General features: G+C 62.6%; 96 protein-coding genes (2 of these 96 cut by a window edge). 36 read left to right on the top strand and 60 right to left on the bottom strand.

Annotated features, from left to right (window positions below):
* Together HMPREF2757_RS00770 and HMPREF2757_RS00765 are read left to right on the top strand one after the other, a co-directional pair.
* A protein-coding gene (locus tag HMPREF2757_RS00770; RefSeq protein ID WP_070572459.1) for an ABC-F family ATP-binding cassette domain-containing protein crosses the window boundary here: on the top strand, positions 1–1480 show its 3' portion. Its footprint begins 146 nt before the window's first position; only the last 1480 of its 1626 coding nucleotides appear in the window; its start codon lies beyond the left edge, outside the window; it ends in the stop codon at positions 1478–1480.
* A 487-nt stretch (positions 1481–1967) separates the two neighbouring features.
* Positions 1968–2651 carry an Abi family protein gene (locus HMPREF2757_RS00765; RefSeq protein ID WP_070572457.1) on the top strand — a complete coding sequence of 228 codons (684 nt, stop codon included), beginning with the start codon at positions 1968–1970 and terminating at the stop codon, positions 2649–2651.
* Positions 2652–2767: 116 nt separating this feature from the next.
* Here HMPREF2757_RS00765 and HMPREF2757_RS00760 read toward each other — a convergent pair whose 3' ends face one another.
* The gene (locus tag HMPREF2757_RS00760; RefSeq protein ID WP_256278241.1) at positions 2768–3364 is read right to left on the bottom strand and encodes a TetR family transcriptional regulator; all 597 of its coding nucleotides are present in this window, start codon (positions 3362–3364) and stop codon (positions 2768–2770) included.
* Between the two features lie 113 nt (positions 3365–3477).
* Here HMPREF2757_RS00760 and HMPREF2757_RS00755 point away from each other — a divergent pair, with 113 nt between their 5' ends.
* Positions 3478–4503 carry a GNAT family N-acetyltransferase gene (locus tag HMPREF2757_RS00755; RefSeq protein ID WP_256278240.1) on the top strand — a complete coding sequence of 342 codons (1026 nt, stop codon included), beginning with the start codon at positions 3478–3480 and terminating at the stop codon, positions 4501–4503.
* Between the two features lie 158 nt (positions 4504–4661).
* Here HMPREF2757_RS00755 and hemW read toward each other — a convergent pair whose 3' ends face one another.
* Positions 4662–5876, bottom strand: coding sequence for a radical SAM family heme chaperone HemW (gene hemW, locus HMPREF2757_RS00750; protein WP_070572453.1), 1215 nt, complete (start codon positions 5874–5876; stop codon positions 4662–4664).
* A 15-nt stretch (positions 5877–5891) separates the two neighbouring features.
* Positions 5892–7754: a translation elongation factor 4 gene (gene lepA, locus HMPREF2757_RS00745; RefSeq protein WP_070572451.1), complete on the bottom strand. Its 1863-nt coding sequence runs from the start codon at positions 7752–7754 to the stop codon at positions 5892–5894.
* A 71-nt stretch (positions 7755–7825) separates the two neighbouring features.
* On the opposite strand from lepA, the gene HMPREF2757_RS00740 reads away from it, so the two are divergent.
* Both HMPREF2757_RS00740 and rpsT read left to right on the top strand, forming a co-directional pair.
* Complete coding sequence (locus HMPREF2757_RS00740) at positions 7826–8557, top strand: type II toxin-antitoxin system PemK/MazF family toxin (protein ID WP_070572449.1); 732 nt, start codon at positions 7826–7828, stop codon at positions 8555–8557.
* A 249-nt stretch (positions 8558–8806) separates the two neighbouring features.
* Positions 8807–9073 (top strand): 30S ribosomal protein S20, encoded by a 267-nt coding sequence (rpsT, locus tag HMPREF2757_RS00735; RefSeq protein ID WP_070572447.1) that lies wholly within the window; start codon positions 8807–8809, stop codon positions 9071–9073.
* Between the two features lie 76 nt (positions 9074–9149).
* Here the strand turns inward: rpsT and holA are convergent, their stop codons facing one another.
* The 5 genes from holA to HMPREF2757_RS00710 form a co-directional block, all read right to left on the bottom strand.
* Positions 9150–10136, bottom strand: coding sequence for a DNA polymerase III subunit delta (gene holA, locus HMPREF2757_RS00730; RefSeq protein ID WP_070572446.1), 987 nt, complete (start codon positions 10134–10136; stop codon positions 9150–9152).
* A gap of 9 nt (positions 10137–10145) precedes the next feature.
* Complete coding sequence (locus tag HMPREF2757_RS00725; RefSeq protein WP_070572444.1) at positions 10146–12398, bottom strand: ComEC/Rec2 family competence protein; 2253 nt, start codon at positions 12396–12398, stop codon at positions 10146–10148.
* Between the two features lie 46 nt (positions 12399–12444).
* A complete protein-coding gene (locus HMPREF2757_RS00720) occupies positions 12445–13161 on the bottom strand; it encodes a helix-hairpin-helix domain-containing protein (RefSeq protein WP_070572442.1) in 717 nt (238 codons plus the stop codon).
* Between the two features lie 108 nt (positions 13162–13269).
* On the bottom strand, positions 13270–14199 hold the full coding sequence (locus HMPREF2757_RS00715) for a DegV family protein (protein ID WP_176745860.1): 930 nt from the start codon (positions 14197–14199) through the stop codon (positions 13270–13272).
* Between the two features lie 49 nt (positions 14200–14248).
* On the bottom strand, positions 14249–15649 hold the full coding sequence (locus HMPREF2757_RS00710) for a UDP-glucose dehydrogenase family protein (RefSeq protein WP_083304026.1): 1401 nt from the start codon (positions 15647–15649) through the stop codon (positions 14249–14251).
* A gap of 72 nt (positions 15650–15721) precedes the next feature.
* On the opposite strand from HMPREF2757_RS00710, the gene HMPREF2757_RS00705 reads away from it, so the two are divergent.
* Genes HMPREF2757_RS00705 through HMPREF2757_RS00695 form a run of 3 tightly spaced genes read left to right on the top strand, consistent with a single transcriptional unit; the run spans position 15722 to position 17204 of the window.
* Complete coding sequence (locus HMPREF2757_RS00705) at positions 15722–16417, top strand: hypothetical protein (protein WP_141750121.1); 696 nt, start codon at positions 15722–15724, stop codon at positions 16415–16417.
* Positions 16414–16842 carry a CrcB family protein gene (locus tag HMPREF2757_RS00700; RefSeq protein ID WP_141750120.1) on the top strand — a complete coding sequence of 143 codons (429 nt, stop codon included), beginning with the start codon at positions 16414–16416 and terminating at the stop codon, positions 16840–16842. Before HMPREF2757_RS00705 ends, HMPREF2757_RS00700 begins: the two co-directional genes overlap by 4 nt.
* On the top strand, positions 16839–17204 hold the full coding sequence (locus tag HMPREF2757_RS00695; protein WP_070572432.1) for a fluoride efflux transporter FluC: 366 nt from the start codon (positions 16839–16841) through the stop codon (positions 17202–17204). The genes HMPREF2757_RS00700 and HMPREF2757_RS00695 overlap by 4 nt, the downstream gene beginning before the upstream one ends.
* An 18-nt stretch (positions 17205–17222) precedes the next feature.
* On the opposite strand, the gene nadE is transcribed toward HMPREF2757_RS00695, so the two are convergent.
* A complete protein-coding gene (nadE, locus tag HMPREF2757_RS00690) occupies positions 17223–18050 on the bottom strand; it encodes an ammonia-dependent NAD(+) synthetase (RefSeq protein WP_070572430.1) in 828 nt (275 codons plus the stop codon).
* A gap of 118 nt (positions 18051–18168) precedes the next feature.
* Positions 18169–21042 carry a leucine--tRNA ligase gene (gene leuS, locus HMPREF2757_RS00685; RefSeq protein ID WP_070572428.1) on the bottom strand — a complete coding sequence of 958 codons (2874 nt, stop codon included), beginning with the start codon at positions 21040–21042 and terminating at the stop codon, positions 18169–18171.
* A gap of 145 nt (positions 21043–21187) precedes the next feature.
* On the opposite strand from leuS, the gene HMPREF2757_RS00680 reads away from it, so the two are divergent.
* The 6 genes from HMPREF2757_RS00680 (at position 21188) to glpK (ending at position 28878) form a co-directional block, all read left to right on the top strand.
* Complete coding sequence (locus tag HMPREF2757_RS00680) at positions 21188–22990, top strand: AMP-dependent synthetase/ligase (RefSeq protein WP_070572426.1); 1803 nt, start codon at positions 21188–21190, stop codon at positions 22988–22990.
* An 85-nt stretch (positions 22991–23075) separates the two neighbouring features.
* Positions 23076–24188, top strand: a complete 1113-nt coding sequence (gene ppk2 / locus HMPREF2757_RS00675) for a polyphosphate kinase 2 (RefSeq protein ID WP_070572424.1) — start codon at positions 23076–23078, stop codon at positions 24186–24188.
* A gap of 10 nt (positions 24189–24198) precedes the next feature.
* Entirely contained in the window at positions 24199–25236 is a 1038-nt protein-coding gene (locus HMPREF2757_RS00670) for a YhjD/YihY/BrkB family envelope integrity protein (RefSeq protein WP_070572422.1), read from the top strand.
* Position 25237: 1 nt separating this feature from the next.
* Positions 25238–25921: a DNA-3-methyladenine glycosylase gene (locus HMPREF2757_RS00665; RefSeq protein ID WP_141750128.1), complete on the top strand. Its 684-nt coding sequence runs from the start codon at positions 25238–25240 to the stop codon at positions 25919–25921.
* 39 nt (positions 25922–25960) lie between these two features.
* Entirely contained in the window at positions 25961–27400 is a 1440-nt protein-coding gene (locus tag HMPREF2757_RS00660) for a glyceraldehyde-3-phosphate dehydrogenase (RefSeq protein WP_070572420.1), read from the top strand.
* Positions 27401–27402: 2 nt separating this feature from the next.
* Positions 27403–28878 (top strand): glycerol kinase GlpK, encoded by a 1476-nt coding sequence (gene glpK, locus HMPREF2757_RS00655; protein WP_070572419.1) that lies wholly within the window; start codon positions 27403–27405, stop codon positions 28876–28878.
* A gap of 49 nt (positions 28879–28927) precedes the next feature.
* Here glpK and HMPREF2757_RS00650 read toward each other — a convergent pair whose 3' ends face one another.
* Together HMPREF2757_RS00650 and HMPREF2757_RS00645 are read right to left on the bottom strand one after the other, a co-directional pair.
* Positions 28928–30580 (bottom strand): MDR family MFS transporter, encoded by a 1653-nt coding sequence (locus tag HMPREF2757_RS00650; RefSeq protein ID WP_070572417.1) that lies wholly within the window; start codon positions 30578–30580, stop codon positions 28928–28930.
* Positions 30577–31197, bottom strand: a complete 621-nt coding sequence (locus tag HMPREF2757_RS00645) for a TetR/AcrR family transcriptional regulator (protein WP_218079060.1) — start codon at positions 31195–31197, stop codon at positions 30577–30579. Before HMPREF2757_RS00645 ends, HMPREF2757_RS00650 begins: the two co-directional genes overlap by 4 nt.
* Before the next feature lie 136 nt (positions 31198–31333).
* Between HMPREF2757_RS00645 and HMPREF2757_RS00640 the strand changes: the two genes are divergently transcribed.
* Together HMPREF2757_RS00640 and HMPREF2757_RS00635 are read left to right on the top strand one after the other, a co-directional pair.
* Positions 31334–32614, top strand: coding sequence for a sensor histidine kinase (locus HMPREF2757_RS00640; protein ID WP_083304024.1), 1281 nt, complete (start codon positions 31334–31336; stop codon positions 32612–32614).
* Entirely contained in the window at positions 32608–33219 is a 612-nt protein-coding gene (locus HMPREF2757_RS00635) for a response regulator (RefSeq protein WP_070572412.1), read from the top strand. Before HMPREF2757_RS00640 ends, HMPREF2757_RS00635 begins: the two co-directional genes overlap by 7 nt.
* A gap of 77 nt (positions 33220–33296) precedes the next feature.
* Here the strand turns inward: HMPREF2757_RS00635 and dnaG are convergent, their stop codons facing one another.
* The 3 genes from dnaG to dusB form a co-directional block, all read right to left on the bottom strand.
* Positions 33297–35279, bottom strand: coding sequence for a DNA primase (dnaG, locus tag HMPREF2757_RS00630; protein WP_070572410.1), 1983 nt, complete (start codon positions 35277–35279; stop codon positions 33297–33299).
* Between the two features lie 64 nt (positions 35280–35343).
* Positions 35344–36627, bottom strand: coding sequence for a deoxyguanosinetriphosphate triphosphohydrolase (locus HMPREF2757_RS00625; RefSeq protein ID WP_070572408.1), 1284 nt, complete (start codon positions 36625–36627; stop codon positions 35344–35346).
* A 1-nt stretch (position 36628) separates the two neighbouring features.
* Positions 36629–37780 (bottom strand): tRNA dihydrouridine synthase DusB, encoded by a 1152-nt coding sequence (dusB, locus tag HMPREF2757_RS00620; RefSeq protein ID WP_370919371.1) that lies wholly within the window; start codon positions 37778–37780, stop codon positions 36629–36631.
* Positions 37781–37908: 128 nt separating this feature from the next.
* Between dusB and HMPREF2757_RS00615 the strand changes: the two genes are divergently transcribed.
* Positions 37909–39348: an L-lactate permease gene (locus HMPREF2757_RS00615; RefSeq protein ID WP_070572405.1), complete on the top strand. Its 1440-nt coding sequence runs from the start codon at positions 37909–37911 to the stop codon at positions 39346–39348.
* Positions 39349–39451: 103 nt separating this feature from the next.
* Positions 39452–41104: a thiamine pyrophosphate-dependent enzyme gene (locus HMPREF2757_RS00610; protein WP_070572403.1), complete on the top strand. Its 1653-nt coding sequence runs from the start codon at positions 39452–39454 to the stop codon at positions 41102–41104.
* A gap of 79 nt (positions 41105–41183) precedes the next feature.
* Here the strand turns inward: HMPREF2757_RS00610 and HMPREF2757_RS00605 are convergent, their stop codons facing one another.
* The gene (locus HMPREF2757_RS00605; protein ID WP_070572401.1) at positions 41184–42560 is read right to left on the bottom strand and encodes a glycine--tRNA ligase; all 1377 of its coding nucleotides are present in this window, start codon (positions 42558–42560) and stop codon (positions 41184–41186) included.
* 301 nt (positions 42561–42861) lie between these two features.
* On the opposite strand from HMPREF2757_RS00605, the gene HMPREF2757_RS00600 reads away from it, so the two are divergent.
* A complete protein-coding gene (locus HMPREF2757_RS00600; RefSeq protein WP_070572399.1) occupies positions 42862–44637 on the top strand; it encodes a DEAD/DEAH box helicase in 1776 nt (591 codons plus the stop codon).
* 100 nt (positions 44638–44737) lie between these two features.
* Here HMPREF2757_RS00600 and HMPREF2757_RS00595 read toward each other — a convergent pair whose 3' ends face one another.
* From HMPREF2757_RS00595 to HMPREF2757_RS00580, 4 genes are all read right to left on the bottom strand, one after another.
* A complete protein-coding gene (locus tag HMPREF2757_RS00595; RefSeq protein ID WP_070572397.1) occupies positions 44738–45532 on the bottom strand; it encodes an isoprenyl transferase in 795 nt (264 codons plus the stop codon).
* Between the two features lie 25 nt (positions 45533–45557).
* Complete coding sequence (recO, locus tag HMPREF2757_RS00590; protein ID WP_070572395.1) at positions 45558–46283, bottom strand: DNA repair protein RecO; 726 nt, start codon at positions 46281–46283, stop codon at positions 45558–45560.
* Positions 46284–46354: 71 nt separating this feature from the next.
* Positions 46355–48115, bottom strand: a complete 1761-nt coding sequence (leuA, locus tag HMPREF2757_RS00585; protein WP_070572394.1) for a 2-isopropylmalate synthase — start codon at positions 48113–48115, stop codon at positions 46355–46357.
* A gap of 173 nt (positions 48116–48288) precedes the next feature.
* Positions 48289–49308: a hypothetical protein gene (locus HMPREF2757_RS00580; RefSeq protein ID WP_070572392.1), complete on the bottom strand. Its 1020-nt coding sequence runs from the start codon at positions 49306–49308 to the stop codon at positions 48289–48291.
* Positions 49309–49419: 111 nt separating this feature from the next.
* On the opposite strand from HMPREF2757_RS00580, the gene HMPREF2757_RS00575 reads away from it, so the two are divergent.
* Both HMPREF2757_RS00575 and HMPREF2757_RS00570 read left to right on the top strand, forming a co-directional pair.
* Positions 49420–50226 (top strand): L,D-transpeptidase family protein, encoded by an 807-nt coding sequence (locus HMPREF2757_RS00575; RefSeq protein WP_070572990.1) that lies wholly within the window; start codon positions 49420–49422, stop codon positions 50224–50226.
* A gap of 9 nt (positions 50227–50235) precedes the next feature.
* Positions 50236–51006 (top strand): dihydrofolate reductase family protein, encoded by a 771-nt coding sequence (locus HMPREF2757_RS00570; RefSeq protein ID WP_083304023.1) that lies wholly within the window; start codon positions 50236–50238, stop codon positions 51004–51006.
* On the opposite strand, the gene HMPREF2757_RS00565 is transcribed toward HMPREF2757_RS00570, so the two are convergent.
* Complete coding sequence (locus HMPREF2757_RS00565; RefSeq protein ID WP_070572390.1) at positions 50950–52179, bottom strand: alpha/beta hydrolase family protein; 1230 nt, start codon at positions 52177–52179, stop codon at positions 50950–50952. The two genes, HMPREF2757_RS00570 and HMPREF2757_RS00565, sit on opposite strands and share 57 nt — an antisense overlap.
* A gap of 129 nt (positions 52180–52308) precedes the next feature.
* Between HMPREF2757_RS00565 and msrB the strand changes: the two genes are divergently transcribed.
* Positions 52309–52710 carry a peptide-methionine (R)-S-oxide reductase MsrB gene (gene msrB / locus HMPREF2757_RS00560; protein WP_070572388.1) on the top strand — a complete coding sequence of 134 codons (402 nt, stop codon included), beginning with the start codon at positions 52309–52311 and terminating at the stop codon, positions 52708–52710.
* Between the two features lie 135 nt (positions 52711–52845).
* On the opposite strand, the gene hemQ is transcribed toward msrB, so the two are convergent.
* Genes hemQ through HMPREF2757_RS00540 form a run of 4 tightly spaced genes read right to left on the bottom strand, consistent with a single transcriptional unit; the run spans position 52846 to position 56576 of the window.
* A complete protein-coding gene (hemQ, locus tag HMPREF2757_RS00555) occupies positions 52846–53556 on the bottom strand; it encodes a hydrogen peroxide-dependent heme synthase (RefSeq protein ID WP_070572386.1) in 711 nt (236 codons plus the stop codon).
* Positions 53557–53558: 2 nt separating this feature from the next.
* Positions 53559–54974 carry a protoporphyrinogen oxidase gene (gene hemG, locus HMPREF2757_RS00550; protein WP_070572384.1) on the bottom strand — a complete coding sequence of 472 codons (1416 nt, stop codon included), beginning with the start codon at positions 54972–54974 and terminating at the stop codon, positions 53559–53561.
* The gene (gene hemE, locus HMPREF2757_RS00545; RefSeq protein ID WP_070572382.1) at positions 54971–56014 is read right to left on the bottom strand and encodes a uroporphyrinogen decarboxylase; all 1044 of its coding nucleotides are present in this window, start codon (positions 56012–56014) and stop codon (positions 54971–54973) included. Before hemE ends, hemG begins: the two co-directional genes overlap by 4 nt.
* 52 nt (positions 56015–56066) lie before the next feature.
* Positions 56067–56576, bottom strand: a complete 510-nt coding sequence (locus HMPREF2757_RS00540) for a flavin reductase family protein (protein ID WP_070572380.1) — start codon at positions 56574–56576, stop codon at positions 56067–56069.
* 103 nt (positions 56577–56679) lie between these two features.
* Between HMPREF2757_RS00540 and HMPREF2757_RS00535 the strand changes: the two genes are divergently transcribed.
* Entirely contained in the window at positions 56680–57288 is a 609-nt protein-coding gene (locus HMPREF2757_RS00535) for a DUF3000 domain-containing protein (protein ID WP_070572377.1), read from the top strand.
* The gene (locus HMPREF2757_RS00530) at positions 57285–58517 is read left to right on the top strand and encodes an HRDC domain-containing protein (RefSeq protein WP_070572375.1); all 1233 of its coding nucleotides are present in this window, start codon (positions 57285–57287) and stop codon (positions 58515–58517) included. The genes HMPREF2757_RS00535 and HMPREF2757_RS00530 overlap by 4 nt, the downstream gene beginning before the upstream one ends.
* A 74-nt stretch (positions 58518–58591) precedes the next feature.
* Here the strand turns inward: HMPREF2757_RS00530 and dxs are convergent, their stop codons facing one another.
* Entirely contained in the window at positions 58592–60523 is a 1932-nt protein-coding gene (dxs, locus tag HMPREF2757_RS00525) for a 1-deoxy-D-xylulose-5-phosphate synthase (protein ID WP_070572374.1), read from the bottom strand.
* 137 nt (positions 60524–60660) lie between these two features.
* Between dxs and HMPREF2757_RS00520 the strand changes: the two genes are divergently transcribed.
* Entirely contained in the window at positions 60661–61962 is a 1302-nt protein-coding gene (locus HMPREF2757_RS00520; protein ID WP_070572372.1) for an MFS transporter, read from the top strand.
* Here HMPREF2757_RS00520 and HMPREF2757_RS00515 read toward each other — a convergent pair whose 3' ends face one another.
* Positions 61963–62541 (bottom strand): TetR/AcrR family transcriptional regulator, encoded by a 579-nt coding sequence (locus HMPREF2757_RS00515; RefSeq protein ID WP_070572370.1) that lies wholly within the window; start codon positions 62539–62541, stop codon positions 61963–61965.
* Between the two features lie 83 nt (positions 62542–62624).
* Here HMPREF2757_RS00515 and HMPREF2757_RS00510 point away from each other — a divergent pair, with 83 nt between their 5' ends.
* Entirely contained in the window at positions 62625–63299 is a 675-nt protein-coding gene (locus HMPREF2757_RS00510; protein WP_070572369.1) for a GAP family protein, read from the top strand.
* 84 nt (positions 63300–63383) lie between these two features.
* Here the strand turns inward: HMPREF2757_RS00510 and acnA are convergent, their stop codons facing one another.
* The 3 genes from acnA to HMPREF2757_RS00495 form a co-directional block, all read right to left on the bottom strand.
* Positions 63384–66065: an aconitate hydratase AcnA gene (gene acnA, locus HMPREF2757_RS00505; protein WP_070572367.1), complete on the bottom strand. Its 2682-nt coding sequence runs from the start codon at positions 66063–66065 to the stop codon at positions 63384–63386.
* 166 nt (positions 66066–66231) lie between these two features.
* Complete coding sequence (locus HMPREF2757_RS00500; protein WP_083304021.1) at positions 66232–67515, bottom strand: class I SAM-dependent RNA methyltransferase; 1284 nt, start codon at positions 67513–67515, stop codon at positions 66232–66234.
* Positions 67512–69530 (bottom strand): APC family permease, encoded by a 2019-nt coding sequence (locus tag HMPREF2757_RS00495; RefSeq protein ID WP_256278238.1) that lies wholly within the window; start codon positions 69528–69530, stop codon positions 67512–67514. Before HMPREF2757_RS00495 ends, HMPREF2757_RS00500 begins: the two co-directional genes overlap by 4 nt.
* 38 nt (positions 69531–69568) lie before the next feature.
* On the opposite strand from HMPREF2757_RS00495, the gene HMPREF2757_RS00490 reads away from it, so the two are divergent.
* Entirely contained in the window at positions 69569–70246 is a 678-nt protein-coding gene (locus HMPREF2757_RS00490; RefSeq protein ID WP_070572362.1) for a potassium channel family protein, read from the top strand.
* 11 nt (positions 70247–70257) lie between these two features.
* A complete protein-coding gene (locus HMPREF2757_RS00485; RefSeq protein ID WP_070572360.1) occupies positions 70258–70911 on the top strand; it encodes a potassium channel family protein in 654 nt (217 codons plus the stop codon).
* Here HMPREF2757_RS00485 and HMPREF2757_RS00480 read toward each other — a convergent pair whose 3' ends face one another.
* Genes HMPREF2757_RS00480 through dut form a run of 3 tightly spaced genes read right to left on the bottom strand, consistent with a single transcriptional unit; the run spans position 70912 to position 72469 of the window.
* On the bottom strand, positions 70912–71211 hold the full coding sequence (locus HMPREF2757_RS00480; protein WP_141750118.1) for a single stranded DNA-binding domain-containing protein: 300 nt from the start codon (positions 71209–71211) through the stop codon (positions 70912–70914).
* Between the two features lie 40 nt (positions 71212–71251).
* Positions 71252–72001: a DUF3710 domain-containing protein gene (locus HMPREF2757_RS00475; RefSeq protein WP_070572356.1), complete on the bottom strand. Its 750-nt coding sequence runs from the start codon at positions 71999–72001 to the stop codon at positions 71252–71254.
* Positions 72002–72469, bottom strand: a complete 468-nt coding sequence (gene dut, locus HMPREF2757_RS00470) for a dUTP diphosphatase (RefSeq protein ID WP_070572355.1) — start codon at positions 72467–72469, stop codon at positions 72002–72004.
* 90 nt (positions 72470–72559) lie between these two features.
* Between dut and HMPREF2757_RS00465 the strand changes: the two genes are divergently transcribed.
* Positions 72560–73018, top strand: a complete 459-nt coding sequence (locus HMPREF2757_RS00465; protein ID WP_070572984.1) for a DUF3093 domain-containing protein — start codon at positions 72560–72562, stop codon at positions 73016–73018.
* Positions 73019–73111: 93 nt separating this feature from the next.
* Here the strand turns inward: HMPREF2757_RS00465 and HMPREF2757_RS00460 are convergent, their stop codons facing one another.
* Complete coding sequence (locus HMPREF2757_RS00460; protein WP_070572353.1) at positions 73112–73411, bottom strand: DUF4193 domain-containing protein; 300 nt, start codon at positions 73409–73411, stop codon at positions 73112–73114.
* A 225-nt stretch (positions 73412–73636) separates the two neighbouring features.
* Between HMPREF2757_RS00460 and HMPREF2757_RS00455 the strand changes: the two genes are divergently transcribed.
* Positions 73637–73861 (top strand): hypothetical protein, encoded by a 225-nt coding sequence (locus tag HMPREF2757_RS00455; RefSeq protein ID WP_070572982.1) that lies wholly within the window; start codon positions 73637–73639, stop codon positions 73859–73861.
* Positions 73862–73958: 97 nt separating this feature from the next.
* Here HMPREF2757_RS00455 and HMPREF2757_RS00450 read toward each other — a convergent pair whose 3' ends face one another.
* Positions 73959–75071 (bottom strand): ferrochelatase, encoded by a 1113-nt coding sequence (locus HMPREF2757_RS00450; protein ID WP_070572351.1) that lies wholly within the window; start codon positions 75069–75071, stop codon positions 73959–73961.
* 99 nt (positions 75072–75170) lie between these two features.
* Between HMPREF2757_RS00450 and sepH the strand changes: the two genes are divergently transcribed.
* Entirely contained in the window at positions 75171–76217 is a 1047-nt protein-coding gene (gene sepH / locus HMPREF2757_RS00445; protein ID WP_083304019.1) for a septation protein SepH, read from the top strand.
* 87 nt (positions 76218–76304) lie between these two features.
* Here sepH and cydC read toward each other — a convergent pair whose 3' ends face one another.
* The 4 genes from cydC to HMPREF2757_RS00425 form a co-directional block, all read right to left on the bottom strand.
* Positions 76305–79595 carry a thiol reductant ABC exporter subunit CydC gene (gene cydC / locus HMPREF2757_RS00440; protein ID WP_256278237.1) on the bottom strand — a complete coding sequence of 1097 codons (3291 nt, stop codon included), beginning with the start codon at positions 79593–79595 and terminating at the stop codon, positions 76305–76307.
* Complete coding sequence (cydB, locus tag HMPREF2757_RS00435) at positions 79592–80629, bottom strand: cytochrome d ubiquinol oxidase subunit II (RefSeq protein WP_070572347.1); 1038 nt, start codon at positions 80627–80629, stop codon at positions 79592–79594. Before cydB ends, cydC begins: the two co-directional genes overlap by 4 nt.
* A 9-nt stretch (positions 80630–80638) precedes the next feature.
* Complete coding sequence (locus HMPREF2757_RS00430) at positions 80639–82210, bottom strand: cytochrome ubiquinol oxidase subunit I (protein ID WP_070572345.1); 1572 nt, start codon at positions 82208–82210, stop codon at positions 80639–80641.
* Positions 82211–82359: 149 nt separating this feature from the next.
* Positions 82360–84471: a DNA gyrase/topoisomerase IV subunit B gene (locus HMPREF2757_RS00425; protein WP_083304018.1), complete on the bottom strand. Its 2112-nt coding sequence runs from the start codon at positions 84469–84471 to the stop codon at positions 82360–82362.
* A 101-nt stretch (positions 84472–84572) separates the two neighbouring features.
* Between HMPREF2757_RS00425 and HMPREF2757_RS00420 the strand changes: the two genes are divergently transcribed.
* Together HMPREF2757_RS00420 and HMPREF2757_RS00415 are read left to right on the top strand one after the other, a co-directional pair.
* Positions 84573–85367: an N-acetylmuramoyl-L-alanine amidase gene (locus tag HMPREF2757_RS00420; protein WP_070572976.1), complete on the top strand. Its 795-nt coding sequence runs from the start codon at positions 84573–84575 to the stop codon at positions 85365–85367.
* A 31-nt stretch (positions 85368–85398) separates the two neighbouring features.
* A complete protein-coding gene (locus HMPREF2757_RS00415; RefSeq protein ID WP_070572343.1) occupies positions 85399–86169 on the top strand; it encodes a VOC family protein in 771 nt (256 codons plus the stop codon).
* 105 nt (positions 86170–86274) lie between these two features.
* On the opposite strand, the gene HMPREF2757_RS00410 is transcribed toward HMPREF2757_RS00415, so the two are convergent.
* Together HMPREF2757_RS00410 and HMPREF2757_RS11825 are read right to left on the bottom strand one after the other, a co-directional pair.
* Positions 86275–87990, bottom strand: coding sequence for an RNA polymerase sigma factor (locus HMPREF2757_RS00410; RefSeq protein WP_070572341.1), 1716 nt, complete (start codon positions 87988–87990; stop codon positions 86275–86277).
* Positions 87991–88176: 186 nt separating this feature from the next.
* Positions 88177–89259: a DUF4192 family protein gene (locus HMPREF2757_RS11825; protein ID WP_070572339.1), complete on the bottom strand. Its 1083-nt coding sequence runs from the start codon at positions 89257–89259 to the stop codon at positions 88177–88179.
* Positions 89260–89376: 117 nt separating this feature from the next.
* Between HMPREF2757_RS11825 and HMPREF2757_RS11820 the strand changes: the two genes are divergently transcribed.
* The 3 genes from HMPREF2757_RS11820 (at position 89377) to HMPREF2757_RS00390 (ending at position 93244) form a co-directional block, all read left to right on the top strand.
* Positions 89377–90180 carry a spermidine synthase gene (locus tag HMPREF2757_RS11820; RefSeq protein WP_070572338.1) on the top strand — a complete coding sequence of 268 codons (804 nt, stop codon included), beginning with the start codon at positions 89377–89379 and terminating at the stop codon, positions 90178–90180.
* A 71-nt stretch (positions 90181–90251) separates the two neighbouring features.
* Positions 90252–92450, top strand: coding sequence for a HelD family protein (locus HMPREF2757_RS00395; protein ID WP_083304017.1), 2199 nt, complete (start codon positions 90252–90254; stop codon positions 92448–92450).
* A 98-nt stretch (positions 92451–92548) separates the two neighbouring features.
* The gene (locus HMPREF2757_RS00390) at positions 92549–93244 is read left to right on the top strand and encodes an 8-oxoguanine DNA glycosylase OGG fold protein (protein ID WP_141750116.1); all 696 of its coding nucleotides are present in this window, start codon (positions 92549–92551) and stop codon (positions 93242–93244) included.
* 140 nt (positions 93245–93384) lie between these two features.
* On the opposite strand, the gene nrdR is transcribed toward HMPREF2757_RS00390, so the two are convergent.
* The 19 genes from nrdR to HMPREF2757_RS00295 form a co-directional block, all read right to left on the bottom strand.
* On the bottom strand, positions 93385–93858 hold the full coding sequence (gene nrdR / locus HMPREF2757_RS00385; RefSeq protein WP_070572332.1) for a transcriptional regulator NrdR: 474 nt from the start codon (positions 93856–93858) through the stop codon (positions 93385–93387).
* On the bottom strand, positions 93858–95171 hold the full coding sequence (gene hisD, locus HMPREF2757_RS00380; protein ID WP_141750115.1) for a histidinol dehydrogenase: 1314 nt from the start codon (positions 95169–95171) through the stop codon (positions 93858–93860). The genes nrdR and hisD overlap by 1 nt, the downstream gene beginning before the upstream one ends.
* 80 nt (positions 95172–95251) lie before the next feature.
* Positions 95252–98758 carry a DNA polymerase III subunit alpha gene (gene dnaE / locus HMPREF2757_RS00375; protein ID WP_070572972.1) on the bottom strand — a complete coding sequence of 1169 codons (3507 nt, stop codon included), beginning with the start codon at positions 98756–98758 and terminating at the stop codon, positions 95252–95254.
* A gap of 58 nt (positions 98759–98816) precedes the next feature.
* Positions 98817–99749 carry an RluA family pseudouridine synthase gene (locus tag HMPREF2757_RS00370; RefSeq protein ID WP_070572331.1) on the bottom strand — a complete coding sequence of 311 codons (933 nt, stop codon included), beginning with the start codon at positions 99747–99749 and terminating at the stop codon, positions 98817–98819.
* Complete coding sequence (locus tag HMPREF2757_RS00365) at positions 99742–100245, bottom strand: signal peptidase II (protein ID WP_083304015.1); 504 nt, start codon at positions 100243–100245, stop codon at positions 99742–99744. The genes HMPREF2757_RS00370 and HMPREF2757_RS00365 overlap by 8 nt, the downstream gene beginning before the upstream one ends.
* 82 nt (positions 100246–100327) lie before the next feature.
* Entirely contained in the window at positions 100328–101041 is a 714-nt protein-coding gene (locus HMPREF2757_RS00360; protein WP_070572328.1) for a DivIVA domain-containing protein, read from the bottom strand.
* Between the two features lie 153 nt (positions 101042–101194).
* Positions 101195–101494, bottom strand: a complete 300-nt coding sequence (locus tag HMPREF2757_RS00355) for a YggT family protein (protein ID WP_083304014.1) — start codon at positions 101492–101494, stop codon at positions 101195–101197.
* Positions 101495–101567: 73 nt separating this feature from the next.
* Positions 101568–102059 carry a cell division protein SepF gene (locus tag HMPREF2757_RS00350; protein ID WP_070572326.1) on the bottom strand — a complete coding sequence of 164 codons (492 nt, stop codon included), beginning with the start codon at positions 102057–102059 and terminating at the stop codon, positions 101568–101570.
* A 75-nt stretch (positions 102060–102134) separates the two neighbouring features.
* Entirely contained in the window at positions 102135–102839 is a 705-nt protein-coding gene (locus tag HMPREF2757_RS00345; RefSeq protein ID WP_226829352.1) for a purine nucleoside phosphorylase YfiH/LACC1 family protein, read from the bottom strand.
* Between the two features lie 52 nt (positions 102840–102891).
* Positions 102892–104064, bottom strand: a complete 1173-nt coding sequence (gene ftsZ, locus HMPREF2757_RS00340; RefSeq protein WP_070572323.1) for a cell division protein FtsZ — start codon at positions 104062–104064, stop codon at positions 102892–102894.
* 102 nt (positions 104065–104166) lie between these two features.
* Positions 104167–104931: a cell division protein FtsQ/DivIB gene (locus tag HMPREF2757_RS00335; protein ID WP_141750114.1), complete on the bottom strand. Its 765-nt coding sequence runs from the start codon at positions 104929–104931 to the stop codon at positions 104167–104169.
* Positions 104928–106319, bottom strand: a complete 1392-nt coding sequence (gene murC / locus HMPREF2757_RS00330) for a UDP-N-acetylmuramate--L-alanine ligase (RefSeq protein ID WP_070572319.1) — start codon at positions 106317–106319, stop codon at positions 104928–104930. The genes HMPREF2757_RS00335 and murC overlap by 4 nt, the downstream gene beginning before the upstream one ends.
* Positions 106320–107477 (bottom strand): UDP-N-acetylglucosamine--N-acetylmuramyl-(pentapeptide) pyrophosphoryl-undecaprenol N-acetylglucosamine transferase, encoded by a 1158-nt coding sequence (locus tag HMPREF2757_RS00325; protein ID WP_070572317.1) that lies wholly within the window; start codon positions 107475–107477, stop codon positions 106320–106322.
* A 2-nt stretch (positions 107478–107479) separates the two neighbouring features.
* A complete protein-coding gene (gene ftsW / locus HMPREF2757_RS00320) occupies positions 107480–108733 on the bottom strand; it encodes a putative lipid II flippase FtsW (RefSeq protein ID WP_070572315.1) in 1254 nt (417 codons plus the stop codon).
* Positions 108730–110322 (bottom strand): UDP-N-acetylmuramoyl-L-alanine--D-glutamate ligase, encoded by a 1593-nt coding sequence (gene murD, locus HMPREF2757_RS00315; RefSeq protein ID WP_226829354.1) that lies wholly within the window; start codon positions 110320–110322, stop codon positions 108730–108732. Before murD ends, ftsW begins: the two co-directional genes overlap by 4 nt.
* A gap of 7 nt (positions 110323–110329) precedes the next feature.
* Positions 110330–111421 (bottom strand): phospho-N-acetylmuramoyl-pentapeptide-transferase, encoded by a 1092-nt coding sequence (gene mraY / locus HMPREF2757_RS00310; protein ID WP_070572314.1) that lies wholly within the window; start codon positions 111419–111421, stop codon positions 110330–110332.
* Positions 111418–112860, bottom strand: a complete 1443-nt coding sequence (gene murF / locus HMPREF2757_RS00305; RefSeq protein ID WP_070572312.1) for a UDP-N-acetylmuramoyl-tripeptide--D-alanyl-D-alanine ligase — start codon at positions 112858–112860, stop codon at positions 111418–111420. The genes mraY and murF overlap by 4 nt, the downstream gene beginning before the upstream one ends.
* A gap of 13 nt (positions 112861–112873) precedes the next feature.
* Positions 112874–114367: a UDP-N-acetylmuramoyl-L-alanyl-D-glutamate--2,6-diaminopimelate ligase gene (locus tag HMPREF2757_RS00300; protein ID WP_070572310.1), complete on the bottom strand. Its 1494-nt coding sequence runs from the start codon at positions 114365–114367 to the stop codon at positions 112874–112876.
* On the bottom strand, positions 114364–115343 hold the 3' portion of the coding sequence (locus HMPREF2757_RS00295; protein ID WP_070572306.1) for a peptidoglycan D,D-transpeptidase FtsI family protein. 796 nt of this gene lie beyond the right edge of the window; the window shows 980 of its 1776 coding nt (coding positions 797–1776); the start codon falls outside the window, past its right edge; it ends in the stop codon at positions 114364–114366. Before HMPREF2757_RS00295 ends, HMPREF2757_RS00300 begins: the two co-directional genes overlap by 4 nt.

Here is a 115343-nt window from a genome sequence, read left to right as displayed (position 1 = left end):
TCAAGGGCATCTTCTCCCCGATTCAGGACTAGTCGAGGTTCCCAAGTCCACCCCCTCCGCCTCGATTCAGTCCTGTTTTGACGATCTCGAGCAGACTGTTTCCGCAAGCATGGAAACCGCACTTTCGCCTCTGCGGAACCTCATATCCGAATTCGAGTCCGTCACCGAGCAGCTTGCCCACGACAGCTCCGACTCAGTTGCTGCCCGCTACGACCGGTTGCTGAGTGAACTCGAAAGCCGCGATGCGTGGTCGATCGACGCTCGCCTCAACAAGACACTCAGGGGTCTAGGGCTCAGCATCGCAGCCGAAAACGCTGAATCCCTGCGCCTTAGACAACTCTCCCCTGGTCAACGAGCACGGCTGCAGCTGGCCGCTCTGCTTGTGCTCCGGCCTCCCGCTCTTGTCCTCGATGAACCGACCAACCACTTAGATGACGATGCCATCGAGTTCCTCACCGAAGTGGTTATGGGCTGGAGCGGCCCAGTACTCACAGCCAGCCACGACCGGGCTTTCATCGAGTCTGTTGCCACAGTGCTCTACGACTTAGACACTGTGGTGTGGCACGAGCTCTCGCGTGCGGACGGCACCACTGAACCAGGCGGTCTGCACAAAAACTCCGGAAACTACACGGAGTATCTCCAAGCGAAAGACAAAGCCCACCGCGCACACCGCGCACTGCACTCTGCTCAACAGGAACAGAAACGCAGTATTGAGGAACACCGCCAGGGCAGTCAAAAGATCGCCCGCGGCGGTGTGCGTCTTGCAACTGCTCAAGGAAAAGAGAAGAAGTTCTTCGCCGACCGGGCTGCCGCAACAGCGGTCCGCCGCACCCGAAACGACGATCGCCGTTTAGAACACCTAGCAGAACACGAAGTGCGCAAACCTCGGCTGTACGAACTTTCGTTTCCCGCGCGTTCAGGTGACGAACCGGCAGGGTCGGCAATCGCAGCCCGCGCTGCAACAATAACCGGCAGGCTTTCGCCAACGACTTTCGATCTGTCCTACGGAGAACATCTGCTGCTCACCGGCCCGAACGGATCAGGCAAAAGCACACTGATCAGCTGGATCGCTGATGGCAAGCCGCCCGCGGACACACCGGCATCAGGATCGATCACCAGAGACGACGACGTTGCGCTGGTGCCCCAGAGGCTGCCAAAATGCGGCGACCCCGGCTTCACAGACGACATCTGGGACAGCGGAGTGGGTTCCACCGGACGAGGAATCCTCCACCCGTCCATGTGGACAACACCCATTTCCCACCTGTCCGACGGCAATCAGCGCCGGGCTCAACTCGCTGTCGCACTGGCAGACCAGCCTGCGGTCCTCCTCATTGATGAACCGACAAACTACCTTGACCTCAGCACTCTCGAAGCCCTCGAAAGGGCTCTGGCAAGCTGGACGGGCACGCTTGTCATCACTACCCACGACTGCTGGCTGATCAACCACTGGCAGGGCAAACGACTCCACCTGGAAGCATAAGCTCCCGGCCCAACTGCCAACGACAACGAATAATCACGAGGCGCCGCCGGCTTTTCATAAACGACCTGGCTCATGCATGTTGTACCGGTCGACTCATTCATTGCTCCTGCAGGGAAGGAAAAATCCCCCAAGTGCGCTTTCCAGGAGAGGCGTGGGGGATGTAGTGCTCTAAGGCTAACAGGCGCTGAGTACGGAGCTCCGGCGCAAATCACACCGCGTCCTGAGCTGGCTCGGCAAACGCGAAAGTCCAATGCACTCATATATACAGGCCACGCCTACCGGAACTTGCGGCAAGCACCGGAAGTCGGACCTTCAGGTGCCTGCTGAGGGCAACCACAGGGACCCGCTGTTACGGCCCACCCAGCGAAAGTCGTCATCGCTAACTTGCCAACCGGAAAGTTGTTTCGTACAGTTCTATATGTAAGCCCCGTGTCGACCGCTGGTTTCTACCATGTCGCCGGGGCATTGTTTCTGTCATAATGACTTCATGTCTGATAGATGGGTCGAAGCATGGCTGAGCGCACCGCGTTTTCAACGCTATCTTAAGATCAGTTCTGGGGACCGCGAACGTGCACTAGCCCTTTACGAATGGAACGTGGAAACCAGCCAGGTTCTCATGCACGATATCGCCCATTTTGAAGTAGCGCTCCGCAACGTTTACGACGCCGTTATCTCCGACAATTGGCCGCATAAAACACACTGGCTGTTGCACCCGCAATCCCCCGTTGTCATGCCCATATGGCGCAACACGGCAGGTTCCCAAGGTATCAAACGCCACACCGACGTCAATATCCAAACGCGAAACAAGGTTAAGACCGCAATTAAACGAAGCGGCTCTCATCAAGCCTCGCCTGGCAAAGTCATCGCGGAACTCTCTTTCGGCTTCTGGCGACATCTGACCACCAAAGCCATGGAAAAACCTATGTGGGTTCCCTACCTCCACGAAGCATTTCCTAGCGGGACGGACCGAGCCGATATTGACAAAGACATAAAAATTGTCAATGACCTGCGCAATCGAATTGCCCACCATGAATCCCTGCTGACTGGTGCCCTTGATCCAGCTGAAGCCCACAAATCGCTAATGCACTGCTTAGAACTGATCGCACCCCAAGTTCATGCTTACGTGGCGGCTAAGTCCAAGGTTGAGACAGCACTTAAAGCTAAGCCTTAAGGCTCCTGACCCGGTGCCATAGTCGGCTGATTTCAGAGCGGTGCCGCTCACCTGCCACTGTGACTACAGGTACTCCGACAGCTCACGGGCGATGAAATCCGCAGCTGACGATGATCCTAAGACAGAAGCGCCTTGATGCCCTCAACCAAGATCTCTTGCGGACTGATGTGATGCGCCGTGTGGAGACGCGCGTAGGTGGGAGCTTGCTCAGGGTCGATGACGACACGCTTTTCATCAGGCGCCATCGGAGCAGTCAGGGCTGAGCCGATCACCAGGTTGGACAATCGGTAGGCAGTCCCGAGCGGGTCCGGGGTTCCCGCCTGCTCGAGCAGAACGCACATCCGTTCGGAGAGAGTCAGATATGCGGGACCTCTTGGCGCGCGCATGCCGATGACCTGCCCGGCCCAGCGATGGGTCGTGAGGTGCACGAAAAAAGCCTGCATGAGGTCAGGCAGGTCAGCGCTGCGGATCGCCTCGGACATCAAGGGATCATCGGCCAGCGCTGCGTCGAGGGCGAGGTCAAACAGATCGTCGACTGATTCCACGCGGGAGTACAGGCTGGCAGGAGCGACACCCACCTGTTGCGCCACAGACCGCAGCGTGAGGGCCCTCAACCCACCTTCGTCCAGCAGCCTCACCGATGCCCTCGCAACCTCCACGATGTCAACCGCACGGAGGCGTTGCACAGGCTTGCGATGTTCCCAGTAACTCACTCGACCAGCCTAACCAAACAATATTCTATTAGCTATCCGTACTATGTTAGTTTTAGTGCATGCTTGATGTCACCGCCCTTCCGATTGTCTTGGGGAACACTTGTTTACGCACCTTGTCCGAACAGGACGCAGACGCATTTGCGGCAGGTACCAAGGATGAAGCTGTGCGGCGCTTCGGCCACCTGCCCGAGCCCGACTACACGCCCGAGTCCGTGCGACGCATGATCCGCGAAGAGGTCGCGGCAGGCCTGTCGTCAGGTAAGTTGGCCGTCCTTGCGCTCGCGGATGCCGAGACGAACCGGTTTGTAGGCTCCATGGTGCTCTTCGACGTCAGCTCCGAGACTGCCGAGGTCGGGTTCTGGATTCATTTCGATGCTCGCGGAAAAGGGCACGCCCGTCGCGGATTGGAGCTGGCTTCGCGTTTCGCACGCAACAGCGGAATTCAGACTCTGACTGCGCGCACGCTGCCGGAAAACAAGGCCTCTCAGCTGTGCTTGACCAATGCCGGGTTCGGTGAGGTCGAGCGATCAGTAGGGACGACGCCCGCCGGCCAGCTCGAGGAGTTGTTCCACTACCGACGCATTCTCACACCTACCGCTCAGTGGCCGTTGGTGACGGAACGACTCCGGCTCCGTCTGCATAATGCTGACGATGCCGTTTGGCTTCACAAGCTGTACTCTCAACCCGGCGTTGCCCGCTACCTGTTAGACGAGCCATGGACCAAGGACGTCACGCGCGACAAGCTCGCCGAACGACTAGAGAAGACCGGCCTCGATCACGAGACTGGTGCGCTGGCTCTCGTCATCGAGTTTGACGGGGTTCCGATTGGGGATGTGGCTCTCTGGCTCACCGATCACGAGCACCGTCAAGGCGAGATCGGGTGGGTTCTCGACCCTGCACACGGTGGGCAAGGTTTTGCCAGCGAAGCCGTCCGGGCAGTACTCAGCCTCGGATTCGACCGTTACAAACTCCACCGCATCACCGCACAGATGGATGCCCGCAACAGTGCCTCCGCAGCACTGGCTCACCGCGTTGGACTACGACTCGAAGCACATCACGTCCAGGACTGGTTCAGCAAAGGCGAATGGACCGACACCCTCGTCTACGCGCAACTTGCATCCGAGAACGCGCGCCAATGATCGTCGGGGATCTGACTTTCATGCTCTTTCTGCTGAAGGCAGTTACAGGGGTTGGCGGCTCAGTCCGGGTTGATACAGCACTTAGGGCTGACGCCTAATACGCCAAGCCTGGTTCCAAAATTGTCAGGGGCCGAGGTGCCGCTCCCCTGCCGCCGCAACTACAGGTACTCCGACAGCTCGCGAACAATGAAATCTGCCATCAGCCGACCGCGCAAAGTCAACGCGAGCCATTCCTCGTCAGGCTCGACTAGCCCCTGCTTCGCAAACTGATCCAACAGAAGCTCAGTAGCCGCAGGCAGTTCGGACAACCTCATGCCCCGCCGGATCCTGGCCCGCAACATGAGGTCTTCCAACCTGCGAGTATCCGCATCGAGAACTTCCCGGCCAATGGCCGGTGACTGCCCCTGGTCCAGCCGGTCAGCCCATGCTCGCGGGTGCTTCGCGTTCCAAAACCGCACTCCCCCAATGTGCGAGTGTGCCCCAGCACCGAAGCCCCACCAGTCCTGGCCAGTCCAGTAGGCGTTGTTGTGGCGGCATTCGCGGTCGGCACTGCGTGCCCAGTTGCTCACCTCGTACCAGTGCAGACCGGCGGCAGAAAAAGCAGCGTCAGCCGCTGCGTACTTATCTGCAAGATCGTCCTCATCAGGCATAGGCAGCTCACCGCGGCGAACCTGCGCACCCATCTTCGTACCTGGTTCGACAATGAGCGAATACGCCGAGATATGGTCTGGCTCCATCTCAACAGCTGCCTCAACAGACCGCTGCCAGTCCTCAGCTGACTCCCCCGGAGTGCCGTAGATGAGGTCAACTGACACCTGCATACCGGCGTCCTTAACCCACTGAACAGCTTTCGGAACCTGCTCCGGATTATGCGTGCGATCCAATGTTGCCAACACGTGCGGCACAGCCGACTGCATGCCCATGGACACGCGCGTAAAACCAGCCTCAGCCAGCTTGGCCACATACGCAGGGCTCAGAGTGTCTGGGTTCGCCTCAGTCGTCACCTCGGCACCATCCGCCAAGCCAAAAGCATCCCGCACACACTCAAGCGCGTAGGCCAGATCAGCGGCCGGCAGAAGAGTCGGCGTTCCCCCGCCGAAGAACACGGTACTCACCGGCCTGGCAGGAAAGTCAGCCAGAACGCGGGAGGCGAGCTCCACCTCGTGAGCTAGATTCCCAGCCCAATCGGAACGATTGGCACCCGGACCGAGCTCATCGGCCGTATAGGTGTTGAAATCGCAGTAGCCGCAGCGCACCCGGCAATAGGGCACGTGAATATAGGCACTGAGCATACGCGCCTCGGCCCCGGCCTGCGCGGAGGCTGGCAGAGAACCGTCGAGCGGAGCAACATCGCCGTCAGGCTGTGCCGGCACCGATCAGCTCTTCCGTCAGTTCTTCCCGCCGCCGGCAGCATCCGACGACAGTGCGGCAATGAACGCTTCCTGCGGAACTTCAACAGTTCCGACCATCTTCATGCGCTTCTTGCCTTCCTTCTGCTTCTCGAGCAGCTTGCGCTTACGGCTGATGTCACCGCCGTAGCACTTGGAAAGAACGTCCTTGCGGATAGCGCGGATGGTTTCGCGTGCAATGATGCGCGAACCGATAGCCGCCTGCACGGGAACTTCGAACTGTTGCCTGGGAATGAGGTCCTTGAGCTTTCCGGCCATCTTCACGCCGTAATGGTAGGCGTCGTCACGGTGGACAATCGCAGAGAACGCGTCCACGTGATCGCCGTGCAGCAGAATGTCGACCTTGACGAGGTTGGCCGCCTGATCACCGTCATCCTGGTAGTCAAGAGATGCGTAGCCGCGGGTGCGGGACTTCAGCTGGTCGAAGAAGTCGAACACGATCTCAGCCAGCGGCATGCGGTAGCGCAGCTCCACACGGTCTTCCGACAGGTAGTCCATGCCGTTCATCTGACCGCGCTTGCTCTGACACAGCTCCATGACGGGCCCAACAAAATCCGACGGGGTGAGGATCGTTGCCGCAACCATAGGTTCGCGGACTTCCTTGATCTTGCCTTCCGGATATTCGCTGGGGTTGGTCACCGTGCACTCGGCACCGTCTTCCATCGTCACCTGGTACACAACAGACGGTGCGGTCGAAATGAGCGAAAGATCGTATTCGCGTTCCAGACGGTCGCGCACAATCTCCAAGTGCAGCAGGCCCAAGTAGCCGCAGCGGAAGCCGAAGCCCAGGGCCGCCGAGGTCTCAGGTTCGAAGGTCAGCGCAGCGTCGTTGAGCTGCAGCTTCTCCAGCGCATCGCGCAGCACCGGGTAATCCGAACCGTCAATCGGAAACAGCCCGGAGAACACCATCGGCTTGGGTTCCTGATAGCCCTCGAGCGCCTCTTCAGCAGGATCAGCGGCAGTCGTGATCGTGTCACCGACCTTCGACTGGCGCACGTCTTTGACACCCGTAATGAGGTAGCCGACCTCACCAACACCCAAACCCTTCGACGGTTTGGGCTCAGGCGAGGACACGCCGATTTCCAGGGTTTCGTGCGTCGAACCGGTCGAGAACATCTGAATCTTTTCGCGCGGAGCCAACTTGCCGTCGACCACGCGAACGTACGTGACAACACCGCGATAGGTGTCGTACACGGAGTCGAAGATCATGGCACGCGCCGGGGCGTCCTTATTGCCCTCCGGAGCGGGAATGTCGCTGACAATCCGGTCGAGAACATCCTCCACACCTTCACCGGTCTTGCCGGACACCCGCAGGCAGTCTTCGGGCTCCACACCGATGAGGTTGGCAAGCTCCTCAGCGTATTTGTCCGGATTCGCCGCCGGCAGATCGATCTTGTTGAGCACGGGAACAATCGTCAGGTCGTGCTCCATGGCCATGTACAGGTTCGCCAGCGTCTGGGCTTCAATGCCCTGCGCGGAATCCACCAGCAGCAGCGCACCTTCACATGCCGCCAGCGAACGCGAAACCTCGTAGGAAAAGTCCACGTGCCCGGGAGTGTCGATCATGTTAAGCGCAAACGGTTCGCCCTCGTCAGTCATCCACGGCATACGCACCGCCTGCGACTTAATCGTGATGCCGCGCTCGCGCTCAATGTCCATCCGGTCGAGGTACTGGGCGCGCATTTCACGCGGCTGCACCACCCCGGTCATCTGCAGCATACGGTCGGCAAGAGTCGACTTACCGTGGTCAATGTGGGCGATGATGCAGAAGTTGCGGATATTCGCAGGGTCGGTGGACGCCACCTGAATCCGCTGGGCAGCAGTATCGCTCACCTGAGGCATGAACGCTCCTTTGTGGGTCTCAAACAGCTACTCATTGTCTCATACACCCAGTCAGCGCTTATCGTTGACACATGGCGAACTCCAACTTCTCACAGCGCCTCATTCGCAAAGGACTTCGAGCCGGAATCACGGCGCTCAGCCGCAGCATCGACCAGGAACAGGCGGGTCGGCTGGCAGCCGACCTCCTGCTGGGAGGCCGGCCCTCCGCATCGTCAGACTCACGAGGTGGAGCTGCTGGCAACCCTGCCAACTCACCAGGGCAAACCCAGAAGAACAAGGCACGCCCTAAGAAGGGCAGCGGAGGCCCGAAGAAGCGGGACGAATTCTCAATTGCCCGGAGGGCCGAGAACCAGCCGATCAAACAGGGATTCCCCAAAAGGCCATCAGGCGGCTACCCGGGTGATTTCACCGGCACCGTTCGGCCTGTCTACTCCCCTGACCTCGACGGCAGTCCCGACCCGGGTGAAGTCGTGTGGGCCTGGGTGCCCTACGAAGAGGACTTCACACAGGGCAAAGACCGTCCGGTCCTGCTCGTGGGCCACGACCGTTCGTGGCTGTTGGGGCTCATGCTCACCTCCAAGGACAAGGTGCCCGGCAATGTCGGGGAAATCCGGCGCAACGAGGGAACACCGTGGATCAACATCGGATCCGGCGACTGGGACGCAAAGAACCGCCCCTCGGAAATCCGCTTAGACCGCGTCATCCGAATCGCACCCAACGCAGTGCGCCGCGAGGGAGCCATCATGCCCATGAGTCTGTACTCGAAGATCGTGGAGAACATCGAAACCGGAGGGAAAAGCTGACAGCAGCCTCTGTACGGCGGACAGGTTCGCAGCGTGTGGCGAATTCAACCGCGCTGACATCCGCTGAAAATTAGCGTTCGCCCCGGTGAGCCGCTAAGCTTTTGGCCGTATGTCCGCCAAGGTGTGTGTCTCACCATGGTCGGGCGGATGTACTCCTGATATTCAGGCGCCTGACGCTTTCCCCGCTGAGAGCGCATCGAGTATGAGGAAGCCCTCACGACCTATTGATTTCGACAGAAGAGTGTTGAAGTGGCAAATATCAAGTCTCAGATCAAGCGGAACAAGACCAACGAAAAGGCTCGCCTGCGCAACCGCGCTGTGCGCAGCGAAGTTCGCGGTCACATCCGCCACGTCCGCGCAGCCATCGAAGCTGGCAACGCTGACGAAGCACAGGCAGCCCTGCAGGTTGCTTCGCGCAAGATCGACAAGGCAGTGAGCAAGGGTGTGCTGCACAAGAAGAACGCAGCCAACCGCAAGTCGCGCCTGGCTAAGGCAGTGAACGCGCTCAAGGCCTGATAGAGCCGAAGGGAAGGGGGACGAACCACGTGTTTCGTCCCCTTTCTTCATGCGGTTCTACGTGACTTGCTGCCGGTCAACGCCGGCGGGCTGACTGGGCGACTTCCCGCACGAGGGTTTCAACCGCAAATTCGGGGTCCCGTCCGCCGCCTTTCACAGCCGCATCGGCCGCTGCGACATTGAGCAGCGCACGCCCCAGTTCGGCTTCGTTCCACTGGCGAACCTGCCTGCGTGCTCGGTCCACTTGCCACGGAGCCATTTTGAGTTCGGCTGCCAACTGGCCAGAAGAGCCGCTGAGCCCCTGCACCTTCGCCAGCTGGCGAAGCTTCATCGCAACTGCCGCGACAATCGGCACAGGGTCCGTGCCCGTTGACAATGCGTGGCGGGTCAGCGCGAGCGCCTGTCCGGTGTTGCCGGAGCAGGCTGCGTCAGCGACTTTGAACCCTGTCGCCTCGACCCGCCCGCCGTAATAGCGGTCGACAATCTGATGGGTGATTTCGCCTTCCGTATCAGCCAGCAGCTGGCGGATACCCTGGTCGAGCTCCGAAACGTCCGATCCGAGCGCATCCATGAGAGCAGCGAGCGCATCCGGTCGGATAGAGCGTCCGGCGCGTTTGAATTCGCCTTCGGCAAAGGCGTTCTTGTCGGCTTCTGATTTCAACGCCGAGGCGTCAATGCGGGGAAACTCGGCCTTTTCGAGCGCCTTGATCAGGCGCGCTCCCCTGTTGCCTCCTGAGTGTTTGAGGATGACGACCATGTCGTCAGAGGGTTCGTCCGCGTAGGCGAGCGCGTCAGTCAGAAAAGCGTCGTTCATCGTGGCGCAGTTCTCGACGACCACTATGCCGCGCGTGGTGAACAGTGACGGTGCGGCTGCCTGTGCGAGTTCACCCGGCTGATACGAACTGGCATCTAGGTGTGTGATGTCATCGCCGTAGGTCTTCTTCGCCTTGCCCAGCACGGTGTCTTGGGCTTTTCTGGCAAGCACCGCTTCCGGCCCGGAAATCAGCACAATGGGGGCCGGTTTGGCGCGGTGCCACGGGATGAGTGTTTTCTTCGCTGCCACGTGATCAGCCTAGCCGCTTACAGACCCAGTGCACCCGCCGAGCCCTCTGAGCTGAGCGTCGCGGTCCAGTACAACGGTGCCGCATTCGTCTGTGCGCAGAACCGGCACGGAGCCAAAGGCATCGAGCGCCTGCCGTGTTGGGTGGCCGTAGCGGTTGTTCGCACCAACCGACACGATTCCCGCCGAAGCGCCAACCTGGGCGAAGAAGCTCGGATCAATGAAGCGAGAGCCGTGGTGGGGTGCGGTGAGAATGTCTGCCTGGACGCTTTCTGCGGCCATGGCTCTCTGTCCGTCCTCTTCGACATCCCCCGTCACAAGTACAGAGACTCCAGCCGTTTCGATCTGGATGACCGCTGAGATCTGATTTCGCCCGTCAGTCTGCTCTGCCATGTCCGGCGGCGGCCACAGCACTTCCCACCGCACATCGCCCGATGAGAACGCCATGCCTTCGGTGAGTCCGCGCACCTCGTGCCCCGTCAGAGCCTGCACTTCGCGTGCTCTGGGATCGGCGAGACTCGGTGCCGATGCCCATACGGCTGCCACCGTCCTCCCACCGGTTGTGGCCGCCCGCAGCCCCGCATAGTGGTCGGCATCGAAGTGGCTGATGATAACGCTCGTCTGCCGCACCCCCAGAGCAGACAGACAGTCGGCGAGCTTCGCCTCGTCAGGCCCAGCATCAACGAGCAGAGCGTGCTCAGCACTGAGCCGAACCGCGGTCGCACTGCCCTGCCCCACATCGCAGAAGGCGACGGTCCAATCGCCTGCGGGCCGGTGGATCAGCGGCAGCCCCATTCCCAGCACAAGCGCACCGACTGCGACAGCCGCAGCGAGCCTGCGGAAAGTAACTTTGCGAAAGCCGATGACAGCAACACCGACTGACACACCCAGCACCACAGCCAGAACAATGCCCAGTGTTCCCGCAGCCCACGGCAGCACAGCTCCGGGCAGGCCAGCCGCCGTGTGCGAGACCAGTGCAATCCACTGGGCCGGCCACTGCAGCAGCCAACCCACACCATCGGCGAAATAGCCGAATACGGCCCAGCCGGTCAGGAGGTGCAGTCCACCTGACACCAGCACTGCGAGACCGCCGATGACAATGGGCCCCAATGCGGGAACAGCCACGACATTGGCCGGTATTGACCACAGGCTCGGCTGGCTGTCGATAGTCAGCAGCACCGGGAACACGCCCAGCTGAGCGCAGACTGGAACAGCCAGGAGGTTCGCCGCAAACGGAGGCATCCACCTGCACAGTGCGGTTGTCATCGGCTGGCTGAGCACAATCAGCGCCCCGGCAGCACACACCGACAGAGTGAAGCCGATGGAGCTGGACAGCTCCGGCCGGGTGATGAGCACACCGATGACCGCTGCCGCTATGAGGGCCAAACTGCGTTTGCCAGTTCCGCGCACCACGGCATAGGCCCCTACCAGGCCCATACCGGCGGCACGGATGACAGAAGGGGCCGGACCCACAATGAACACAAACCCGGCTACGAGCACCACAGCCACCGCAGTTGCGCTCAGCGGGCGATGGCTGATCCAGCGCGCCAACCACAATGCGGTCATCGCGACAATCGCCAAATGCGTGCCCGACACGGCTGAGACATGGGTCAGGGATGCGATCTTCATGTCCTCCAGCAGCGCGTCGTCCGCTGTGGTGCGATCGCCGAGAACCAGACCCGGCACGAGGCCCGCACCCGCACTCCCACCTACTACTGCCGCATGAAACTCCTGTCGTACGTCCCTTCGCACGCGCCACATTCCGACGGGTCCGCGCACATCGCGCATCGAGTTGACAAAACCTGTCGCCTGCGAAGCTTCGCGCGTCAATGACAAGTCCGCGTGCGCAGTACTGCCGGCTTCGGGAAGCTCCTCGCGGGAAAGCAGGGTGACGGGGCCGTCGTCCGTCGACGCCGCCGCCCGCCACCAACCCGAGGCACTCTGCACCGGATCGCTGACGATCTTCACCCGCCCGGACACAGTGCCTTCGTCCGGGGTGCCGAGCACGCGCGCCGCGCTGACCCCTACAGCGGCCAGTCCCACGACAACGCAGGTCACGGCAAGCAAAGCGATTGCCTGCGCGCGGCCGGCTTCGCGCCTTTGACGGCTGATCCGCCGCTGTGCCCTGCTCGAACCGCCTGGGGTCGATTCCGTCCATGCCCACAGACCGATGGACAGGACTGTGAAAACACCGGCGGCCGCCATCATCGCCCAGTCGGGTCCGGGAAGCGCAGCACAGAGCCACACTGCGGCGGCCGCTGCCACCAGCCGAAAGGTGACGGGATACTTCAGGCCATATCGAAAGAAGTGCTCAGACGGTGGCGTTCGGTTTGATCTTCGCAAGGGTCGCCTCCCCTATGCCTGACACTTCTGTCAGCGCATCCACCGAGGCGAAGGGCCCATTCTCCTCCCGGTGCGCAACAATCGCAGCCGCCGTGACAGGACCGATGCCCGGAAGGTTCTCAAGTTCTGCTGCCGAGGCGGAATTGATGTTGATCTTCTGCCCTGCACCTGTCGCTGTGCTGCCAGAAGCCGCCCCGGTGCCACCACCAGTCGCCCCGCTCGGTGCTTGCGGACCGTTGGGGCCGGAGTCGTCTGCGATCTCCGGTACAACTATCTGTTCGCCGTCTTTGACGACCCTAGCGAGGTTGACCTGGGTGAGGTCTGCATTCTTCTTCGTCCCGCCGACGGCATCGAGCGCATCAACAACCCGGGCTTGTCCGCTGAGCGTAACCACACCTGGTTTCTTGACGGCCCCGGCAACGTGCACCTGCACGGTTGCCTGTTCTGTCGGCTCCGCCGTGATTTCCGCCGCCTGCGGTTGGCTGCTGCCCCGTGTCCTGAGATAGCCGAAAACGCACAGAGCGATGAGAACGATGATCATAAGCGCCACAATAACCGTACGCCGCGGCAGCGGGCGGCTTTTCGGCAGCAGGTCGGCAATGTCGTCGACGTCGTCTTCGGGTTGCCATCCCTGCGCGGAGCTCTCACGCAGAGAGCCCAGCCTGTCTTCTGGTGAGCGTTTCATGCACCGTATTCAACCCCACCGAACCGCACCCCGCTGGGTGCCTGTGGACAGCGTGGAATCATCCACAGAGGGTAGCGCCTAAGTGCTCCCCGAGGTTTCAGGCACGCCCTAGGGCACCAGCCGGACTTCAATGCCGGCGGACCCGGGGCCCACATGGGCTGTCACAACAGTCGACAGAACCGCGGTGTCCACGTGCTCCCACTGCGCGCGTGCGGCCTGAAGAATGGCGCGGAAGAGCGCGCTGCCCTCATCGGCCGTGCCTTCGGGGTGCAGAACGGTCGCCTGCACCCGCAGGTTCTCCGCCCCTTCACGCGTCCGCATTTCGGCCACGGCGGCGGTTGCTTCGTCGACTGCGCGGCGGGCGGCCTTTGCGGTGGTGCGGACTCGCGCGGCCGGTTCTACGCGACCTTCGTGCACCTGCAAGACGGGCACGATCTTCAGTGCGCGTCCGAACAGAGCCGCTGCGCCGCCGATTCTTCCTCCCCTGTGCAGGTACTCCAGTGTTTCGGGGACAAAGCAGGTTGCGCTGAACTGTGCGGCGGCTTTCTCGCAGGCATCGCCGCAAGCAGTCAATCCCAAGTGTGCATTCGCGGCCGCCCAGTGGGCGATGCCGACGGAGCCTGCGCTGGCTGTCTGGGAGTCGATCACACGGATGCCGACAGTACCCTCAGACCCACCGCCGTCAGCCTCAAGCCCGCGTTCCTGCGCAACCTGCGCCGCAGCGGCTGTGGCGGCCCTGTACGTGCCGGACATCTCCGCTGACAGCGTGATGATGATGACCTCGTCGGCTCCGCCGTCCAGCTGTTCGCGAATTGCTGCGGCGAAGTCCTCGACCGCGGGCATTGAGGTCCGGACGGTGCTTCCGCCGCGCATACGCGAGCACAGCTCAGATGGATCCAGCTGTGAATCCTGGAACTCGGCTTCATCGACCGTGACCGTAAGATCGACCGAGTGCACCCGACCGGCGAAAGCGCGGTCGAGCTCTTCACGGTCAGCATCGCTCAACCGCACGGTTGAATCGAGAATCAGTCCGATCACAGCACAGTCCCGCACTCGCGGCTTGCTGCAGAGCTCATTGCCGCAGAGTTCATTCCTGCCTGCCCAGGCCGCGGACCGTCCAGCCGGCTTCGCGGTATGCCCTGCGGTCGACGACATTGCGGCCGTCGACGATGATCTTCTGCGCAACGAGTTCGCCCGCCGCCACAGGGTCGAGATTCTTGTACTGCGGCCATTCCGTCAGCAGGACAACACCGTCAGCCCCGGTGAGGGCTTCTGTCAGGTCTGGGGCGTAAGTCAGTTCAGGATCACGGCGGCGGGCGTTCTCAATGGCTTCCGGATCGGTGATGACGACCTGAGCACCGGCCTGTTCCAGGCGCTCAGCGACATCGAGCGCGGGAGAGTCCCGAACATCGTCGGTGTTGGGTTTGAACGCGATGCCCAGCACCGCTATCCGCTTGCCGGAGAGGTCTCCGCCGAGTGCTTCGCGTGTCAGGTCGACCATGCGGGCGCGCCTGCGCAGGTTGATGCTGTCGACCTCCCGCAGGAAGCTCACGGCCTGTTCGACTCCGAGCTCGTCGGCACGGGCGATGAAGGCGCGGATGTCCTTCGGCAGGCAGCCTCCGCCGAAGCCCAACCCCGCGTTGAGGAAGCGCCGTCCAATGCGCTTGTCCATGCCGATGGCGTCCGCCAACACAGCAACGTCACCGCCGGCGGTTTCACACAGCTCCGCCATCGCGTTGATGAAAGAAATCTTGGTCGCCAGGAAGGAGTTCGCAGCTGTTTTGACCAACTCGGCTGTCTGGTAGTCCATGACGATCCGCGGGGTCACTGCCCCCGCCTCACCGGCAACACCCACCTCGCCAGCGGCACCGGCCTCACCACCGCGCAGGTTGTGCGCGTACACCTGATCGAGAATTGCCACGGCGGGGTCGTCTTCGCTGCCGCTTTCTACTCCGTAGATGATCCTGTCGGGCCGCAGAGTGTCTTCCACCGCGTGGCCTTCGCGCAGAAATTCGGGGTTCCAGGCCAGCTTCGCCCCGGTCGGTGCGACCTTCTTGGCCAGTTCAGCTGCCGAACCGACCGGCACGGTCGACTTACCCACCACCAGGTCACCCGGTTTGAGGTGGGGCATGAGGTCGTTGATCGCGGAGTTCACATAGGTCATATCAGCGGCATTGCTGTCTTGTGACTGAGGCGTGCCCACGCAGATGAAGTGGACGCTGGCTTCGGCCGCACGTGAAATGTCCGATGTGAACAACAGGCGCTGCGAAGTTCCGTCCGCGCCTTCGTTTCCAGCTGACTGTTCGGCTTGTCCGGCCTCGAGAAGCTCAGCAAGGCCGGGTTCGAAGAACGGCGGCTGGTAGTTTTCCAGCTTCTGCAGCTTCTGTGTGTCCGTGTCGACGCCGATGACGGTGTGTCCGACAGAAGCCATAGCGGCAGCGTGCACCGCGCCGAGATAACCACAGCCGATGACCGAAATGTGAGTCAATTGACCCTCTCCTCGCAGGTGTTCAGTTCTGCTTCCCATAGTCCCACGGGCAGCCGTACTAAAGTGGACGGTGTGATGCGTTTTACCGACTTTCTCGTGAATTCCCTGTCGGCGCTGCTCATTGCGGTCACCGGTATTGTCCTTGTCGTTGTGGGAATCGTCGCGGCTGTCATCTTCCCAGGTGCCGCCGGTGTTGTCATCGGCCTCATCATTGTGCTCACCGGTTTGGCGATTCTGGCCGGCACTGTCGGAATGAGCTTGGAATGGGCCCGCACCCAGGACCGCATTGATGCTCTCAATGCCGAGATCGCGGAAGCCCGCAAAGTCGAAAACACCATCTACTACGCTGCGGCACTGCCCGAAGACGATCAACCGGACGCTCCCGCAGCACAGAAGCTGCTCGAGGTCTTCTCCGCGGACAGTCCGCTCATGGAAAACCTCCGCATCAATCGTGGTCAGGACCTTCCGGCCGAAGGTGCCGCGCAGCTTGATGACTTCCTCAGCTCGTCAGCCAAGCAGTCATTCGCCGATGCGGCCGTGCACACCGCTTTTATGGACGTTTTCCGCGCCGCACGCGATCTGCACGCCTGGCTGAAGTCTGAAACTGCCGAAGCCGACGGCGTCCGGTCGATCATTCCCGGCGACACCAGAGAAGGCGGATGGCGTGAGTTCGCTGCCGCGGCCAACGCAGGCGACACCCTCTCCCAGAATCTGTTGGGCGCGCGGGCGGCCTTTGAGCGGGCAGTGCTCGAAGCTGACCTCCTGTGAGTCCGGCTGGACAGGCCGCCTATCCTCCCGGCTCTGCTCGCCCAGCGTCGGCGGCCGGGATCCCACCTGCTGCAGGACTGTTCAGCAGAACCGCAGCAGTGTTCCTCGGCGGTGCAGTCGGCACTGCTGCGCGCGCAGGTTTGGGGATCCTGTTCGACGCTGACTGGGCTGTGCTGATTGCCAACACACTGGCGTGTGGTCTGCTCGCGTTCATCTGTGCTCGCCCTTCGCTGCTGGCACCGCACTCGCTCCTGCGCCTGGGGCTGGGCACCGGTTTGGCCGGTGCTTTCTCAAGCACGTCCGCAATAGCTGTGCACAGCTTTCTGACCGGGTCCGCGGTGTACCCGCTGCTGTCAGCCACGGCTGGGCTTGTGGCAGTCGCAGTTGGAATCATGGTTGGCAACCGGTTCGAAAGGTCATCATGAGCGGGCCTGTTTTCGCCCTCGTGTGCGGCGCCGGGGGTCTCGGAGCCGCCGCGCGCTTTCTTCTCGATACCGCTCTCTCACGCCTGTTTCGCTCACCGGCCTGGCCGGTGGGCATCTTCGTGGTCAATGTCATCGGCAGCTGTGCCGCGGGGGCCGCCGCGGCTTGTCTGACCGGGCACGAGGTGCCGCTCACCGTGGTCTCAACAGGTTTCCTTGGCGGCTTCACAACCTTCTCAACACTGATGGTATCGACGGTGCAGATGCTCATCACCCGCCGAACTGTGCTTGCGGTGAGCTACTGCGCTGCCACCGCTGTCTTCTGCGGCGGCGGGGCATGGGTGTTCTTCCGGCTGTTCAGCTGAGCCGCCCGGCACCCGAACTCAGCATCGGATCCACCAGTCGGTGTGCGGAGCCACCGGCACGGTGCGCTTGTGTCGACTGCGCATGAAGAGCTGTTCGATCTTCATCGCAACGTCTTCGGGCACCTCGCCGCCTTCGAGGTACGTGTCGATCTCCCGGTAGCTCACACCGAGTGCCTCTTCGTCCGACTGTCCGGGGGCGTCGTCCAGAAGATCAGCCGTCGGCGTCTTTTCGTACAGGCGGGCGGGGGCTCCCATTTCTTCCAAAAGGGCCCGACCCTGACGTTTGGTCAGCCCGGACAGCGGCATGACGTCCGCTCCCCCGTCGCCGAACTTCGTATAGAAGCCGGTGACAGCTTCGGCGGCGTGGTCTGAGCCGACAACGAGCTGACCGGATGCTCCGGCAATGGCGTACTGCGCGGCCATGCGGATGCGCGCTTTGACGTTGCCGCGATTGAAATCGCTCATCGGCTCACCCAGGGCCGAAGTGAATTCGTCTGCCAGAGCGTCGACGCAGCTGCCGATGTTGAAGTCGACGTCTTTGTCCGGCTGGATGAAGTCCATGGCAAGCTGCACGTCTTCGTGATCAGACTGGACGCGGTAGGGCAGCCGCACGGCGGTGAAGGCAACCTCTTCGCCGAGCGAACGGAGCTTCTCGGCTGCCATCTGGCACATGCGCCCGGCGAGTGTGGAGTCTTGGCCGCCGGAAATCCCCAGCACGAAGCCGCGAGCTCCCGTTGTCAGGCAGTAGTCGACAAGGAACTGCACGCGCACAGCGATTTCGTCACGCGGTTCGATGGACGACTTCACTGCCAGGGAAGCCCGGATTTTGTCAGCAAGCCTAGTCATGGGCACAACGGTAGCCCGAAGAAGAATTCACACCAATTTGTCAGCACGCAAACAGGCCGTCTGCGGGTGTGAGTTTCACAACAGCAGACGGCCTGCGTCACAGGCAGCCGGTGGAGTCTTAGGCGTCCGGCACCAGATTGACGAGCTTGGGAGCCTTGACGATCACGCGGCGAAGCCCAGTACCTGCCAGTGATCGCTGGGCTCCAGGTGATTCGATGGCGAGCTTCTCAAGCTCTTCCTCCGTGATGTCAGCAGGAACTTGAAGCCGGTCGCGCACCTTGCCCTTGACCTGCACCACTGCGGTCACGGTCTCAGCTTTGAGGTAGCACTCATCGGCTTCTGGGAATGCGCGGTAGGCCAGGGTTTCTTCGTGTCCCAAACGCTCCCACAGTTCTTCAGCAATGTGCGGCGCCAAGGGACCCGTCATCTGCACGAGAGCTTCGACGGCTTCCCGCGGCGCCTCGCCCGCCTTGGTGAGGTGGTTGGTGAGAACAATGAGTTTGGCCACGGCGGTGTTGAAGTGCATGTTCTCCATGTCTTCAGTGACACCGGAGATCGCAGTGTGCATGGCGCGCAGGGTCTCTTCGTCCGCAGCGTCGTCAGTGACCAGCAGTTCGCCGGAGTCTTCATCCACGACCAGGCGCCACAGCCGCTGCAGGAAACGCTGCGAACCGACGACAGCGCGTGTTTCCCAGGGGCGCGACATGGTCAGCGGGCCCATCGACATTTCGTAGACTCGGAAAGTGTCAGCGCCGAAGGCCGCATACATTTCGTCCGGTGTGACGACGTTCTTGAGCGATTTGCCCATCTTGCCGTATTCGCGGCTGACTTCCTCACCTTCGTACCAGTAGGTGGTTTCGCCGGCATCGTCCGTGCGCTCTTCGACATCTGCCGCGGGCACGTAGACCCCGCGCGCATCCGTGTAGGCATAGGCCTGGATATACCCCTGGTTGACCAGGCGGTGGAACGGCTCGGACGACGAAATGTGTCCCAGGTCGAACAGAACCTTGTGCCAGAAGCGGGCGTAGAGCAGGTGCAGGACAGCGTGTTCGACACCGCCGACGTACAGACCGGCACCCCCGGCGGGGCGCTCGGCAGTCGGCCCCAGCCAGTAGGCCTCGTTGACCGGATCGACAGCGGCGTCATCATTTGTCGGGTCGGCGTAGCGCAGCTGGTACCACGACGATCCCGCCCAGTTGGGCATGGTGTTGGTTTCACGGCGGTACTGCTTGGGACCATCGCCCAAGTCGAGGGTGACATTGACCCACTCTTCTTTGCGACCCAGCGGAGGTTCGGGTTCCGAAGCCGCGTCGTCAGCATCAAAGGTGCGCGGAGAGAAGTCGTCCATTTCCGGCAGGTCGACGGGCAGCTGCTCTTCCGGCAGGGCGTGCGGAACACCGTCTTCGTCATAGACGATGGGGAACGGCTCACCCCAGTAGCGCTGGCGGGAGAAAAGCCAGTCGCGCAGACGGTACTGCGTGGTTTCCTCAGCAAGGCCCTGACCTGCCAGCCATTCGACGACAGCGGCTTTCGCGGCTTCCACTTCCAGGCCGTTGACGTCGATCTCAGCATTGGCTGAATTGATCTTCTCACCTTCGCCCTGATAGGCGGAATCTTCGTCGTGTTCGGCGTCAGGCTGGACCGTGCGGATATACGGCAGGTCGAACACCTTCGCGAAGTCCCAGTCGCGGGGGTCTTCAGCAGGAACACCCATGACGGCGCCCGTGCCGTAGCCCATGAGCACATAGTCGGCGATGAACACCGGGATCAGCTGCCCCGTTGCCGGGTTCGTCGAGTACGTGCCGGTGAAGACACCGGTCTTGTTCTTATCCTGTTGGCGCTCCACGGGGGTGCGCCCAGCTGCCCAGCGCTGATATTCCTCTACTGCCTCAGCCGGGGTGCTCTTACCGCCCTTCCAAGCGTCGGGGGTCTGCGCCGGCCACTGGTCGGCCGTGTATGACTCAACGAGCGGGTGCTCCGGCGAAAGAACGAGGAACGTTCCGCCAAACACCGTGTCGGCGCGCGACGTGTAGACCTCGATGCACTCCAAGCCCTCGGTCTGCGGCTCATAGCGCAGGAAGGCACCGGTCGAACGGCCAATCCAGTTGCGCTGCATGGCCTTGATCGCATCGGGCCAGTCGACCTTGTCGAGATCGTCGGCCAGACGGTCGGCATAGGCGGTGATGCGCATGTTCCACTGCCGCAGACTGCGCGTGTACACAGGGAAGTTCCCGCGCTCCGACAGGCCTTCGGCCGTGACCTCTTCGTTTGCGAGCACAGTTCCCAGGCCCGGACACCAGTTGACAGGAGACTCTGAAATATAGGCCAAGCGGTATCCCTGCAGCACCTCTTCACGTTCTGCCGAGCTCAGCTCTGACCACGGGCCCCGGCCGGTGTCACGACCCTGCTCGAACTGGGTCACAAGCTCCGAGATCGGGCGAGCGGCGCCTCGTCCCCCATCAGCTTCGGGGTCGTACCAAGAATTGAAGACCTGCAGGAAGATCCACTGCGTCCACTTGACGAACGCGGGATCCGTTGTGGCGAAAGAACGGCGAGGGTCGTGTGCCAGGCCCATGCGGAACAGCTGCTTCTGCATGTTGGCAATCGCAGCATCGGTCGTCACACGCGGATGTTGGCCCGTCTGCAGTGCATACTGTTCTGCTGGAAGCCCAAAGGCGTCGTAGCCCAGCGCGTGCATGACGTTCTTGCCGCGCATGCGCAGGAACCGGCCGTAGGTGTCAGTCGACACGTAGCCCAGCGGGTGGCCCACGTGCAGCCCGGCACCGGAGGGATACGGAAACATGTCCATGATGTAGACCGGTTCGCGGTCTTCTGCGGAGAAGCCGTTGATCGACTCTGCGAGATCACCCTTGGGATTGGGAGCTGCGAAGGTCTGCTGCTCCTGCCACCGACGCTGCCACTTCTTTTCGATCTTTTCGGCAAGAGCCGCGTCATACCGAAAAGAAGCGGGCTTGGGCGACGTAGACGTCATCGGGGTCCTTCCAGGTGAACACTGTGGGTCGCGGCCAATTCTATGCACAGGCACAGACAAACGCTCAGCGTGTCCGACATGTCCGCCAAGGTGCGCATGCGCCGTGAGACCAATACGATGGCAATAACCATTCGAAGGAGATTGCATGACGCTGATGATGCCGATGTCGTCGACGCCGCTGGAATTCGAGCTTGACACCACGTCGACCATCCCCGATTCCCTGACCGCCCGAGTCGAAATCGACCCCGAAGCGCATCTGCTCAGCCGCCTGGAGAGCGGACGCGAAGAAGAAGTCAGCGCACGTGAATTCTTCACCGACGTCGTGGCGCGCGCAAAGGGCCTCATGAAGCGCGGAGTCGGCCCGGGCGTACGCGTGGGCATCTTCGGTCCCACCAGCTACTACTGGACCGTCATGGACTTCGCGATCAGCTTCGCCGGCGGCATTTCCGTACCGTTCTACGACACATCAAGCCGCGATCAGGTCGCCTGGATCCTCGAAGACGCCGGCGTCACAATCGCCCTTGCCCAAGACGACGAATACGCGCAGCGCCTGCGCGAAGCGGCCGCAGACAACATCGAAGTCTTCGTCTGGGACGGCGGCTGCACAGAGCTCATCGCCGAAGGCCGGTCGGTCAGCGACGACGAGCTCAGCGCACACCGCTCGGCCATCCAGCAGGCTGATGTCGCCACGATCATCTACACGTCGGGCACCACGGGCAAACCCCGCGGCTGCGAACTCACCCACGCCAATTTCGTGCAGACGACACAGGCAGCCCGCGCACACGTCCCGGAAGTCTTCTACCCCGGAGCGCGCTGCCTGCTGTTCCTGCCCACGGCACACGTCTTCGCCCGCTTCATCCAAACGGCGTGCATCATCCAGGGCGCAGTGCTGGCGCACGAAGCCGATCTGACCAAACTCACCGAATCACTCGGCCTGTTCCGCCCCACGTTCATCCTGGGTGTGCCGCGAGTCTTCGAAAAGGTGTTCAACGCCGCGCTGCAGAACGCCGAAACCTCCGGCAAGGGCAAGGTGTTCAGCGCCGCGGAGAACGTCGCCGTCGCCTATTCGGAAGCCAAGTCCAAGGGCAAGGTCCCACTCGGCCTGAAAATGCAGCACGCCCTTTTCGACAAGCTCGTCTACAGCAAACTGCGCAAGATCCTCGGAGGCCAGGCCGCCCACGCAGTTTCCGGCGGCGGCCCCCTGGGCACCCGCCTGGGCCACTTCTTCGCCGGAGTCGGCATCGACGTTCTCGAAGGCTACGGCTTAACGGAGACCACCGCGCCCATCAGCGTCAACACCCCGGGGCTCAGCCGCATCGGCACGGTCGGCACCCCATTTCCGGGCTGCTCCGTAGCACTTGCTCCCGACGGCGAAATCCTCGCCAAGGGACTGTGCGTGTTCAAGGACTACCTGCACAACGACGAAGCCACCAAGAACAGCTTCGTCGACGGATGGTTCCGCACCGGCGACATGGGGTCAATTGACGAAGACGGCTTCATCACCATCACCGGCCGCAAAAAGGAGCTCATCGTCACCGCCGGAGGCAAGAACGTCGCTCCGGCTCCCATGGAGGACATCATCCGGCGCCACCCAGCTGTGGGCCAGCCGGTTGTGATCGGCGAAGGACAGAAGTTCGTTTCCGCGCTCATCTTCCTCGATTCGGAAATGCTGCCCGGCTGGCTTGAAAGCAAAGGCCTGCCGAACATGTCGTTGGAAGAGGCCGCAAAGCACGAACGCGTGCAGCACGCAGTCCAGAAGGCCATCGACCGGGCAAACAAAACCGTTTCGCGCGCCGAGTCGATCCGCGCCTTCCGCATTCTGCCGGTCGAACTGACCGTGGAGAACGACTACCTGTCAGCCAAGCAGTCAGTCAAACGCCACCTGGTCACGCGCGACTTCGCCGAAACCATTGACGAGATCTACGCGCAGCAGAAACCAGCCGGGTGATCAGCTGAGATCACGCGGCAAGACACACGCTTCTGCTCCACGAGCAGATGCTCCATGAACCCTGTGAATTCTCTAAGATAGAACTATGAACGCTCAAAACGACGCCTCCCGCAAACCCTCCGCCACCTCGGCCAAAAAACCGGCAGACGCCGCCGACAAGACTTCGGCGAAATCTGAATCCGCAGCAGCCGCGCAGAAGCCCGCATCTTCGGCACGGGCAGCTGACAAGGCTGCGGCCTCCGACAAGACACAGACCACAAAGCCTGACACTGACGCCGAGTTCACCCTCACACCAGACGGCGTACCGGACTTCGCCAACGAAATCGACTCGATCCGCTCGCTGCGCAACAGCCTGGAAAAGCGCAAGGGTCCCAAGTCGGACGCGTGGAAGATCAACTATCCGTACGACGAAAAGCTCAGCCGCAAGGAATACGAACGCACCAAGCGCGCCCTGCAGATTGAGCTGCTGAAGCTGCAGACCTGGATCAAGGAAAGCGGGCAGAAGCTCGTCATCATCTTCGAAGGCCGCGACGCCGCAGGCAAGGGCGGAACCATCAAGCGGTTCATGGAGCACCTCAACCCCCGCGGCGCCCGGGTCGTCGCACTCGAAAAGCCCACGGAGCGCGAACAGACCCAGTGGTACTTCCAGCGCTACGTCTACCACCTGCCGGCCGCCGGTGAAATGGTGCTGTTCGACAGGTCCTGGTACAACCGCGCCGGCGTTGAGCGCGTCATGGGCTACTGCTCGCCGGAAGAGTACCTCGACTTCACCCGCTCGGCCCCGCAGTTTGAGAACATGCTCGTGAACTCCGGCATCAAACTGGTCAAGTTCTGGTTCTCCGTGGGACGGGAGGAGCAGCTGCACCGCTTCGCTTCGCGCAGCAACGACCCGGTCCGCCAGTGGAAGCTCTCACCGACTGACCTTGCAAGCCTCGACAAGTGGGACTCCTACACCGAGGCCAAGGACGCCATGTTCTTCTACACTGACACCGCGGCAGCCCCGTGGACCGTCGTGAAATCGAACGACAAGAAGCGCGCCCGACTCGAAGCGATCCGCCACGTGCTCAACCAGTTTGACTACCCTGGCAAGGACGAAGAAATCGCAACCGCACCCGATCCCCTCATTCTCGGATCCCGCTTCGACATCTACGATTCGGGCGAAACACCGGGCGTGCGATTCGACACCCTCGAGATCTGATTAGGAACCTATGACTCAGCTTCTGACGGACAAGAAAAGCGAAGACGAATATTCGGTCCCGCTGACGGCCCGTCCGGCCATCGCCCACATCATTCGGGCGATGGCCCGCTTCGGGGCCCGCTTGGGCAACCAGTTCGGTGCGGCGATCACGTACTTCCTCGTGCTCGCCATGATCCCGATCCTCATGTTCGCCTTCTCTGCTCTCGGATTCTTCCTTGACGTCGTCCGTCCAGAAGCGGTCGAAACCGTCAACGACTACATCGAAAGCTCGCTTGGCTCAAGCGACGAAATGGCCGAGATGCTGACGAACTTCATTTCCAACTGGAAGGCCGTCGGCATCGTCGGTATCCTCTCGGCGCTCTACACCGCACAGGGATTCATCGGCAACCTCAAAGACGCCATCCGCGCTCAGCTGGCTGCCGATATGGGTGAGATTCCCAAGCAGGCGTTCCCCGTTCGGGTGATCACGAACATCGGAACACTCATCGGGATCCTCATCCTCACGGGCCTGACAATCGCAGGCACCGTGATCGGCACCGGTCTGCAGTCCTTCATCGCCGAACTGTTCCAGCTGCCCGGCTGGGCGGCCCCAGTGCTCAACATCGTCACGATCCTGCTGACACTGGGCCTGGGCTGGGTTCTGTTCATGTTCATCTTCTGGGCGATTCCGGCTCATCCGCTGCCCAAGCGCACGCTCATGCTCGGTTCGCTGTTCGGTGCGATTGCCCTGACGGTGCTGCTCAATCTGGCAACCGTGCTCATTTCGCTGTTCTCCGGGTCTCCAACGGCTGCTCTGTTCGGCCCGGTCATTGCGATCATGCTGTCGATGAACCTCTTCGCCCGCATCATCCTGGTAGTTGCCGCCTGGATGGGAACGAGCGCAGAAGCCCCCGTGTTCGGACGAGTGAGCGAAGACCCGAAGACCGTCTCCCAGCGGGAGAACATCGAACCGCCGTCGGTTGTTGCCCACCTGGGCGCCCTGGTCGTCGGGACGGGCATCGTCGCGGCAACCATTCTGGGCCTCAAACGCTACGAAGAAAAGCGCTGAGCTGATCAACACGCACGGTCTGCGGGCGGAGGAAGACTTCTTCCTCCGCCCCGCGCTTTCCCTGGCGCCGGATCTTCTTGGCCGCGTGCTCATCCACAGCGACGCAGACGGCACCGTCGCACTGCGCATCACCGAGGTCGAGGCCTACGTCGGAAGCGCCGACCCCGGCTCCCACGCCTTCAACGGCAAGACTGAGCGCAATCAGACGATGTTCCGCTCCGGCGGACACCTGTACTGCTATTTCATCTACGGGATGCACTTTTCCATCAACCTCGTTGCCGACCGCGCAGGGTGTGGCACGGGAGTGCTCATCCGCTCCGGCGAAATTCTCGAGGGCGAAGACCTTGCCCAGCAGCGCCGCATGGCCCGCCGGTCCACGCCGGTCCCCCACCGCCTGCTGGCTTCTGGCCCGGGCAATCTGGCACAGGCGCTTGGAGCCGACCGCGACGACGACGGAGCAGACCTCATCAGCCCCGGTGAGTGGCACCTGCGTTTGGGGAGCGAACAGCCGGACCGGCACCTCGTGAGAAACGGCCCGCGCGTGGGAGTCGGCGGCCAAGGAGGCGACCCGGCGGTCTTTCCGTGGCGCTACTGGATTGACGGCGAACCATCCGTTTCGAAATTCCGCGCGGGACGTCACGTCCGCCCTGCGGGCGACTGGGCGATAGGGCCGCCTCCCCAGTAGAATGATCCCGATTATCAGCCAAAGGAAGGAACCCCCAGGGTGAGTGAGCTTACCGAGAAGCGCCTGAGCGAATGGAATGCGAAAGCAGAAGCCGCCGAACAGCTTCTTCCCGCTGTCGGCCGCCTCTACCGCAACAACCGCGTACAGCTGACCATCTTCGGTCGGACTCTGCAGAACAAATCGGTCAACGGCATCATCAAGGCCGCCCGCTACGCGCGACACCACAATAACGGCGTCGAACTTGACCTCAGCACCGCAGCTGAAGTCGCAGGCGTCCTCGAAACCCTCGATCTGGGTGAAAGCACCATCGATCTGGGCCGCCTGACCTCCGGCTTTCAGGCACAGAGCAGCAGCCTCGAAGAATACCTCCGGGGCGAACTGGCTGACGCTGTCGGCAAGGCCGGAAAGTCGCCGGCTCCGCGTGACGTCGTGCTGTACGGCTTCGGGCGGATCGGCCGTCTGCTGGCCCGCATCCTCGTTCAGCAGGCAGGCGGCAACGGGCTGAACCTGCGCGCCATCGTGGTCCGCAAGGGCTCTGACGACGACATCATCAAGCGCGCCTCGCTGCTGCGTCGCGACTCTGTGCACGGCAAATTCGACGGCAACATCGTCGTCGACGAAGAAAACAGCACCATTCAGGCCAACGGCGTTCTCATCAACGTCATCTACTCGTCGGACCCCGCAAGCGTCGACTACACCGCCTACGGCATCAACGACGCCATCATCGTCGACAACACCGGTGTGTGGCGTGACGAAGCTGGGCTCAACCAGCACCTGAAGTCCAAGGGCGTCAGCAAGGTCATCCTCACCGCACCGGGCAAGGGCGATATCAAGAACATCGTCTACGGCGTCAACACCGCAGACATTGAAGACTCCGACACCATCCTGTCGGCGGCATCGTGCACCACCAACGCCATCACGCCCACGCTGAAGGTCATCAACGACAGCTTCGGCATCCGCAACGGGCACGTGGAAACCGTGCACGCGTTCACCAACGACCAGAACCTCATCGACAACTTCCACAAGGGAGCACGCCGCGGCCGCGCAGCCGGCCTCAACATGGTTCTGACCGAAACCGGTGCCGCAAAGGCCGTAGCCAAGGCCCTGCCGGAACTGGAGGGCAAACTGTCCGGCAACGCCATCCGCGTTCCCACCCCGAACGTTTCGATGGCCATCCTCAACCTCAACCTGGACAAGGCCACCACCAAGGACGAACTCAACACCCACCTGCGCGATGTTTCGCTGGATTCGCCATTGCGCAACCAGATTGACTACATCGCAAGTCCCGAAGTCGTCTCGACTGACTTCGTGGGCTCTCACCGTGCCGGCATCGTCGACGGTCTGGCCACGATTGTCGACGGCGACCGCGCTGTCGTCTACATCTGGTATGACAACGAGTACGGCTACTCCTGGCAGGTTGTCCGCTGCCTCGCCGTTATGGCCGGAGTTCAGGCCCCTTCGCTGCCCGGCAACGACTGATCATGTATCTGCTCGCCCTCGATGAGGGGACGACGAGCACCCGTGCGGTCATCTTTTCCGAAGATGGCCGCACGGTCGCTTCTGCGTCCAGCGAATTCACCCAAAGCTTCCCGCAGCCCGGCTGGGTCGAACACGACGCCCAGGAGATCTGGCTGACCTCCAGCCAGGTGATCGGCGCGGCTTTGGGCCGCGCTCGTCTCACAAAGGACGATATTCGCGCCGTCGGAATCACCAATCAGCGCGAAACCACGGTCCTGTGGGACAGACAGACAGGTGCTCCCGTGGGTCCGGCGATTGTCTGGCAGGACGGACGGGGCACCGACATCGCCGAAACGCTCACCGAGCACACTGATGAAAGCCGCGCCATCACGGGCCTGCCCGTCAACACGTATTTTTCAGCCGTCAAGCTCATGTGGATGCTGCGCGAGGACGACGGTCTTCGAGCCCGTGCCGAAGCTGGGGAACTGGCCTTCGGCACGATCGATTCGTGGCTGATCTGGAATCTGACCGGCGGAGTGCACGCAACGGACGTCACGAACGCTTCGCGCACCATGCTCATGGATCTGCGCACCGGCCAGTGGTCCGACAGGATGCTCGAGCTCACAGGAATTCCGCGGGTGATACTGCCGGAGATCAAGCCGTCGGTGGGCTTCTTTGGTGAGGTCTCTGAGGGCCAGCTGCTGCGCGGCACGCCGATCACCGGTGTTCTGGGCGACCAGCAGGCGGCCGCGTTCGGCCAGTGCTGTTACCGTCCCGGTGATACCAAGAACACCTACGGCACGGGCGGTTTTCTGCTGACCAATACCGGCACCGACATCCCGAGTTCTGACAGCGGACTCGTATCGACCGTCGCCTACGGTCACGAAGGCAGTCAGCTGACCTACGCGCTGGAAGGCTCTATTGCGGTGGCGGGATCGCTCATCCAGTGGCTGCGCGACAACTTGGGCCTGGTGCAGTCCTCGGATGAAATCGAATTGCTGGCTCGCTCTGTCAGCGACAACGGCGATGTCTACCTGGTTCCGGCTTTCTCCGGTCTGCTGGCTCCGCACTGGCGGCCCGATGCACGGGGTGTTCTGGTGGGGCTGACCCGCTTTGCCGGTCGCGGGCACATTGCCCGAGCCGCCTTAGAGTCAACCGCCTATCAGACTGCGGAAGTGCTCGCCGCCATGCGGGCCGATTCGGGCTACGACATCAGCGAAATCCGCGCCGATGGCGGTATGAGTCTGAATGATCTGCTCATGCAGTTCCAGGCAGACCTCCTGGGCACTCCGGTCATCCGGTCCTCCACCTCGGAATCGACTGCTTTGGGCGCTGCGTTTGCAGCGGGACTCGGCTGCGGCCTCTATTCGAATCTTGATGAACTCACCGAGCTGTGGTCAGCCGACCGCACGTTCCAGCCCGAGCGTGATCGCGACTGGGCACAGGCCCGGATGACCCGCTGGTCTCAGGCGGTCGAGCGCTCCCTCGGCTGGGTTTGAGGGCGTGGGTTCCGTCGGCGATTTCGGCTGGGTGCGCGCCGACTTCCGGCTAGTGCGCACCTGCCGAAGCCGACGAGGCGGAGCCCACCTCTGCGCTGTCGCCCAGGGTGGTGCGCGTCTTCCCCTGCTGGCCGACCCGTGTGGCCAGTGGAATCTCTTTGACGAACAGCAGAATCACCGCCGCAATGGCCAGCAGCGGAACTACCCACAGGAAGATCGGCACCAAAGCGTCGTTGTAGGACGCGATGACCGCATCGTGAACGGGTGCGGGAAGTTCAGCCGCTTTTGCCGGAGTCAGCTGAGCCGAAGCGTCTGCCGCACCCTTCGCCTTGACGGGAAGGGATTCGGCGAGGTTCGCCATGAGCCTGGCAGTGAACACCGATCCGATGACCGACATGCCCAAGGTCGCGCCGATCTGGCGGAAGAAGTTATTCGACGCTGTTGCAGTGCCGACCATGCTCACCGGAAAAGAGTTCTGCACAATCAACACCAGCAGCTGCATTGACAGCCCGATTCCCGCACCCAGCATTGCCAGTTCGGCAATGGGAATGACAGCGGGATCATCCGGGTGCATGCGCGACATGAAGAACAGCGCTGTTCCCATGACGACAGCACCGATGATCGGATAGATCTTGTAGCGGCCCCAGCGGGAAACGACAAAGCCGATTGACGTCGACACAATGAGCACACAGCCCATCATCGGGGTCATCATCAGTCCCGCACGCGCTGCTTCGACACCGTGCACCATCTGCAGGTAGGTCGGCATATACGACAGGACGCCGAACATGGCCACGCCGATGAAGACACCCGCGATCGTGCACAGTGTGAAATTGCGATCAGCGAACAGGGACATGGGCACGATCGGCTCGGTGACTCTGCATTCGACGAACACGAAGACCGCCGCTGAGATCAATGACGCAGCACCCAAGCCGATGATGACCGGATCCGTCCACGCGTACTGGTGACCGCCCCAGGCTGACAGCAGCACGAGGCACGTGGTGAAGACCACGATGAGCATCATCCCGCCGCCGTCAATGTGGGGCCGCTGGGCCGCCTTTTGGTGCGGGAGCTTCAGCAGGAAGACAGCTGTCAGAAGAGCCAGGGCACCCAAGGGCAGGTTGATGGCAAAAGCCCACCGCCACCCCGGGCCCTCGGTGATCCAACCGCCCAACAGCGGCCCGGCAACAGACGACACGGCAAAGGCCGAGCCCATGATCCCCATGTACTTGCCGCGGCTGCGCGCCGGCACGATCGTTGCGATGATCGCCTGCGAAAGCGTCATGAGTCCTCCCCCGCCGAGTCCCTGAAAAACCCGTCCGGTGATCAGCATGGCCATCGAGTCGGCGAACAGGGCGATGACGGACCCCAGGATGAAAACCGAAATCGCCACGATGAACAGCGGCTTGCGGCCGAACAGGTCGCCGATTTTGCCGTACGCCGGCATTGTCGCGGTTGAAGCGAGCATAAACGCGGTTGAGACCCACAGCATGCTGTCCCAGCCGTCGAGTTCTCCCACGATGGTCGGCAGCGCCGTTGCCAGAACCGTCTGGTTCAGCGAGAACATGAACATCGCCACGAGCAGGCCGACAAACACCCACAGCACGGCACCGCGCGACATGCTCTCAGCAGAGTCCTCACCGGCATCGGCGCCGATTGCGCTGCCGGAATCTTCAGCGGCAGCTACAGCAGTGTCGTCGGTCATTTCATCCTTTCCAAAAGCTGTCCGCACAGTGCAACCGTGTCGGCAAACGCCCGGTCGAATTCTTCCTGGCTCTCACCGCTGAGCTGATAGGCAAGAGCCAGGGGCACAGAGCACACGCGGATGATCATGCGCCCCACAACCGTGCGGTCACCGTCGGGCAGCTGCACTCCGAGGCTTTCAACACGGTCGGCTATCTGCTCGGCCAGATGTATTTCAATGCCGCGGGCAATCTCCACATTGCGCCGAACCAGCATCGGATAGCGACGCAGCACCGCTTTGCGCTTGTCTCTGTCCACCGCGTCACCGCCGATGCGGCTGTACACCGAGCGCATCACCGCCGACACGTCCTCCAGCGGGCTGCCCTTCGGCGGGCAGTCCGACACATACTCAGCCAGCCGCTGCGGATTGAGGGTCTGATCGCTGATGCCGACGATGGCGTCTTCTTTTGTTTCGAAGTAGTTGAAGAACGTGCGCGGTGACACGCCTGCGGTCTGGGCAATCTGCGCGGTGGTCACCTTTTCCAAGGACTCTGCGTAGACGAGGTCGACGGCGGCAGCGTGGAGCGCCGATCGAGTGGCGTTCTGTTTGCGCACGCGAAGCGAATCCTGTTCAGTCACACTCACTATTATGCAGTCACTGCAAACTTGCATCAACTGCAATTTCTGCCGCCGCACATATATCGAAGCCCGGACTGAAAGCCCGCTGCCCCACACGCACCGGTCAGCTCACATGCCGCTCCCGTATTCTTGAGCCATGGCTCGAGAGTCTTCTATTCCCCACATTCTTTCGATGCTGCGCATTATTCTGCATTTGAGCTTCGCAGCTCTGCTGAGTGTCGGCATTGTCCGCACGTTCCTCGAGCGGACCCAGCTTGCGCCTCTCATCTGCATTCTTCTGACAGCAGCGTTCACCGCCTGCCTGTACTTTGTGGGGACGTTCAGCGAAATCCGCTTTGCCAAGGGAGAGTCATCTTTCGACCCTCGGTCTCTGATCACATGGTGGCTTGCTTCCATCCTCGTTCTATGGGCCGGACTGACGCTCTCCAGTGAGAGTTTCGTGTGGGTGTCCTTCCCCCTGTTCTTCCTCGTCATCTACGCGTGGCCGCCGATTGCTGCTGCCGCCGCCATTGTGGGGATGATCACCGTCATCGCCTGCAGCAGCGTTCTGAACTCGGTGTTCACTCCCGGCGTTGTCATCGGCCCAATCGTCGGGGCGATCGTGGCCGTCACCATCTCGGCGGTGTACGCGAAGCTCGTCGACGAAGCCGTGCGCACACGGGCCGCATTCGAAGAGCTGCGCGCCGCCCAGGCGAAGCTGGCCCTGTCTCAGCAGCAGGAGGGTCGACTGGCCGAGCGGCAGAAAGTCGCCGCGGAGTTCCACGACACGATTGCCCAGAGCCTGCTGTCCATTGTGCTCATTGCCCGTGCCGGTCAGAATCGAAGCGAACCGCAGGCGCTGCACGCCGACCTGGGGACAATTGAGAACACGGCCGCGCAGAGCCTCACGAGCGTCCGCGGCTTCCTCGCCGGCGAGGAACTGGGCGGAAGCTCTGCCGAGGCGGAACTCGCCGAAGCCTGCACCACTGTCGAAGCCGCCGCATCGGCAATCGGGACTCCCCTGCGGGCAGCGTTCTCTACTGAAGGCACAAAGATCGGCCTGGCGCCGTCTCTGGAGTATTTCTTCTCGCGGGCAGGGCAGTCTCTTCTGTCGAATGCCCTTCTGCATTCCGAGGCCGACTATGTGTCCGTGACCCTGCACTACTGGGGTTCGGCTGTCAGCCTCGATGTTGTTGACAACGGCAGGGGCTTTGCCGGCAAGCACTTCGGCTACGGGCTCAATTCGCTCAGTGAGCGCACGGAAGAGCTGGGCGGTTCGATGACTCTGCGCTCAACCCCCGGCTCCGGCACCGAAGTGAGCGTATTCGTGCCGATCACAGGCGATTCGCTGGCCCGCCCGGCAGCCACATCGGCGCCCCCGAGCGAACAGCAGCCCACGTGGAGGAGCACACCGGCCCAGCAGGAGGAATCATGGTGATACGCGTTCTTCTTGTCGATGATCACCCGGTCGTCCGCGCGGGCCTGGCCTCCGTCATCTCCAGCGCGGACGACATTGATGTTGTCGACGTCGCTGAATCGGGTTCAGACGCGCTCAACCGTCTGCGCGCTTTCGACGTGGACCTCGTGGTGTCTGACCTGCAGATGCCCGGCGGTGACGGCATTGAACTGATCAAAGCGCTGCCGCAGGGCCCGCCGGTGCTCATTCTGACGACTTTCGACACGCAGGCGCTGGTCTACCGGGCCGTCGATGCCGGTGCGGCAGGCTATCTGCTCAAGGACTCCCCGGCGGATACCCTGCTCGACGGCATCCGCCGCGCAGCCGCGGGCCAACCGGTCATGTCCGATGCTGCCGCGACCGCCCTGATGCAGCGCACTCGCGTGGCGCACAGCGAACTGTCTGAGCGAGAAACTGAGATTGTCCGTCTGCTGGCAGCAGGACGCACCAACAGCGACATCGCCGGCGAGCTGTTCATTTCTCTGGCAACCGTGAAAACCCACGTCAGCCGCATTTTCGACAAACTCGGCGTGGACAACCGGACCGCCGCCGCGAAAAGAGCCCGCGAACTCGGGCTCATCAGCTGAAGCCTGCAGGCCCCAGCACGCGGCAGCGCACAGCGGGACTGAGGGACCGCCTAGACCTGACGGGTGTGCGGGCTGTTTCACATGTACTGGCGCAGCCGGGCGCGCTGACGTTCAAGGACCTGCAGCTGTTCGAGCAGTTTGGCAGAAGCCGCACCGTCATTTGGGTCGCTGCGCAGAAGCTGCGAGTGCAGCAGTCCCGCAATGCGCACAATGTCCTTGTCGAAAAGGCGGGCAACAATGGAGCGGCAGTACCGCCCGACCTCGTCTTCCCTCTGTGCCGGAAGGGGCCGCACCACCAGTTCCGCCACGATCTGCTTGGCCCGTTCATCACAGTTTTCTATCACGCGCTCCGGCCAGTGCTGGGGGTTCTGCACTGCCCACGCCATACCGCCTGCCGCCTGCATGGCCTGGAAGACAGCGCGGCTTCCAGCGTCATTGAACGCTTCCGGTTTGAGCCGGTCAAACAGCTTGACGTTGATGAAGTCGGGCTTCTGCAGAGCTACCTGCAGCGCGCCGCGCTCAATGCGAAAACCCGTGTAGTCCTGCTCGGTGCCGCCGATTTCCTGCTGATAGGACTCAACATCGTTGGCAATCCGCGCCCGCCCCGGATCCTCCGTGCGGCCGGGCTGCTGGTTCGCATAGTGACTCGTGTGCCCCACTCCCCCACGAGCCACTGGCTGCTCCCAGCTGCGGTTGGCCCGGTCTCTTCCCGGTTGGGCGGCCTGTCGGTTCGCCGTGCCGGCTCGCTGCACGGCATCGCGAACTTCGTCAAAGGTCATGCCCAGACGGCCTGAGAGCCACCGCTCATAGCCGGGGCGCATACCGCGATCGCGGATCGAGGCGACGATCGGCGCGGCTTCGCGCAGGGCCTTGACGCGGCCTTCGACGGTGTCGAGGTCGTAGTCGGCGATTGCCTTGGTCAGTGCGAATTCAAACAGCGGTCGGCGTGACTCAATGAGATCGCGCAGCGCACCATCGCCCTTGCGCAGGCGGATGTCCGCCGGGTCGAGCCCCGAGCGCTCAACCGCGACGAAGGTGTCAGCAGTGAATTCGCTGTCTTCGCGGAATGCGCGAAGAGCTGCCTTCTGACCGGCTTCGTCGCCGTCGAAGGTGAAGATCACTTCGCCTGTTTTAGATGCGGCATCGCCCATCAGCCTGCGGATGACCTTGGCGTGCTCTGCCCCAAAGGCCGTACCGCAGGTCGCAATCGCACAGTCAATCCCCGCCAGGTGGGCGGCCATGACATCCGTATAGCCTTCGACGACGACCACCCGGCCCTGCCTTGCGATTGCCCGCTTGGCCCGGTCCAGGCCGTAGAGAACCTGATTCTTCCGATAGAGCGGAGTTTCGGGAGTGTTGAGATACTTCGGACCTTCGTCATCGTCATAGAGCTTGCGCGCGCCAAAGCCGATCACACGGCCGGTCACATCGCGGATCGGCCAGATCAGCCGACCTCGGAAGCGATCGTAGACTCCACCTCGGCGGCCTTCTGCGGCAAGCCCTGCGGCAGTCAGCTCTTTGTCGAGGAAGCCCCGCGAGCGCAGGTGCTTGCTGAGATTGTCCCAGCCGCGCGGCGCATAGCCCACACCAAAGGAAGTGAGCGCTTCTTCGTCAAAGCCCCGCTCGGCCATGTAGCGGCGCGCTTTTTCGGCTTCGGGTGAGCGGATGTTCGCCCGGAAGAAATCCTGGGCTTCTTTGTGCGCTTCGAGCAGACGGGCCCGCTGGCCCGCCTCGCGCCTGTCCGGTCCGCTGCCCTTTTCATAGCGCAGCTGCACGCCGGCGCGTTCGGCCAGCCGCTCGACTGCTTCCGTGAAGGTGCAGCCGTCCATTTTCTGCAGGAACGTGTAGGCATCCCCGCTTTCCCCGCAGCCGAAGCAGTGGTAGTAGCCAGAGCTGGGCCTGACGTGGAAGGACGGGGTCTTCTCGTCGTGGAAGGGGCACAGGCCCTTCATCGAGTCGACGCCCGCGCTGCGCAGAGTGACATATTCGCCGACAACGTCGTCTATGCGCACGCGGCTGCGGACTTCGTCGATGTCATCGCGCACTATCAGCCCCGCCATGGCCCTTCCTCCCCTCGGAATGCCGCCGTCGGCACCTGTCCGGACAGTCGGCCTGAACAGCAGCTCACAGCAGGCTGCCCGTGTCCTCCTGCATAGCATGGTAGAACGACCACGCGGAATGGTCGGTCAAGCTGGCCACTTGGTCGATGACGGTGCGAAGCTTTCCATCGTCACCGTCGGCGTCCCGGTAGTCCAGCCAGAACATGGTGTCCATCGCGTCGGGCTTTTCGCTGAAGTATTCGCACAGGGCGCTCAGCACCCGCCCCTGAATCCGCTGAGTCTTCATGCGCTCTTCGGCAACCATGACGGTGACGGTCGCCAAGCCTTTGAGCACCGCGATTTCGTGTTCAGTTGTCTGCGGCACAACGAGGTTCCCCTGGTATCGGCCAAGCGGCTCCCAGCCGTAGCCTTCGCGAGTGGCGGCTTCTGCCGCGCCTACAAACCGGCCGATGAGCTGGCTGGTCAGGTGCTTCATGGCCGCTTGCGCGCGGCGGGAGCCGTCAAAGCGCTCTGTCGGCCAGTATGCGGTTGAGCGCAGCCGGTTCAGGGCGTCGATGATGTCTTCGTCGCGTGCCCCAGGCAGGTACCAGGAGCGGGTGATGTCTATCAGCCCGGCCATGGCGTGATCGTTTTCGTAGGCTTCGAACACCAGGTGGCCGGAGTTGACGGCGTCTTCGACATCGTGGACGGAGTACGCGATGTCATCGGCGAGGTCCATCAGCTGAGCTTCGATGCACCGCTGGGTTCCCTCTCTGCCGTCGCGGATGAAGGCGAAGACTGTGCTGTCGTCTTCGTAGGCGCCGAACTTCCGCACCGGGGCTCCCGCTTTGTCCGGTGTTGGAGCACTGTCGCGTGACCACGGGTATTTGATGCACGCGTCGAGGGTTGCCCGGGTCAGGTTCAGCCCGGCCGGCCCGCCCTCGTCGGTGAAGACCTTCGGTTCGAGACGCGTGAGTATCCGCAGGGTCTGCGCGTTGCCCTCAAATCCTCCGATGTCTTTTGCGAACTCATCGAGAATGGTTTCGCCGTTGTGGCCAAACGGCGGATGGCCCAGATCGTGGGCCAGTGAAGCTGTTTCAACGATGTTGGGGTCGCAGCCGAGGTACCGGGCGAGTTCACGGCCAACCTGGCCCACTTCGAGCGAGTGGGTCAGCCTGTTGCGCACGAAGTCGTCTGTACCAGGTGAAACCACTTGGGTTTTTGCGGACAGGCGGCGCAGTGCCGATGAGTGCAGGAGTCGTCCGCGGTCGCGCTGAAAGGCCGATCGCCGCGGATTCTTACGGGGTTCAATGACCCAGCGTTCGCGAGAGTGGTCGTCGTATTCGGCAACACCGCCGGTCAGTGACACATCAGCCTCCGGAAATGTCGAGTTCGGCTTCAGAGATGTCCGCGTGGGCTTCGTGGTCGAAGATCCGGTCGTCCAGCCAGCCGTCGGGCAGGTGGGGTCGGCGAGCCCGTCCGGTGCGTCCGCGCACACCTTCAGCGGCAGCGCCCGGATAGGGTGCGCTGTGGTCGAGTTCGTCGAGGAAGCCGCGCAGCTCTTCGAGGCTGGAGACCATTGCCAGGCGTGTCCGCAGCGTTCCGCCGACCGGATATCCCTTGAAGTACCACGCCATGTGTTTGCGCAGATCGCGCACGCCGAAGAATTCATCGTCGTAGTAGTCGCGCAGGTATTCGCCGTGGCGGTACACGACGTCGGCCACGTCTCCCAAGCTTGGCCGGTGTCGCTCCTCGGAGCCGTTGAGCGCGTTCTGCAGATCGCCGAACAGCCACGGTCGGCCCTGGCAGCCGCGTCCGATCACCACGCCGTCGCAGCCGGTCGTGGCCATCATGGCCTGTGCGTCTTCGGCAGCGAAGATGTCTCCGTTGCCCAGCACCGGCACGCGATCGCCCACGTAGTCTTTAAGCCGGGCGATGGCGTCCCAGTCGGCTTGACCGGAATACAGGTCAGCGGTTGTGCGCCCGTGCAGCGTCATTGCCGCCACACCCGCGTCAATGCCGATGCGCGCCGCATCGAGGTACGTCAGATGGTCGGCGTCAACGCCTTTGCGCAGTTTGATGGTCAGCGGAATATCGCCTTTGTCGGCTTCGCGGACAGTGGTGTGGACGATGTCGCTGAACAGGTCGAGCTTCCACGGCAGCGCTGATCCGCCGCCTTTGCGGGTGACTTTCGGAACGGGGCAGCCGAAGTTGAGGTCTATGTGGTCTGCCCGGTCTTCTTCTACGAGCATGCGCACGGCTGCGCCCATGGTTTCAGGATCCACGCCGTACAGCTGGACTGAGCGCGGGGTTTCCCACTCTTCGTGCTGAATGATGCGCATGCTCTTGTCGCTGCGTTCGATGAGGGCTCGGCTGGTGACCATTTCCGTCACGTACAGTCCGGCCCCGTATTCGCGGCACAGGCGGCGAAACGCGGTGTTGGTGATGCCGGCCATGGGGGCGAGCACCACCGGGGAGTCCAGTTCGATGTCGCCGATGCGCAGCTTCGTTTTCTCAGTCACAGTCACGGGCACATTATCCCAGGCGGTGCAAGTCCTGTGCGCTTCCGGTGTTCCCTGTGCTGCCGCCGGACGGTGCCAGAATGCAGATTCTCCTTCACGCCCGGCCTACGGCGGGCTAGTGTGACGCTATGTCCCTGCTGCTCACGGCCCTTCCGGTTCTCACCGCGATCGGCCTTCTTCTGGTGGGCCGAGGCGCCGTCACCGCCGCTGTGGTTTCTGCGGCTGCCGCAGCTGTCGTCGGAGTGGGTACGGGCAGTCTGTCATGGAACCACCTGGGTGAGGCCGGCGAGTACGGGCTGCTGACACTTCAGGTGCTGCTCATTCTGCTGTTCGGCATGCTGTTGGCCGCGCTTCTGGAGCGTTCGGGCGCAATGGCGGAACTGTCGCGCTTTCTGTCTGATTCTGTCCCCACACCGGCGCTGGGGGCTGCGGCGGTTGTCTTCGGCGTTGTCCCCTTCGCCGAATCGGTTACAGGCTACGGAGTCGGCGTGACGGTGGGCGTGCCGATTCTTCGCGCTTTGGGATTCGCCCCCGCCAGGGCCGTCATTTTGGGCATGCTCGGCCTCAACACGGCGGTGTGGGGTGCTCTGGGCCCCGGTACGTCAATTGCAGCCCAGCTGTCCGGACAGACTTTTCGGGACGTCGGCGTGTTCTCTGCGCTGTTCTTCGGCCCGACTCTCCTCTTGGTGGCGGCATCGGCATGGCTGACCCTGCGCTTGCGGACGGGCGAACCCGATTCACCACACTCTGAGCAGCGCGGCCTGACTGCCGCGATCGCGGTTTTCGGTTCGGCTCTTCTCCTGTGGGCGGCAGTGCTGACGGTCAACCTGCTCATCGGCACCGCCGTTGCCGGTGTGCTCGGCGGTCTGATTGTGCTCATTGTGCTGTTCGGCTTCTTCAGGCTCCGCCGCGGCCGTCTGCCAGCCCGCCGCGCCACCGCGGTCGCGGGTCTGCCCTACGCGGTTCTCACCGGCGGGCTGTTGGCTTCCTACGCCGCTTATGCCGCTTGGGAAAATCAGCTCACGGCAATTCTCATCTGGCCGCCGGTGTGGCTGGCTGCAGCCTGCGCGACTGTTTTCTTCATCTGGCGGCGCCGGGCTCTTCTTCCCGAGGTGCCCGCTGCCGTCCGCCGCTGGGTCCCCGTCGGAGTGTCCACGGGCGGCTTCATGATGCTGGGGTGGATCATGACCGTCACCGGCATGAGCACCGCACTGGGCGAAGCGGCTTCTGTTCTCGGCGTGTGGCCGGCACCAACGCTGAACACGCTTGGCGGGTATCTGGTGGGCAACACCACCGGGTCGAACGCCATGTTCGCCCAGACAATCGCCTCTATGGCCGCCGGCAGCGGAGCAGATGTGCTTCTGACGATCGCCGCTGCCAATGTGGCGTGTTCTCTGGCGATCATCGCCTCTCCCCCGCGACTTCTGCTGGGCATGCAGATGGCAGGGGCGAATCCGGCGAGCGACCAGCGTCCCATCACACGGATTCTCAGTGCGGCAGTGTGTCTGAACACGCTTGTCATCACCGCGGTTCTTACCGCAGCCGTCCGGCTTTCCTCTGCGGCCTGAACTCGCCGACAGGTCTCGCTTCCCACACTATGGACAGACCCTGGAAGCGTCAGCGGACACTTCCTAGACTTTGCCAAACCACATGCGACACCAGGAGTTGTAAATGAAGTCTGACGCCCTGCCCGAAAGGACGCTCTCTGCCGGCCACATGATCGTCAAATCGCTTGAAGCCCACGGCGTTGAGCGCGTATTCGTCGTCCCGGGCGAAAGTTTCCTCGACACGCTTGACGGGCTCTACGACTCCTCTATTTCGACTGTCGTCACCCGCCACGAAGGCGGTGCGGCCTATATGGCCGAAGCCATGGGCAAGCTCACCGACACACCCGGTGTGGCAATGGTGACCCGGGGCCCGGGTGCGGCCAACGCGCACGTGGGCCTGCACACCGCGTGGCAGGACTCCACGGCAATGGTGCTCTTCGTCGGCCTCATCCCGTTCGAGCACCGAGAAAAAGAGGCCTTCCAAGAATTCGATCCGAAGTCGTGGTTCGACACCGGCGCCAAGAGAGTCATGGTCCTCGACCATCCTGAGCGCGCCTCGGAAATCGTCGCCGAAGCCATGTTCGCAGCCAGTTCCGGACGCCCGGGGCCAGTGGTGGTCGGCCTGCCGGAAGACATCATCACCCAAGCACACTCCTCGGTTATCCACCCGCCCATCCCCGTGGCGAAGGGCGGCATGACCGTAGAGGACTGGAAGGACCTCAAATCGACCCTGCAGAGGGCCGAGCGTCCGCTGTTCGTCTTCGGCGGCAACGACTGGACCCACAGCGCTGCCGAAGAGTTCACCGAATGGCTCGAAGCGCACCGACTGCCGGCTGCCGCAGAGTGGCGCTGTCAGGGAACGGTTCCGTTCAGCTCGCCCAGCTATGTCGGCCCCATCGGCTACGGTCGGCCCGACTACACCCACCGCGTGCTCGATGAATCCGACCTACTGATCTTCGTCGGCACCGTTCCCGGTGATGTTCTCACCGACGGCTTCACCGCACGGCAGAACTGGGACAAAGAGAACTTCATCGTCACCATCGACCCGTCACTGCGCGGGCGCTCAGGTCCTGTCACCCGGCAGATCATTGCCAAGCCCGCAAAGTTCGTCGACGATCTCGTGCGCATGGAACTGCCCGTCAAAGACGCGTGGACGCAGTGGACGGACTCCCTGCGCGCCATCCAGGAGACTTGGTCGGCTCTGCCTCCTGCGGAGCCGACGGAGGGGCCGGCGAAGATGGCGACGGCCATGGCGAACGTCGTCAACCGGCTGGATGACAACGCAATGGTCACCTTCGGCGCGGGCGAACACACCAACTGGGCACACCGCTACTTCCCCGCCGAGGGGTACGCGGCGCTGATCTCAGCGCGCAACGGATCGATGGGCTACTCCGTGCCGTCGGCAGTGGCCGCAAGCCTCGAATATCCGGGCCGGGACGTGCTGTGCATTGCCGGTGACGGCGAATTCCTCATGAACGGCCAGGAAATGGCGACGGCCGCACAGTACGGCGCGACACCGCTGATCATCGTCATGGACAACCAGGAGTACGGGACCATCCGCACCCACCAGGAAGTGCAGTATCCCGAACGGATCTCCGGGACCCAGCTGAAAAACCCCGATTTCGCTCTCATGGCTGAAGCCTTCGGCGGCTTCGGCATCAAAGTCACACAGGACGCCGAGGTTCCGCAGGCAATTGAACGGGCGCTCGAAGCCACGCGCAGCGGCACGTTCGCGCTCGTGCACCTGGTCGTCGAACAGCGCGTCAAAGCCTACTGATAAGTACTCAACCCCCGAGCCCTGCACGCGCGAGGCGCCCGACACCAACCGTGCCGGGCGCCTCGTCACACATGGGTGCTCAGCAGCCCAGGCGAGCGGCCAGGTAGGACTCCACCTGGTCGAGCGCAACGCGCTCCTGGCTCATGTCATCGCGGTTGCGGATGGTGACCGCGCTGTCGTCGAGCGAATCGAAGTCGTAGGTGATGCAGAACGGAGTGCCGATTTCGTCGTTGCGGCGGTAGCGACGGCCGATGGCACCGGCATCGTCGAACTCGACGTTCCAGCGGCGACGCAGACCGTCTGCCAGTTCCCGCGCCTGCGGCGAGAGCTTTTCGTTGCGCGACAGCGGCAGCACCGCGGCCTTGACCGGTGCGAGCCTGGGGTCGAGCTTGAGCACGGTGCGCTTATCAACTCCGCCCTTGGCATTGGGGGCTTCGTCTTCGACATAGGCGTCGACGAGGAACGCCATGAGCGCACGGGTCAGACCGAAAGACGGTTCGATGACGTACGGCGTGTAGCGTTCGCCGGTGGCCTGGTCGAAGTACTGCATCTTCTGGTTGGAGTGTTCCGTGTGGCGGCCCAGGTCGTAGTCGGTGCGGTTGGCAACACCCATGAGTTCGCCCCATTCGCTGCCGGTGAATCCAAAGCGGTACTCCAGGTCGATCGTGCCGTCGGAGTAGTGGGCCCGCTCGTCTGCGGGGACATCGAACCTGCGCATGTTGTCCGGGTTGATGCCGAGTTCGACAAACCAGTTCCAGCAGTCCTCAACCCAGGAATCGAAGAACTTCTGCGCGTCATCGGGGTGAACGAAGAACTCGATCTCCATCTGCTCGAATTCGCGGGTGCGGAAAATGAAATTGCCCGGCGTGATTTCGTTGCGGAAGGCCTTGCCGATCTGCCCGATGCCAAACGGAGGCTTCTTGCGGGCTGCCGTCACAACATTGGCGAAGTTCACAAAGATGCCCTGCGCGGTTTCGGGACGCAGGTAGTGCAGGCCCTGACCGTCATCAACAGCACCGAGGTAGCTCTTGACCAGACCGGAGAACATCTGCGGTTCCGTCCACTTGCCCTCCTGGCCGGTTTCCGGATCGCGAATATCGGCAAGGCCGTTTTCGGGTTCCCTGCCGTGTTTGGCAACATAAGCCTCGATGAGGTGGTCTGCCCGGTAGCGCTTATTGGTGTGCAGCGATTCCACCAGCGGGTCGACGAACGTCTCGACGTGCCCGGAAGCCTCCCACACCTGCCGCGGCAGAATGATCGACGAGTCCAGGCCGACCATGTCAGCGCGACCGCGGACAAAGGTCTGCCACCACTGCTGTTTGATGTTCTCCTTCAGCTCCACGCCCAGCGGACCGTAGTCCCATGCTGAACGTGATCCCCCGTAGATCTCTCCGGCCTGGAAGACGAAGCCTCGCCGCTTGGCCAGGGTGATGACGGAATCCAGAGTCGATGCCACAGATGCTCCTTGATGCGTTGTGCAGCCGGTTCGCTGCCGGTACGGGGTCGCTGCGGACGCGCAGCCTCCACAAGGTTACCGAACTCACGGCGTGAGACGACCGTGCGGGCACGCGTGTGGCCTAGACTGGGAGGTGCACCCAAACCGTGTGCGCCGACAGGCAGCGCAGCATCTTCTGCGCACCCGGCGCTCAATCTCTCTGGGCTTTCCGTGCGTTTATGAGTGCACACCGGCCTGGAACGGGCAGATCGCCAATTCAGTTCTCAGCGATCAAGCGTGCACCCGCACAGAAACGAGTCCCATGGACAGCGCACAGAACCACGCAGAAGACACCTCGGCCAACACTGCCGATCAGCAGGACAGCCTGCAGTTCTCCGATTTCGACCTCCACCCCTCAGTGCTGGCCGCAATTTCCGACCTCGGCTTCGAATCCCCCTCGCCGATTCAGGCGCAGACTATCCCGCTTCTGCTGGAAGGCCGGGACGTCATAGGACTCGCGCAGACGGGAACCGGCAAAACCGCGGCATTCGCACTGCCGATGCTCACACACCTCGCCGATGCCGGCCGAGCCGACGACGGCCCGTTCGCCCTCATCCTGACCCCCACCCGGGAATTGGCCATTCAGGTGGCCGAGGCGCTCACAAGCTTCGCGGCAAACCTCCCGAACTTCTCAGTTCTGCCTATCTACGGCGGACAGTCCTACTCCCCACAGCTTGCCGGCCTCAAACGCGGCGCCCAGGTGGTCGTCGGAACCCCCGGCCGCGTCATCGACCACCTCAAGCGAGGTTCCCTCAAACTGCACAGTCTGCGACACATGGTGCTCGACGAAGCAGACGAAATGCTCAAGATGGGCTTCCAAGAGGACATCGAAGAGATCTTCGCCGCCTCTGGCTCATCCCGTCAGGTGGCCCTGTTCTCGGCCACCATGCCGTCGTCCATCCACCGGATCACCGGGAAGTACCTGGAAGACCCAGCTGAAGTCCGCATCAAGCAGGCCACTGCAACCGGGGCGAACATCCGCCAGCGCTTCCTGACGGTCATGCACTCAAACAAGCTCGACGCGCTGACCCGAATCCTCGAAGTCGAAGAAGCCGACGGCATCATCATGTTCGTCCGCACCAAGCAGGCAACAGAAGAGCTCTCGGAAAAGCTGCGGGCCCGCGGCATGCGCGCAGCAGCCATCAACGGCGACATTCCGCAGCAAGCGCGCGAACGCACAGTTGAGGCCCTGCGCTCCGGTTCGATCGACATCCTCGTAGCCACTGACGTCGCCGCCCGCGGCCTCGACGTCGAGCGAATCTCGCTTGTGGTCAACTACGACATTCCGCTGGACACAGAGTCCTACGTCCACCGCATCGGACGAACGGGCCGTGCCGGACGCACCGGTGAGGCCATCCTGTTCGTCACTCCGCGCGAACAGCGCATGCTGCGCTCAATTGAAAAGGCCACCCGCCAGAAGGTCGAGCCGCTGACCCTGCCGACGGTCGACGAACTTGCCGATTCGCGCACCCAGAAGTTCAAAGAGCAGATCTCCGAAGCACTTGTTTCGAACGACCTGACGGAGCTGCGCCCTGTCATCGACGCCTACGAACACGAACACGATGTTCCCGCTGCAGACATCGCTGCGGCACTCGCAGCACTCGTATTGGGCAGCGCAACACTCAAGCCGGAGCCCCTGCCGGAACCAAAGGCTCGTCCGGACCGCAATGAGCGCGCCCGCACCGCAGAGGGCATGACCACCTACCGCATTGCGGTCGGCCGCAATGAGCGCGTCAACCCCGGTGCGATCGTCGGCGCAATAGCCAACGAGGGTGGGATCACGAACAAGCAGATCGGCCACATCAACATCCGGTCGAACCACTCACTGATCGACCTGCCGGAAGATCTCGACCCGGCTGTTCTCGATCGTCTGAAGAACACCAAGATCCAGGGCAAGCGCATCGACATCCGTGTCGACACGGGCCGCCCCGGACGCCCGTTCAAGCGCAAAGACCGCAAGGCCGGCTCAGACCGCCCGTTCAAGCGCGGCGGTCGCGGCTTCCGCAATGACAAGCGCGGCGGTGACCGCCGCCGCTGAGCGCAGACGTCCGACTGAGCCAGCAGGCTGTCAGCGCAGCTGCGCGGCTTTGATTCGGGCCCGAAACCACTGTGGTTTCGGGCCCGCTTCGTCTGCAGCCTCAGTTCTTACCGGAGTTCTTGCCGACGACCCTATCGACTGCGCCGCCGAACCGCCGGTCGCGCATAGCGTATTCTTCGACGGCTTTCCACAGCGTCGTCCTGTCCACGTCCGGCCACAGAACATCCTGGAAAACCAGTTCCGCGTAGGCCGACTGCCACAACAGGAAGTTCGACGTGCGCTGCTCACCGGAAGAGCGCAGGAACAGGTCGACATCGGGCAGGTCCGGGGCATACAGTCGCGCAGCCAAAGACTTGGCGGTCACCTTGCCGGGTTTGAGTTTGCCCTGGGCAACCTCGTGGGTGATGGCGTTGACCGCATCGAGGATTTCGGCCCGCCCACCGTAGTTGACACAGAACTGCAGGGTCATGCGGGTGTTGTTCTTGGTGCGGTCGCGGGCGACTTCAAGCTCCTTGATCACCGAGCGCCACAGCCTGCCTTCTCTGCCCGACCACACCATGCGCACGCCCAGAGCGTCGAGTTCATCGACCCGGCGGCGGATGACGTCCCGGTTGAAGCCCATGAGGAAACGCACCTCTTCCGGGGAGCGCTTCCAGTTCTCCGTCGAAAACGCGTAGGCGGACAGCACCTCAACACCCATTTCCAGGCTGCCGTAGATAACCTCCATCAGCGAGGCTTCCCCCGCTTTGTGGCCGTCTGTGCGCGGGAGTCCGCGCTCATTGGCCCACCTGCCGTTGCCGTCCATGACAACAGCAATGTGCTTCGGGATGAACTTCGTTGGAATCGCCGGCGGCGCGGCGCCATGCGGGTGCGGGGGAATCGGCTGATACTTCACGCCGCCATTATGGCAGGAGCACTGTTCAGCGCTCCAACAGCGCAAGCGATTTCACCCGTCGCTCCAAGTGCCACTGGACAAAAGCGGTGACGACTTTCGAGGCGGCCTGTGCGTCATAATCGGCCACCGTGCCCGGCTCCGGCCAGTCTGCCGTGCTGATCCTCTGCAAATACGCCAAAGCCTCGGGACCGGGAAGGTGCTCTCCTCCGCGCCGACACGCCTGACACACCGCACCCCCGGCTTCAAGCGAGAACGCGCGGTGCGATCCGGCAGTCCCGCACCGCGCGCAGTCAATGAGGCTCGGAGCCCAGCCGGCCAACGACATAGCTCGGACCAGATAGGCGTCCAGAGAAGCGCGTGCGGGATGTTCGCGCCGGCACATAGAGCGCAGAGCCGCCACCAGCAGCAGAAACTGGTCTTCCGTACGGGGGTCGTCTTCTGTCAGCCGCAGAGCGGTTTCGGCCATAACGGCGCCAACGGTGTAGTAGTCGTAGTCGGTGATGAGCCCCTGGGCAAACGGCTCAATGAGCTCCACCTGGGTGACAACGTCCAGATTCCTGCCGCGGTTGGCCTGCAGGTCGATCATCATGAGCGGCTCCAAGCGCGAACCGAAACGGCTGGTGGTCCTGCGAACCCCCTTGGCAACAGCGCGGACAACACCGCTGTGACGAGTGAGAACCGTGACGATCCGGTCGGCTTCGCCGAGTTTATGGGTGCCCAGAACCACACCCGCGTCACGATATTTCCTCACCGGCCCATTGTCCCCCACACACCACGAGGCGGTGCCTGGGCACCGCCTCGTGACATGTGACCGTAACTGCGTCAGTCGCCGCTGTTGTCGCGCAGGTAGCGGTTGACCGCGGAGATGACGGCCTTAAGGGACGCCTTGGCGATATTCGAGTGCATGCCCGCACCCCATATGATCCGATCCCCGATCATGACTTCGACATAGGCAGCGGCCGCGACGTCCGCACCGGCGCCGATCGCGTGCTCGGAATAGTCCTGAACCCGCATATCGAGATCGAAGTTGTCGTTGAGAATGTTGACCAGAGCATTCAGCGGCCCCGTTCCCTGACCTTCGAACTCCCGTTCCTGACCGTCGATGCTCAGCGCCACCTCGACCTTTTCGGAGTGGCGTCCGGCTGAGTCATCGCCCAGGGACTCGGTGCGCAGACCCTGAATGCGGAAACGGCCCCACGCATTGTCCGTCGGCAGGTATTCATCGCTGAAGGCTGACCAGATTGCCTCTGCTGTGAGTTCGCCGCCTGATGCCGTGACGTTCTTGATGACCTTGGAGAACTCCACCTGCATGCGGCGCGGCAGGTCCAGACCGTATTCGCTCTTGAGCAGGTATGTGACTCCGCCCTTGCCCGACTGCGAATTGACGCGGATGATCGCTTCGTAGCTGCGGCCGAGGTCCTTGGGGTCGACCGGCAGGTAGGGCATGTCCCATTCCATGAGGTCAATCGGCGTGCTCGTTTCGCGCGCTCGACGTTCGCGCTGCGCGAAAGCCTTGTTGATGGCGTCCTGATGCGAACCGGAGAAGGACGTGAACACGAGATCCCCGCCGTACGGGTGACGCTCGTGCACCCCGATCTGGTTGCAGTACTCGACCGTGTGGATGACCTCATTGATGTCGGAGAAGTCGAGTTCGGGATCAACCCCCTGGGTGTAGAGGTTCATGGCAACTGTCACGAGGTCGAGGTTGCCGGTGCGCTCACCGTTGCCGAACAGACACCCCTCAATGCGGTCCGCCCCGGCCATCAGCCCCAGCTCTGCTGCGGCCACACCCGTGCCGCGATCATTGTGCGGGTGCAGCGACACGGCCACCTGGTCACGGTATGGGATGTGGCGGCAGAACCACTCGATCTGGTCGGCGTAGGTGTTCGGGGTGCCGCGCTCAACTGTTGCCGGCAGATTGACGACGGTGTCGCGGCCATCTTCGGGCTGCCACATGTCGAGCACACCGCCGACAACGTCGAGAGCGAAATCGGGCTCCGTGTCAACGAAGATCTCCGGCGAGTACTGATAGCCGAAGTCAGTGTTCGGAAGCACCGATTCAGCGGCTTTCATGACAGCTTGGGTGCCGCGCAGCGCGATGTCCTTCGTCTGTGCGCGGCCGTCTCCGTCAAAGCCGAAGACAACGGAGCGGAAGACCGGCGCAGTGGCGTTGTACATGTGGATGGTGGCCTTGTCCGCTCCGATGAGCGCTTCGGCTGTGCGCTCGATGAGATCTTCGCGCGCCTGGGTCAGCACGGAGATGCGCACATCATCTGGGATCAGATCCTTTTCGATGATGTGCCGCACGAAGTCGAAGTCCGGCTGACTGGCCGAGGGGAAGCCGACTTCGATTTCCTTGAAGCCGATTTTCACGAGCAGTTCGAACATCTTGATTTTGCGTTCGACCGTCATGGGGTCGATGAGCGCCTGGTTGCCATCGCGCAGGTCGGTTGAAAGCCAACGCGGTGCGCGAGTCAGGCGCTGGTCCGGCCAAGTGCGGTCGGACATGTCCAGTTCAATGCGATCGAAGAAGGACTTGTACTTCGTGAACGGCATGGGGCTTGGCTTCTGCAGATTGGTCATGTGATCTCCTCATGTGGTCTTCAGTCGACCGAACAGCACTGACTCCGCGACGAGGGTCCGGCCTTGTTCAGGACTCGCCGCGGCAGCTAAGGAGAAGCAGACGCATACTGTGACCCTACTCTCGCCTCACTGAGTCTCGAATCCCCGTCTTAGCGTTTGAGACACAGAGCTCGTCACTTGAAGTTGAAGTCGCCTTTGCGAACGTGGAAGCTGCCGCCAGGACCCGTGCAGCGCACACCGTCTCGCTGCGATGAGCACTCAAAGCCGTGGGCTTTGATGGTTTTGCCATAGCCCAGCTCTTTCGGGCTTGGAGCTTCGCCGACGCTCTTGCACGTAAAGCCCGCGGATGACTCAGTCACTTCAGCAACGCTGCCCCATTCGACGCCGCCGGAGCAGTCGTCTGGCTGTTCACCGGGCGAATACTCGAAGCTGCTCACTGTGCAGCGCGCACGGTCTTTGTAGATGACGCAGGAGATATTGCCCGACGGGGTGATGAACGCCTCAGCTTCGGAAGAATCAAAGTCTGACGAGCTGTCGTCAGAATCGGAAGCACCCGTTGGGTCCCCGGCTGTCGGCGGCTTGGTCGATTCCACCTGACCGTCAGAGGACCGCATGTCGAAGAAGATATACAGACCCGCACCTACGAGGAAAAGCGCCAGCACGGTGGTGAACGTGACCACAGCCCACGGCGGTTTCGACTTGTTCTTCTTGGGCTCCTCCTGCTGGTGCGGCACGTGCCCCGAGGCGACGGCGGTGTAGCCCGCCGGCGCATAGCCCGCGTGCAGACCCTGCGGAGAGACCGACTGCGCGGCACCGTACTGCGCCTGCGGCGTACTCGGCGACGGAGCCGTCGTCGGAGCAGAAGACGGCGGCGGAGGCGGCGGAAACGCATCGGCGCCCGACTGTGTGCGGACAGGCGGCCGAGAGGGAGGAGCCGGTGGAGCCGGAGGCATCGACGAAGCGGACCTCGGCGGGGCAAACGGCGGCGGAGGCGGGATGACCCGATCCCCCTCCGACGAGTAGTCCCGACCGCTTCCGCTGAATTCGTCATGGTCGAACTGCCGCGTCGAATCGGCTTCGCTGTCAAAGATCTCGCGGTATAGGCCCCCGGACCCAACACTGTTGTCGGATGAGTAGCGCGGGTCGCCGTTCGGCGGTGTGCCTGTGGAACCAACGTCGGACGGTTTGCTCATGCCGTGCAGTCTAACGGAACACTTCCAAAACCTCGCCTGCGCTGACTGCATCAAGCACATTGACACGCCCTATACAGCGCATTTCCTGCAGAGAATGAGATACTGGTGAACATGGACAGCGCGCGATCGAACCCATCATCCGCGAGACCGTGGTGGATATACCCAGCCGCCGGCGCTGTTGCCGGCGCACTTGTGCTCGCGCTGGCCTCTGCAGACAGAACTTCAGCAGCGCTCGCCGAAGACGAACGGCTCACAGCACCCACTCTGCGCACACCGGGCGATTTTTCAGCCCCCGTCCTCGACATCCGCAGCGGCGACAGCACGCAGGCCCGCGGTTCGATTCCTCACCTGGGCCCTAGGACCTCCGCCCAAATCCCACACGACACCCACCAGGTGATCGTGTCCTCCAGCCCAGAGACAAAAAGCTCCACCATAACCACCGCACTGTATGAGCGCACCTCCGATGGCTGGAAGCAGAAGCTGTCCTTCACCGGCCACAACGGTGAGGCCGGATGGAAGGAAAAGCGCAAAGAAGGCGACATGTCGACCCCGGCCGGAGTCTTCACCCTCAGCGACGCCGGAGGCTACCTGCCGGACCCGGGAACGAAAATGCCCTACACGCGGGACACGAACCTGCGCGCCAGCGCTCAGTCTGTGTACGGGGACGACTACAAACTGGTCTACGACTATGTCCTCGCCATTGACTACAACCGCAAAACCGGAGTCCCGCCGACCGACCGCACGCGCCCACAGGGCAAAGCCCCCGGCGGCGGCATCTGGTTGCACGTCGATCACGGCAAGGCCACCCACGGCTGTGTGACCGTCGACCGCAAGGACATGGGGGCCATCCTCAAAGAACTCGACCCGAGCAAGAACCCCATGATCGCCATGGGCAGCGCAGATTTCCTCGCACGGTAGGGCACCTTCGTGGCAGCCTCACAGCACCTGCATCAGATCTTCCCGTCACCTGCGCAGTTTGCTCCCGATCCGCAGGAGGCGGCACTCACCGCGCTGTACGATTCAACAGACATTCCGCCAGACCGTCCCCGTGTGCAGTCGAACATGGTCCAAAGCCTCGACGGCAGGATCGCCGGTGCGGACGGACTGTCAGGAACAATCTCCAGTCCCGCGGACAAGCGCGTCTTCGCCGTTCTGCGCGCACTTGCCGATGTTGTCATCGTCGGAGCCTCCACTGTGCGCGAAGAGGGCTATACGCGACTTCCGGCCCGCCAGCGCTTTGCTGAGGACCGCCGAACTCGAGGGCAGGACCCTGCTCCGACGCTTGCGATCATCACCGGTTCGGGGAACCTCGACGTCGACCACCTGACATCTGCCGGCAGCGGCAGCATCATCGTGTTCACGACCACTGACGACGATGACGTGCTCGGCCGCCTGCGCAGCAGCCTGTGCGAGGTGATCCGCGTTGACAGTCCCGACCCGCACACCGTGCTGGAAGCCCTTGCGCAGCGTGGGTTCAAGCGCGCACTGTGCGAAGGCGGACCTTCGCTCCTGGGAGAATGGGCGGCAGCGGGGGCCATCGACGAAATGTGCGTGACCGTCAGCCCGCTGCTCGTGGGCGGGGCCGGCCCCGGAATCCTCGGCCGGGTCGAACTGGACGGGCCTGCCCGTCTGCGCCTGCTGTCAGCCGTCGAAGGCGACAGCACCCTCATGTTGCGCCTGGGTTTCCAAACCTCGTAGGAAGCGCATCACGTCGTCTTCCCACGCAAGCCGATCCACGTTCCATTCCTTGGTGTGCCGGGCTTTCGTATAGCGCGGCATCGTCACAAGGTCACGACGGAAGCCGGCAAGCGCCCGCGACGGCCCCACCGGCACGAATTCGTCGTCTTCGGAGTGGATGAGCAGTGTTGGGACCGTGAGGTCGGCTGCGCGTTTGACCCAGTCCATGCGGTCAAGGTCGAGAGGTGTCTCAAGCCCGGTGAGCTTGCGCGCCCACGGCCGGGTGATCATCTGCAGGGTCAGCCTGGCAATCGGCGTGGGCAGGAGGTTCAGGCGGGCCTGGTGGTCAAGAACGTCGTACCAGTCGACCACCGGACCGTCGAGCACCATGGCGACGATGCTGTCGGCGTGGCGGCCCCGCGATGCGGTCTGGAAGGCAATCGCCGCTCCCATCGACCATCCGAACAGCACAATCCGGCGCGCCCCGTTGGCAAGGGCGAAGTCGATCGCCCGATCGACGTCGATCCATTCCGTGTCGCCCAAACCGTAGGTCTGGTGGCGCTCAGTTTCCGGGTCATTGCGGTACGACATGGCGATTGACGGAATTCCCACCCTGTCCAGAACGGCGGCTGCACGCAGTGTTTCCCGTCGAGTTCCGCCTCGGCCGTGGATGAGGATCGCCCAGGTGTCCGACGGCTGGGCTGCGGTAGTCGGCAGAAGCCAGGCGGGCAGTGCCCCGACGTCAGAGCTGATGACGATGTTCTCGCAGGGAAGGTCGAGGTCTTCTGGCCCCATGTGGACGGTTCCGGTCCACCGGCCGACACAAGCGTGGCGAATGTCGCCGTACAGCACCTTCTCGACCCGTCGGCTGACGGTCGCGGACTCGGGATCGTATTCCGTGAGTTCGCCGATGCGGGCAAAGCCTTCGGCAGAGCCGTTTGCGAAGTACAGGCCGTAGGTTCCGGCAACCAGAGTGTCGGGGGTGGCCTCCAGGTGGATGAGCATGTCGTTGTCAAAGCCCTCGACGTGCAGGATCCGAACGTCGTTTTTGGCCTTGCCGGGAGTGACGATCTTTCTTGCGAAGTAGACCGCGAGCCCGGATGAGGCAACAGAGGCGAGGGCACCGATTCCGATGCCGATGCCAAGCCCCGCTGCCAGCGCTCTCGCTGTCTTGGACTGGATAGCCTGTGCCACCTGGTTACCTCCTGCCGGACAGTCTAGGGGCGGCCTGGGCGGCTGTGCCACCGTGACCGGAATTCTTTGCACTAGACACAGGTTTTCTACAGTTGAGTCATCACCGGCGCACAAAGAACAGGAGCTGACATGGCTGAAGCCGCAGACAGGACTGAACAGGATTGGCGCAACATTCTCAGCCCGGAGGAGTTTGCCGTGCTCCGTCAGGGCGGGACGGAGCGGCCCTTTTCCGGTGAGTACGACGGGGTGTTCCGCGAAGGTCGCTACCTGTGCCGGGCGTGCGGGGCGGAGCTCTTCACCTCGGAGACGAAGTTCGATGCCCAGTGCGGCTGGCCGGCGTTCTACGCGCCGCTGGCTGAAGACCGCGTGCGCTATATCCGGGACGATTCGATGGGCATGGTGCGCACCGAGGTCCGGTGTACAGCATGCGACAGCCACCTGGGCCACGTCTTCTACGGTGAGGGCTTCCCCACTCCGACCGATGCGCGGTTCTGCATCAACTCCATCTGCTTGGAGCTCGTAGAGCCCTGACTGGGCGGCGCTCGCTGTCTGTCTGCTTGGAGCGCAGGCAGGGCCGGTTGTTTGACTGAGGCCGCCGGATATTCCGGCGGCCTCAGTCTGTCAGTCAGCGCTTTTCGCTTGACGCTGCTTCGCGGCAGGGGAAGATCAGCGCCAGCCGGCGATGATGTCAGCCAGTTCGCGGCGCGGTCCCGTGAAGAACGGAATCTCTTCGCGCACGTGCAGGCGAGCCTCGGTGGCGCGCAGGTCGCGCATCATGTCGACCAGGCGGTGCAGCTGGTCGGCTTCGAAGCCCAGCAGGAACTCGTAGTCGCCCAGCGCAAAGGCCGACACGGTGTGCGCCTTGATGTCTTTGTACCCGGCTGCGGCCATACCGTGATCGCGCAGCATCTTCGAACGGTCTTCGGCATTGAGGATGTACCAGTCGTAGCTGCGCACGAACGGGTACACGCACAGGTAGTCAAGCGGAGTTTCGTCCGTCATGAACGCCGGGATGTGGCGACGGTTGAACTCTGCGGGTCGGTGCAGGCCGACAACCGACCACACGGGCTCGAGAATCGCACCGAGTGTGGAGCGGCGCACAATCGAGTAGGCCTTTTGGAGGGTCTCGACCTTCGGTGCGATCCACCAGAACATGATGTCGGCGTCGGCTCGCAGGGCCGAAACGTCATAGGTGCCGCGGACTGTCAGCCCTTCCGCTTTGAGTTCGTCAAGCTGCTGAATGACCTCTGCGGCAAGCTGCTGGCGGTCGCCTTCGGGAAGGTCACCGCCGGCGGCGAAGACGGAATAGCCCAGGTAGCGGATTTCGTCATTGGCCTGGTCGATCTGTTCCTGTGAGGGTTCTTGGTATTCGCGCATTTTCAGCCTTTCTCGCCTATGCGATGGATTTCGTTCTGCGCTCGGGATATGCACGCCGGCAGTCCTACACCTTCGTACACGTTTCCGACAAGCGCCAGACCGGGGGTCTCAGATGTCGCACGGTCGATGTCCGCCACGCGGTCGAAATGTCCCGGAGTGAACTGGGGCAGACTGTCCTGCCACCGCTGGACCTCCAGGTGCGCGGCGATGTCGTTCCTGCCGGTGATGTCGAGCCAGTCCGCCCACGCGCGGCTGGCAAGTTCAGCGTCGTCCAACTGCGCCCACGCGTCGGGAGCATCACCGTAACGGCCAACGCTCATGCGCACAACGGCACGGCCGTCGGGCAGAACAGCATCCAGCCAGGGCCATTTGTTTGACGCGTAGGTTGAAGCCTTGATGAAGCGATTCTCGGTGGGCGGGATGAGGAAGCCGCTGCCGCTTAACGGCTCGGCAAGGTCGATGACCGCGGTGATGACGGCACAGCTGGCGTAGGGAACATCTGCCAGCAGCTGCGCAGCCTGCGGCGCCGCGGCGCGCAGAATCTCTGCTGCCGCATAGGCGGGCACGGCGATGATGATGTCATCGGCCAGGGCCTGCTCGCCGTCGGCGAACAGCACCCGCCAGCCATCGTCGCCCCTCTGCGCGGACACAGCCCGCGCAGACGTCACAATCTGCCCTCCGCAGCTGCGCACTTCATCAGCCAGGGCCGAGACCAGAACGCTGATTCCGCCGCGCAGGGTCATGAACACCGGCGGCGCAGCCTCTTCCTGCGTGCCGGGAACATTCGCCCCGGCAGCCGCAGTGCGGGCGGCAAGCGTGGTCCTGACCGTTTCGGTGACCGAGGTGCCTGTGCGGTAGGCATCCAACAGGGCCGGAACCGTCGCCTGCATCGACAGGTCACGACAGCGGCCCGAATAGACGCCGCCGATGAGGGGGTCAAGCACTGTGTCGACAACAGCCTCACCCAGTCGAGCGGCTACGAAATCGCCGATCGACACATCGCCGCTGCCTGCGGGAGTGAGCTGTTCGTCTTCGGCCCTGGCGATCTGTTCGCTGCTGAGAATTCCCTTCAGCGCACGAGGGTCCCCCGGCACACCCATCAGGGTGCCCTTGGGCATGGCCTGCATGCGCCCGCCTACAAACAGCTGCGAGGAGTGCTCCCGCGACGGATACACGGCTTCCAGACCCAGATCCTCAGCAAGTCCGCGGGTTTCAGGCCGCAGATAGAGGCTCGCCTCGGCACCCACGTCTGCCGATTCAACAGCCCCGCCGAGTGTCGAGGACTTCAGCAGACCGCCCACGCGCTCAGACGCCTCGTACACCGTGACAGAACTGCCCGGGCGCAGCCGCAGATACTCATAGGCGGCGGTCAGGCCGGAGATTCCGGCCCCAATGACGACTGCCCTACGTTCGGTCATGACTTCTCAGCCAGCACCTGCTCGGAGATCCGGTGCACTTCCCGGACAACCCGGCCCGGCACCTCGGGATCGGTATTGGGCAGCACACCGTGACCCAAATTGAACACAAAGCCGGGAGCTTCGAGACCCTTGCGGACAATCGCCTCGATGCGCTCCCGCAGAGCCTCCCACGGCGCAAACAGCATGGCGGGATCCAGATTGCCCTGAACAGCTTGGTGAGGCTGAAGCCGCTTGATCCCCTCGGCTAGGTCAACGCGGAAGTCAACGCCGACCGCGGTCGAACCGGCTTCCGACATGGCACTGAGCAGCTCGCCGGTCTGCACCCCGAAGTGGATGCTGGGAACATCAAGATCGGAAAGGCCGGAGAAAAGACGCTGTGTGTGCGGCAGAACATAGCGACGGTAGTCGGTCTCGCACAGGTAACCGGCCCAGGAATCGAAAACCTGAAAAGCGCTCGCACCGGCTTCGACCTGGGTGCGGATGAACAGCTCCGACATCACGTCGAGTCTGCTCAGCAGACGGTCAAACAGCTCGGGAGCGCCGACCATCATGGCCTTCGTCTTTTCGTGGTTCTTCGACGGCCCGCCCTCAATGAGGTAGCTGGCCAGCGTAAACGGCGCTCCGGCAAAGCCGATGAGCGGAGTGTCTTCGGGAAGCTGCTCAACAATTCCGCGCACCGATTCCGCAATGTCGGGAATATCGTCCGCAGTCAGCTCAGGCAGCGCGTCAATGTCCTCAGCGCGGCGAATGGGCTGATCCATAACCGGCCCAACACCGGGTTTGATCTCCACGCCGACACCGGCTGCCTGCAGGGGAACGACGATGTCGGAGAAGAAGATCGCAGCGTCAACGCCGTGACGGCGGACCGGCTGCATCGTGATTTCGGTGACCATATCGGGGCGGCGGCACGATTCGAGCATCGACGTGCCCTCACGCAGTTTGAGGTATTCAGGCAAAGACCTGCCTGCCTGCCGCATGAACCAGACGGGTGTGCGCGATACGGGACGACCGGTCGCCGCCCGTTCGAAAGTTGTAGCCATACGCCTATCGTCTCAGATGCTGGGCCTCGTCAGGACACCGGTCAGAGCCGGTTCACAGGGCTGTCGTGGGCATATCGTCCAGAAGGTCGCCAAGATCGAGGAAACGGCGCCTGTGGTAGACCATGGGGCTGCCCTGGGGTCTGCGCACAATGTCTTCGACTTCGGCCACGACCACCGTCGATTCGCCAACGGGCAGCCGACCGTAGTGGGAGCAGACGAAAACGGAATGCGCATCGCCCAGCACCGGCACACCGTCGTCCATGTAGGTCCAGTTCTGACCCGGTGAGAAGCGCTCACCGCCGGGCATCGCAAACTGCACGGCCAGCTCAGAATGGCCCGCGTGGAGCATGTTGACTGCAAAGCGGGCGGAGTCGAGAACGTGTCCGGCCGCTCCCCTGGCCTTTGTCACGGAGAACAGGAGCGAAGGCGGGTCGAGCGACACACTGGCAACTGAGGACGCCGTGAGTCCAAACGGACCGTCACCGCTGTCTGCGGTGACGATGCACACCCCGGCAGGGTGATCGGCAAAAGCGCTTTTGAAGTCTTCCGGTTCAACGGGCACTGTCTTCTCCTTCCGACTGTTGAAGGCACTTTGGGCCCTGAGTATTCCATCCGCCCGGCGTGGGAGCTTCGCCAGTCCCGCCGAGCTGTCTACGGTTGAATGCGTGGTCCAGCCCGTTCCCATCAACCGCACGCCCAAGGCCTTCGCGACACTCGCCGAGGCCCTCCGAACCGTGCGGTCAACACCGCAGGTGCACATCGAGGAAATCGCCGCTCCCGGCCGTCTGGCACCGTGGGCTGTCGCCTTCTCCGCCCAGGTCACAGCCGAGGGCACGTTCCTCGAAGACGACGCCGTTGACGACCTCGCCACCGGCAGAATCGTCGTCCTCTACGACCCCGAGGCCCCGGTGGAATGGCAGGGAGAGTTTCGCCTCGTGTCGTACATCCGAGCCGAACTCGAAGACGAACTGGCAGCCGAACCCATGCTCGGGCAGGTCGCCTGGACCTGGCTGACAGACGCGCTTGACGGACGCGACTGCAATGTCGCCGAAGTCGGCGGCACAACCACCAAAGTCATCTCCGAAAGCTTCGGAACACTCGCGCAGCGCCCCACGACAGTCGACCTTGAGCTGCGTGCATCGTGGAGCCCCATACTGGAAGACCCCGCAGACATCACCCAGCACATTGAAGCCTGGATAGAGCTCATCACAACCGCGGCGGGCCTTCCGCCTATGCCCGAAGGAGTCAGTCCCTTCCCGGGACGCAGGCGATGAGCTCATCAGACGTCGACCCCGACCTTCCTCTGCTGAGCGAACCCTCGTCAGGGGTACCAGAGGTCATCAGCACCCCGAAAGCGCTCGCCGACGCCGTTGCCGCGCTCGAAGCCGGCAGCGGTCCTGTCGCAGTCGATGCCGAACGCGCATCGGGAATCCGCTACGGCAGCCGCGCTTTCCTCATCCAGCTCAAACGCGCCGGCGCAGGCATCCTCCTGCTGGATCCCGAAGCACTTGGCAGCCTCGAAGCAGTCGGCCGGGCAATAGAAGACGTCGAGTGGGTACTCCACGCGTCCTCCCAAGACCTTCCGTGTCTGGCAGAGGCAGGCATGGTCCCCACGCGTGTTTTCGACACCGAAATCGCCGCCCGCCTGCTCAGCGAACCGAAGTTCGGTCTGGCCTCTCTCATCGGCGCCCATCTCGGTGTCCGTCTGGCAAAGGAACACTCCTACGTCGACTGGTCACAGCGCCCGCTGCCCCACGACTGGCTGGCCTACGCCGCTCTCGACGTCGAACTGCTCATCCAGCTGCGCGACATCCTCGAACAGAAGCTGCGCGAAGCCGACAAATGGGAAATAGCGCAGCAGGAATTCGCACACGCCGCGAAGTTCACCCCGAAGGTCTACCCGGAGCCGTGGCGACGCGTCCACGGCCTGGGCGCTGTCAAAAGCCGTCGCGGTCTGGGGCGCGTTCGCGCCATGTGGGCGGTTCGCGATGACCTTGCCGAACAGCGCGATGTGGCTCCGGGCCGGATCATCGCGGATCGGACCATGGTGCAGGCAGCCGGGGCCCAGATCCGCTCCTCCAAGGAGCTTCTGCGCCTGCCCGGTCGCGGACGGCCAACACCCGCGGACGCGCGCGAGCTCTTCAGCGCAGTACAGGCATGCAACAGACTGCCCGAGGACATGATGCCGACGGTGCGCGATCCGCACAAGTCCACCCCGCGAATGACGCGGGAACAGCGGGACGTCGCAAAGGAACTTCTGTCGCACATGAAGAGCGCCGTCAACGCGCGGTCCGAAGAACTCAATGTTCCACACGATCTGCTCATTGCCCCGGCTGTGGTCCGTGAGCTCTCAGCGCGCGCCGCTCTCGGCGGCAAGCACCCGGCGGATATCGACGCACTCGAGGAGTTTCTGCGACAGCGCAGCGTCCGCGAATGGCAGATTGCCGAAGCCGCGCCCGCGCTGTGCCGCGTGATCGACAAACACCGCGGCGTCAGTGGCTAGGCTCCCCAACACGCCCCCACAGCACTCTGCCGCCTATCAGCTCAGAGCTCGGTGGGCTTCAGAGCCGGCTTACGTCAGCGGGCTTCGCGCAGGTGGCGCTGAGAAGTCGGAAGCATGCGCAGAATGTCGTCCACCATGTCCTGTACGTCCATACCGGCGTGGGACAGAACTTCTTCCCGCGTTCCCTGCGGCAGGAACTCATCCGGCACGCCGAGTTCGACGACGCCCGTGCGCGAACGGTCCTCCCGCAGCTCCTGTCGGATCTGCGATCCGATTCCGCCGATCTTAATGCCGTCCTCAATCACCGCCACAAGGCTGAATTCAGCGCCTCGCTCGATGACAGACGGCGGGACCGGCAGCACCCAGCGGGGATCGACGACCATGGCGCCGATGCCGCGCGAGGCAAGTTCTTCACGCACTGCCAAAGCCCGGTCTGCAAGCGCTCCCACCGACACGATGAGAACATCCGCACTGCAGTCATCGGGCACATCGGCCAGCACGTCAACCCCGTCCTCGGTGCGGCGCAGCGCTTCGAATTCGCGTCCGACCTTGCCGCGGGAGAACCGCACAACAGTCGGGGCATCATCCACCTGGACGGCTTCACGCAGCTCTTCAACCAAACGCGTGGCATCCCGGGGCGCAGCCAGCTGCAGGCCGGGCACGATCCGCAGCATCGCCATATCCCACACGCCGTGGTGGCTTGCCCCGTCCGGCCCGGTCACTCCGGCACGGTCGAGAACAAAGGTCACACCCTGCTTGTGGAGCGCAACGTCCATGAGCACCTGATCGAATGCTCGGTTGAGGAACGTGGCATACAGGCAGACCACGGGATGCAGTCCCCCGTAGGACAGTCCGGCAGCTGAGGCAACGGCGTGCTGTTCGGCAATCCCCACGTCGAAAACGCGGTCGGGAAATTCGTCAGCGAACTCTTTTAGACCAACCGGCTGCAGCATTGCGGCGGTGATGGCGACGACGTCCTCTCGTTTGCGGGCAATCTCCACAATCTCTTTGCCGAACACCTCGGTCCACGATGTGCCGACAGTCGGCTTGGCCTTGCCCGTCGACGGGTCGATGACGCCGACGGCGTGAAACTGGTCCGCATCGTCGTTGTAGGCCGGCGCGTAGCCGTGGCCCTTCTGTGTGAGCGCGTGCACGATGACAGGACCGGCATCGTACTGCTTGGCCAAAGTCAGCGCCCGCTGGAGGGCTTCGAGATCGTGACCGTCAACCGGGCCGATGTACTTGATGCCCAGCTCGTCGAACATACCGGCCTGCGATGACGGAGTGGTCACCATGTCCTTCAGGCCCTTTTTCACCCCGTGCATAGCCGAGTAGGCGTAGCGGCCGGGAATGCCGCCCTCCTGCAGCCGCTCTTTGCCCCAGGACAGAATCTTTTCGTAGCTGGATGACGTGCGCAGTGAGTCCAGGTGTGACGCGAAGCCGCCGACAGTCGGAGCGTAGGAGCGCCCGTTGTCGTTGACGACGATGACCATCTTCCGCGGCGGGGTCGATTCGTCCGCCGCAATCGTGTTGAGCGCTTCCCAGGCCAGACCGCCCGTCAGTGCACCGTCGCCGACGACGGTGACAACGTGCCGATCGTTATTGCCCCGCAGCTGATTCGCCTTGGCAATGCCATCAGCCCAGGACAGCGCGGCCGAAGCGTGCGAGTTCTCAATGACGTCGTGCTGGCTCTCTTCCCGCGAGGGATAGCCGGACATACCGCCCCACTGGCGCAGCGTATCGAAACCGGCGCGCCTGCCGGTGAGCAGCTTGTGGACGTAGGACTGGTGTCCTACATCGAACAGCACGGTGTCGCGCGGAGATTCGAACACGCGGTGAATGGCCATGGTGAGTTCGACAACGCCCAGATTGGGGCCCAAATGCCCGCCGACGGCAGAGACTTTCGAAATCAGTTCGTCACGGATCTCTTTGGCCAGAACGTCACATTCGGCGTCGCTGAGTTTCCGCAGATCATCAGGGCCGCCGAGCCCCTCAAGGAAAGTCACCGCGTGGTCCTCCAGTGCGTGTAGGTTTCAACGCTTCAGTCTAACCGTCTGCAGAAAATGACAGAAACCGCCCACCTTCGGCGTTCAATGGGCGTAGCCTGTTCCACATCCGTATTGCCGACTCGAGGTAGGTGCCCGTGAGCACACCAGCATCATCTGCAAACAGACGTTCTCAGACGAACGCCAAGACCATCATCGGCACGAGCGTGGGCAATGCTCTCGAGTGGTACGACTGGAACGTCTACGCCAGCTTCGCCGTATACCTGTCAAGCCAGCTGTTCGACAGCGCAAACCCGCAGTCGGCCTTTTTGGAGACCATGGCGGTCTTCGCAGTCGGCTTCGTCGCAAGGCCCTTCGGCGGTGTTGTCTTCGGATGGATCGGCGACAGGATCGGACGCAAGCACGCGCTCACCCTCTCAGTGATCGCAGCCTCCGGCGGATCCCTGCTCATAGCGGTCTGCCCAAGCTACGAACAAATCGGCTGGCTTGCCTCGGCTCTGCTCCTTGTGGCCCGACTCATTCAGGGTCTGGCCCACGGCGGTGAGCTCCCAGCCGCGCAGACCTACCTTGCCGAACAGGCACCTCGTGAACATCGCGGCCTGTACTCTTCGAGCATCTACGTGTCCGGCACCTGCGGCCAGCTGCTCGGCCTGGCACTGGGCTTGACCCTGCAGGCAACACTGTCACCGGAGGCGATGAGCGCCTGGGGTTGGCGCATCCCCTTTGCTCTCGGCGCCGTCCTCGGAGTTGTGGCACTGTGGATTCGCCGCTACATGGAAGAATCCGAAGTCTTCGAAGAGCAGCGCCGAAAGGTACAGGAACAGCCCACACCCGAACTGTCGAAGAACGTCTTCATCGAAGTGCTCAAGAACTGGCCTATCGGCCTGCGCGTCATCGGCATGACGGCCGGGCTGACGGTGTCCTACTACATCTGGTCGGTCACCATTGCCTCAATTTCGCACAAGTCCTTCGGGTTTACGGAACAGCAGGGCTTCGTTGCAGGTCTTATCGGGAACATCGTCTTCTGCTTCGCGCTGCCGGTGTGGGGCTGGCTGTCAGACAAGTGGGGACGCAAACCCACCATGCTCATCGGCCTGGGCGGAAGCGCGCTTCTGTACTTTCCGGCGATCGGCGTGATCTCCACGGGATCGTTCCCACTGCTGGTTGCCGCTGTGTGCACGCAGCTGATTCTGCTGGCAGGGTTCCTTTCGCACGCGCCGGCCACCTACGCCGAGATGTTCCCCACCGCTCAGCGCACAGCTGGGTTCGGCATCCCCTACGCCGTGGCGATTGCAGCCTTCGGCGGCACCGCCGGAATGATTCTCACAGCCGTCGGCAGCGCTTGGATATTCGGCGCATACTCGGTGTTTCTGCTGATCGCCTCGTGCGTCACAATTGCCACCATGAAGGAAACCTCGGGCTCTGACCTCAGCCACTGATCAGGCCAAGATCCGAACCAGTCCGCTTTCCAACATGGCGTCGAGTTCGGCCGGCTCCGTGCCGGGGCTGTTGATGTAGTCAAGGGTCAGGCCGTTGACCAGCGCGGTGACCAAACGCGCCGCGAGCGACACATCAAGATCCGCACGGAGCTCGCCGGACTCAACACCCGAGGCGAACGCCTCTTCCAGCTTCTCCCGGAAGCTGTCGAGTTCCCGCCGATACAGTTCAGCCAGCCACGGCCGGGTTGAGGCTGCCGCCCCGAAGGCGACCCACGCCAGCGCGTCTTCCCTCTGTTCCGGGCCTATCGGCAGCAGCTCACGCAGAGGGCTGCGCTTGCTGCTCACGTCCCGATCAGCAGCGAGCACTCGCGCGTCCTGGCGCTGCACGGAACGCTGAAAGGCGGCCTGGAGCAGCCGTTGGCGGCTGGGAAAGTGATACTGCACCGCTCCCGGAGACATCCCGGCTGCGGCAGCGGCCGAGCGGACACTGACAACATCAAAGCCGCGCTCGGCGATCACCGTAATCGCCGCGTCCGCGATAGCAGCCTGAGCATCGGAGAAAGAAGCAGATCCAGTCACTCCAGCACCTTATCAATACACTTGTATCGACTATGTGATACAAGTGTATTGATCCGTTCCTCGAAGACTGCTGGAGAACACCCGTGGATCTGCTTTTGCTCATCGGCCTCGCACTCTTAGACAGCCTCAGCCTGGGAACCCTCGTCATTCCCGTAGCCCTTGCCATTCGCCAGCAACGCGTCGAACTCAGACCACAGGCGCTGTACTTCCTCACCGTCTGCAGCGCCTATTTCGCTCTCGGCGCTGTGCTGCTCTTCGGCATGGAAACGCTGCTGGACGCGCTGACCGACATTCTGCACACGCCGCCCGCTCTCTGGGCACGCCTCGTGATCGGCGCCGGACTGGCAGTTTTCGGGATCTTTGCGAAAAACCCGAAGAAGCGCAGCCCAGAGGAAATAGCCGACCAGCCCGCACCGAAATCGCCTTCGCCGTGGGCGGTGATTGTGCTGGGTCTCAGCGCCGCGGCCGCGGAGGCTGGCACAATGGTGCCCTATCTGGCCGCCATAGGAATCATGGGCAATATGAGCCAACCGTGGCCAGTCCGCTTGGCAATTCTTGCCGGCTACTGCTTCATCATGATCGCACCGGCGCTCGTGATTCTCACTGCCATCGCCATATGGGGTCCGCGCGTCTTTCCTCGCGTTCGGCGTCTTCTGGCGACTTTCGAATACGAAGCGAAGGTCACACTCCTGTGGATCGCTGCAATCATCGGGATCCACTGGGCAGTGACGGCCGCAGTGCAGATCTTCTCTCACTGACAAGCGGACACAGAAAAGCGGGCCGGATCAATTGATCCGGCCCGCTTCAGCGCTGCCTTACGGCCTCAGCGAATCTTCAGTGCGTCACTTCACGAGCGAGCGAAGGACGTACTGGAGGATGCCGCCGTTGCGGTAGTAGTCGGCTTCACCGGGTGTGTCGATGCGCAGGACCGCATCGAATTCGACGGTTTCGCCGTTTTCCTTGGTCGCGGTGACCTTGAGCGTCTTCGGCGTAACACCTTCGTTGAGCTGTTCAACACCGGAGATTGCGAAGGTTTCGGTGCCGTCCAGACCCAGCGTGTCAGCGCTTTCACCCGCTGGGAACTGCATGGGCAGAACACCCATGCCGATGAGGTTCGAACGGTGGATGCGCTCGAAGCTCTCAGCGATGACAGCTGCAACGCCGAGCAGCTTGGTGCCCTTTGCAGCCCAGTCACGCGAAGAGCCGGAACCGTATTCCTTACCGCCGAGGACGACCAGCGGAGTGCCGGCTGCCTGGTAGTTCACAGCGGCGTCGTAGATGGTGGTCTGCGGACCGCCCTCCTGGGTGAAGTCGCGGGTGAATCCGCCCTGAACACCGTCGAGCAGCAGGTTCTGCAGACGGATGTTGGCAAACGTACCGCGGATCATCACTTCGTGGTTGCCGCGGCGCGAACCGTAGGAGTTGAAGTCCTTGCGCTCGACACCGTGCTCGGTGAGGTATTTGCCGGCCGGGGTGTCGGCCTTGAAGGAACCTGCCGGCGAAATGTGGTCGGTGGTGACCGAGTCGCCGAGCTTGGCGAGCACGCGGGCACCTTCGATGTCCTTGACCGGTGCCGGTTCGAGTTCCATGCCCTCGAAGTACGGGGGCTTGCGGACGTAGGTCGATTCGTCATCCCATTCGAAGACGGAACCGGACGGAGTGTCGAGCTTCTGCCAGCGCTCGTCGCCGTCGAAGATGGTGCCGTACTCGGACTTGTAGGCCTCGGTCGAAATCGAAGAGTCGATGACGCTTTCGACTTCTTCCGGCGAAGGCCAGATGTCCTTGAGGAATACGTCGTTTCCATCCTGGTCCTGGCCCAGCGGCTGGTTTTCGAAATCGAAGTCCATGGTTCCAGCCAAGGCGTATGCGATGACCAGAGGCGGCGAAGCCAGGTAGTTCATCTTGACGTCCGGGCTGATGCGGCCTTCGAAGTTGCGGTTGCCCGACAGGACTGCGGTGACCGAAAGGTCGTTGTCCTGGATGGCCTGGGAGATCTCGGATTCCAGCGGGCCGGAGTTGCCGATGCAGGTGGTGCAGCCGTAGCCGACGATGAAGAAGTTCAGCGCCTCGAGGTCTTCGATGAGGCCGGCCTTCGTGTAGTAGTCGGTGACGACCTTCGAACCGGGGGCGATCGAGGTCTTGACCCACGGCTTGGAGTTCAGACCCTTCTTGCGGGCGTTGCGCGCCAGCAGACCGGCAGCCATCATGACCGACGGGTTCGAGGTGTTGGTGCACGAGGTGATCGACGCGATGGCAACCGCACCGTTCTTGAGTTCGAACTCGCGGCCGTCTCCCATCGAAACGTCGACGGACTTCTGCTCTTCACCAGGCTGAGCGTAGTTGTGGATGTCCTTGGCGAACTGAGCCTTGGCATCAGCCAGCTCGATGCGGTCCTGCGGACGCTTGGGACCGGAGATCGACGGAACGACGGTCGACAGGTCGAGTTCGAGGTATTCGGAGTACTCGACTTCGTTCGACGGGTCGTGCCACAGGCCCTGTTCCTTGGCGTACTTTTCGACCAGGTTGATCTGCTCTTCCGAACGGCCGGTGAGCTTGAGGTAGTCGATCGTGACGTCGTCGATGGGGAACATGGCTGCCGTCGAACCGAATTCGGGGCTCATGTTGCCGATCGTGGCGCGGTTGGCCAGCGGAACGGCTCCGACGCCTTCGCCGTAGAACTCGACGAACTTGCCGACGACACCGTGCTGACGGAGCATGTCGGTGATCGTCAGGACGACGTCGGTTGCGGTCACGCCCGAGGGGATTTCGCCCTTGAGTTTGAAGCCGACGACGCGCGGGATGAGCATGGACACCGGCTGGCCGAGCATTGCCGCTTCGGCTTCAATGCCGCCCACACCCCAGCCGAGGACGCCGAGGCCGTTGACCATGGTGGTGTGGGAGTCGGTGCCGACCAGCGTGTCGGGGTATGCGCGGGTCACGCCGCCGACTTCGCGGGCCATGACGACGCGTGCCAGGTATTCGATGTTGACCTGGTGGACGATGCCCATGCCCGGGGGAACGACCTTAAAGTCATCGAATGCGGTCTGACCCCAGCGCAGGAACTGGTAGCGCTCACCGTTGCGCTGGTATTCGATGTCCATGTTGCGCTCGATGGCGTCTGCGGTGCCGAAGGAGTCGATCTGGACCGAGTGGTCGATGACGAGCTCTGCGGGAGCCAACGGGTTGATGTCATCGGGGTTGCCGCCGAGTTCTTTAACGGCTTCGCGCATGGTCGCGAGGTCGACGATGCAGGGAACACCGGTGAAGTCCTGCATGACGACGCGCGCCGGCGTGAACTGGATTTCAACGCTCGGCTCGGCCTTGGGATCCCACGAGGCGAGCGCCTTGATGTGGTCCTCGGTGATGTTGGCACCGTCTTCGGTGCGGAGCAGGTTCTCCAGCAGGACCTTGAGGCTGAACGGAAGCTTGTCCGCACCATCGACCGCGCTGAGGCGGTAGATCTCGTAGGACTTGTCTCCGACCTCAAGAGTGCCCTTGGACTTGAAACTGTCGACGTTGCTCAAGTGACTCTCCTGTTCGTTCGCTCTCGATACTCTGCGCCCGGCCCAGCTTCATCCGGACTCGAATTAGGCAACATTAACGTTGTGCAAAGTATCTTGACGTCAAGATAAATCTTATCGCATCGCCACAGTGTTCTCCACCACCGGGGCGGGGCTGTCGCGCCTGGTCTCAGCGGGAGAATACGGCGGTGAACTCGGTGTGCTTCGTCAGCGGGAACGCGTCCCACCCCTCCAGGCGCACAAGCTCAAATCCGCCGTCGAGAAGACCGCGTGCGTCACGCGCGAACGTCCCGGCGTCACAGCTGACATAGACGACCTTTTCCGCCGCCGAGGCGCCGATCATGTTGACGACATCTTCTCCGGCACCGGCTCGCGGCGGGTCGAGCACGACGGTGTCCGCTGCCGGCAGCATGCCCAGCTTTTCAATGCGCCCGACTTCGAACTTCGCCGGCAGGCCCTCCGCATTGGCTCTGGCGGACTGAATCGCCCCCTGCGATCCTTCGATCCCGGTGACCTTGACCCCCGACAGAGCGAGGAACACCGAGAACAGTCCGGCACCGCAGTAGAGATCAAGTGCCCTATCGGGGCTGCCCGCGAATTCGACGACCTTCGCCGAAAGGACATCTGCTGCTTCGACGTGCACCTGCCAGAAGCCATCGGCGTCCAGCCCGAAGCGCTGGCCGCGGACCTCTTCGCGCACCCGCCCAGTACCTGCAAGAATCTGCGGGGGTGCTGGGCGGCCGCGATTGCGCTTGCCCTCTGTGCGCAGCAGAACAGACCAGCCGCCAGGCTGTGCGGCAGCGATCTCTTTGAGTCGGCTGAGCACAGCGCCCTTCGGTGCTCCCACGGCGATGATCGCACCGCCTGAAGCCGAAGCGACGAGCTCCAGCCGCGACAGACCCGGCAGGGTCTGCAGGTGCAGGCCCAGGTCATTGAGCTCTGGGACAGCCAGCGGAATGCGGGATACGGGAACAACCCGGTGCGATCCCCCGGCTCGCAGACCAGGCTGGCCGTCTGACCCCACAGCAAGCTGAACCCGGGTGCGCCAATCCATTCCGGAGCCCCCATCCGCTTCGCGCGGCAGCGGGCTGACCCGCAGGTCCCATTCGATGCCGCCGATCCTTTCCAGCTGCTGCCGAGCGGCTTCGGCTTTGAGCCTGCGCGAATACGCAAGATCGACAGCGGCGAACTCCGTCCCGCCGACTCCTGCGGCACCGCAGGCGGCCAGCCTGTCGGGAACGCGATGAGCCGAAGGCTCGAGAACCGAGACGACCCGAGCGCGAGCAAAGCGCTTCTTCACCTGAGTCAGCTCCACCTCGACGGTTTCGCCGGGCAGCGCACCGTCGACGAAGACGACCCCATCTTCGGTGCGGGCAGCGGCCGCTGCTCCGGCGGCAGGCGCATCGGGCACGAGGACACGGCGGTCACCGACCGCTGGACGCTGGCTGGTCATTTCTTCATCCTGATGTCAGACAGTTCGATCTTGCCCTCCGCACTCTCCAGCACAACCTGGTTGCGGTTGAAGGACTCCAAACGCCACGGCACGGTCGCAACGACGACACCGGGCAGAAAGGCCAGGAAGGACTTCAGCCGCAGAACCGTCTGATTGTGCAGCAGCGACTCCCACCAGCGGCCCACGATGAACTGGGGAATGTAGACGATGATGAGGTCCTGGGGGTGGCGCCGGCGCAGCGTCGTCACGTGCCGCATGATCGGACGGATGAGTTCGCGAAACGGCGAATCGATGATAGTCAGCGGAACTGTCAGCTCCATCGCGTCCCACTGCTTTTGGATTTCATCGACCGCATCGGCGTTGACCGCAACCGTAAGAGCCTCCAGCTGAGTGGGACGACTGGCGCGGGCATAGGCAACCGAGCGCAGAGCGGGCTTGTTGATGCTCGTGACGATGACGACCGCGCGGGTGCCTGCTGGAAGACGGCGCACATCGGTGTCTTCAGGATCGACGCGCAGATCCCGGTTGACAGTCGAATAGTGGCGGAAGATGCCGCCCATGACGGCGTAGAGCACGAGCATCGCCACGAGCGCCATCCACACCCCGCCGACGAACTTCGTGATGATGACCACCACGAGCACCGTCAGCCCCAGAATCGCTCCGATGAACCCGACAACACGCGCAATGAGCATTTTGGTGCGCTTCGGTCCGGAAACGGTGCGCCGAAGAATGTGATTCCAGTGGCGGACCATGGCCAGCTGCCCCAGAGAGAACGACAGGAACACGCCCACCAGATACAGCTCGATGAGCTTCGTGGGCTGAGCGTCCGTGATCAGGATGATGAGCACGGATGCGCACGCCAGCACCAGAATGCCGTTGGAGAACGTCATGCGGTCCCCGCGGGTGGCCATCTGCTTGGGAAGCAGCTCGTCGCGAGCCAAGCGCGAAGCCAGAACGGGAAATCCCTCAATCGCAGTGTTCGCCGCCACCAGGAGGATGAGCGCAGACACAACGATGACAACTGCGGTGAGAATCGGCGAAAAGGAGAAGACGGCTTCGGCCATCTGCCCCACCACGGGGTGCTGCACGTAGTCCGGCCCAACGCTGTGACCGTCCACAAAAAGCTGCGCTTCCGGATCGATCGCGTATTTGATGCCCAGCGCCGAGGCCAGCCACATGAGCCCCACGAGCATCGTCGCCGACAGCGCTCCGGTGATGAGCAGCGTATTGCCGGCGTTGCGCCCGCGCGGCTGGCGGAACTTCGCAGCTGCAGACGCCACCGTTTCGATGCCGGCGACAGCCACGGCCCCGGAAGAAAAGGCCCGCAGCACAATGAAAACCGCTGCCAGACCCTGCATCGCGGTATCCACACCGGCCAGCGGCTCCAGAGTGAACCCGGCGGTTTCAGCCTGCGGAAGATCGCCCGCCAACATCCGCCCGAAGCCCACGGCCAGCATGATGAAGACAAGCGCAATGAACGTGTACGTCGGCACCGCCATGAGGGTCCGGCCCCCCTTCCAGCCGCGCAGGCCGAACAGCGACACCGTGACCACCCCAGCAAGCGCAATGAGCACCGTGTAGCTGCGCAGCGGCGGTATGAGCTGAGCGACGAAGCCGGAGAACACCGCCATCGACACCGACAGTGTGAGGACGAAGTCAACAAGCAGGGCGGCGGCCACGAGGCGAGCCGGACGCGCTCCGAGGTTCTGGGCTACAACCGAGTAGTCGCCGCCTGCCGGATAGGCGCGCAGCGTCAGCCGGAAGCACAGCACCATGATGAGGGTGACAGCGCCGACGGCAAGGCCGATCCACGGCGAAATGGTGATCGCCACGATCCCCGATGTCGACAGGGCAAGCAGTATCTCGTCCGGTGCGTAGGTAACCGACGACAGCATGTCCGAAGCGAAAACCGGCATTGCGAGGCGCTTTGGGAGCGCTTCGCGTCTAAAGTGGTCACTGCGAAACGGCCGTCCAACGACTGCGCGCTTGAGCGCATAGGTAAAACTGCTTGCCACGGCCCCCATGGTAGTCAAATGCGAAGAAGGCGAAGGCCGTGCACTTTGTGATTATGGGCTGCGGGCGCGTCGGCGCGCTCTTGGCCAGAACGCTCGACCGTCGCGGACACACGGTCGCTGTCATCGACCAGGATCCCGATGCATTCCTCAAGCTCGGACCGGATTTCGCCGGTTCGACCATCACCGGCGTCGGCTTTGACCGCGATGTCCTCAAACGCGCCAGAGTGGACGGCGCCTATGCCTTCGCCGCGGTGTCCTCTGGCGACAATTCGAATATCTTGGCCGCGCGCGTCGCCCGCGAAACCTTCGGCGTGAAGAACATCGCCGCGCGCATCTACGACCCCAAACGAGCACAGATCTTCGAACGGCTGGGCGTGCCGACCGTGGCGACAGTCCGGTGGACGGCCGAGCAGATGATGCGCCGGCTGATCCCCCAGGGGTCCGTCAACGAGTACCGCGATCCTTCCGGGCAGATCGGCCTGTCAGAAGTGCATGTCCACCCGGCGTGGGTATCGCACTCCGTTCTCGAAATTGAAGAGGCCGTGCCGGGCCGCGTGGGATTCATCACCCGTTCGGGAGAGGGCATTCTTCCGCAGAGGGACACACTCCTCCAGGAAGGCGACCTGGTGCACATCATGTCGCGGATGGACGACCTCGACGACATTGAGCGGATTCTGGACGCACCCCCGGCACAGCCGTACAGACAGCAGGACTGAGAGGAATCACCATGAAGGTCGTCATCGCCGGAGCCGGTTCGGTGGGCAATTCAGTCGCCCGCGAGCTTTTGGAGAACGGACACACCGTCCTGCTCATCGACAAGGACAAGAACGCCATTCGCAGAGATCTCGTACCCGGCGCTCAGTGGCTTCTGTCGGATGCGTGTGAACCCGACGGTCTGGCCGAGGCCAATCTCGACTACGCCGATGTCGTCGTCGCAGCGACCGGTGATGACAAGACGAACCTGGTTCTCAGCCTGCTGGCCAAAACCGAGTTCGGTGTCCCCCGCACTGTCAGCCGAGTCAACAACCCTCGCAACGAATGGCTGTTCGACGACAGCTGGGGCGTCGATGTTGCCGTCTCCACCCCTCGTCTGCTCACAGCGCTGGTAGAGGAGGCAGTTGAGGTCGGCGGCCTGGTGCAGCTGATGAACCTGCAGCGCGGCGGTGCTTCGCTGGTCGAGGTGACGCTGCACGAAACCGCCGCCATCGCCGGTCAGCGCGTCGGCGACACTTCGTGGCCGGCGGACACTGTGCTCGTCGCCCTTGTCCGGCAGGGCCGCGCCTTCGCTCCCGACGCCGATGATTCGCTCATCGCCGGCGACGAACTGTACTTCTTGACCCTGCCGGAGCTGCATTTGCAGCTGACGGCTATGACTCGCTGATCAGCGAACTGCGCTCAGCGGCACCCTGCGCAACAGGGTGTAGGCAGGGCTGAGGGTGACCATTTCGCCGCCCAGCAGGCAGAACTTGCCGTGCACTGCCACTGGGCGGCCCGGCAGCAGCCCTGAGACTTCCCGCACACCCAGGAATCGCACGCGCACCTCGCCGGTATCGTCAGAGACAATGCAGTCGAACGTCGGGTTCGCTCCGTGCGCCGACCGTGTGATTGATCGGATTGTTCCCGCCACGGACGCGGTGTCGCGGTCGGCGATCTCGCTGATCGGCACACAGGTCCGGGTCAAGCGCGACAGTTCGGCCACACGAGCCGAACGGGCCGCGCAGTCAGCGGACTTCGGCAATTGTCGGACCCGGATTGAGCGGATCGCCGCCGTCTGATTCTTCCGCCTGAGGCTGTGCGTTCGGCGGGGTGAGCATCAGAAGCTCACGCGGAGGCCGCGCTTCTTCACCGCGATCGACGATGACGCCGCGCAGAACCGCGCGAAGCTCTTCGCGCGCTGGGCTTTCCTCTACTGCGGCGTTCGTCAGAGCTGCCCGGAGGAACCAGCGAGGCCCGTCAATGCCGATGAAGTGCACCGGGCGCAGAGAGGACGCGTCTTCTCCTTCGTGGTTGACCGGCACTTTTGCGTGCAGCTCCATGCCGAAGTTTGTGTAGCGCTCGGCCGCCACGCCGCCGGCCTGCTTGATGTTGTCCGCTGTCAGTGAGCGCACATCACTCCACAGGCCCTCCGCCTTAGAAGCGGCAAAGGCCTGCAGCTGCAGGTTTCCGCCTTTGTGTGCCAGTGTCACTGCGACGACTTCACGCGTGTCCTCCGTCTGCTCCAACTGCACCTGCATCTGGTCGTACACGGGGATTTTGAGGGCACCGAGGTCCAGGCGGTCGACGTCCGAGGCCTTTTCGGACGAGTCCCACGGGCCGTTCTGGGCGCGGTCGCGCGGTCCTTCTTTCGCTTTGAAGTCGTCATCGGCATCGGCTTCAGCCGCTTCGTCAGCGGCGGCGCTCCTCCTGCTGACCGGCTCTTCAATCTGTTCGTCTGTCGGCTTGGCCTTGCGAAAACGGCTGAAGAATGACATCTACTGCTCCTCGTTGTGGGTGAATCCGCCGGTCGATCCGAAACCGGAGCTGCCCCGGTCGGTTGATGACAGGGTATCGACAATTTCGAACTCTGCCCGGCAGACCTCTTGGATGACGAGCTGGGCAATCCGGTCGCCGCGCGAAATCGCTGCGGACGTATCGGGGTCGAGGTTGACCAGCGGCACCTGGATTTCGCCGCGGTAGCCCGCATCGACAGTTCCCGGCGCATTGATGACAGTCACGCCCGCTTTGGATGACAGTCCCGACCGGGGGTGAATGAATCCCGCATATCCTTCCGGGATCGCCAGGGCAATGCCAGTCGGCACGCGGCGGCGCTCCCCCGGCTGCAGCACGAAATCTTCGGCGGCGATCAGATCGCAGCCGGCATCACCGGAGTGCTCATAGCCGGGCAGAGGAAGGCCCGGATCAAGAACCTTGAGCTGGACGGGAACGATATTGGCAACCACGGGCAGGACTCTAGTGCTTAGCGCCTGCCGATGCCACCTCGGGAAGCGGCCTGACGAACCGCGCAGCAGGCACATGGGACAATGGTGCGCATGAACTCCCCCGCGTCTGCGACGCACGGCGTCGCCTATGTCGAGAAGCTCTCGCCCACGATCACGTGGTGGTTTGTAGGGCTGTTCCTTTCGTCGATGACCGCCGCCATGGTCTACCCCGTGTGGCACATCGGAGCAATAGTGGTGCCCGCCGTCGTGTTCGCACTCGCCGCCTTCTGGCTGGTGTCAATGGGAGCGAAGATCCTCGTGACCGACACGCACTTCTATGCGGGTCGAGCTCATATTGAGCGAAGCTACATCACCGAAGTCGAGCCGCTGGACTCCGACGCCGCCTTCCAGGCCCGCGGACCGCAGCTTGATGCCCGTGCTTTTCTTATGATCCGCCCGTGGGTCAAACAGGCCGTCAGGGTGCACATCAACGACCCCGCAGACCCGACACCGTACTGGGTTGTGTCAACCAAACGGCCCGCGGCTTTGGCACGAGCGCTGAGCTCCTGAGCATCCGAAAGCCGGGCAGACGACAGCGGGGCTGAGAACAGATCTGTTCTCAGCCCCGCTGTCGTCTGCATTGCTGTCAGCGTACGGGTGTGCTCAGCCTGCGCAGTCCGAGCAGATCAGAACGCCGTCGTTGTCTTCTGCCAACTGCGAGCGGTGGCGAACCAAGAAACACTCCATGCAGGTGAATTCGTCGTTCTGGCGCGGAAGAACACGAACTGAGAGCTCTTCGTTTGAAAGGTCAGCCCCCGGCAGCTCGAAATCTTCGGCTGCCGCCGTTTCGTCTTCATCTACCTGGCTGGCCTGCGCCTGATTGCGCTGCGCTTTGAGCTCCTCGATGGAGTCAGCGCTGATCTCGTCATCCTGCTTTCGCGGGGCGTCGTAGTCGGTTGCCATTTGTACTGGTCACACTCCGGCGGCGTCTGGTTGAGGTCTGTGAATGACCCGGCTCATGTGCAGGTCATCCCGAATAATGCACCCTCATTCGCTTTTGCGCAACTGCCGCGCAGGTGGTTCCTGTTATTTTTCCCCACTTTGATAGTTTGGAGCTCACACAGCATCGCGTTCATGTTGAGTTCATGCAGAATGCCGATGATGCTTGTGTTTGAGAAGGGAGGCCCCATGTCAGGTTTTGCTGAAGGGCTCGACAACAAAGTCGGGCTTCTGCGCGAACAGCTCGCACAAGCCAGGGAAGCTGGCGACGAGTTCCGCGAACAGGCCCTGATCGAAGAGCTGAGCGATACTGTGAACATCGCCGGCGAAAACGATCTCGACACGTCAGAGCTGAAGAAGGTCCTCGCTGCAGAGACCGGCACGATACCGGTTATAGACGAACCAGAGGACTGACGTCCTCGAAGGCGAAAGGGGCGGCCCTGGCCGCCCCTTTTTCGGCGCTCGCACGCAGGCGTGAACTCTCAGCGCCGCGAATATGCCCGGGCCGTGATCATCCAGCCCAGTTCGGCATAGTCGGCTTGTCGACCCGACCTCGGCAGCAGTCGACGGCACAGGCACCGGAACCGCAGATCAGCGGACCTTCTTCCGTTACGGCCGGTGCGCTGACCTCCTCACCGCGAACCTGCGCCGCACGTTCCAGAATGAGATCGACGAGACCGCTGACGAACACCGGATCAGTGCCGACGGTTGCGGCTCGAACAAATGCGAGGCCGTGCTTTTCAGCAGTTTCCTTCGCTTCTGTGTCGAGGTCGTAGACGACCTCCATGTGGTCCGACACAAAGCCGATCGGAACCACGACAACACCGGTCACACCGTCTTCGGCGAGTTCGTCCATGCGGTCGTTGATGTCCGGCTGCGACCACGGAATGTGGGCGGGACCGGATTCCGAACAGAACACGAGCTCCTGCGGAAGCGGCTGTTCACCTCCCAGCTGTGATGCGACATAGTCCATGAGCTGCCGGTGCTGAGCTTCATAGCCGATCGTGCGGACTTCCGAGGCCGCCTGCATGGTGTCGGGAATTGAGTGCGTGACGTACAGAAGTCGATGCTTGTCAGGATCGAGGCCGCCGACTTTCTGTGCGAACTCGGCGAGGGCCTCGCGCACAATCTTCACCTGGGTGTCAGCAAAGCCCGGGTGGTTGTAGTACTGGCGGATCTTGTCGATCTCGACATCGGTTCCTTCGTCGGCGAGCGTTTGGCTGGCCTTGGCGAAGTCTTCGCGGTACTGGCGATCCGATGAGTAGCTGGAGTAGGCCGATGTTGTCACGGCGATGAACCGGGAGTCTCCCGCCTGGGCGCGCTCACGCAGGACGTCTTGAAGGTACGGGTCCCAGTTGCGGTTGCCCCACACCACGGGAGCGTCTATTCCGCGGGCGCGGACTTCCTTCTGCAGAGCTTCGAGCAGGGCGATGTTCTGTTCGTTGATCGGCGATTTGCCGCCGAAGGCGTAGTAGTGCTCACCCACCTCTTCGAGACGCTCTTCGGGGATGCCGCGACCGGCCGTGACGTTCTTGAGGAACGGAACGACTTCGTCAGCCTTGTTGGGTCCGCCGAAGGACATGAGGACGATCGAATCGAAGGGAGAAACCGAAGATGAGGTCATGTGCTGAGTCTACCGTGGCGCTTTCAGCGCTTGGCGGGTTGCCGCGGCTTGGCGACTCGCCGCGGCTGATCAGTCCATTCGGCGGCGCACCGTGAAACCATGGAACGGCTTAAGGAAGGTGTGATTCGAGTGACGGAACTGTCTTTTCACGCAGCCGATGCGTCCGGTGCGCTCGTTCTGCGCGATGCACAGGGAGGCGAATATCGGCTCCCCGTCGACGACGAACTTCTTGCCGCTGTACGCCGCCTGCGCACCCAGCAGGCGACCCGCACCTACGGCCGCGGCCAGCTGAGGCCCAAAGCCATTCAGGCGATGATCCGCTCCGGTATGACCGCAGAGGAAGTCGCAGATGCCACCGGCGGAGACCTCGACCATATCAGGGCCTTTGAGCAGCCTGTTCTGGCTGAGCGCCGCCACATCGCCCACAGTGCCGGCCAGAGTCCCGTCTACGAAGACGGCAGCCGTGATCACACTCCCCGCCCGCTGCGGGAGGTCGTCACGGAGCGTCTGGAGAAGCGCGGCGCTGACACCGACAACCTCGAGTGGGACGCGTGGAGGTCTGACGAGGGCGTGTGGAACGTCGAACTGGCGTTCAAAGTCCGAGGCACGCAGAAGACCGCGCGCTGGGAATACCGCGAGCGCAATGTCCACGCGGTCGATGACGATGCGCGCTGGCTGTCCGAAGCGGGGCCTGCTGATTCCGGCCCGATTCCCAACTTCGGCAGCCCCGACGAACGTGTTTTCAACTTCGAAGATCAAGATCGAACCCCGAAGTCCGCTGATCACCAGGCGGAAACCGGCAGAATTCTCGAAAGTCTGCGCCGACGCCGCGCCCGCACACAGGAAGCCGATGCGGCGCAGACGCCCACCGGCCTGCGCTCGGTGCCGACAATGCCGGAAACCGAACCCGACGGCGCGCACACGGCCCTGTCACGGCCGGAAGAAGCCGATGACGACTCCGTGCTCGCCGTGAACCCCCAGGGAGAGGAACCCGGTGACGCGCAGCCGTCGCTGCTGGACGAGCCGGGTGTTTTTGAAGGAGGAGACCCAGCCTCGGCTGCCGGGCACGATCACAAAGAGGCTAGGCGCGGGCGGTCTTCAGTCCCCAGCTGGGACGAGATCATGTTCGGCACGAAGCGCGACTGAGCTTGACAACACCTTTCAGCAGTGAACGCCGCAGGCCGGGTGCTCGCGGCGTTCACTGCTGTCTGCAGGCTTGTTTCTGCTGCGAGGCTACAGCCGCACGCGCAGATCCTCAGCTTCGACCCACCGCTGTTCGTGGGTCACCATGATGACAGCGCGATCGGTCAGGGTTGCCCGCAGGTCGCCCATGAGCGCTTCTGCGGTTTCGATGTCGAGGTGTGCGGTCGGTTCGTCAATGACAATCACATCAGCACCGGTCAGCAGGGTGCGGGCGATTGCGAGTCGGCCGCGCTGACCGCCGGAGAGGAATTCGCCGCCGGCGCCGATGACCGCGTCCAGGCCGCGTTCGCGCACGAGATCGTCCAGTCCCACTCGGCGCAGCGTCTCAAGCAGCTCGTCATCGCTTGGCCGGTCGTTGCGGTCGCGGGCAATGAGCAGATTCGCGCGCAGGCTCGAATTGAAGACGTGGGCTTCCTGCGGACACCAGGCGATTGTGCCTGCCAAGTCTTCCGGCCCGGCTTCGAGCAGATTCACCCCGTCTGCCGTGTACGTTCCCGTTTCAGGGTCAAGGAACCGCAGTATGACGGACACGAGCGTCGTTTTGCCCGAACCGGACGGCCCGGTGATCGTCGTCCAGCTGCCGCGGGCAATATCGGCGTCGACTCCGCTGAGAATCACCGGTCCGGTGGGCCAGGAGGCGCGAATGCCGCGCAGCTGCGCACTGCTAACCGAGCCCACGGGGTGGGGCATTCGGCCGTCACCCTCTTCCCCAGCACCGAGCTCCGGCACACGCTTCAGCACAGATGCCAGTGCCGGCCACTGCTGAACCGCCCGGAGGGAATCGAGGTAGGCGTCAATAAGGGCAAGGGGCACGAGCACGAGAATCGCCAGGGCTTCCGGCGAAATTGTGCCGGTGACAACCGCGGGACCGGCGATGATGAGCATCAGCGCACTCGAAGCTGACAGCAGGAACGTCACAATCGCCTCGCCGAGCCCTGACGACAGCAGGATCTGCTTCTCAAGGGCGCCCACCCGCTCGTCTTCGGCAATCACCTGATCAGCCGCTTCGCGGGCTTTGCCGTTGGCGATGAGATCCGTCTTCGCAGCAAGCAGTCGGGTGAGCTTGCCGAGCACACGAGCGCGGTGCTCCAGACGCTGCACACCGGCCCTGCGCTCTGCAATGAGCGCAGCGGCTGGGCCCGCAATGAGGGCAAGCACGAGAACTGCGCCCAGGGCCAGCGCCGCGGCGGGCAGGAATATCCAGAAGACCACGACGGCAGCCGCACCGATGATGAGTGCAACAATCGGCGGAACCACAACCCGCGGCGCTGAGTCGCGGATGTCATCGACATCAGAAACAAGCCTGCGCAGAGCGACATCGCTGCGGGCGACAGCGCGGTTGGCTGTTCCCTCGCGCGCAAAGATCTGCCACAGATGTCGGCGCACAGCGGCAAGCCTGCCCAGAATCGCCTGGTGCAGGTTGAGCTGGTGGGCGTAGGTGAGAACCGAACGACTCAGGCCGAAGAACCGGACCCCGACGATCGCCACGAGCAGATACATGATGGGCGGCTGAAAGGACGCATGAACAATGAGCCATGCGGAAACTGCCGTCAGTGCCGTTCCGGCTGCCACAGCGCCCACGGCCGACAGAACCCCCAGCCAAAAGCGCACTGTGGCAAAGCCAACCGCATCAGCAGCGCGCCTGAGCAGCTGCCACGTCGAAGCAGAGCGGATATCTTCTGCACTGCGGTCAAGGTCAGTGTGCCGCTGCGACTGGACCGGTTCGACTGCGGAAGAAGCCGCGCTGAAGCCTTGAGCCGCTTCGCCGATGTGCAGGCGCGTTCCCACTGCCATCAGCGCGGGATCGTGGCTTGCTGCGATGACCGAGCAGATCTCGCTGATTGTCTGCAGCTCCTGCCGGATGCGGGCTGCCGATGAGCCGTCGAGGTGAGCCGTCGGTTCGTCGACGATCAACAGCTGGGCACCTGAGTCCACCCGAGCAAAGGCGCGGGCCAAAGACAGTCTGCGTCCTTCCCCGGGGCTGAGAGCGTCGACGGCGGCAGAATCATCCACATGGAGAGCCGCGCGCTCTTTCAGGGCGGCGGTGTCAACATCATCACCGCCGAACAGGCGCAGCTCCTCGCCCACCGTCGAAGCGAAGAAGCGCGGACTCTGCGAGGCAAACGCAATCGAGTCCGGAACTCCCGCGAGGCTGCCCGTGACCGAGGTGCCCTCCCCCGGTCGCACAATGCCGGCCAGTACGCCCAGGAATGTTGACTTCCCGGCACCGGAAACCCCGGTCAGCACAGTCAGGCCGGAGCCGATCTCACCGGAGACCGGCGGCAGAGCAGCACAGTCCCCGTAAGCAGCCGACACCTCGGCAAAGCGGATTGGCCGTGCCGGAACATCAGCATCGTCACCGCGAGAGCCGAATACGACAGATGCTGGAGTGGCAAGCAGACTCCGAATCCTGTCGAACACTGCCAAGCCGTTTTCAGTGGAGTGAAATGCCGCCCCCAGCTGACGCAGAGGCAAGAACACCTCGGGAGCCAGCACCAGAGCGAACAGACCAGCACTGAGCTCCAGCGTGCCATTGACTAAGCGCACACCGATGAAAACGGCCACGAGAGCAACCGAGAGGGTTGAAATGAGCTCGAGAGCCAAGGCGGAAAGAAAAGCAACCTTCAGCGTCTGCATGGTGGTGCGCCGGTAGCTTTCGCTGATGCGCACAAGCGCCTCCGTCTGCGCGCGCACCCTCCCCAAGCCGACCAGCACCGGAAGGCCGCGCGCCAGTTCAACCAAATTGTCCGACAGACGGTCAAGAGACTTCAGCGCCTGCCCGACGCGCTCCTCTGTATAGCGGCCGATGAGGATCATGAACACCGGCACGAGCGGCAGGGTGATGACCAGCACGAGCGCCGAAACCCAATCAGCGAAGACAATGCGAACGATAACCGCAAACGGAATGACCGCAGACGCCGTCAGGGAGGGAAGAACACCCGTGAAATAGTCGTCGAGATCGTCCAGAGAGCGAGTAGCGGTCACAACGAGAGCGCCATCGTCAATATCAAGATCCCGACCGCCGGAACTCAGAGAACGACCGATGAGCTTCCGGCGCAGAGCCGTCTTGACGCCCACAGCGGCACGCGCCCCGGCGGCCCGCTGCGCCCACACGGCAGCCCCGCGCACCACAGCGCCCAGGACGCCCAGAAGAACAGCGAGCGAAACATCGCCGCCTGCCATAACCCCGGTGACGCCGCGGGCAGCGGCCTCGGCGATGAGCACAAGTCCCAGCGCCTTGGCCGCGGCCACACCCACAAGAACCCCAAGCGCCCGCCGGCCCGAGGGGACGGCGGACGCTGGAGCCCACGGTGAACTCACGCGTGGTGACTTGCTATCGCCACCGGCACGCTGTGTGCCGGAGGCAGGTGCTTTTCGTGAATCCGGCGGGCAAACACGCGATAGGAGTACACGGTGTAGCCCAGAACGATCGGCAGGAAGATCACCGTGACGATGAGCATCACGCCGAGCGTGTAATCCGACGAAGAAGCCGAAGTGACGGTCAGCGAGTGGGCGTCGTCGAGCGTCGACGGCAGCACTCGCGGATAGATGTTGACAAACAGGCTTGCCACACCGGCTGCGAGGAAGATGCCGTTGAACAGGAAAGCGCGCAGTTCGGTGTTCTCCCCGATGCTCACCCACGTAAGAACAGCCGCGATCACCGCGGCGCCGATGATCACAGCGCCGGCAATATTGCCGAACTTGAACTGGACGATGAGCACCCACACCGCGGCGAACAGCACCAGCAGCGGCAGGAGCTTTTTGGCGTGCGCCCGAGCCCGGACCCGCATTTCGCCGTGCGTCTTCAGGGCCGTGAACAGCAGACCCTGAAGGTAGGCGAAGCCGAGAATGGCCAGGCCGCCCACGATCGCGTAGACGTTGACCCACGCAAACGCCCCACCCACGTTGTCGCCGTTGTCATTGATCGGCATGCCGGTGGTCGTCAGCGCCAGCATCGCGCCGACGCAGAAAGCTGCAACGGCCGAGCCGAGCGACAGGAACCAAGTCCAGGTGTTGCGCCAGCGCTGCGAGTTGACTTTGCCGCGATACTCAATCGAAACAGCGCGCAGGATCAGTGCGAGCAGCGCGAGCGTCAGCGGCACGTACAGGGCGGAGAACAGCGAGGCGTACCACAGCGGGAACGCGGCGAACGTCGCACCGCCGGCGGTCAACAGCCACACCTGGTTGCCGTCCCAGACCGGTCCGAAGGAATTGAGCAGAACACGCTGTTCTTTTTCGCTCTTGGCAAAGGTCTTCATCATCATGGCCGCACCCAGGTCGAAGCCGTCGAGGATGAGGTACCCCGTCCACAGGACGGCGATGAGGATGAACCACAGAGTTGAAAGGGCTTCCACAGCGTCTCCTTAGTAGGCGAACGACAGGACGTCGTCGTCTTCGTGTTCGGCGCTCGGCTTGCGGCCCGAAGTTTCGAGTTCGGGCATAGCAGCCGCGACACCGCCGCGGGCGTACTTGATGATGAGGATGAATTCGACGACCATCAGACCGCCGTAGAGCAGGGTCAGGGCAACCAGGCTGAACAGCATGGCACCGGCTGACACGGACGGCGAGATCGCCGCTGCTGTGTAGAGCATGACCCCGTCAACGCCGTCCTCGCCCATGTTCGGTGCTACGACGAAGGGCTGTCGGCCCATTTCGGTGAACACCCAGCCTGCTGAGTTGGCGATGAACGGTGCCGCAATGCCCCACAGCGACAGATGTGCGAGGAACTTCGAGCTGGGCACGGTTCCCTTTCGAGTGGCGAACAGAGCGTACGCCGCAAAGAGCGCCCCGAGTGAGCCGAAGCCGATCATGAAGCGGAAGCCCCAGTAGGTGACGATCATCAGCGGCTGGTAGTCGACCTTCTGCCCCGCGTAGTCGCGGTACATGGGGTCATCCGGGATGACTCCGCCGAACTTCTCTTCGTATTCCGGAAGCAGCGTCTGCACGCCGGGGACTTCGTCGGTGAAGTTCGTGTGGACGAGGAACGACAGCAGACCCGGAACCTCGATGAGGGTCTTCGTGTCATCGCAGTGGTTCGAGTCGGGAATTCCGATAGTCAGCACCGAAAACGAGGTGCCGTCGGTGCAGGCGGCTTCCGCCGACGCCATTTTCATGGGCTGCTGCTCGTACATGAGCTTGGCCTGGATGTCACCGGTGATGGCAACCGCAGCAAAGGCGATGACGGCAGCCCAGCCGCCGATCCGCAGCGACTTGATCCACACGGCGTGGTCTTTCTTGTCGCGGCCGGGAACAGCGAGGTCTTCGCCCACGACGACACGGCCCTTCTCATCGACCGTGTCGATGCCGTCCTTGCGGCGCCGGTACAGGTGGTACCAGGCGATGCCCAGCATAAAAGCCGCACCGCAGGCCAGCGCACCGGCAAGAGTGTGAGTGTATGCGGCGATTGCCGTGTTGTTCGTGAGAACAGCCCAGATGTCGGTCATGACGGGACGGCCGTCGACCATCTCAACGCCGACCGGGTGCTGCATCCAGGAATTGGCGACGATGATGAAATACGCCGAGATCCATGCGCCGATGACAGCGCACCACAGGACCGTCAGGTGGGCTCGTTTGGACAGGCGCCCCCAGCCGAAGATCCACAGGCCGAGGAATGTCGACTCGAGGAAGAAGGCGATGAGCGCTTCCATGGCCAGAGGCGCACCGAAGACGTCGCCGACGAACTTCGAGTACTCCGACCAGGCCATGCCGAATTGGAATTCCTGGACGATGCCGGTGGCAACACCCATGATGAAGTTGACGAGGAACAGCTTGCCCCAGAACTTGGTTGCGCGCAGCCATTTTTCGTCACCGGTACGGGTGTACATCGTCTGGAGTATTGCAACCAGCAGACCCAAACCGAGGGTCAGGGGAACCATCCAGAAGTGATAGACCGTGGTGATGCCGAATTGCCACCTGCCGATGAGCACCGGATCCACAATCGCCTCCTATTCGGTTTGGTCCGCCAGGTATCCACGACGAACCGGTCAGTGATTTTGCGAAGCTCAGCCTACCGCCGGGGGTCGCTCTGTGAGCACGCTGAACATCCATGGTCACGGGTGTCTCAGAATTCAGACAGCCGTGCCGCTCAGGCGTCGATCTTCTCCGAATCCATGACGTCAGCGCCGGAGACGATGAATTCGCGCCGTGGTGCAACCTCGGAGCCCATGAGCAGATGGAACGTGGTCTCTGCCGCACCGGCATCGTCCATGGTCACCCGTCGCAGCAGCCGGTGCGCAGGATCCATTGTCGTCTCCGCCAGCTGGTCGGCATCCATTTCGCCCAGACCCTTGTAGCGCTGCGGGGACTTGTATGTCTTGCCGCGCCGGTCAAGCTTTTTCAGTTCCCGGTGAAGTTCTGCTTCGGAGTAGGTGTAGATGACATCATTGGCCTTGCCCCGATTGACAACCTCAATCCGGTGCAGCGGAGGCACCGCGGCGAACACCCGGCCGGCTTGAACGAGGGGGCGCATGTAGCGGAAGAACAGCGTCAGCAGCAGCGTGCGGATGTGAGCCCCATCGACATCGGCATCGGTCATGATGATGACCTTGCCGTACCGAGCGGCCTCCAGGTCAAAGCTGCGGCCCGAACCGGCCCCGATGACCTGAGTCAGCGCTGCACATTCAGCGTTCGCCAGCATGTCCGAGACACTCGCCTTCTGCACGTTGAGGATCTTTCCGCGAATGGGAAACAGCGCCTGATGCTCAGAGTTCCGCGCAGCCTTGGCCGTTCCCATTGCCGAATCACCCTCGACGATGAACAGCTCTGTGGCGGCAGGGTCACTGTTGCGGCAGTCGTAGAGCTTGGCGGGAAGAGCCGAGGACTCCAGCGCGTTCTTGCGGCGCTGATTATCACGGTGAGTACGCGCGGAGATGCGCGATTTCATTTCCGCAACGACCTTTTCCAGAAGCGCATTGGCCTGCGCTTTCTCCTGCCGCTTGCTTGCCGTAAGCCGGTCGGTCAGCCCTTCTTCTACGACTTTGCTCACGATCTGACGCACCGCGGGTGTGCCCAGAACCTCTTTTGTCTGTCCCTCAAACTGCGGTTCGGCCAGTTTGACTGTCACGACGGCCGTCAGCCCGGCTAAGACATCGTCCTTGTCGAGTTTGTCCTTGCCGACCTTGAGCTTGCGGGCATTGGCTTCGACAGCCTTGCGGACTGTCTTCACCAGACCGGCTTCAAAACCCGTCTGGTGAGTGCCGCCCTTCGGGGTGGAGATGATGTTGACGAAGCTCTTGATCCGGGTGTCGAAACCGGTCCCCCAGCGCACGGCTATGTCAACGTCGACTTCGCGGTCAACATCGGTTGACACCATATGTCCCGTCTCATCAAGAACCGGGACGGTTTCCGTGAAGTCGCCCTTGCCGCTGAATCGCCACACATCAGTGACCGCAGGGTCCAGAGCAAGGTGCTCTGCGAAAGCGGAGATCCCGCCGTCATAGCGGAACTCCTCCTTTCGGTGTTCTATGACCTCCCCGGCTTCGTCGCGCGCGACACCGCGTTCATCGACAATCGTGATCTTCAGACCCGGAACGAGGAACGCCGTCTGCCGTGCACGGTCAACGAGTTTGTCGTATTCGAAGTCAGCGTCCTTGAGGAAGATCTGCGGATCAGCCCAATAGCGAACCCGCGTACCGGTCACACCCCTTTTTGCCTTGCCTATGATCTCGAGCTTTTCGCCGGGTTTGTTCTCGGTGAATGGATTCTCCGGGCTGGCAGCGCCGTCATCGGCAAAACGTCCGGGCCGACCGCGGCGGAATGACAGACGGTGAACTTTGGAGGCGCGTGTGACTTCGACGTCCATTCGCTCCGACAGCGCATTGACGACAGCACCGCCGACTCCGTGCAGACCGCCGACTGCCGCATAGGAACCGCCACCGAATTTTCCGCCGGCGTGCAGCTTCGTCATGACCAGCTCAACACCGGTCAGACCCGATTTCGGTTCGACGTCGACGGGAATGCCGCGAGCCCGGTCGTCCACTGCAACCGAGCCGTCCGGGTAGAGAGTCACGGTGATCTCGTCGCCGTAGCCGGCCAGAGCCTCGTCAACGGAATTGTCGATGATCTCCCACAGGCAGTGCATGAGACCGCGCGAATCAGTGGAGCCGATGTACATACCGGGCCGCTTGCGGACCGCATCGAGCCCCTCCAACACCTGGAGCTGCTGTGCGCCGTACTCTGCCTTGGCCGCCACTTCCACGTCCTTTCCCTTCAGTGCCCTGCCATTGTAGGGTGCCGCATGCAAAAGCCTGCGGATTTGCCCGCCGCGCTGTCACGTTCGGTGTGTGCTTCAATGTTCCTATGCTTCTGCGCTCCCCCGCTCTTGCAGCCGCACTCTGCGCTGTGCTTCTGACCGGCTGTGCCGACAGCACGCCCGGTTCCGACACCTCGTCAGCACCGGCAGGCTCTAACAGAGCGCAGTCGAGCCCGACACCAGACGAAGACGCCCAAGCACTGGCGGGGACCACGATCGCGGTCGACCCCGGCCACAACGGCGGCAATATGAAGAACGCCTCCAAGATCTCCCGACAGGTCGATGACGGGCGAGGCGGCACAAAAGCGTGCAACACCACCGGAACCACCACATCAGACGGCTTCCCGGAACACGAGTTCGCCTGGAAGGTGGCCGAACACCTGCGCACCGCGCTCGAGGACAGCGGTGCGCGCGTCATCATGTCGCGCAAAGACGACAAGGGCATCGGGCCCTGCGTTGATGAGCGGGGCAAGTTCGCCGCCGAAGCGGACGTGCTCGTCAGCATCCACGCCAACGGCTCCGACAGCACAAAGCCCTTCGGCTTCGGCGCCGTCATCGCCCCGGACCGCAAGCACGCCGAGTCGAAGAAGCTCGCCGGCAGCCTCGTCAAGGGCCTGAAGGGCGCGGACTTCCGCGCTAACCCCAGCTACGGCAAAAACACCGTTATGGAGCGCAAAGACCTCGGCGGTCTCAATCACGCCACCGTCCCGGCCGTGCTGATGGAGCTTGGCGAAATGCGCAACCCGGAAGAATCGAAGATCATGAAGACCGACTCCGGACGCAAACGCTACGCAGATGGTCTCGTCGCGGGCCTTGCGGACTACTTCAAGGGTCGCGGCTGACCAATCGGAATGAACCTGCGACAATGACGGAGTGACTGACTACACTGCTCATTCTGCTCAGCCCGTCTGGTTGGAGCTCAGCTCTCCGCAGTCGGATGTTTCAACAGAGTTCTACAGCGAAATCTTCGACTGGGAGTTCAGCGGCGCAGGCCCCTTGGGTCTTGGCTCGCAGGCGCTGCTTCGGGGACGCGCGGCAGCCGGCATCAGCCCTCAGCCGCCGCAGGCTCCAGCAGGCCAGCCCGGATTCTGGTCTGTGTATTTTCGCGCCGAATCTCTCGACACTTTCCTCACCGCCGTCGATGCCGGCGGCGGTCAGGCGATGACTGTCGTGCCCGAATTCGACGGCGCCGCATCGGTAGCGCTCGTCTCAGACTCCGGCGGCACAGCATTCGGTGCGCTGACTTTTGACGATTCCCGCGGCTTGGGAACAGTGGGCGAAATCGGTGCGGCCGTCTACTTCGAACTGCACACCCACTCCCCTGGCAAGGCAGATTTCTATTCCGAGGTGTTCGGCTGGGCCAGGAGCACCGGCCCGTCGACTATTCAAGAAGAAGCCGACGTGTTCACAATGGCGGGCGATGTTGACTTGACCGCCGCGGTCGTCGACCTTTCCGGAACGCAGATCCCATCTCACTGGGAAGCGTTCTACATGGTCGAAGACGTTGATGTTTTTGCGCAGAAAGTGCCTGCGCTCGGGGGTGCGCTGCTGGTCGAGCCGACCGACACTCCGCGCGGGCAGATCGCAAAGTTCATCGACCCCCACAACGCGGCTTTCGGAGTCATCGAGCCGAACTGGCTGTAAAGCCCGTGCGGTCGCTGGCTTTCAACCTGCCGTTTTTCGCCAAAACATGAGGCTCGGCCCCGTCTGACGGGGCCGAGCCTCATGTTTCAGCGGCAGGGCTGCAGATCAGTCAAGGTAGTCGCGCAGCACCTGAGAGCGCGAGGGATGGCGCAGTTTGGCCATGGTCTTCGATTCGATCTGGCGGATGCGCTCACGGGTCACGCCGTAGACCTTGCCGATTTCGTCAAGCGTCTTCGGCTGGCCGTCGTTGAGCCCGAATCGCATGGAGACAACACCGGCTTCGCGTTCTGACAGGGTGTCGAGAACCGAATGGAGCTGTTCCTGCAGCAGGGTGAAGCTCACAGAGTCCGCCGGCACGACAGCTTCGGAATCTTCAATGAGGTCACCGAACTCAGAATCGCCGTCTTCGCCCAGCGGGGTGTGCAGTGAAATGGGTTCGCGGCCGTACTTCTGCACTTCGACGACTCGTTCGGGCGTCATGTCGAGTTCCTTGGCGAGCTCTTCCGGGGTGGGTTCGCGACCCAGGTCCTGCAGCATCTGACGCTGCACGCGGGCGAGCTTGTTGATGACTTCGACCATGTGCACGGGGATGCGGATGGTGCGCGCCTGGTCGGCCATGGCACGGGTGATCGCCTGGCGGATCCACCACGTGGCGTAGGTCGAGAACTTGAAGCCCTTCGTGTAGTCGAACTTCTCAACCGCGCGGATCAGACCGAGGTTGCCTTCCTGGATGAGGTCGAGGAAGAGCATGCCGCGGCCGGTGTAGCGTTTGGCCAGCGAAACAACCAGGCGGAGGTTGGCTTCGAGCAGGTGGTTCTTCGCAATGCGGCCGTCGTGGATGATCCACTTGTAGTCGCGCTGGTCGCGAGCTTCTTTGACTTCTCCGCTGTTGAGCAGGTGCTCGGCGTACATGCCTGCTTCAATGCGCTTGGCCAGATCGACTTCCTCCGCTGCGTTGAGCAGTGCCACACGGCCGATCTGTTTGAGGTAGTCCTTGACCGGGTCGGCTGTTGCGCCCGCGCTGACGACCTGCACTGTGGGCTGGTCGTCGTCATCAGCATCCGACACGACGAAGCCGCCTGCTTCTTTGACTTCCTCGTCTTTCTTCTCTTCTTCGGCGTTGCGGGTTTCCGTCGATTCGGCGTCGTCGGCTTCTTCCGGTTCCTCCGGGCTCTCGGGATTCTCCGGGCTTTCGACGTCCTCTACGAGGTCGTCGTCCTTCTTCTTGCGGGTCGGCCTTTCTGCCGCAGCCGCTGCAGCCGGCTTCTTGGCGGCTGTCTTCTTCGCGGTTGTCTTCTTAGGAGCTTCTTCGACTTCTACAGCTTCCGCTGCCGCGGATTTCTTAGCCGCGGCGGATTTGGCTGCCGTGGCCTTCTTCGTCGTGGTGGATTTGGCCGCAGTTGCAGACTTCTTGGCGGTGCTCGACTTAGCCGCGGTTGTCTTCTTCGTCGTCGTAGACTTCGCAGCGGTGGACTTCGCGGACGTCGTCTTCTTCGCAGCGGTCGTGGACTTAGCAGTCGTCGTCTTCTTCGCAGCACTCGTTTTGGCGGCCGCGGTGGACTTGGCGGCGGTTGTCTTCTTCGCAGCAGTCGCAGACTTCTTGGCAGTGCTCGACTTAGCCGCTGTCGTCGACTTTGCGGCTGTCTTCTTCGCAGCGGTGGACTTCGCGGCGGCAGCCTTTGTTCCCGTCGCCTTCGACTTCGCTGTCGTTGCGGTGCTCTTTTCAGCGGTGGTCTTGGACGCGGGCTTCTTCGCCGTCGTCTTCTTTGCAGCCGAGTCGTCTGCGCTGGTCTTCGTGGAGTCCTTGGATGCGGTCGGCACGGTTCACCTTTCACTGCGTCTGCGGTGCCCTGAGTCTTCATGGCACTAGTAAGACCCAAGTCAAGTCTTCACATTCGGCTTGCCGCTTCTTGCACATGCGGCGACCGGTTAGTGAGACCTGCCGGGTCAACGCTTTATCTTCTCACGGTATTCCGCTCAGACCCAATCGGCCCCACCACGTGCCTCTTATCGCAGCCATCCGGGAAGCACTGCCTGTTCGGCCGCCGCTGCCTGAAGTCGAGCCAGGGAGTGTTCCGGATCCAGGTGAAGAGCCGCCGAAGCGTAGTAGTCCGAGAACGACAGGCGCCCCCTCACCCATTCCAACCAGGCAAGAACTGCGAGTGCATCCGGCAGCGCTCCGCTCGCGGCATAAGCCGCAATTGTCTTCATGAGTTCACACCCCAGCTCAAGCCGACTCATATCGGGAAGAGCTTCGCTGTAGCCTACACACTCGTTCATGTACTCAGGCCGGACAAACTCTTCAAGCAGCATCCTCTCCGTGTGCTCATCACATTCTTCTGGCAGTTCGGCAGGCTGCAGACCGGGGTTTTGAAACGCCATGAGGAGCATAAGCAGATCGCGCCGCCGCGGATTGGCGAGCATGGCATCGGCGGCATTGAGTGCTTGCGGCGACAGCGCACCCGCACACACGTTTGGCGAGGCACCACCCATGTGCAGGTGTTCGGCTTGTGCCAGGGAATCGGCCAGAGCCGCGAACGCTGCGGCCGGCGTTCCGAGGAGTTCTTTCGCCCGTACGATTTCAGAATCCGGCGTGGGCAGCGCTGCCGCTTCTGCCAAGCCCGCCGGCCGAGTCTTTTCTCGCCTGCACCGGTGCACGTTCCGTGGCGAGGCGAAATCCCCGCAGAGATCGGCGGCAGCCCAGACGGGACGCCCCACGTCGAAGCCGGAGTCAGCAAGCTGATCGCACACCGCGTAGATGCCATCCCGGTGCACCTTCCACGACTGTGCTTCTATAGGCCCGGCGAAGCCCAGAATGTCGTGGAGGTCGGAGCAGAAAACGGCCGGGAGCACGGTTTTCACGTCACCGAGACCTCGAACGAGGTCCAGCACATCGCCGGCAGCCCCATCGGCGAAGCCCATGGCGACTGCTGTGCTGTAGTCGATGCGGAGTACGCCCAAGCCGGGGCCTTCACCGGCACCGGGGTCCATAATGCCCAGCAGGACCAGTGAGTTCTCCGGCCTGTAGCCCAGCGTGTCAACCGCGGTTTCAACAATGTCTTCTGGTGTTCTGATGGTGATCTTCTTCATGCGAGAAGTGTTTTCCCGGAACGTCCGAGCTGCCAACACGCTCTCGTGGACTGTGGAAAGCAGCCTGGTTGTGCACAAGCCGGAGAACCCGAGTGAGGTCCTTCCTAGACTGGCAGCATGGGCAGACAACGACGAACCGCTGAGCGCGAGCGCGAAGTTCACATCGATACGGGCACGGCTGTCCTCGAGCCCGTCGCCGGCGAACCCGATTCCTTTGTCCTGTGGATCAACGGGGTGCCTTCGTCCTGCATCGCGCTCTCTGACCCCCTGCGATTGGATTTCGAATACCTCGATTGGATGTCCAGAATCATCCGCGTGCGCCACGATGACGCCGACGGCCGCGGAACACCCCTCCGGGCGGTCCACATCGGTGCAGGCGGGTGCAGTCTTCCCCGCTGGATTGATGCCCACTGCCCCGGATCGAGGCAGACCGCCATCGACATCGACGCGACCCTGCTGAAATACGTCCGCGAGTGGTTTGATCTGCCGAAGAAGCCGCGGCTGGCTCTTCGCGCAGGTGACGGCGCACTCGAAATCCGGTCGTTCCGCCCCAGCAGCCTCGACGTGCTCGTCCGCGACGCCTTTGCCGGGAGCATAACTCCCCCGCCTTTGGCGACACGGGATTTCTTCGACCAGTGCGCACACGTTCTGGCGCCCAGCGGGACCTTCCTGGTCAACATTGCGGCAGCTCCACCTCATGAGCGGCTCAAAGACGAACTGCGGCTGCTGCAGCAGTCATTTGCCTATGTCGGCATGGCAATCGATCCGGGCAATATGCGCGGTCGCCGCTACGGCAACGCCGTCGCAATAGCCGCACACACCCCGCCCGAACCCGGCACTGTGGCCCGCGCACTGCGCGGAGGGCCGGCAATTGCCCGCGTCTTGGAGGGAACACAGCTGACAGCTTTCACCGGCCGCTGAAACCCACTACCCCCAGTGCGCGTACGCGGGCGAAGCCACGGCATAATTGAATGCCGATCGGAGGGAGAAGGGTGCAGGAAAACAGCGAAATCCAGCGGGAGCAGACATATGTCTCTCGCGTCTACGATCGCCTGGACAGCCTGCGCGAAGAAGCGCGCAGCAAACTCAGCACCGTTCGCGCATCCAAGGTCGGCGGCAACCACCAGAACCGCTCCGAACGCGATGCCTTCGCCACCATGTACGAAGACCAGCTGCTGCGGCTGCGCGAAGCCGAAACCGGCCTGTGCTTCGGGCGGCTCGACATGGCTGAGAACAAGACCACCTACATCGGGCGGATCGGCATTTCCGACTCCGACCAGAGCCAGCTGCTCATGGACTGGCGAGCACCGGCCTCCGAACCGTTCTACCGGGCTACCGCGGCCAACCCCGCAGGTGTCATCCGCAGGAGGCACATCGCCACCCGCGGGCGCGCCGTCATCGGACTGGAAGACGACGTCCTCGACATCGACGGACTAACAGCCGCCGAACGCGATGACCTGCACGGCGAGGGGGCACTCATGGCCGCGCTCGAAAGCCACCGCACGGGGCGCATGGGCGACATCGTGGCCACAATTCAGGCTGAGCAGGACCAGATCATTCGCCGCCCGGCGGACGAAACGGTGGTCGTCCAAGGCGGCCCCGGCACCGGCAAGACCGCTGTCGCCCTGCACCGGGCCGCCTACCTTCTGTACCGGCAGCGCACCAAGATCGCCGGTTCCGGCGTGCTCATCGTCGGCCCCACACCCGTGTTCCTCAAATACATTGAAAAGGTGCTGCCGAGCCTCGGCGAAACCGGCGCTGTTCTTCTCACCCCGGGCCAACTGCTGCCGGGCTTTGAAGCCCAACTGCATGACGGCCCGAAGACCGCCGCGGTCAAGGGCAGTCTGCGGATGGTCGATGTCATCAAAAGGGCTGTCCGCGGCTACGAGAGGGTTCCGGCAGAAGACCAAGAACTCGCCGTCGGCTTTCAGCGCGTCACCCTCAAGCGCAAGTCCGTGCGCCAGGCCATCAAGCGGGCCCAGCGTTCGGGCAAGCCTCACAACGAAGCACGCGACGCCTTTGCCCAGCAGATCCTCGACGAGCTCGTCGAACAGCTTCTGCAGAGTTCACCCCTGTCGGGGATGGATGATCCGCGCGGCCACCACATGGCCGATCTGCGCATGTCAGCGGATGTGCGCCGGGCCATCAACCTGTGTTGGCTGCCCGTCAGTGCCGGCCGCGTGCTGAGCGATCTGTACACGAAGCCGGCGAAGCTCGTAGCCGCTGCCGACGGACTGCTGTCGTATGAGGAAATGGCTCGCCTGCGCCGCGGCAAAGACGAGCCCATAACGGTGGAGGACATTCCGCTGCTCGACGAGCTCGAGGAGCTGCTGGGCTCAGCTGCCGCTCGCCCGCGTGCAGGTGCAGAAACGGAATACGCGCAGGCGGTCAACGACATGATGGGCACTTCGGACTTCGTGTCAGCCGAACTGCTTGCCCAGCGCTTTGCCGACGGCGGCGATCACCGTCCCCTGGCGGAACGGGCAGCCGAAGACCGTGAGTGGACGTACGGGCATCTGGTAGTCGACGAAGCCCAAGAGCTCAGCCCCATGCAGCTGCGGCTGCTGTTCAGGCGAGTGCCGAGCAAATCTGCCACGATCGTCGGCGACCTCGCCCAGGCCAGTCTGACGGACACGGCGCGCACGTGGGAGGGTGTTCTCGCTCCCCACGTGGGATCGCGCCTGTCACTGACCGAACTGACAGTGTCCTATCGCACTCCCGCGGCAATTCTGGAACCGGCAAATGCGCTTCTGCGCACGCACTTCCCCAACCTCGAAGTGCCGACACCGGTTCGCGATGGTGACGCTGCGCCCACGGTTGCTCGACTGTCTTCTGACGAGGTGCCCTCAACTGCCGCTGTTTGGGCGGCTGAACAGCTGCGTGAGCTCGGAGGGGGCCGGGCCGCGGTCATCGGCACGGCAGCCCAGCTGCGCGAAGCGGCACGGACTTTGGACGCCGACGGCTCCCAGTTCGGCATCGGCACGTCCGGCATTGACTTTCCCGTCGCACTGCTGCAGCCCCACCAAGCGAAGGGCCTGGAATTCGATGCGGTTGCCCTCGTCGAACCGGCGGATTTCGCAGCTGCGGGCGATTCGGCTGCCGTCGGCGATCTCTACGTGGCACTCACGCGTGCCACAGCGCGCCTCGGAGTATTTGAAAGTCGGGATTCGCTCGTCACCGCCTGGCTGTAGGAACAGCGGGCAGAACCAGCCGGTGCAGACCGCTGTGGTCTCGCTGTGTCAGTGCCTTCTGCAAGAGTGTTGGCACGAGCAGCAGAAACGAGGCCATCATGTCATTTCCATCACCTGTGGAACTCTGCCGCGAACTGGGTTCTCCCCACGGCAGCGAATCCACCGACGCCATTGAATTCTGTCCTCAGCACTTCGCCCGGTGGTGGCCGCAGGACTGCCCTCTGCCCACTGTGCTGCACTCCGACGGCTGGAACAGCAGAGCGCGCATTACACGCGGTCAGCTGTTTGCGCTCGGCCGCAGGGCCAGCACAGCCGAAGACGCTGTGAAGTTCTTCGCCGCGACAGCCGCCTACGGCAGCGGCACACAGGCACGCAGCGTCTACCGGGCGTGCCGTGCACCGGCAGTAAGCGGTTTCGGCGAAGTTCTTGCCGATCTGATCGATCGCGGGCGCGGGCTCACAGCCGCCGAATCCTTTGCGCTGTGGCACAGTGCGGTGCCGTTCGTCGGACCTTCGACTTTCACCAAGCTCGCCTATTTCTCTCAACCGGAATGGTCTTTGGAAACAGCCGACAAGCCCATGATCCTCGACGGCCGGATACTGCGCGCCCTCAACTGTGCCGGGGCTGCGATCTCGTCGCGCCTCTACAGCGAATACCTCGACCTTCTGGCTATGACCGCTGCCCTGGCGGGCTGGTCTGAATCCGCCGTTGAAAGACGGTGGACGCACATGGGCCTGAAGCTGTTGGGTACGCCAACTTCCCACACAGTCTGCGCACCGGCCCTGCTTTTGTAGAGGCTGGTCAGGCGCTGTCTGAATGCAAGGAGAATAGAAACAGGCGGCACCGGCTTCCCCTCCGATGCCGCCTGTTGCGACCACACTTAAGTGTGTGCCTTTATTTTAAGCACAGGGGCTGCCCAGTGTGCAAATCGCCATCAGAGTTCTTTGCCCGCTGTCCGTTCGTCGCGTTCTGCACGCAGCGATTCAATAGCGTCTTCAAAGTCTTCAAGGCTTTCAAAGCCCTGGTACACACTGGCAAACCGCAGGTATGCCACCTGATCGAGCTCACGCAGCGGAGCCAGAATGGTCAGCCCCACTTCGTCCGCATCGATTTCGGCTACACCGCGAGCGCGAATGGCTTCTTCGACGGTCTGGGCGAGCTTGGCCAGATCGTCTTCTTCAACAGGACGCCCTTGGCAGGCCTTGCGCACGCCCGAGATCACTTTGGAGCGAGAGAACTCCTCGGTCACGCCCGAACGTTTGATGACCGACAGGCTGGTGGCTTCCATCGTGGTGAAGCGGCGCCCGCAGGCGGTGCACTGCCTGCGTCTGCGGATCGACGCGCCGTCTTCGGCAGTGCGCGAATCCACAACGCGCGAATCTGCGTTGCGACAGAAAGGACAGTGCATCAGTCCTCCATGCGAATCTGCACGGCAGCGCCGTGCGCGGGAAGGTCTTCCACTGCGCTGAACGCACTGATGTGACCGGCGACGGCCTTCAGCGCTTCTTTCGAGTAGCTGATCACCTGACTGCCCTTCATAAACGACATAGTGCCCAAAGCGGAAGCAAAAGCAGCCGAACCGACGGTGGGAAGCACATGGTTCGAACCGGAACAGTAGTCCCCCAGTGCCACGGGCGAATAGTCGCCGATGAACACCGAACCGCCGTTGACGATCCCGCGGGCTGCTTCTTCGGCGTTGTCTCCGTGGACTTCAACGTGCTCGCCCGCATAGGCATTCGCTACGGCGATCGCATCGTCCTGTGAGGAAACCAGAATGGTGCCGGACTGTTCGCCTCTGAGTGCCTGCTCAACGCGCTCGCGGTGCGGAGTCTGCGCTGTCTGTTCAGCCAGGGCCAGATCAACTGCATCGGCAATGTCTTCGCTGTCGGTCACCAGAACAGACGCGGCGAGAGGATCGTGCTCAGCTTGACTCAGCAGGTCTGCGGCTGCAAACTCGGGGCGCGAACCGCTCAGCGCCACCACAATGATCTCGGTGGGACCGGCAACAGCGTCAATGCCCACAACATCCCGGACTTCTGCCTTGGCGGCAGCCACAAAAGCATTGCCCGGACCCGTGATGAGGTCCACCGGCTCGAGGTCTTCGCCATCGGAGAATCCGTAGGCGAAAGCACCGATTGCCTGTGCGCCGCCCATCGCCCACACTTCGGAAACCCCAAGCAGATGAGCGGCCGCCATAACCGTGCGGTTTGGCAGACCGTCCGGGCCGGGCGGTGAGGCAATGGCCATCGACTTCACGCCCGCGGTCAAAGCGGGCACCGCGTTCATCAGGACTGTTGACGGATAGGCGGCCAGACCGCCGGGAACATAGAGACCCACCCGCTCAACCGGCTGCCACCTGCTGGTGACGGTGCCGCCGTGGGCAAAGGTCTGGGTGCTGTCCGACGGCAGCTGTCCTTCTGACACGCGGGCCAGACGCGTGCGCGCTTCTCCCAGAGCCTCTTCGACGTCCGCCGGAAGTTGGTCGTAGGCCTTCTTCAGTTCGGCCTCGGGAACACGTAGGTTCTCCAGCTTCACACCGTCAAAACGATGGGTGAGGTCAACAACTGCTTCACGCCCGCGCTCACGCACATCGGCAAGCACCTCGGCGGCCGCACCCGCGGCGTGGGAAAAGCCCGCGTGTGCTCGCGGCACCGCGGTGCGGAGGGTACGGCGGTCCATGTCGGTGTTGCGCAGATCGATGCGGCGAAGAAGTTCAGTCACACCGTTAGTCTACGGAGCCCAGCGGAGCAGACTGTGCTGCACCCGCCCGTCCGACAAGGCCGTGCCCCGGCGCGGGCAGGTCAGCCCTGCAGACAGCGCGGGCCCAAGAGGGCTTTGAGGTCACCGAAAAGGCTGGGGCCGCTGGTCACACTGCACGAACTGTCCAAACGCATGAGGGTTGTCCGTCCCGGCTGTTTGACGGCAAGCCGGACCTCGGTGGCTCCGCGGTTTGACCGCAGGATGTCGCCTAGCTGGGTGACCAGCTGTTCGCTCAGCATCGAGTGGGCAACGCTGAGCACCAGCGGGCGGTCTTCGGGATCGGTGACGTCTGGAATCGTCATCGACTGAGCCATGAGTGACGTCGGCCTGTCATCCGACTGACGGACTCGGCCGGTGATCGTCACCACCAGGTCGATTGCCAGCAGCGAGGCAACCGGCTCGTAGACATCGCCGAAGAACATGATTTCCAGGCTCGCCTCAAGGTCCTCCACCGTGACGATGGCATAGGGCTTGCCGGAGTTCTTCGATACTTTGCGCTGCACCTGCGTGATGATGCCGCACACTGTCACACTCGAACCATCGCGCACGTGGCTTTCAGGGTCGAGCAGCTGAACAATCGATGTGTCGGCTTCACTTGCCAACACTCCCTCCAGCCCGTTGAGCGGGTGATCGGACACGTACAGGCCGATCATTTCGCGTTCAAAGGCGAGCTTTTCCTTCTTGTCCCATTCGGGTCTATCGGGCACGGGAACTGAGAACTCCGCCCCCTCGCCTTCGCCCAAACCGGCAAACAGATCGAACTGGCCGACAGCCTCCTGCCGTTTGACGCCGATGACCGAGTCGACGGCCTCTTCGTGGATTTCCACCAGGGCGCGCCGAGTTTCGCCCAGCGAATCAAAGGCACCGGATTTGATGAGCGATTCCACCGTGCGCTTGTTGCACACGTGTGAGGGCACTTTCTCCAGAAAGTCTGAGAACGACCCGAAATCGCCTTTTTCGGCGCGGGCGCTGACAATCCCGTCGACAACGTTGTCGCCCACATTGCGCACCGCACCCATGCCGAAGCGAATATCATCGCCGACCGGGGTGAAGTTCAGCTGCGATTCGTTGACGTCCGGCGGCAGCACGGTGATGTGCATCTTTCGACACTCGTTGAGGTAGAGGGCCAGTTTGTCCTTGTTGTCGGCAACCGAGGTCAGGAGGGCCGCCATGTATTCAGCCGGATAGTGCGCTTTGAGGTAGGCCGTCCAGTAGGACACCAGGCCGTAGGCGGCGGAGTGTGCCTTGTTGAACGCGTAGTCTGAGAATGGCAGCAGAATGTCCCAAAGCGCCTGAGCGGCTTCCTTTGAATAGCCGCGCTCCTTCATACCCCCGAAGAAGCCCTCCTGTTGGGCATCCAGTTCAGCCTTTTTCTTTTTGCCCATTGCGCGGCGTAGAATATCGGCCTGGCCGAGGGAATAGCCTGCGACCTTCTGCGCGATCGCCATGACCTGTTCCTGGTAGATGATCAGGCCGTAGGTTGTGTCGAGAATCTCCGCCAGCGGTTCGGCAAGCTCCGGGTGGATGGGTGTGATCGGCTGCAGGCCGTTTTTGCGCTTGGCGTAGTTTGTGTGCGAGTCAGCGCCCATCGGCCCCGGTCGGTAGAGCGCCAGGGTTGCCGAAATGTCTTCGAAGTTGTCCGGCCTCATCAGCCTCAGAAGACCCTGCAGTCCCCCGCCGTCGAGCTGGAACACCCCGAGCGTGTCACCGCGGGCCAGCAGCTCATAGGTCGCTTGGTCTTCCAGTTCGAGGGTTTCCAGATCGAGGTCGAAGTCGCGGTTGACCTTGATGTTCTCAATCGCGTCGGAGATGATCGTCAGGTTCCGCAGCCCCAAGAAGTCCATCTTGATCAGCCCGAGGCCTTCGGCCGTCGGATAGTCGAACTGCGTGATGACCTGGCCGTCTTGGATGCGGCGCATGATCGGGATGACGTTGATAATCGGCGCCGAGGACATGATGACACCCGCGGCGTGCACTCCCCACTGCCGTTTCAGGCCTTCCAGGCCCAACGCGGTGTCGAAGACTTCGCGTGCTTCCGGATCGTTTTCGATGAAGGTGCGGAAGTCCCCGGCCTCCCCGTAGCGAGCCGCCTTGGGGTTTTCGATATCGGCCAGGGGAATGTCCTTGGCCATGACCGCCGGCGGCAGTTCCTTTGTCAGCCGCTCCCCCAGCGAGAACGGCTTGCCGAGCACCCGGGCGGAGTCTTTCAGCGCCTGTTTGGTTTTGATGGTTCCGAACGTCACGATCATCGAAACGTATTCGGAGCCGTATTTGCGGGTCACGTATTCAATGACCTCACCGCGTCGACGGTCGTCGAAGTCGACATCGAAGTCGGGCATCGAAACGCGGTCGGGATTAAGGAAGCGCTCGAAGATCAGACCGTGCTCTAGCGGATTGAGGTCGGTGATGCGCAGGGCGTAGGCGACCATCGACCCAGCGCCGGAACCGCGGCCGGGGCCCACGCGAATGCCGTTGTCCTTCGCCCAGTTGATGAAGTCGGCGACCACGAGGAAGTAGCCCGGGAAGCCCATATTGGCGATGATGTCCAGTTCGTAGTCAGCCTGCTTGCGCACATCGTCGGGTATCCCGTCGGGGAAGCGGTAGTGCAGCCCCTTATCGACTTCCTTGTACAGCCAGGACTCTTCGTCTTCGCCGTCGGGGGTGGGGAACTTCGGCATGAAGTTTGCATTCGTGTCAAAGGACACATCGCACATTTCGGCAATGCGCAGAGTATTGTCGCAGGCTTCCGGCATTTCTTTGAAAAGGGCCCGCATTTCCGCGGCGGACTTCAGGTAATAGCCGGTGCCGGAGAAGGCAAAGCGCGAACCGCCCTGGTCGTAGGTCGGTTCGATGAGCTTCGATCCCGATTGGATGGCCAGGAGCGCTTCGTGAGCTTTGGCGTCCGATTCGTGGGTGTAGTGGAGGTCGTTGGTTGCCACAAGCGGCAGGTCGAGGCGCTTGGCGATTTCCAACAGGTCTTTGGACACGCGCTTTTCAATGCTGAGCCCGTGGTCCATGATTTCGCAGAAGAAGTTCTCTTTGCCGAAGATTTCCTGAAACTCTCCGGCGGCTGCAAGGGCTTCGTCGAACTGGCCGAGGCGCAGGCGCGTCTGCACTTCGCCCGACGGGCAGCCGGTTGTGGCGACAATGCCTTCCGAATGCTGCGCAAGCAGTTCCCGGTCCAAGCGGGGCCATTTGCCGAAAACGGAGTCAAGAGAAGCCAGGGAGGCGGCTTTGAACAGGTTCGACATTCCCCGGTTGTCGCGAGCCCACATCGTCATATGGGTGTACGCGCCTCCACCGGATACGTCGTCACCGCGCTGGGATTCGTCGGCCCGCCACTTCACTCGGGTTTTGTCATGCCGGGAGGTTCCCGGTGTCACATATGCTTCCAAGCCGATGATCGGCTTGATTCCGTTGGCCACGGCCTGAGAGTAGAAGTCGAAGGCACCGAACAAGTACCCGTGGTCGGTGATTGCAATCGAATCCATTCCACTGGCTTTGACGGCCTGCATGAGGTCGCCGAGGCGGGCGGCCCCGTCGAGCATCGAGTATTCGGTGTGAACGTGCAGGTGCGAAAAGCTGTCAGCCACGGATCTGCTCTCCTTACTCGCCGGCAGCAGCGCGCAGGTGGTCGAGCGCGTTCTGCAAATCAGCCGGGTACTGAGATTCGAATTCTACGTACTCACCGGACTCGGGGTGCACGAACCCCAGCCGCACGGCGTGCAGCCATTGCCGCTCAAGCCCGAGCCGGTCGGCCAATACGGGATCAGCCCCGTAGGGAAGATCTCCGCAGCACGGGTGCTTCGTGGCGGACATGTGCACGCGAATCTGGTGCGTGCGGCCGGTTTCCAAATCGACTTCGAGCAGGCTGGCCGATCGGAATGCTTCCAGCAGGGTGTAATGGGTGACGGCGTGTTTGCCTTCGGAGCGCACGGCGTAGAGGCCGTCGCGCCGCGGGTGCCGTCCGATAGACGCTTCGATTGTTCCCACCACCGGATCCGGCAGTCCCTGAACAAGTGCGTGGTAGGTCTTGTCGACTTCCCGCTGTTTGAATGCCCGTTTGAGAACGGAGTAGGCATGCTCACCTTTGGCGACAACCATGACTCCCGATGTGCCGACGTCCAGCCGATGCACGATTCCCTGGCGCTCGGCAGCTCCGCTCGTGGCGATTCTATGGCCGGCCGCGGCAAGCCCCCCGATGACAGTAGGACCCGACCACCCCGCTGCCGCGTGGGCTGCAACGCCGATCGGCTTATCGACCACGATGATGGCAGGATCTTCATAGAGGATCTTCATGCCGGGCACGGGGTCGGCGACGATGCGCAGCGGCTGTTCAGGTTCGGGCATGACGACGTCGACCCGTGCCCCGCCGGCTACGCGCGACGACTTCTGAGCCCGGGTCCCGTCAATGTGGACGCCCCCTTCAGCGGCAATCTGGGCGGCTTTTGACCGCGAGAGCCCCAGAAGCCTCGACAGCGCAGCGTCGATGCGTTCGCCGTCAAGGCCTTCGGGGATGAGGAATGAGCGCTCAGTCATGGTTCTCCTGCGATTGAGCCTGCGAAGCGTCAAGCGGAGTGCCTTTCAGGGCCGCCAGCATGAGGATGACCGCTGCAGCCGTGATCGCTATATCGGCTACATTGCACACAAAGAAGTGCAGGTCGATGAAGTCGACAACCGCGCCGTGGAAGACGCCCGGCGGTCGAAACAGGCGGTCGAAGAGGTTTCCCAGCAGACCGCCTTGAAGGAGTCCCAGCCCCAATGCCCACAGCGGTGAGCTCAGACGGCGAGCAGCCACCACAATCGCAAAGAACACGGCAACGGCAATTGCGGTGAAGATCCACGTGCTTGAGGCCCCGAGCCCGAACGCCGCCCCGGGATTGCGCAGGAAGACAAAGCCGGCAAGGTCGCCGAACACAGCTATCCGCGGCTGGCCTTCGAGAGCTGTGACGGCGATAGCCTTAGTCGCTTGGTCGAGGGCAAAGGCCAAAGCTGCGATGCCTGCCAGCAGCAGGCGTGCGGAGCGTCGAGTCACTGTTCTCCTGGAAGCTGGTCGAATGGACTGGATACAAGCAGAGGCGGCCATCTTCTGATGGCCGCCTCTGTCATATGGGATATCAGAGCGAGTTCGGGTTTCCGCCCACCTTGTTGCCCGAAAGGGTTTCCGGTGCGAGCGTGCCCGAGCTTTCGAGGTCGCGCAGCTGATCCGACAGGTAGCTCTTGAGGCGGGTGCGGTACTGGCGCTCGAAGTTCTGCAGACCGTCGATTTCGCGTTCGAGCGAAGCCTTCTGGCCCTCCAGCTGGCTGAGTGTGTCGTCGCGCTTCTTTTCGGCAGCCGAAAGGATTTCGTGGGACTTCTTTTCGGCTTCGCCGATGATTCTGTCGCGGGTGCGCTCACCTTCAGCAACGTGTTCGTCGTGGACGCGCTGGGCAAGGGCGATCAGGCCGTGAGCGTCCTGGTCTCCGCTGCGCGAGCTGCGTGCGGCGGAAGAGCCGGACGAGCTCGATACGGCGGAGGGAGCTCCAATAGGAGCGGAACCACCGAGTTGTTTGGGATTGAACGGAGCGGTCGCGGAAAGGTCCACCGGAGCGTTGTCGGCCTTGGAGGTTCCAGCCGGGGCAGGCGAGGACGCCTTCTTCGACTCGAGATCTTCGACCTTGGCTTCAGCAGCCGAAAGCTTCTGACGGAGGTCGTCGTTTTCGGTGTACAGACGGCGCAGCTCGACAACGACCTCGTCGAGGAAGTCGTCGACCTCGTCCTGGTCGTAACCTTCACGGAACTTAACGTGCTGGAACCGCTTGTTAACTACGTCTTCAGGCGTAAGCGCCATGAGCCCACCTTTTATCGAGATTACAGTTGCTACATCGATGAACGATTTAGATAACACTTTAGACCACAGCGGGGCGTTTTGTCTTTTCGAATGCCAACTCGTGCTATCGAAAGTGTCGGATTCTGAGAAACAACTGAGTGCGGAAAAGCACGCTCACAGCATGCTGTAACCGAATCGTATTAGGATCCCGGCCACAACCTGCACCGCTATGAAAACGACGATGAAGCCGAGGTCAAGGGCGATTCCGCCCAAGCGCAGCGGGGGAATCACCTTGCGCACCGCCTTCACCGGCGGATCGGTCAGCGTGTAGATGATTTCAGCCGCCGCGAGCATGAAGCCCTGAGGTCGCCAGTCTCGGCTGAAAACCTGGATGAGATCGAGGATCACACGGGCGATGAGCACGTACACGTACAGGTTGAGCACCATGCCGACGATGATGAATGGATAGCCCACTCTCAGCCCTTTCGAAGGAAGAAGACGACGGATGGTTGTCCCGCCGCCCCCTTAGAGTACCCGGTCGGTTCGCTCAGCTCTGGTTGAAGAAGCTTGCCTGGGAGTCTTCTTCGCCGTCTGCCTCTGCAGTCACTTCAATGTTCTCAGGTGTGAGAAGAAACACCGAGTTCGTGACCTTTTCGATGGATCCGCGCAGGCCGAAGATCAGACCCGCGGAGAAGTCGACGAGCCGCTTGGAGTTTGCTTCGTCCATGGCGGAGAGGTTCATGATGATCGGCACGCCTTCACGGAAAGTGGTTCCGATGATTTTGGCATCGTTGTACGAACGGGGATGAATAGTCTGAATGCGAGACATGGTCGAGGGGGCCGCCGTTTCTACCGGGCGCACGGAGGCGCGGATGGGAGTGACCTGCGCCGGCGCAGGTTCAGGCTCACTCGGAACGATGGTTGGTGTTTCCGGCACCTCTTCTGGCTGTTCAGCACGCACTTCTTCTGGCGCGTAGCCGTCCTCGTAGCCTTCTTCGCCGAAGCCGAAGTAGTTGCCGATCTTCTTAAGAGTAGACACGGGACCTCCTGGTGCCGTCCGGGGGAAGCTCTCTTAACGAAACTACAGCACGAAAGGCGGAAAGATCCCGACCTGCTAGGGCGTGTCGCCGCTTGGTTCAAACCAAGCCACTACTGCGGTGCGCCCCGTGATCTGCTCGCGTCGATAAGAGAAGAGATCGGCAGATTCGTATGTGCACGTCCGCGAAAACTCTGCGATTTCGACACCGGCCTTCGCCAACTGGTGAGCCACACCGCCGGACACGTCAACAGCAGCCGTTCCGACCGCAGACACCGCTCCGGACACCGGGCAAATCTCCATGGCTTCTTCCCGCATACTTTCAGGGACTTCATAGCACCGCGGGCAGATGGACGGACCGATGTATGCGGAGATTCTTTTCGCACCGGCCGCACGCATTTCTTCGGCCGCCTGAACTGCAGCACCGGCGAGCATTCCGCGACGCCCGGCGTGCACAACACCCACATGACCGGTATCCGGCGCAGTGAGTGCAACCGGAACGCAGTCGGCGGTGAGGATTGCCAGGCCAACACCGGGCCGGCCAGTAATCTGTGCGTCCGCCTGCGGTCCGAGGCCTATGTCGTCATCGGTCTGCACGTGGTGCACATCGGCACCGTGAACCTGGCTGACAAAGCTGATCTTGTCAGCCGAAAGAGACAGAACGGCAGCGAGGGCGGAGCGGTTCGCATCAACAAGCGTGTCGTCGTCTCCCACCGAACGGCCCAGGTTGAGCGAATTGAAGCTCCCGAAGCTGTAGCCGCCCCAACGGTCGGTGAAAGCCACGTGAGCTTTCCCCGCCAAACCGCTGTGAACGTGTCTGGCCTGCAGCACGGCGCTACTTCAGGAAGGAGGGAATGTCGAGCGAGTCGCCGCCGAAGTCATCGCGCTCATCCGGCAGTTCCTGTGGGATATCGCTCTTCTGTTCAGCTTCGACCTCCGGGGCTTCCGGGGCCGGGCTGTCTTCGCGCGCAGCCTGCGTGGCCGCAGCCGCCTGCGGTGCGGCAGCTGTCTGTGCTGCGGGAGTTGCCGCAGTCAGCGGCTGGCTTTCGCGTTCAGCCTTGGGCGTTGGGTCAAAGCCTGCGGCGATGACCGTCACGCGGACTTCGTCGCCGAGAGCTGAATCGATGACATTGCCGAAGATGATGTTCGCTTCCGGGTGAGCCGCTTCCTGAACCAGGCGGGCGGCTTCGTTGACTTCGAACAGCCCGAGGTCTTCGCCTCCCTGGACGAGCATGAGCACGCCGTGTGCACCGTCAATGCTGGCTTCCAGAAGCGGCGACGAGATCGCAGCTTCCGACGCTTGAATCGCACGGTCTTCTCCTACGGCAGAGCCGATTCCCATGAGTGCCGTTCCTGCGTCCTGCATAACCGACTTGACGTCAGCGAAGTCGAGGTTGATGTAGCCGGGAGTCGAAATGAGGTCAGTGATCCCCTGAACACCGGAGCGCAGGACTTCGTCTGCTGCGTTGAAGGCTTCGACGATTGTGACGTTTTTGTCGGAAATCGACAGCAGTCGGTCATTCGGAATGACGATGAGGGTGTCGACTTCTTCGCGCAGCGTGGCAATTCCGGCTTCTGCCTGTTCCGAACGGCGGCGCCCCTCAAAGGTGAAGGGCCGTGTGACAACCCCGATCGTCAGCGCACCCAGGCTGCGCGCAATGCGCGCAACGACGGGAGCGGCACCCGTTCCGGTGCCGCCGCCTTCGCCAGCGGTGACGAAGACCATGTCTGCACCCTCGAGCGCCTCCTTGATGGCGTCTTCCGAGTCTTCGGCGGCGCGTTTGCCGATTTCGGGATCGGCACCGGCGCCGAGGCCGCGAGTGAGTTCACGGCCGATTTCGATTTTGGTGTCTGCTTCGGACAGGACGAGGGCCTGGGCATCGGTGTTGATCGCGATGAACTCTACTCCGCGCAGACCGGCGTCGATCATACGCTGTACGGCGTTGACACCACCACCGCCGGTACCGGCAACTTTGATCTCAGCTCCGGAATTGGGGTATTCAGCCAAGTCGATTCCTCTTTCAGCGGTCGATGCCGATAATGGTCTTCGTCAGAACGGTATTAAAGGCGGTATGTGTGTGCAACCACCTGCGCGGTGTGTCTTAGCCGGTCAACCCTGCGAATATGCGTCCTGCGGCACGCGCGCCCACGCCGGCACTTCGTCCGTGGCAGCCGGGACTGCCGTGCTCTGCACGTCGATGGCCGCCGGTTCGTCTTGCATGACCGTTCGCGCAGTTGCGATCTTCGCCTCGACGTCAATCGGCTCGCCCAGGATCACAACGGCCGAGTAGTCCTTGCTGTGCCGTATGACCACGGCCGTCTGCGTGGGGCTCTTAACAGCAACGGCCGCGGTGTGCTCGGCGTTCTCCCCCAGACTGCTGACGAGCTGGGACGCGGTTTCGATGCCGGTCCGGTCGGCCGTTCCGACGTACAGCGGAACTCCCTTGGGCCTGCTGTCGGATTTGCTCAGCACAACCGCTTCGGGGTCGTAGATCTCCCAGCCTTCGGCGCGTTTGACCACAAACGCCGGCTGCCGGTCGTGCACCTTTACGCGCAGTGTGCGCGGACCCGCCGGGCTGATGTCGAAGCTGTGCGCAAGCGGAAACTCTTCGGCGAGTTCGTCTTTGAGCTCTTGGGATCGCAGCTGCGGCAACGGTGTTCCGCCATGCTGATCCAGTACGAAAGAGGCAACATCATCGGCGTTGACGAGCTTCTGGCCCTCAGCTTTGACATCCGTGAGTGCCAGCAGCGGGCTGAACCACGCGGCAGCTGCCAAGGCGAGCACGCCGACGGCTGCGGCGGAGGCCAGCAGCATCCGCCGCAGCCGCAGGGACCTGTGCTCCCTGCGGCGCTCGTCAAGGCTCGAGGTGCTCATCGGCTGCGCAGTGCGTCAAGAATCTCCGGCCCGACGATTGTCACGTCTCCGGCACCGGCGGTGATGACAACGTCACCGGGACGGCATCGCTGTGCAACGAGATCTGCCACCTCGGCAAATGACGGGACAAAAGTGACCTGCTCCTCTGGCAGCGGCACCTCAGCGGCGACGATCGCCCCGGTCACGCCCGGAATCGGATCCTCACGTGCGGGGTAGACGTCCATGACGATGACATCATCTGCCAAGCCCAGAGCCTCACCGAACTCGCGACGGAAATTCTGGGTGCGGCTGTACAGGTGCGGCTGGAAGACGACGCGCACACTGCGTTCAGGGTCGACAACCTGCTTGGCGGCGATGAGGAGATTGTGCAGCTCCGTGGGGTGGTGGGCATAGTCGTCAAACACCCGCACGCCCCTTTCAGTGCCTTTGTGCTCGAACCGGCGCTTGGTGCCGCCGAAGCGCCCCAGCCCCTCCGCGGCCGCGTCGACGTCGAGGCCGAGTTCTGCCACGACCGTCAGCGCAGCTGCTGCATTGCGCGCGTTGTACAGCCCCGGCAGGCTCAGTTCGTACCGGCCTGACCTGCCGCTCGCGGTTTCCAGAACAAAGCTTTGGGACTGGTGGGTGTGTTCGACGTCGACAATCCGGACGTCCGCGTCTGCCGAGGTGCCGTAGGCGATTACGCGGACTCCTCGGCTTCGCGCCAGGTCGGCGATTTCGCGGCTGCCGGCATCGTCGGCACAGGCAATGAGCACCCCGCCGTTCTCTTCGACCCTGTGGGCGAACTGTGCGAACGCCTCCCGGACCTTCTCCCAGCTGCCGTAGTGGTCAAGGTGATCGGCCTCAACATTGGTGACAACTGCGATTTCCGGGCTGTACAGAAGGAACGACCCGTCTGACTCATCGGCTTCGGCAACAAAGGCGTCACCGGTTCCGCTGTGGGCATTTGTGCCCGCAGCCGTCAGCACTCCCCCGATGACAAAGGACGGATCGGCACCACATGCCTGCAACGCCACCGTCGTCATCGAGGTCGTGGTCGTTTTGCCGTGAGTGCCCGCAATCGCAACCGTGCGGTAGCCCTCCATGAGCGCCGCCAGTGCTTCCGACCGGTGGATGATTGGAATTCCCCTGCTGCGGGCCGCCGCCAGTTCAGGGTTGCTTTCGCGAATCGCAGAAGACACGACAACCGTCCCCACACCGTCGACGGCTTCAGCGCTGTGCCCGATGTTGATCTTGGCTCCCTGTGCGCGCAGAGCCGTGACGACGGATGAGTCTTTGGCGTCAGAGCCGGTGACGGAGCAGCCGCGCATCAACATGACGCGGGCAATGCCGGACATCCCCGCTCCGCCGATGCCGACGAAGTGGATGGGCTCGCTGAGGTTGGGCTTCATTCAGCTCTCCTTTGTGTCGCGCTCACGACGGGTCTGGCGTTCGGACGGATAGCCGCGGTCGGGATGTTCTGCACCCGCTGCGGCAAAGATCTTCTCCGTCATCGCTCGATCGGCGCTGACGGGGAAGTCCAGCCCCCGAGCGGCGGCGCTCATCTGTGCAAGCCGGTCGGCGTCGCGCAACAGGGGCAGGACGGTGCTTCGCACACTGTCAGCAGTGAAGTCGGCATTGTCGATGAGCTTCGAGGCTCCGGCATTGACCGAATCAGCCGCGTTGCGCTTCTGTTCTCCGTTGCCGATTGCCAGCGGCACGTAGACCGCTGGAACTTCAGCGACTGTGACTTCTGCTACCGTTCCGGCGCCCGAACGGCACACGATGAGATCCGCGGCAGCGTAGGCGTTCTCCATGCCGTCGACGTATTCGACCACGTGATAGTCGGGGCAGTCCTTCGCCGCTTCCCGCAGCTCATCGGCTTTGCCCGCTCCCGTGATGTGCAGAACCTGAAGGCCGGTGAACTCCGCAGCGGTCTCGGCAAATGCTTCGTTGATCTTCTGCGCCCCGGATGACCCTCCCGTGACAACGAGGGTAGGAAGTTCGGGGTTGATGCCCAGCCGGTCCGCAGCCTGAGCTCGGTGGCCTGCGTCTGTGCGGTCCACCTGAGCGATTTCAATGCGCATGGGCATGCCCACGTGGTCACCGGCCATTGGCGTTGAGGCGAATGTGTAGCCGATGTGCGATGGGTGAGCGTATTTGGCACCGAGCTTGTTGGCCATGCCGGGAACCGCGTTAGCTTCGTGCAGAACAATCGGAATGCCGAGCGATTTGGCAGCCAGGTACGCGGGAGGGCAGACGTAGCCGCCCACTCCGACGACAACGTCGGTTCTGTGCTCCTTGAGCAGATGCCGCACCTGCCGGATGCATGATGCGAACTGGAAGGGAAAACTGAGAGCCTTGGAGTTCAGTCCCCGCGGGAACGGCACCTTCGGAATTGTCTCCAGGCGGTAGCCGGCCTGGGGCACGAGCCGCTTTTCCAAGCCTTCGTCCGTCCCGAGCATGAGGATGTCGGAATCGGGATCTTGAAACCGCAGATCATCGGCAATCGACAGCATCGGGGCAATATGCCCCGTTGTGCCGCCGCCGGCGAAGAGAACGTTGAGCATGATCAGCTCCTCCTTTTAAGGAAGGTCAAAGAGCCCCAGAAACGCGACCGCCGCTCGGCCAAAGCCGCAGCGACCCCGGTTTCTGAACGGGCAAAGGACAGCAGAAGACCCGCGGCTATCAGCGCTGCGAGCATCGACGAGCCCCCATAGGATACAAAGGGCAGAGGTACTCCGATCACCGGCGCAATTCCTGCGACAACCGCGATGTTGACCCCGGCCTGACCGATAAGCCAGGCAAAGACCGCCGCCGAAGCCGTCTGGACGAAAACACTCGTGGTCTGCACCATGAGCCGGTAGATCCCGAAGCCCAGAAGCGCAAACAGGCCGATGACAGCGGCTGCTCCCAGCAGTCCGAGTTCTTCGCCGATGATCGCGAAGATGAAGTCGTTGTGGGCTTCGGGAAGCCAGGACCATTTTTCGCGGCTGGCGCCGAGCCCCACACCCAGCCACCCTCCTGATGCAAGGGCGTAGAGGCCGTGGTCGGACTGCCAGTGGGCGCCGAGCGGATCACCGGCTTCCCCGCTGCTTCCGGAAAGCATGGCCATAACGCGGGTCATGCGGTTTTCGCTCGTCATGACGAAGAACGCGACGGACACGGCTGCTATAGCGGCCAGGCCGAAAATCCAGCGTTTGGGAAGCCCCCCGACGAGCAGTGCGGTGCCCAACACCAGAAAGAGGATCATGACCGTTCCCAGGTCCTGACCCGCGAGGACCAGGACAACCGCAGCACCGGCGAAGAACAGAAAGCCCGCCATGTTCTTAATGGTGAAAGGTCTGCGGACCATGAGCGCCATGTAGCGAGCTGTGAACAGCACCAGAGCGATTTTGACGAACTCGGACGGCTGAATCTGCACGGGGCCGATGCGAATCCAGTTGCGGTTGCCGTTGATGGAAACACCCAGAGGGGTCAGCGGCAGCACCTGCAGGATGAGACTGAGGATCAGAACCACATAGGTCAGGCGGAAGCTGGCCTTCACGGGCGTGAAGGACACTGCAAACATAAGAGCCAGGCCCGAGGCCGCATAGATCGCCTGCCGCAGGAAGACAGAGAACGCCGAAGAGACACTCGCATCCCCGGACGTGACCGATGACGCCGACAGCACCATGAGCAGACCGACGCCGGTCAGCGCCGTGACGGGAATGAGGATCAGGTAGAACGTGGCCGTCTTCCGCGCCAGAAGGCGCTGCCACCTGTCGGACAGCTCGGTGATCTGTGCACGGAAGCCCCGCCGTCGGGAAGGGGCTGCTCCGGTCACGACAGGGCACCTCGCACAGCGTCGGCGAACAGTTCACCGCGCGTTGCGTAGTTGAGGAACTGGTCCATGCTGGCCGAAGCCGGTGCCAAGAGCACCGTGTCGCCTGCAGCGGCGTGCTGCCCGGCCGCGGCGACTGCCCGGTGCATAACATCCGCCCCACGGCTTCGGCTGTCCTCCACAACGTCAGGACCCGACGGCGGAACTACCGTGTAGTTGACATTCGCGGCTTCGAGCGCCCCTATCAGCTCGGCAGAGTCTGCGCCGATGACAACTGCGGTCCGAATCCGGTCGGCAAAGCTCTTAACCAAGTCAGTGAAATCTGCGCCCTTGGCCAGTCCCCCGGCGATCCACACAATCGATTCGCACGCCGCCAGCGATGCGGCAGCGGCATGGGGGTTAGTGGCCTTAGAGTCGTCCACCCAGGTCACACCGTCTGCCTGCGCGACCACTGCGTTGCGGTGGTCACCCACCCGGTGATTGCGCAGACCGTCGCGAACAGCTGCCGGTTCAATGCCGATGCTGCGTGCCAAAGCAGCAGCGGCCAAAGCGTTGAGCACCTGGTGGTCTGCCGGTTTCGCACCGGGCGCTCCAGATGCCTGCGCGACGTCTTCAAGTGAGCCGAGTTCCTGGGCCGCGGTCTGCCGGCGCTGGGCAAAAGCTCGGTCGGCGAGAACGTCCCCGACTACGCCGAGTTCACCCACGCCGGGCGTGTCAAGGCGAAAGCCCACGGCGCGGGCACCTTCAATCACTTCGGCGTCCTCGACGAGTTCGCGCGTTGCGGAATCTTCGCAGCTGTACACGCACGCCAGCTGGACATTGGAGTAGACCTTCGCCTTATCGGCCACGTAGCCGTCCCAGCCGCCGTGCCAGTCGAGGTGGTCATCGGCAAGGTTGAGCACCGCGGCCGAATGGGCTGCCATGGAGAACTGCCAGTGCAGCTGGAAACTCGACAGCTCAATCGCGAGCACTTCGGCACCGGGATCGAGCACCGCCTCCAGCAGCGGAGCGCCGATATTGCCGCACGCCCTGGACTGGAGTCCCTGTGCTTTGAGCATCGAATCGAGCATCGAGGTGGTGGTTGTCTTGCCGTTGGTGCCGGTGACAACAAGCCACGGGGCGCTGTTGGCGCCGCGCACGCGCCAGGCGAGCTCCACCTCGCCGATCACCGGAACACAGTGTTCGGCGGCGTCGACCAGCAGCGGTTGGTCCGGCCGCCAGCCCGGCGAGGTGCACACCAGGTCCGGCAGACGGCCCGAAGCCGTGCGCGGCAGCTTCTCAACGTGTTCGGCTCCGCGGCGAATATCGACGTCAAACACCCTGAGAATTGTCTCGTGTTCAGATTCGTCACGCTGTGCATCGGCGTCGACGACGATGACTTCGGCTCCGCGCTCAGCCAGGTGGACAGCCATCGGGTAGCCGGATACCCCAAGCCCTGTCACGCACACGACAATGCCTGCAAGAGACGATTCCGGGCCGTGGATCGCTTCTGGAATGCGGTCTTTGTTCGGGTAGTCCACCGGCTCCGCTCCGGGCGGGCTGATGGCGGGAATGAGCACCGGCTGCTCACCGGCTGCATCGCCAGCGGGCATGACTGCGTCATCGGCCAACGTTGGACACCCACTCCCCGTAGAACAGAGAAACGCCGATGACCGCGAAGACCAAAGCCACAATCCAGAAGCGGATGACGATCGTCACCTCGGCCCAGCCTTTGAGCTCGAAATGGTGCTGCAGCGGAGCCATGCGGAAGATCCTCTTGCCCGTCAGCTTGAACGAGCCCACCTGCAGGATCACAGAGAGTGTGATGATGACGAACAGGCCGCCGAGGACCACCAGAAGCAGCTCAGTGCGCGACAGGATCGCAAGACCGCCGAAGGCACCGCCGATCGCCAGCGAACCGGTGTCTCCCATGAAGATCTTCGCGGGCGAGGCATTCCACCACAGGAAGCCAACACAGGCCGCGGCGATTGCCGCGGCGACAATGGCAAGGTCGCGCGGGTCGCGCACTTCGTAGCAGCCGGCCCGAGCAGATGACATGAGGTCGCAGTTCTGTGTGGACTGCCACGAGGTCATGAGGACGTAGGCGGCGAACACGATCGCGGATGCGCCGGCGGCCAGACCGTCGAGGCCGTCCGTGAGATTCACTGCGTTCGACACGGCCGTGACGACCAGGTTCGCCCAGATGATGAACAGGACCAGGCCCAGACCGAAACCGGCAAAAGCCAGGTCGACGCGTGTGTCCCTGAAAATCGAGATTGCGGTGGTTGCGGGAGTTTCCCCGTAGGAGTTCGGGAAGAACAGCGCGACAACGGCGAAGGTCACCCCGACAAATGCCTGCCCGATCATCTTCGGCACCGGTCGCAGGCCCAAGGAGCGCTTCTTGGAGATTTTGATGAAGTCATCCAAGAAGCCCACAATGCCCAGGCCCGTCATGAGCCACAGGACCAGCAGACCCGACATGGTCGGCTGGGAGCCCGTCAGCAGGTGAGCCAGGAAATAGGCCACGAGGGTCGCCAGGATGATGACGACACCGCCCATTGTGGGCGTGCCCCGCTTGGTTGCGTGGGATGCCGGACCGTCGTCGCGAACGAACTGTCCGTAATTCCTCTTGACAAGGATCTTGATGTACTGCGGCGTGCCCAGCAGGGTCAACAACAGGGCAAAGCACGGGGCGAGGACGACTGCGATCATTGCGCTACTGAAACTCCTGCGAATTCGTCTCCCAGGTATCGCAGACCGGCGTCACGGGAGGACTTGAACAGAACAATGTCACCGGGCTCGACTTCAGATGCCAGAAGTTCGCGGGCTTCCGTCACGGTGGGCACCCAGGCCGCTTCACTGCCCCAGGAGCCTTCGAGGTTTGCCGCCTGGTAGATGGGCAGAGCTCCCTGGCCGACGGCAATGGTGCGGGTGATGTTCAGACGGACCACCAGGTGGCCGATCTCGTAGTGTGCCTCAGCTGATTCGTCTCCGAGTTCGAGCATTTCGCCCAGAACCGCGAAGGTCCGACGAGGCGGGTGGTCGGCATCCCCCGCGCCCATGGCGGCGAGGGTCTTCAGGGCCGCGCGCATCGAGTCTGGGTTGGCGTTGTACGCGTCGTTGAGGACGGTGACGCCGTTGGGCGAGTCAATGAGCTCCATGCGCCACCGGCTGGCAGCGCCGGATGTGGCGAGGATGGTTGCAATGTCCTTGGGAGCGACACCGCACAGGTGCGCAATAGCCGAGGCGGCCAGCGCATTGGACACGTGGTGTTCGCCCAGCAGCGCAAGTTCGATGTGAAGCGGTTCTGGATGATCGGGAAGGTGCAGGTCGAAGGCCGTGCGGCCCGACGGCTGGATGTCGACGTCAGAGGCCCAGACGCCCTCGTCGACATTCGTCCCGAAGAACAGGGTGTCCACGCCCTCAGCCAGAACCGACTGCATGGAGCGCACGCGCGGATCATTGCCGTTGAGCACCGCGGTTCCGCCGGGGATGAGCGATTCGACGAGCTCGGCCTTGGCTCGAGCGGTGTTCTCGATGGACCCGAAGACTCCCGCGTGCGCCGAACCGACTCCGAGTTCGACGGCGATGTCCGGGCGCACGAGCGAAGTCAGATAGGCGAGGTTGCCGATGTTGCGTGCGCCCATTTCGAGCACGAGGTACCGAGTGCTGGCACCGGCACGCAGCGCGGTGAGCGGAACACCGACTTCGTTGTTGTAGGAGTTCGGCGGCCACACGGTCTCTCCGGCTGTCGACAGCAGCGCTGCAGCGAGGTCTTTGACCGTGGTCTTTCCGGCAGAGCCCGTAATCGCCACAACCGTGAGCTCACCCACGCTGCGCAGCGCTTCGACATTCGCCTTTGCCAGCTGGCCAAGAGCCGCGGTTGCGTCATCGACGACGCACGAGGGCAGGTGCTCGCCGTCGACGGACGGAACGGCTTCGGCGATGACGAGCGCCGCACCGGCCTGCACGGCCGCGGCGGCGAATTCGAGGCCGTCGTGGTTCTCCCCCGTGCGCGCGACGTAGATGTCACCGGGGCCCACTTCGCGGGAGTCTGTGACGGCACCGGCGCAGAGAACCGCGTCCGGTGAGATTCCGTAGAGTTCGCCGCCAGTGGCCTGGGCGATTTCTTCAGCAGTGAATTCCTTCATATCCCTTCAGACCTTACCGGTTAGCCGTGGGAGAACCGCACTGTGAGACGGCGGCGCGTGTTATTTCACGGTCGTCAAATGGCAGCTTGGTCTCGCCGTAGTCTTGGCCGGGTTCGTGACCCTTGCCGGCAACCAGGATAGTGCCACTGGTGCCCGCTGCCGCCACCGCCGCCTCAATTGCCTCTCGCCTGCTGGCGTACTCGACGACAGCGTCGGCGGCAGCCCGGCTGGTGCCGTCAGAGACCGCTGCGCGGGCACCGCTGATGACTTCGGCGCGAATGGTCGCAGGATCTTCACTGCGGGGGTTGTCGTCGGTGATGATGACGACGTCTGCGTTCTCCGCTGCGGCTCGGCCCATGAGGGGACGTTTGCCGTGGTCGCGTTCTCCGCCCGCACCGCACACCACGACCAGGGGCTGACCTGCCAGACCGGAGAGAGCCTTTTCAATTGCGTCGGGAGTGTGCGAATAGTCGACAATGGCGCGCGGGGCGTGTTCTGATACGACTTCCATCCGGCCGGGAACGCGAACGCTGAAGTCCTTTGCCGCTGAGGCGAGCTCTTCTGCCGACACACCGGATTCGAGCAGCATGGCAAGCGCCAGCGCGGTATTGCTGATGTTGAAATCCCCCGGCAGCGGGCTTTGGGCGCGGATGCTGCCGTGCGGACCGCTGAGGGTGAACGCAAGGCCGTCGACATCGCCGATCGTGTAGTCTGCTGAGTCTTCGACACCGGCGGCGACGGTGGCTGCGGGGATCTGCGACTCCCGCGCAAGTCGGCGTGCCCAGTCGTCTGCCAGCACGATGACGCCCCGGGATGCGAACTCGGGTGTGAACAGAAGGGCTTTCGCGCGGTAGTACTCTTCCATGCTCCCGTGGAAATCCAGGTGGTCCTGGGACAGATTGGTGAAACCTGCCACGGTGAAGTGCGTGCCGTCGACCCGGTGCTGGCTCAGCGCGTGGGAGGACACCTCCATGGAGCACGCTTCAACGCCCTGGTCGCGCATGTCTTTGAACAGACGGTGCAGGTCGGGAGCTTCCGGGGTGGTTCGGGCGCTCGGCTGTTCCTGCCCGGCGATGACGGTGGCTACCGTTCCGATCAGCCCTGTTGTCTTGCCGAGCTTCTGCAGCAGGGCGTCCAGGATGAAGGTGCTCGTGGTTTTGCCGTTGGTTCCGGTGATGCCGAACAGGGCCGGGGCCTGCGGGTCTGTTCCGTAGACTGCGGCAGCGATGTCACCGAGGACCGCCCGAGGTGCCGGGTGGCAGAGGACCGGAATGTCGCCAACCGCTTCCGACAGCAGGTCTCGTCCGGCCTGATCGGTGAGGATCGCTGCGGCGCCGCGGTCGAGTGCCTGCTGGGCGAACTGCGCTCCGTGCGCGTTCGCTCCCGGAAGGGCCGCGTACAGTCCGCCTGGCGATACGGTCCTGGAGTCCAGACTCACACCGCTGACGGTGATGTTCCCATCCCCGTGAACGACGGCTCCGCCGGGGAGTTCGCTCAGCTTCATCATTTCCATTCTTTCGGAATCAGTTTCGGTTCTTCAGTCGATGGGGCAACGCCCATCTGCCGCAGCGCGTATCCGGTGACTTCTGAGAACACCGGTGCGGCAGAGGTACCACCGTAGTATCCCTTGGTGGGTCGCTGCAGTGTGACGCTCACGGCGAGTTTCGGATTTTCTGCTGGAGCCACACCGGAGAAGTTCGCGGTGTAGCCGCTCTCCCGGTCGCTGGTCTCGACAATCTGGGCTGTTCCGGTCTTTCCGGCCGCCCGGTAGCCCTTGATCTGTGCGGATGTGCCGGTCCCCTCGGCAACGGCGGCTTCGAGCATGGTGATCACCGAGGCCGCCGTCTGATCGCTCACAACGCGGGTGCCTTCTTTCGGCGGGATCTCCGAAACCCGGCCGGAGTCGTTCACGGTTCCCTTTACGAGCTGCTGGGGTACGCGCACTCCCCCATTGCCGAGCGTGGCGAACGCTGAAGCGCTCTGCAGCGTGGTTGCGGAGACTCCCTGGCCGAACATGACGGTGTACGCGGTGCGTCCGTCCCATTTGTCGATGGGGTGGACGCTGCCGGCTGTCGCACCGGGGAAGTCGATTCCGCTGGACTTGCCGAGTCCGAATTTTGTGAGGTAGTCGTAGCGTTGCTGCGGGCTGAGCTTCTGACCGGCCATGAGTGTTCCGGTGTTGGATGACTGTTCGATGATCCCGGAGAAGGTGAGCTTTTCGTCTGCGTGCGGACTGGAGTCGCGGAACTCTTCGCCGTTGGGCGCTTTCCATTTGTCCGGCACCGTGAAGCGGCTTTCCGGTGTGACCAGTCCCTCTTCGATGAGCGCTGCAGCCGTAATGGCCTTTCCGGTCGAACCGGGTTCGACGGGGTCGGTGAATGCGCGTGCTCCTCGGTTGGCTCCGTCGACACCGCCGGGATCGTTGGGGTCGACGGTGGGCGCCTGGGCAACTGCCAGAAGCCTGCCCGTGCCTATCTCCTCAA

The organism is Brevibacterium sp. HMSC063G07, from assembly GCF_001810665.1.
Classification (GTDB): Bacteria; Actinomycetota; Actinomycetes; order Actinomycetales; family Brevibacteriaceae; genus Brevibacterium.
Note: the sequence above shows the minus strand (reverse complement) of the source record. Positions and strands in the feature narration are given on the sequence as shown.

Coding starts and splice junctions, on each gene's coding strand:
- ppk2 (WP_070572424.1), top strand. CDS start 23,076: ATGAACGCTCAAAACGACGCCTCCCGCAAACCCTCCGCCACCTCGGCC.
- HMPREF2757_RS00475 (WP_070572356.1), bottom strand. CDS start 72,001: ATGTCATTCTTCAGCCGTTTTCGCAAGGCCAAGCCGACAGACGAACAG.
- msrB (WP_070572388.1), top strand. CDS start 52,309: ATGGCTGAAGCCGCAGACAGGACTGAACAGGATTGGCGCAACATTCTC.
- murC (WP_070572319.1), bottom strand. CDS start 106,319: ATGAAGCCCAACCTCAGCGAGCCCATCCACTTCGTCGGCATCGGCGGA.
- HMPREF2757_RS00370 (WP_070572331.1), bottom strand. CDS start 99,749: ATGACTGAGCGCTCATTCCTCATCCCCGAAGGCCTTGACGGCGAACGC.
- leuS (WP_070572428.1), bottom strand. CDS start 21,042: ATGACGTCTACGTCGCCCAAGCCCGCTTCTTTTCGGTATGACGCGGCT.
- dnaG (WP_070572410.1), bottom strand. CDS start 35,279: ATGGCGGGGCTGATAGTGCGCGATGACATCGACGAAGTCCGCAGCCGC.
- HMPREF2757_RS11825 (WP_070572339.1), bottom strand. CDS start 89,259: ATGAAGAAGATCACCATCAGAACACCAGAAGACATTGTTGAAACCGCG.
- hemG (WP_070572384.1), bottom strand. CDS start 54,974: ATGACCGAACGTAGGGCAGTCGTCATTGGGGCCGGAATCTCCGGCCTG.
- HMPREF2757_RS00610 (WP_070572403.1), top strand. CDS start 39,452: ATGAAGTCTGACGCCCTGCCCGAAAGGACGCTCTCTGCCGGCCACATG.
- hemE (WP_070572382.1), bottom strand. CDS start 56,014: ATGGCTACAACTTTCGAACGGGCGGCGACCGGTCGTCCCGTATCGCGC.
- nadE (WP_070572430.1), bottom strand. CDS start 18,050: ATGACTAGGCTTGCTGACAAAATCCGGGCTTCCCTGGCAGTGAAGTCG.
- HMPREF2757_RS00300 (WP_070572310.1), bottom strand. CDS start 114,367: ATGATGAAGCTGAGCGAACTCCCCGGCGGAGCCGTCGTTCACGGGGAT.
- glpK (WP_070572419.1), top strand. CDS start 27,403: ATGTATCTGCTCGCCCTCGATGAGGGGACGACGAGCACCCGTGCGGTC.
- HMPREF2757_RS00695 (WP_070572432.1), top strand. CDS start 16,839: ATGAGCGGGCCTGTTTTCGCCCTCGTGTGCGGCGCCGGGGGTCTCGGA.
- HMPREF2757_RS00580 (WP_070572392.1), bottom strand. CDS start 49,308: ATGAGCAAACCGTCCGACGTTGGTTCCACAGGCACACCGCCGAACGGC.
- HMPREF2757_RS00635 (WP_070572412.1), top strand. CDS start 32,608: ATGGTGATACGCGTTCTTCTTGTCGATGATCACCCGGTCGTCCGCGCG.
- HMPREF2757_RS00765 (WP_070572457.1), top strand. CDS start 1,968: ATGTCTGATAGATGGGTCGAAGCATGGCTGAGCGCACCGCGTTTTCAA.
- HMPREF2757_RS00360 (WP_070572328.1), bottom strand. CDS start 101,041: ATGGCGCTTACGCCTGAAGACGTAGTTAACAAGCGGTTCCAGCACGTT.
- HMPREF2757_RS00420 (WP_070572976.1), top strand. CDS start 84,573: ATGCTTCTGCGCTCCCCCGCTCTTGCAGCCGCACTCTGCGCTGTGCTT.
- HMPREF2757_RS11820 (WP_070572338.1), top strand. CDS start 89,377: ATGGGCAGACAACGACGAACCGCTGAGCGCGAGCGCGAAGTTCACATC.
- leuA (WP_070572394.1), bottom strand. CDS start 48,115: ATGACCAATCTGCAGAAGCCAAGCCCCATGCCGTTCACGAAGTACAAG.
- HMPREF2757_RS00335 (WP_141750114.1), bottom strand. CDS start 104,931: ATGAGCACCTCGAGCCTTGACGAGCGCCGCAGGGAGCACAGGTCCCTG.
- sepH (WP_083304019.1), top strand. CDS start 75,171: ATGGAACGGCTTAAGGAAGGTGTGATTCGAGTGACGGAACTGTCTTTT.
- HMPREF2757_RS00455 (WP_070572982.1), top strand. CDS start 73,637: ATGTCAGGTTTTGCTGAAGGGCTCGACAACAAAGTCGGGCTTCTGCGC.
- HMPREF2757_RS00500 (WP_083304021.1), bottom strand. CDS start 67,515: ATGACCAGCCAGCGTCCAGCGGTCGGTGACCGCCGTGTCCTCGTGCCC.
- nrdR (WP_070572332.1), bottom strand. CDS start 93,858: ATGCACTGTCCTTTCTGTCGCAACGCAGATTCGCGCGTTGTGGATTCG.
- HMPREF2757_RS00600 (WP_070572399.1), top strand. CDS start 42,862: ATGGACAGCGCACAGAACCACGCAGAAGACACCTCGGCCAACACTGCC.
- lepA (WP_070572451.1), bottom strand. CDS start 7,754: ATGCCTCAGGTGAGCGATACTGCTGCCCAGCGGATTCAGGTGGCGTCC.
- HMPREF2757_RS00450 (WP_070572351.1), bottom strand. CDS start 75,071: ATGACCTCATCTTCGGTTTCTCCCTTCGATTCGATCGTCCTCATGTCC.
- HMPREF2757_RS00720 (WP_070572442.1), bottom strand. CDS start 13,161: ATGAAACGCTCACCAGAAGACAGGCTGGGCTCTCTGCGTGAGAGCTCC.
- HMPREF2757_RS00650 (WP_070572417.1), bottom strand. CDS start 30,580: ATGACCGACGACACTGCTGTAGCTGCCGCTGAAGATTCCGGCAGCGCA.
- murF (WP_070572312.1), bottom strand. CDS start 112,860: ATGAAGGAATTCACTGCTGAAGAAATCGCCCAGGCCACTGGCGGCGAA.
- HMPREF2757_RS00390 (WP_141750116.1), top strand. CDS start 92,549: ATGTCATTTCCATCACCTGTGGAACTCTGCCGCGAACTGGGTTCTCCC.
- murD (WP_226829354.1), bottom strand. CDS start 110,322: ATGCCCGCTGGCGATGCAGCCGGTGAGCAGCCGGTGCTCATTCCCGCC.
- HMPREF2757_RS00460 (WP_070572353.1), bottom strand. CDS start 73,411: ATGGCAACCGACTACGACGCCCCGCGAAAGCAGGATGACGAGATCAGC.
- HMPREF2757_RS00640 (WP_083304024.1), top strand. CDS start 31,334: ATGGCTCGAGAGTCTTCTATTCCCCACATTCTTTCGATGCTGCGCATT.
- HMPREF2757_RS00465 (WP_070572984.1), top strand. CDS start 72,560: ATGAACTCCCCCGCGTCTGCGACGCACGGCGTCGCCTATGTCGAGAAG.
- HMPREF2757_RS00740 (WP_070572449.1), top strand. CDS start 7,826: ATGGCGAACTCCAACTTCTCACAGCGCCTCATTCGCAAAGGACTTCGA.
- HMPREF2757_RS00325 (WP_070572317.1), bottom strand. CDS start 107,477: ATGCTCAACGTTCTCTTCGCCGGCGGCGGCACAACGGGGCATATTGCC.
- HMPREF2757_RS00575 (WP_070572990.1), top strand. CDS start 49,420: ATGGACAGCGCGCGATCGAACCCATCATCCGCGAGACCGTGGTGGATA.
- hemQ (WP_070572386.1), bottom strand. CDS start 53,556: ATGCGCGAATACCAAGAACCCTCACAGGAACAGATCGACCAGGCCAAT.
- HMPREF2757_RS00485 (WP_070572360.1), top strand. CDS start 70,258: ATGAAGGTCGTCATCGCCGGAGCCGGTTCGGTGGGCAATTCAGTCGCC.
- dnaE (WP_070572972.1), bottom strand. CDS start 98,758: ATGCTCGACGGGGCCGCCCGCCTCGGCGACCTCATGCAGGCCGTCAAA.
- HMPREF2757_RS00530 (WP_070572375.1), top strand. CDS start 57,285: ATGAGCTCATCAGACGTCGACCCCGACCTTCCTCTGCTGAGCGAACCC.
- HMPREF2757_RS00615 (WP_070572405.1), top strand. CDS start 37,909: ATGTCCCTGCTGCTCACGGCCCTTCCGGTTCTCACCGCGATCGGCCTT.
- mraY (WP_070572314.1), bottom strand. CDS start 111,421: ATGATCGCAGTCGTCCTCGCCCCGTGCTTTGCCCTGTTGTTGACCCTG.
- HMPREF2757_RS00680 (WP_070572426.1), top strand. CDS start 21,188: ATGACGCTGATGATGCCGATGTCGTCGACGCCGCTGGAATTCGAGCTT.
- HMPREF2757_RS00670 (WP_070572422.1), top strand. CDS start 24,199: ATGACTCAGCTTCTGACGGACAAGAAAAGCGAAGACGAATATTCGGTC.